Below are 115,343 nucleotides of genomic sequence, written 5' to 3'. Positions count from 1 at the left end.
CCGTGGAAAAATTGAAAGAACTTTGTAAATCCGGATTTGGGGGAGCGGGCCATGGAGGGGAATTTGAAACGTCGCTTATGCTGCGAATTGCACCCCATCTGGTAAGTAAAGACCATATAACGGAAAGAATGAATAGTAAAACCTTTGACTGGGCTGAGGGAGACTTGTTTCAGGGCCCGGAAGCTGCTTATTACAGGCCTATGAAGGAAATGACGACGAATGGAATATACGGGGATCCCCGGTATGCAAGTGTCGAAAAAGGAAGGCAGATAGAAGAGATTGTTTTGGAACGATTTGAAAGCATCATTCAGGATATTTATCAATGTTGAAAATTCCTGCGGAGTCGCTTATAAGGGAGTAGGCTCTTAAGAAGAAACCAGTTTGATTAATAATGCCATAACTCCTTAAAGATTGAAAAATGAATCGTTTTTCGAAACGAATTTCGATATAAAATGGTTACTTTAGAAAATTAAAATATAAATGCTTATGGATATCAGGGCGGACATCAAATGGATACAATCAGAGTTAAACAGTGTACAAGATCCCGCTTTAATTGAAATTTTTGTACGTCTTTTAAAGTATAGAGATTCAATAAATGAGTCTCAATTGGATGTGTACAACAGGGAGTTGGATGAAGCTAATGCCCGAATTGAAGCCGGCAAGTACATTAGTCAGGAAGATTTGGAGAAAGAAGCTACTCAGTGGTGAAGAAGAAGGTGATTTGGGATGAATTGCCCCGGAATGCTTTGAAAGAAGCATCTCATTATATTCAGCGAAATTCCATTCATGAAGCGGAAAAAGTAAAGAATGGAATAATTGCTGCTACCAAAGAACTTTCTGAATACCCAGAGCGATATCCTCCTGATAAATATCGAAAAGATAATGATATTCGATTTCGGGCATTTGAAAAATTTAATTATCGAATATCCTATTTTATTGCTGAAGATGCTATACGAATATTGAGATTCAGGCATGTGAGATAGAAACCAGAAATGTATTAGCTGTACGAATTTGTGAAGTCTATATTGAATAGTTAAAGGTTTATAAAAACACCGGCGCCACCATCAATACCAAATATGCCTCATCTGTACTCATCAACTCTTTAATCAATACCTTTCCTTTCGCCAGGTGATTTTGGACTGTATTTACTGAAATATGTAATTCAGAAGCTATTTGTTTCAGAGAATTCCCCTCTATAAATTTCATTTTGACCACTTTGCGACACTTTTCCGGTAATTGGTCAATGGCTTGTTCGAGGGCGGATAATTGAATTTCGCGCAATATTTGTTCATTATTTTCAGGCGACTGGTCAAAATAATAATAAAAGAAATCTTCCTTTTTTTTCTGGTCTTTTGCCAGTGATTTCAGATAGTTGACAGACAGGTCCTTACTAATTTTGAATAACAACCCTTCGACATTCTCGTAATTGAGAAGCGATTCTTTTTTCTTCCAGATTGTGAAAAATACTTCGGCAGTTATGTCTTCTGCCACTATGCTATTGTGTACGATGGACTTTACGTACTGATAAACATGATCTAAATTCCGTTCGTAAATGTTTTGAAATTTTTGATTGAAATCCTCCTTTGTATTAGTCATATCCCATTTTGCCATTTTATTAGGCTTTAAATCTATCACAAATTAATAATTGTATTTGTAAATGTAAAGGTATGCCAAAAATATTTGGCATACAAGTAGTACATCGGGACAATATTATTGGTATATGGGTGTAAGGTGTCAAAAATGTGTTTTGAGAGTTGAGGCGAATTTCCCTCAGGGATCGTTTTGGTGCATTCGCCGGTACAATCTTCACAATTGAAATGAAAAGTTATATGTCAAAATACTATCAGAATTTATTTGAAAAATTTAAAAACCGGGATATTTCTAAGGAGGAATTAGATAAACTTCTTATTTGGATTAATCAAAACGATGATTTCAGGGATAGTGAAGTTTTGGAGAAAGTTTGGTTGGAACTGGAAGGATCGGGAGCCATAGAAGAAGATAAAGCCCGTAGAATTCAAGCTAAATTGAAAAGTCGAATTCGCGAGGAAAAACTAAAAGACTCCTTAATAGTAAGAAGGTTAAATCCATGGATATACCGTGTAGCCGCAGGGTTTGTACTTGTTGCCGCGTGTGCTTTGGGATTATGGAATTATCTGAATTCACCGATTGTAGTGGAGTCCGGTTTTGGAGAAATAGTAGAAGTGACTTTGCCGGATAATTCCAAAGTACGCCTCAATGCGAACTCTCAAATCAGTTATCCCCGGAGCTGGAGTTCGCAGGAGGTGCGGACGGTATCCCTGGATGGAGAGGCCTTTTTTGAAGTAACTAAAGACACGGAAGATCACAAGAAGTTTGTGGTCAATACCAAAGACCTGAGCGTTGAAGTATTGGGTACGGAGTTTAATGTCAATACAAGGGATATATCAACCCGGGTTTTTCTGGAAGCCGGGTCCGTGAAGCTCAACGCTTTGCATGGAAAGGATTCCCTTCTGATGGCCCCGGGAGAGGAAGCGGGCTTTGACGATCGCGGATCCCTGTCCAAATCACAGCCGGTTCATGCAATACCACCTGCAGACTGGAAGGATGGCTCCATGATACTGAAGGATATTAAACTCTCTGAGATCCTTAAAGAATACGAAAATGTTTTTGGGGAAAAGTACAGCGTAGCTGATAAGGAATTGTTGAATCAGTCCTTTACGGTAATGTTCCCGATTACAGACAAGGACAAAGCGCTGAATATTTTGAAGAATTTGATCGGAAATCCAATCGAAATGGAATAATAACAGGATTGCCAATGGGTGTAATCTGAAAATACACAATAATTTAAAAAGATGAAGATGAAACGAGCATGAACTTTTTTAATCAAAAATTTCACACCAGGAAATGATTAAAATAAGTTCATGGGAGTTCCTGAATGTATTAAAATTTTTTAAACATTTAGAAATTAATAAAATTTTACACAGATGAAATTAATTAAATTTAATTCAAAGGGTATCTTTTTGCTGATACTCTTGACAATTACCATGTCACAAGTATATGGCAACGACCGGCAAGAGCCCGATTGTGATCCCTGCAAACTGGAAGTGGCTCTGAATAGCCTCAGCGAGCATTATTCAGTGCTCTTTTCCTACAAAACCAATTTGGTGAAAGATGTAGAAGTATCTTTCGAGATTAGGGAAAATGAGAGTTTTGACCTTGCATTAAACAGGTTACTTACAGGACTTGAGCTTAAGTATAAATCCATAGACTCCAAATATTACCTGCTTTACACGGAGAGTAGCGAAGATGCGAGAAATATCCGGAGGATGGAGCGCAAGATCAAATCCCTGAGGAGTTTGGAACGGGAAACGGGGATCCGATTGTTCAGGCGGAACGATAACAACAAGTCGGTCCTAAAAAAAATATACAAAAACGCGCAAATCCACTTTAATGACATCACAGTGGAAGGTAACGTGGTCAATACGGAGAATGAACCTTTGATCGGGGTCAATGTTCTGGTGAAAGGGAAAAATGTCGGAACGACAACGGATTTTGACGGAAAATTTACGTTGGAGGGAATCGAAGACGGTGATATCTTGGTGGTTTCTTATATCGGATATGTGGCACAAGAAATTGTCGTGGAAGAAGGGAAGGTTCTGAATATCGTATTGGAAGAGTCTGCGGAGACGTTGGATGAAGTGGTGGTTGTGGGGTATGGGACGCAGAAGAAGACCAATTTGACAGGATCGGTGGATCAGGTAACTTCAGACGTGTTGGAAAACCGGCCATTGGTTGATGTTTCCTCAGGTGTACAGGGAGTTATCCCCAATCTAAATATAACTACTAGAAACGGGGAACCAGGAGCGGAAGCCAGTTTCAATATCCGTGGCTTTACTTCGATCAATGGGGGTTCGCCCTTAATTTTGGTAGATGGTATCCAAATGAACCCTAATATGATCAACGTATCTGATATAAAAAGTATTACTGTCCTGAAAGACGCAGGTGCTGCAGCTATATATGGAGCTAGGGCAGCATTTGGAGTGGTGCTGATCGAGACTAAAAGCGGGCAAGTTGGCAAGACCACCATTACTTTCAGGGAAAACTTCAGTTTTTCCAAGCCGACGATCACACCGGATGTAATTGACAACTCTTATGATCAGGCAGTAGCTATCAATGAAGCTATGTTCAATAACAATGGAACCCTGGTCTATAGTGGTGATCGACTGGAAGGCATCAAAGCATATGCGGAAGATCCTGTAAATAATCCGGAGTGGGATGTCCTCAACAATAATTTTGTCTGGTACGGGTATAACGACTGGAATGAACAATTATTAAAAGATTTTGCACCCACTCAGAATCATTCCCTGAGTATGTCTGGTGGATCTGAAAGAACCCAATTTTACACCTCTGTAGGTTATTCGAAACAGGAAGGTCTGCACAAACAACGTCCTGATTGGTATGATAAATTTAATGTCAATTTATCAGTAAAAAACCAAACCTTCTCATGGTTGACAACTAGAGCAAAAGTTGGTTTTAATAACAACAGAACCAATCGGATGCATACCTACAAGGCCGATGAAACCTCGATAAATAGTCTGGTGTTCTCAAGTCCTTTAGGGCTTCCAGTCAAATATCCTGGTGATGACCCGGCTTACCAGGGAAGATATTTTATCAATCCGGTATCCTATCAATTATTGGGAGGTAGGAATGAGAGCAGAGTGAATCATGTATTGATCAATACAGGTTTGACAGCCAGAGTAGATGATTATTTGTCTTTTGTCGGTGATTTTAGTTATAACATTTATAGGAACAATACTAGTAGTAATCGTAAAAAAATACACTTTCTCGGTAGTGATTTTATAACTAATTTTGGCCAAACCGGTAGTGATTATCTTGAACTTAGCAATTCTAATACCAACTATTATGCGTTCAATATGTATGGTCAATACGAACGCACCTTCAATGATAGACTTTACTCAAGAGGAATGATCGGATTCAATCAGGAGCTGAACAACAATGAGTGGTTTAGCTCTCGCCGGCTTTCTCTGATAAATGCCGATCAACCTGCAATCAATCTTGCAACAGGTGATCAGATAGTGGATGGAAATCAATCCCAATGGGCATTACGCGGTGCTTTTGCAAGACTTAACCTGGTATATGATGATAAATATCTTTTTGAATTCAATGGACGGTATGATGGAAGTTCACGTTTTCCTAAAGCCAGTAGGTATGGTTTTTTCCCATCCTTTTCTGTGGGATGGCGGATTTCGAGAGAAGAATTTTTATCAGATGTTGGTTTACTCAGCGATTTTAAATTAAGGGCTTCTTATGGATCTCTGGGAAATCAGACCATATCATTTAATGGAGGTCAATTGTATTATCCCTATATACCCAGTATGCCATCTGGTCAAACTAAACGTTTCTTGTTTCAGGGTGTAACAGATCTTCTTGTTAATCCACCAGGGTTGATTTCTCCAGGCTTGACCTGGGAAACATCAACAACTATGAATTTTGGCGTCGATGTCGGATTGTTGAATGACCGATTAGGGGCTAATTTTGATTGGTACAAGAGAACTACTTCGGATATGCTAATTAGGGTTGCCTTCCCGCATGTGCTGGGAGCCGATGCACCTGCACAAAACGGGGCCGAACTGCAGACTAAAGGGTGGGAGTTGTCTTTAAATTGGCGCGAAAATCTGACAAATGAATTCAAATTGAGCATTCGGGCTGTTCTTTCAGATAATATAGCCAATATAACTAAGTACGAAAATACAACCGGAACCCTGGGTGATTATTATGTTGGTCAAACACTGGGAGAAATATGGGGATTTGAGACTGCCGGTATTTTTCAATCGGACGAAGAAGTAGGACAGGCAGCTGATCAATCCCAATTAGGCTCGGATTGGAAAGCTGGAGATATAAGATATAAGGACCTCAATGGTGATGGAGAAGTAACCACTGGCGATTTTACAGTCAGCAATCCAGGAGATTACAAAGTAATTGGTAGTAATACGCCCCGTTATTCCTTCGGGCTGGGTTCAGATATGAGTTATCACAATTTCTTTGTAAACATTTTTTTCCAGGGTGTGGGTAAGAGAGATTATTGGCCTTCTTTGGGGGCATTCTGGCCATTCGCATCGGAATGGTTTCAGGTCCAAAAACACTTTGTAGATAATACTTGGAGCGAGGAGAACCGGGATGCTTACTTTTCCCGCCCACTTGCCAGACAAGATAAAAACAAGGAGACTCAGTCCAGATACTTGCAAAATGCTGCTTATATCCGTCTGAAAAACTTAACGCTTGGATACAATATACCACAAGGATTAATTCGAAACATAGGAGTTCAAAAAATTCAATTATACCTGAGTGGTCAGAATATTTGGGAATACTCTAAAATTGGTAAACCACTGGATCCTGAAATTAACCTTGGAAGCAGTGGTGGTTATTTAGGGTATCCTTATCAACGCATTTATTCCTTTGGACTGAATGCAACATTTTAACTAACCAGAACAACTTGTTATATCATGAAAATCAATCCTTCAATTTTTTGCTTAATTATTTTAGTCACTCTTGTTACATCAGCTTGTAATGATGAATTCTTGGATAGAATTCCACTTGGGGAACTGAATAATGAAACTTATTGGAATTCGGAATCCTCATTGGAAATTTATAACAATGGCATTTACAACGAAGCAGGGGATAATACTCAGTATTATTTTCTATTAGGTTATTCCGGTGCAGCTTGGTCATCTGCGTATTATGGGATGCCATGGGAAGACTGTATGTCGGATAACGGAGCACCAAAAGATCCGGATCTGGATCGGTATCAGATAATCGCAACAGGTAAGTATATTGTGCCGAGCAATCCTAATAATAGAGGTTGGAAGTGGGGGTTGCTCAGACGAATCAATTTTTTTTTGGATAACTATGACAAGACACCAATTAGTGAAGAGGTGAAGAGTCAATATGCCGGAGAAGCCCGGTTGTTTAGAGCATGGTTCTATTTTGATAAAGTTAAACATTTTGGGGATGTACCATGGATTGCCAAGCCATTGGAAACTAATTCCGAGGAACTGAATGCATCAAGAGATCCTAGGTCAATGGTGATGAGCCATGTCTTGGAAGATATAAATTATGCTATAGAACATCTTCCCCCTCAATGGAGTATTAGTGAGGAGGTGAGATTCGACAGATGGGTAGCATTGGCACTAAAAGCTCGTCTGGCACTTTACGAGGGCACCTACCAGAAATACCATAATTTAGGTGGCGATGCCAATAAATGGTTTCAGGAAGCAGCGAATGCTGCAGAAGAACTTATGACGGATGGACCATTTAGTCTGTATTCGACAGGGGACCCATTGAATGATTACAATCATCTTTTCCGTCAATTGGACCTGGGATCTATCTCGGAAACCATAGCTTACAGAAAATATTTGACGGGGGTATTAGGTCATCGCTACGTTGGTTATCAGAGAGCTAAAGCCCATGGACTGACTAAGGATTTAGTTGAAGATTATCTATGTACTGATGGAAAACCTATTCAACTTTCAACGATGTATAAGGGAGATGAAGATTTAAGGGATGTTTTTAGCAATCGAGATCCACGCCTAAGGCAAACTGCTCTGCATCCAGAAGATAGTGACAAATACCTGCTTCTCAAAGACTATAATACAGGTGCTTATCCCCGATTTCCTGGAATGACAGGTGCCTTTAAAACAACAACTGGTTACACAATGATCAAGTATTTTGATGTCTCGGATTTATTGAAGGGGTTTGGAAATGAAGAGAATGATGCATTTTTATTCCGTTTAGGTGAAGTTTTTCTCAATTTTGCTGAAGCCAAAGCCGAATTGGGTACGCTTACTCAGGACGATTTAGATAAATCGATCAACCAGTTAAGGGACAGAGTGGGTATGCCTCATCTGACAATGGATGTCGAAATGGACCCCAAGTATACAGATAGTGACCTACCGGCAGTATTAGTCGAAATTCGAAGAGAGCGTCGAATTGAACTGGCTTATGAAGGATTCCGATACGATGACCTGATGCGTTGGAGGATGGGTGAAAAATTAGAAAATCGCGTTCTTGGTATGAGGATTGAAGGAGATATTGAAACCCTTTATCCAGGTGCCGATATTAAAACCACGGAGGTGGATGGAAAAAAGTACATCGACGTTTACCAGGGTTCGCAATTCGAGACTCGTACATTTGACCCTCAAAAACACTATCTATTTCCGATAGCCAATAGTGTGATTGCCCAAAATCCGAATATAAAGCAGAATCCGGGATGGTGATTATAGATTTTTAAAGTGTGAGGTTGTATTCAAAATGCCTCTGAATTTAATCTAATTGACGATCTACCTTACATCACGTGGTCAGAAAGCAGAATTAATGTTTTAATATTAATGACGGTAAGCATATCATAAGCTGGAATCAGAATAATGTCCCTGCCCATGTAAAGGTAAAGTTGAACTTAGTATTGAGCCGGTCGGTGATATTGATTCCTTATGGTATAAGCATAAATCTGCCGGAAGAATATCACTTTCGACCAACAAAGAAATTGTTTTTGATAGTATAATCGGTAATGATATTGAAATAATAATTGAGATTTACCCTAAAGATGTCTAGGATATTGAATTGAACGTTTTATGTTCTCCCGATAGGCAGGAATGTACCTTAATCAATTTCTATAATAACACAAGCTTCTGGGGCTGCAATAATGTAATTTCTATTAACATGGATCATCCATCTATTCTTTCGGACGTTTGGAAAATATCGGTTGAAAATACTCCTCTGACTTTGGAAGATGTTGAGATCATAAGATTGAGAATATTAATAGATAACAGTGTTGTGGTGGTATATGTAAATGAAAAACAATATGCTACGGTCCGAGTTTATCTAGGTTTGGAAGACGGTAAAGGAGTTTTCATTTGTTCGGGACGTGGTGAAAGTGAATTAATATCACTGGATTTCTGGCAAGTGAAAAATATTTGGGATCTCACTTGATGAATGGTATGAAAAAAATGTTTGGAGATAAGTTATACTATTGATGTGGTTCAAAAATTATTATATATAATTGGTGGCCGCGACCTGCCGGGAGAAGAGCGAAGCTGAGGAAGGTGGCTGCCACCTAAATTGCTAAAATTCAAAGTGTCAACCACTCTCCCAGCCCAGTGTCTTTCACAGCAAGTGGTTGACACTTTAAACGTAAAAAATTCTACAACAGATCACTAGTGGAATATGACACTATTCACACATAATATTAATTTATTGACTTATCGAATTAGTTTGTATAATTAACTTTATGTAATTAAATTATTATGATAAATAAAACTTTTTTTTGCAATTGTTTTGCTTGCTAATTAATGGTGGTGTTTTTGCAAATGATACAATCAATGTTTCGAGTGAGTTGAAACGCATGAGGTCGGCTGAGCACCTTTATTACCCACAAAATCATTTACTTAAACAGTATTCCGGCTTTAGTCGTAAAGGGGAAAATCCTGATAGGTTGGATTGTTTGTATGTCGAGGATGAGTGGCGGGTAATTGCTGATCATGAGGGACCTGGTGTGGTAACTCGTATTTGGACTGCACAAGAGAACGAGTTTGCGGATATCCGAGTAGAGGTGGATGGAAGAATCATTTATAATGGAAAGGCGTATGAATTTTTTGACCAAGGCCACTATCCATTTGCACCGCCTTTATCAAGATGGCGGATACATAGCTCTGAAAAGTTGACCATTGAAGAGGAAGTTGGTGAGATTAATAGACAATATGCCGTATCCTATGTTCCAATCCCCTTTAAGAAACGATTCCGTTATATGATTTCCTTGCCAAGGTATACGAATATAAATATCAAAAGCTATTCTTCCGGGCAACCCTTAGAATCGTTCCTGGACGCCAATTGGGAAGCCTTAGAGCCGGAAATCTCTAAGACTGTAGAAGTGTGGGAAGGTATGAATATGTCCAGTGATGGTCTACGACACTGTAGGAAAACAACTAAAATCATTTCGGTTCCTGCTGCAAAAAAAGGCTCGGATACCAGTGTAATGGTATCGAAAATCAGTGGGCCCGGAATCATTCGCGGTATACGTTTGAAAGTAAAAGAAGATTCTGCTGTCGATGGTCTTACGCTCAAAATCTATTGGGATGATAGCCAGAAACCGGCTATCGTCTCTCCATTGGACTACGGATTTGGTTCTCGTGCAAATCGTACACTGGCCATAGGTCAGTCGGAAGATGGTTGGCGCTTTTGTCTTATCCCTATGCCATTCAGGGAAAAAGCCTCGATCCAATTGGTTTCTGGATTTATTGAGGAAGTCATTTGTGATGTTGAAGTGCTATTCGAAGAGAATGTTTCGCTACCGGAAGACGTGTTGTATCTGAATAGTTACAGGAATGAGGGATTTTTTCCTAAAGGGGGGCGGGTGGATGAGCCCGAGTTCCGGTTAGAGGATTTTTTCTATCATAAAGGTTATACCGCATTGGATATCAAAGGTACAGGACATGTAGTGGCCTATATGGATCGCTTTAAATGTCAGCCAGAACTTGATGAACATGTCTTCATTGATGACGAGCGCACTTTTCTCGACAACAGTTGGAATGGTACAGGTCATGAGGATCTTTTCGATATGGCATGGGGGCATAAACCCCTGTCCGCTCCGATGACCAGTGGCGGTAGCGAGAATTTCAAAGAAGTTAATGTCAAACTGTTTTGGAACGAACCGATGACCTTCCAAAAGTCGATTCGGTTTAACTGGGAATGGATTTATACCTTTAGTCAAAATAGTTCGCCGAAAGATGCTCATTTTGCTTCTTGCGTTTACTGGTATGCCAGGCCTTAGAAGTCGCACTTAGCTTTCAATGGTATAGGAATGATAAGAAATATTATTTGTTTTAGAATGGATTAGATATGCAACATATAGTACATGTATTTTTATTTACGGCTTTCAGCTTTCAGGTGTTTTCCCAGGAAAGGGATTTGGAATTGTATTATACCGCTCCGGCTGAGGCCTGGACCGAAGCACTTCCCATAGGAAATGCATATATGGGGGCCATGATATTTGGAGATCCTGAAAAAGAACGCATTCAGTTGAACGAATCTACCCTGTATTCCGGAGACCCCCATACCAATACTACCGGAATCAACGTACGAAGGAAGTATAAAGAGATGATGCAGCTTTTGGAGGAGAGGAAGTATTCGGAAGCGGAGAATATGATTCGGGACAACTGGCTCGGAAGGGCCCAGGAATGTTACCAGCCTATGAGTGATCTTTGGTTGGATCTGCAACACGACGGACAGATAGGGGATTATAGGCGGTTTTTGGATCTTTCCAATGCCATTGCCGGTGTAACGTATTCTGTGGGGAATACCCGATATCGTCGTGAAATTTTTGCCAGTTATCCCGACCATATCATTGCGATCAGGATAACCGCAGAAGGCCCGGGGACCATTGACGGGAATATATCCCTTTCGACGCCCCATAGTCCCACGATGCGTATTTCGTCTCAGGAAGAAGACCTAATTCTGGATGGACAGGCACCGGGATTGGCCCTGCGAAGAACCCTGGAAACCGTGGAGAATCTGGGTGACCAGCACAAATACCCGGAAATATACAATGCCGACGGCTCCCGAAAACCTTTCGCCAAACCAATTTTGTACGGAGATGAGGTAGACGGATTGGGTATGTATTTCCAGACCCGGGTGCGATATGAAAATGAGGGGGGAAGTGTGAAAATTAACAGAGGAAAAATAGTAATGGAAGGTGTGAAAACACTTACCCTTTACGTGGCTGCAGCTACAAGCTATAATGGTTTTGACACAAGCCCTTCTGATTACCCGCAATTACCCGGAAAACGAATACTGAAATATTTGGAAAATAGAGAGTTGTATTCCTATAATGAGCTAAAGAACCACCATATCTCCGACTATCGGGCTTTATTTGACCGGGTACAGCTTTCATTAAATCAGCCTACTGTACAATCAACCCTTCCCACGGATGAGCGGATCATAAAATACGCGGAAGGGGGTGATGAAGATTTGGTGACCTTGTTTTTTCAATACGGGCGTTACCTGATGATATCCGGATCGCGTCCGGGTGGACAACCCTTGAATTTGCAGGGTATCTGGAATGAAAAGATCATTCCGCCCTGGGCGAGTGCCTATACCATGAATATCAACTTAGAAATGAACTATTGGCCGGCCGAATTGACCAATTTGTCCGAATGTCATCAACCTTTGTTTGATGCGATAAAGGAATTGGCCGTTAACGGGAAGTCTACGGCCCGGCATATGTTTGGTTTACAGGGATGGACGGCCAATCACAATATGAGTATATGGCGACAGGCAGACCCGGTAGATAGGTGTCCCTGTTCCTTTTGGCCGATGGCAGCGGGGTGGTTGACCAGCCATTTTTGGGAACACTACCTGTATACCGGTGATAAATATTTTCTGAAAGAGGAAGTGTTTCCACTATTGAAAGGGGCGGTTTTGTTTTATAAGGATTGGTTGGTTGCTAACGATGAAGGATATTTAGTGACACCTGTAGGGCACTCCCCGGAACAGTGGTTTGTATACGGTGAAGAGCAATCTTCTTCCCAGAGCCCGGGGCCTACGATGGATATGGCTTTGATCCGGGAGAGTTTTACCCGGTTTTTAAAGGCATTGAAAATACTGGAAATGGAAGATCCGATAGCTGAAGAAATTGCAGAGAAGTTAGAGCAATTATTGCCGTATCAGATCGGGAAACACGGTCAGTTGCAGGAATGGCAATTTGATTTTGAAGACCGGGATATTCACCACCGTCATATTTCCCACTTATATCCGTTTCACCCCGGTAATCAAATCACCCCGGCTAAGGACAAGGAATTAACGAAAGCCGTGAAGCGGGTGTTGGAACGGCGCGGTGACCAGGCGACCGGTTGGTCCATGGGGTGGAAGGTGAATATGTGGGCGCGGATGTATGACGGTGACAAATCCCTGGAAATACTTTCCAGGTTAATCAAATTGGTAAAAGAGGACGACGACCGGTTTAGCGGTTCGGGCAGTTATCCGAATATGTTTGATGCCCATCCGCCGTTTCAGATAGACGGTAATTTTGGGGCTACGGCAGGGGTAGCGGAGATGTTGTTGCAGTCCCATGACGGATATGTCCATCTATTGCCCGCACTACCCCGTAAATGGGAGCACGGAAAGGTAAGTGGATTACGTGCGCGCGGAGGATTTGAAGTGGATGTGACATGGGATGACCATGAAATGACTACAGCAGTGATCCGTAGCGACCGGGGTGGTATACTGCCCGTTAAAAGCCCGGTGCCTTTGAAAATAGAAGGTGGAAACATCATAAAGGAAGCAAAGGAGAATGCATTTTTACAACCAATGGGTTCGGGAGGTCATTTAAATCATTCGGAAGCAAAGTTGCCGGAATTTCAAACGGGAAAGGAGTATACCTATTATTTGAATACTCAAGTGGGAGAAGAGATATGGTTGGACAGAGAGTAACCCTGGTTGATTATGTTGAAAGTGGATGGTACACTAGTCATCCGTATTTTGTAAAAAATTGATGATTTGAATTCAAAACCGAAAAAATTACTATGAAAAAGGCAGTACTATTTATTTTTTCTATGCTGGGGTTTTTTATGATTGGAGCCGGGGCGATAGTCGAATCACCCAACGGTCGGATTATTGTGTCTTTTGGGTTGGAAAGCGGACTTGAATTAGATAATGTTCCTGTCTACAATGTTACTTTTCAAGGTAAGCGTATTATCGACGATTCATACATTGGCTTTGAGCTGGAAGAAGGCGATTTAAAAGACAATTTTCGAATCTTGTCTACCCGGAGCTCAAGTTATTCCGGTTCCTGGGAACCGATTTACGGAGAGCGATCTATTGTCAAAAATGAATATAATCAGCTTGAAATCAACTTATATCATAAGCATTTAGGATATAAATTGAATTTAATCTTTCGCTGCTATGACGCAGGTGTGGCCTTGCGATATACCATCCACCAGGGAGATGCCAGGTCGGAAAAAGTAAATATAAAACGTGAAAATACGGAATTCCGGTTTCTCGGCGATCATTTTGCCTGGTGTACGCTTAAAGCACAGGGGCCTTATAGTCGAGAAAAGATCAGCACTATGGGTGCTGGGATAGAACGTCCGCTGACGCTTAAAATCGATAGCTCTACCTATGTTGTCCTGGGAGAGGCAGCTCTGGTAGACTATGCCCGTATGAAGCTAACAAGTTTGGAAGAAAAATCTCATTTAATAGTCAGTGATTTAGATAGCCCTGTTCGTTCCGATCTGCCACTCACTACACCCTGGAGAGTGGTTATGTTAGGTGAAAGTCCCGGAAAGCTTCTGGAAAACAATGATATCATTCTAAACCTGAACGAACCTTGTGCATTGGAGGACGTTTCATGGATAAAGCCCGGGAAGGTTATACGTGAAATGACACTGACAACAGTGGGTGGAAAAGCCTGTATCGATTTCGCTGTTAAGCACAATCTGCAATACGTTCATTTTGATGCGGGTTGGTATGGACATGAATACAGCGAAGAATCGGACGCAACCACAGTCATGGTTGATCCTAAACGATACCTGGGCCCTCTCGATTTGCATGAAGTTATCGAATATGCGGATAAGCGCGATATCGGTATTATTCTCTATGTAAACCGGCGTGCACTGGAAAATCAGCTTGACGAAATATTACCACTTTACAGTAAGTGGGGTGTCAAAGGCGTTAAATTTGGCTTTGTACGTGTGGGAGCACAGGAATGGACCACCTGGTTGCATGAGGCTGTGCGCAAGGCAGCAAAATATGGGCTCATGGTTGATATCCATGATGATTATCGTCCCACGGGATTTTCGAGGACCTACCCGAATCTTATGACACAAGAAGGAATTAGGGGTGATGAGGAAAGCCCTCCGAATAGTCTTACCTTAACCACTCTTTTTACCCGAATGCTCTCCGGAGCAGGAGATAACACCATTTGTTATTTCGATAGCCGGGTAGATGAAAATGCCACACACGCCTATCAACTTGCAAAAACTATCTGTCTATATAGCCCATGGCAATATCTTTATTGGTATGACAGACCCGAGAATTCTCCCCGCAAAAAAGGAGGGGCGGGAGGTCAGGAAAATATTATTCGAGACGTACCGGAACTGGAATTCTTCGATGCCGTACCAACGGTGTGGGATGATACAAAAGTCATACATGGTAGTATCGGCAAATACGCCGTAATTGCGCGTCGTTCGGGTAAGGAATGGTTTATTGGGAGCATGAACAGTGGAAAAGAAAGGATTTTTAAAGTGCCCCTGGATTTTTTAGAGAAAGACATGAAATATATCGCATACATCTATTATGATGACCACACAATTGATACCCGCACCCAGGTCGGGATTAAACGGATTGTAGTGAATACAGATACTACACTTAAGATTAATCTGACGGCACAGGGCGGACAGGCTGTTAGAATTTTACCGATAACAGAGAGGGAAAACTAATCAAAAATAATTGGGATGAAAAATTTTCTATTTATAGTTCTTCTGACATTATTGTCAATCCAGCTCTTCAGCCAGGAATCCATTAGAGAATTCCGGTTGGAAAAGCAGTATTTGAATATTCCCGTGGATATGCAGCAGGATCGGCAGAAAGTTTATTTTATTCTGGGGCAGGATACACTGACATATTCTGATATCCGAATAGCGGATGGGGAACCCGATTACTGGGTATTTAAAGATGTATCGGCCTGGAAAGGGAAGAAGCTTACCCTGACCTTCTCCGAAAAAGTGAACGGTATAGAAAAAATTTACCAGTCAGACAAATTTGCAGGAGAAGATAGCCTGTACCGGGAAAGTAAGCGACCCCAATTGCATTTTACCACCCGAAGAGGCTGGAATAACGATCCCAACGGGATGGTATATCACGACGGAGAATACCATCTTTTCTACCAGCATAATCCTTATGAAATTCGTTGGGGAAACATGCATTGGGGACATGCGGTGAGTACGGATCTGCTCCATTGGAACGAATTGGATGATGCCCTTTATCCGGATGACTTGGGGACCATGTTTTCCGGTTCTGCAGTTATTGATAAGGATAATTCGGCCGGTTGGGGCAAAAACACATTAGTAGCATTCTATACCGCCGCCGGGGAAAAAATGACCCAGAATGTGGCCTACAGCACGGACAAAGGGCGAACTTTTACCAAGTATGAAGGCAATCCGATTCTGGGTCCCGACCGTGACCCGAAAGTATTCTGGTATGAACCTACCCAAACCTGGGTGATGGTGTTGTATGAGGACAATTTTTTTGCTATCTATAATTCCAGGGACCTGAAAAACTGGGAATACAGGAGTAAAGTAAAAGGGTTTTACGAATGCCCGGAACTGTTTGAACTGGCGGTCGACGGCGATGAAAATAACAAGAAATGGGTGATGTACGGGGCCTCAGGGACTTATATGGTCGGGACATTTGACGGGGAAACATTCACTCCCGAAAGAGGGAAATATTTTTATTCATGGGGTAGTCAGTACGCTGCTCAAACTTTTAACAATACCCCCGATGGTCGAAGGATACAGATCGGCTGGGGCCGTATTGAACAGAGAGGGACGTCGTTTAACCAGATGATGCTTTTCCCCTGTGAACTCTCCTTGCGTACTACTTCGGAAGGCATTCGTCTGTTTAGTGAACCCGTCGGCGAAATTGAAAATTTGCACGATAAAAAGCACCGATGGGAGCATCTTACAGAGCAGGAGGTCAATGAAAAGCTAAGTACAATAGAAACCGACCTGCTGCATGTCAAAATGGATGTGGAGATTCGGCACGGGCTGCGATTGGCGATCAATTTTAGAGGGAATACAGTGATTAAATATGACGGTAGTTTCAATCAATTTAATGGGGTTCCTTTCACTTGTGAAGAACCCGGCAGCTTTAGATTTAACATTGAAATCCTCCTTGACCGGACTTCGGTAGAAACCTGGATTGACAGGGGCAAGCTTTATATTTCGGAAGGCCTCAAAAAAGACAAATCACAGGACGGACTCCGGATTAAAGGTGGTGTTAGGGTTCATTTCATAGAAGTGAGTGAAATGAAATCTATCTGGATAAAGAAGCAGGATTAGGCAAGTGTTATTAATTAAAAGATAAAGACAGTATATTCATATTTGAAAAGGTTTGAAATTGATGGCTTATAAAAGACGTAAGTTCTATTCTTTTCATCAAAATGAAACAATACTATGATATATTCAGCAATTTAAGTATATAAACCTGTCAGATTTACCAATGCCTAACACTATGAAGTTGGTATACTTAATTACACCTCTTTTAATCGGTTTTTCTCTAACCGACTTTTCTCAAGCACAGAATCAAATTGATAATAGAACAACAGAATTCCTGGGCTGGGATTGCCAACTCGTCGAAAAACCCACTGTGATCAAAGGTCAATTTATCGGTATGGATCCGGATTCAATAGAAATGGAATTCGGGCGATTGATCTATAAGCACTTGATAGAGGGTGAATCGCAAATCCATTTTTTTGAGGTAAGTGAAGGTGGTAGTTTCCACATTATTTTTCCATTGATGAGACCGCAGGAGATAATGATTACGCTTCCTCATCACTTTGGGTATGTGTATGCTGTGCCGGGAAAGACTACGTCTTTTACCTTTGATGTGGCTATTAGCAAGAAAAATGCGGACGTTAATAGAGATATTAAATATAAAATGCCAGCTCCCATGACCTTTAATGGGGACCTTGCTGAATTCAATAATCATTTTAATCAACTCATACCTCTTATACGAGAAGCTTTTTTTTGGCCTGATAATAAGAAGATCCAGGATTCTCTTGACCAAATGGACTATAAAAAAGCACGAATAAAGGGAATGGAAAAACAACTCAAAGAGGTATCGCAGTACCTGGATGCGAATACATGTTCGGAAAGTGTAGGGACTTTTATTAAAAATAAGATCAGGTATAATGCGTATAATGATCTGATGCGGTATAGATGGTTGAAAAATATGGACAACGACCGCTCCAGAATTGATTTGACCGAAGAGTACAGGGGATTTTTGAACGAGGAGACTTTGAATAATCCCAATGCGCTATTGACAGAAGATTTTAGCAGTCTAATGCACGAATTGAACATGGATTCCTATTCACAGTTGAAAATTAATTACAGCGAAGTATACAATTTATTGGAAAAAGCGGAAGTACTTGAGGAGGAAGATGGTGATGTTTTATTGATGTTGGATAAAATGGAAAGTGAAGGCGATCCAATACAGATGGATTCCGTTCAAAAACTGACCCTCAAGTTGTATAGGAAATATGATGAATTTGCCGATTACCAGAGTAGGTTAGTATATGAAAACAAGTTAAAAAATATTGTGGAAATGTTACCTGTAGGTCAGGCGAGGGATATCGTGGCATCCAGGCACTTTTTGACCATTATACAGAGAAATACAACTTTGACAAAGAAAGAACTTCAAGACGCTGAAAGCCTGATCCAAAATCCTGATCTCAAAGATTATATACACAAGGCCAACGAAAATTTGGAAGCATTGGATGGCGAGGAATTACCCGGGGAAGTAACCGTCATTGAGGACCTGTTGCCAATTGGAGATAAGGTGTTGGAAAAGCTGGTAAAACCTTACCGGGGAAAGATCGTATATATCGATTTCTGGGCACCATGGTGCGGTCCCTGTATATCTGAAATGAGGAGGTCTGGAGAAGCCAGAAAAGAGTTGAAAGAAATGGGAGTAGTATTCCTTTACCTTGGTGTAAATTGTGAAAAAGATTCCTGGGAACGCGCAATAAAAAAATATGATATTACCGGAGAGCATTACCTGACGGACGGACGGGAATACAATATTTTATCGGGTAAATTCAATATTGGAGGAATCCCCAGGTATATGTTGATCGATCGATCCGGAAAGGTAGTCAATGACAATGCACCCCGGCCTTCGCAAACAAGAGAATTAATGGAAGCTTTATCGAAATTGTAAAAGAAGAGTTGCCCGTTACACAATATGGGGCATTTTCATTTTCTTTTTGACTGCTGCGTCTATAGAGCATTAGCGATGATTCTTCCTATAAAAGCACTTCTTGGGATTTGAGAATAAAGAGGGAGGTGTAAATATTGTTATCTTAAAAGAGCCTTTTTCTATTTACCTTAATAGGTAATATGTATTCTAAGAATGGTTCTTGTATTTATCAATATAAGTGTAGCTATACTATTGGATGAAATTAACAATTAGAATTCTAAAAAAAATAATCAATTTAAGGTAAAAATTTACAATGTATTGGTCTTTTAAATCCATATTATTAGAGTTAGAATTGACAATAATTTGGACATATTTTGTGAATAAAGAAATTTAATATTAATATTTCATTAATTTTTTCAATAATATTATTTAATTTCAGTGCTGATTTACATTTAGTACCTAGGTTTAACAAGTAGTTTGATGGATTTTTACTTGAAACCTACTACATATTCTTTACAATCTCTACTGAGTAAATGATTTGGGATGAGAATACCTAAAGATCGAGCAATTGAAAAGGAACTAATTATTGCCCTTAGGCGTGGTGATAAATCAGCATTCAAAAGAATTTATCATTATTTTGAAAGTTCGTTATATAAATTTGTGTATTCATATACTAAATCCAAATATGTTTCAGAAGAAATCATTCAGGAAGTGTTTATTAAGTTGTGGGAAAAGCGGCAAACCCTTGATCCGTCAAAATCATTTGACTCATTTATTTATACAATGACCCGAAATCTTACCTTTAATTATTTGCGTGATGCATCAAGACGAAAGTCCAGAAGTAGAGAATTATGGAATAATATGGTATCTCAGAGAAATGTTATAGAAGATGAGCTTATTTTGAAGGAATATGGTGATATAATTGAGGATATTATTCGGGAGTTGCCCCAACAAAAGCGATCTATTTATCAATTGTCCCGAAAAGAAGGTAAAAGTAATTCTGAAATAGCTGATATATTAGGTATTTCATCTAAAACAGTAAAAAACCATTTGTGGAAGACGATGGGAATCATTAGATCACAATTAAAACCATATATAGAAGATACTACTCCTTTACTAATCATTCTTTTCACTTTTTTATAGCTTTTCAATTGCTGCCAATCTTATTTGTAATTAAAACCTGGATTTTTATTGCATTTTCTGCACCACAGCCAGTTTATAGTTTCCCTTTAGGTAAAAGATATTAGAATATTTCCCTAAAGTTTAAAATTATAAATTGAAAGCGGTTGGTGTAATAGTTTGTAAATCAATAAGTAAGAAATAAAACAGGGCTACATTATATCCATAATGTACATCTCTAGGATCACTTTTATTATATAAAAGTTGATTTCTCTTGGGACTTTTTTGGCGGAGTGGTGTATTATCTATAAATCATGGCTAAAATTCGTTGAATGAGCGACAAACAACATATTGAGTTTCTTTTTGCAAAATTTAAAGAGAATTCCCTTTCTGAAGAAGAGTTTAAAATATTATTGGACTATTTTGATAGATCAGAGAGTGAATCCAAAATTAAATCTCTGATGGATAAGCAATGGCGGTATATTAAGAAAATTCCATCAAATGGACCGGACATAGAAGCCACTGCCAGGTATAAAAAGATTCTTTATGCCATCGAAGAAAATCAGCTTGATTGGTCTAAGAGAAACAGGAAGATTGCGAGACGCAGTAGTTCTGTTTCTTTAAAAATTATTGGAATAGCGGCGACGTTTTTATTAATAACTTCTTCTCTTATTCTTTGGAAAATTAATCAAAATCCGAACGTTAATTCAACTGTTCAAACAGAGCAACAAGTCATCCAAAAATATAGCGGAAAGCAATTTGTTCGATTACCTGATGGGAGCTCAGTAATTCTCAATGAAGGTAGTGAATTGGAATTTGACGGATCATTTGGCAAAGAGTCTCGTAAGGTGGTTTTTAAAGGAGAGGGATTTTTTGATATTTCTCATAATGAGGGTAAACCTTTTATTGTACGTACTGGGGATGTTAGTACAACGGTATTAGGTACGGCATTTAATGTGTCTGCTTATAAGAATTCAGATGTGGTAGTTACGGTAGAGCGCGGAAAGGTGGCTGTAGGTGATAATGATAATGAATATGATAAAATTACTCCAAATCAACAATTAATAGTAGACACGAGAACAAAGAAGTATCGAAAGGAGGAAGTGAACTTGGAACGTGAATTGGCTTGGAAAAATGACTTTTTAATTTTGGATGGGATGACAATAGAAGAGGCTGTAACTGTAATCGGTCAGCGCTATGGAGTCAATGTTACTGTGATGAATGAGCATATCAAAAATTGTGAAATTAATGCGGCTTTTATGAAAGGAGAATCTTTGAAGCAAGTTTTGAGTGTGATTTCTGGAGTGCTTCAGGCAGAATATGAGATCAAAGATAATTCTGCTGTAATTAAAGGAGGTAGAAGTTGTGAATAAATTGATAAATAATAAAAGAATATTTTGATCAAAAAAATACAAATTATGAGTTAGGGAAAGTAAAACGAAATGAAAGAAACCACCCGGACAATTTTTCAGTGATGATACCAACATCCTGATTGTAAAATGACCGGATGGTTCGATCTACTCCGCAGTGATGATGCGGAAAGAAACATTTTTAATAATTAGCATAACCATTAAAAACAAATTAAATGTACAAAATCTTTACTGAAAGTAGAAAAAAGAGGTTTCTGATGCGAATCAGTTTTATCTATATTTTCTTGATGGTTTGTAGTATCCAGCTCTTTACCGCTTCGAGTAGCAGAGGACAGGGGTTGGAGGACATTGAGGTTACGATTGAAGTAAATGAAGGAAATTTAATTTCCGTCATTAAGAAAATAGAATTACAGACCGAATTAACATTCGCCTATTTGCCCACTGAGGTGGAATCGTATAATGATATTGCGGTGAAGTCTGGAAGGCAAAGCGTAAAGTCAGTTTTGGAACAGGCTTTGATAAACACACATTTGGATTATAGGTACGTGGAAAACAGTGTAATTATTCTGCCAAAAGAAAGTAAAAGCTACTCCGAAAATGTAGTGCAAAGAGATTTGTTTTCTGTCAAGAATCGGAAATCAATGCATGTTAATCGAAGGAATACTGTGAAAAAAGTAGAATTCTTACATAGGAGAAGTGTCTTTGAACTATTAGATAAGCGATTGGTGATGAATGTTTCTGGAAAGGTTCTAAGTTCAGAAGGAGAACCATTAATCGGTGTAAATATATTGGTGAAAGGAACCGATAAAGGAACAGCCACGGATTTTAATGGATCTTTTGATTTGGCAGATGTGGATGAAAATGCTGTATTGGTCATTTCTTATATAGGATATCAAACCCAGGAGGTAACACTAAATGGCGAGAGCGAATTAACAATTACCTTACTAGAGGATTCTCAGACATTGGATGAGGTAGTGGTTGTGGGGTATGGGACACAGAAAAAAGTTAATATAACGGGTGCAGTGGATGTGATTTCAGAAGATCAAATGGAGAATAGGCCTGTCAGTACAGTTTCACAGGTTTTGGAGGGGCAAGCGCCGGGCTTACAAATTGAAGCAGGAAGAAATGGCTATGAACCAGGAGCTTCATTAGGTATAAATATTAGAGGAGTCGGATCGTTAAACGGAGGGAGCCCCTATGTGTTGATTGATGGATTTCCTGGAAATATGGATTTGTTGAATCCCAATGATATTGAATCGATATCCATTTTAAAAGATGCAGCGGCTTCAGCTATTTATGGAGCAAGGGCCCCTTTCGGTGTTATTTTAATTACCACCAAAGGAGGAGGTGGAAGTGATAAATTGGAAATTACATATTCCAATAACATGTCTATTGGTTATCCAAACAACCTACCGGATCTGTTGGATTCCTATACCTTTGCCAGGGTTCTAAATGAAGCAGGCGATAATTGGGGCGGAAGATCGTATTCGAATGACTATGTTGATCGGATAATAGCCTATCAGAATCAAGATTGGGACTATCTGAAGCAATTTTCTTTACCGGACGCAACTCATTTTGAAACTACTGCCAATATTGACAATGGAACATGGGACAGCGGAAGTGGTCATGCTGATTATGATTGGATGGATGTGTATTTTGGTAACAGCAATAGTCAGCGGCACAATCTTTCAGTCAGAGGGGGATTGACCAATAAATCTACCTTTTACTTCTCTGGTAGTTTCTTAGACCAAAATGGAATGATCAATTATGGAGCAGATTCCTATAAAAGATTTAACATTTTGGGAAAAATAAGTGCAGAAATAACAGACTGGATGGACTTCAGGTATGAAACCCGTTTTGTCAGAAGTCCAAGGGAGAAATACAATGGAGGTTTACCTCAGGGGGATGCTACTTATGCATCTACTTTTAGGCAACTTTCCCGTACTATTCCTACCCAGGCATTGTATGATGGATATGGATATTACACAGGATCTTTTGTTCCGGATTTATTATACAGGGGTACAAATCGATTTGAAACTACTGAAAACTGGCATACTTTAGCTACAGAGATAAGACCTTTTAAAAACGGAAAGATTTATGGTGATTTTGCATATCAGTCGACCGGGATTGATGGTACAGAAAAGAATCTGACCATGTATAATCATGATCTAAATCAAAACCCTGTTCCGGTATCATATACTGTCCCTAATATGATCCGTCAATCTCAGACCAACAGTTATTACTGGGTATCCAATGTCTATGCTCAATATGATATAAGTCTAAAAGATAGTCATAATTTTTCTGCTATGGCAGGTATACAATATGAGTATAGTAAAAATCATTTTATGCAGGTCCAGAAAACAAATCTTGTTGTTCAGAATGTTCAATCGTTGGAAACTGCGACTGGGGATGCTATTTCCAGTGAGGCATTGTCTCATTGGTCCACACAGGGCTATTTTTCAAGGATCAAATATAATTATAAGGAAAAGTATCTTTTGGAAGCTAACGCACGTTATGACGGGACCTCCAGGTTTCAAGAGGGCAACCGTTGGGGGTTTTTCCCCTCTTTTTCTGCAGGATGGAATATGGATAAAGAACGTTTTTGGGGTAATCTAGGAAAAAGCGTTAACACTTTAAAATTAAGGGCATCCTGGGGGCAGCTCGGAAATCAACAAGTGGCCGCATATAGTGACCTGGCCCTTATCCCTTTAGAAACCGGTCAATTGGATTGGATTTTTACACCTGGTGCCGGTAGATCAATAGGTTATACATCTATTCCGAGTCTAGTAAGTCCATATTTGACCTGGGAAACAGCCACGAACGCCAATGCTGGAATGGATGTATCATTTTTAAATCATAGGTTGAATGCAAGTTTTGATTTTTATAAAAGAGTGACCGAAAACATGATCGGTCCTTCGGAACCCGTACCGGGTATTATTGGGACAAATGTGCCCCAGTCCAATAATGCGACAATGGAGTCAATAGGCTGGGAGTTGTCAGCTAGATGGGTTCAAAAAATCAAAAATAGTAGTTTTGATTGGTTTATAGGATTGAATATCAGTGATGTAAAATCAAAAGTTACTCAATATTTAAATCCTTCCGGCTTAATTACCAGCTGGTATGCAGGTAAAGAAGTAGGAGAAATATGGGGTTATACTGCACATGAATTATTTCAGACCCAGGAAGAAGTAGATATGTACACGGAGCAAATCAATCTCTCTTTTCTTTTTAATAGCTGGAATACCGGTGATTTAAAATATGAAGACATAAACGGAGACGGTTCTGTAAATCCAGGAGCAAACTCAACGGATAACCATGGCGACCTTTCAATAATAGGGAATAATAGTCCCAGGTATCAATATGGCATCAGTGGGGGAATTAATTTTAAGGATATTGATTTTTCATTTTTGATAAAGGGTACTGCTAAAAGGGATTTTATGTTTGGATCTGCTAATAGTAATACTCGGTTTTGGGGAATCGATCGACTTCCTTTTACAACCCTTACACCAGAACATTTAGATTATTTCAGGGACCAACCCGGAGATAAATATGTTGGATTGTATGAAGGAGATGCGAATATAAATCTTGATGCTTTTTGGCCAAAAATCTATAACGACCCTGGCCAGAATTCCAAAAACAGATTTCCTTCTACAAGATATTTAGTCGATGCTTCATACGTGAGGCTCCAGAATGTCCAGATAGGATATTCACTAAATGCTGGACTATTGGAAAAATTAAGGATAAGCAACTTTAGAATTTATTTGTCAGGAGAAAATTTGATTACGTTTTCTGAATTAATGAAAGGCATTGATCCGGCTGCATTAGGCACCTACGGAGCAGGTCTGACTTACGGCTCAGAACAAGTTTATTCTCTTGGTTTAACCATCTCTTTGTGAATACAATAAAAACTTTATTTGCTATGAAAAACTCATTAATATATATCAGTTGGTTTATATTCATTTTTTACTTTTCCTGTGATGATTCCTTTTTAGATAGGCCGCCATTAGATGCTATAGGCGCTGAGTCCTACTGGAACACAAGTAGTGACCTTGAAAATTATATCATTCAATTTTATCAAACTTTACCCACCCATCGTCAATGGGATAATGGGATTGGTTATGAAATTAATAATTCTGATAACATGATACTTGCCACTCCCAATGCAGAAATGAATGGTGATAGGGGAATTATTGGAGGAAGATGGGTTAATGACTGGGCCAATGTACGGGGTGTTAATATCTTTTTTGATAACTATCGTAAGTGTCAGGATGAATTTGAATCCTATAAACATTTTCTTGGAGAAGCACATTTTTTCAGAGCATGGTACTATTTTGAATTAGTAAAAAAATACGGGGATGTACCATGGGTGAATACTCAACTGTTCAGTGATTCTGAGGAACAATTATATGGACAAAGGGAAAATCGAACCATTATTGTAGATTCTATACTTAACGATTTATATAAAGCAAAGGATTATCTTAAATATCGATCAGAAGTCGGTAATTTAAGGATAAATAAAGAAGTTGCCCTGGCATTCATATCAAGAATATCACTATACGAAGGCACTTGGCAAAAATATCATGCAGGAACAGAATTTGGTACTCCAGGGGCCGATCCTAATAAATATTTTCAGGTTTGTATTGAAGCAACAGAGGAGTTATTGGGTGAGGGATATACTGTGGGGCTTCATCCTGATTATTATGAAATGTTCGGAGCTGATGATATGTCAGGTAATCCAGAGGTGTTTATGTATAGAGCTTACAGTATTAGCGACGGGTTTAGTAATGATATGCAATATTCGACGATTACCCGGCCGGGGGAGAGAGGAGTGACATGGTCGTTGGTCTCTCAGTATCTTGGAGTGGACAATAATCCCATCGATTATAGTGAACTGGCTGAAGTAAATAAAGGAAATGACTTTTTATCTCAGTTAGAACATTCTGTCGACCCAAGGTTTAAGGCCACTATCTGGACACCGGGTGCATTGATGGTAGCTTCAACTAATACGGTTTTTGGGAAACCTAGAATAGATGGTAATGGGCTAACTTTAAATACAACCGGCTTTCAAATTAAAAAAGGTTCAAATCCGTATTCTCCGGGGGCAGGTCAGGACGGAGGAGGTAACAGTGAAACTGGTTATATCTACTTTCGATATGGGGAGGTATTGTTGAATTATGCTGAAGCACTTTTTGAATCCACAGGTGAGGTAGCCTATGAAGCACTAAATAAACTAAGAAGCAGAGTAGGTATGCCTGACTTTTCAGTTAATAATCAACTTGATGATCCAAATTGGTTGGACTACGGATACCCAATCAGCAATGAATTGTATGAAATTCGAAGGGAGCGAAGAGTAGAACTGGCCCTGGAAGGACATCGGGCAAACGATTACAAAAGATGGGCAGCTCATATGTTATTTAAAGGACAAAGACCCAAAGGATATCCCTTTAAAGAATCTGAGTTTCCAAATTTGAATCCTTCCCTAGATGAAAACGGATTGATTGATTTTTTCCAACAGGCACTTGATAACGGGTATCAATTTAGAGAAAACCAGGATTATTTGAGCCCGATACCTTCTGAGGAAATTACTTTAAATCCTAATTTGACTCAGAATCCCGGATGGTGAAATTAGGTTTCAAATTTTTATTCTTTATAGGTGTATTTGTATGTACTGCCTGCAAATCGTCTAAGGAAGAGAATCTTCAACCCAACATTATCCTCATTATGACAGATGATATGGGCTATTCCGATATTGGATGCTATGGAGGACCTATAAAGACACCAGTTCTTGATGGTTTAGCTGCAAATGGTTTGCGATTTACCCAGTTTTATAATACGGGGCGTTGTTGTCCTACCAGGGCCTCTTTATTGACTGGATTATACTCCCATCAGGCAGGAATAGGTCATATGACAGGCAATCTCGGAAGAGAAGGTTATAGTGGTGATTTGAGCAGAAATGCTGTGACCATTGCAGAAGTATTAAAAGGAGTAGGATATTCAACATATATGTCCGGAAAATGGCATATAACTCCTGCAGATCTTCCAAATACGAATCCTCCAAAGCATAACTGGCCATTGCAAAGGGGGTTTGATAAGTTCTTTGGCACCATTACCGGTGCTGGAAGCTTTTATGATCCGGTAACTTTAGCGTACAATAATGAATATATCTACCCCAAAGAAGATTTTTATTATACAGACGCTATATCCGACAAAGCCGTAGAATTTATAGAAGATCATAAAAGTAATCGTCCATTTTTCATTTACATGGCATATACGGGTGCTCATTGGCCAATGCACGCTAAACCAGAGGATATTGCAAAATATAAAGGACAGTTTGATGCCGGCTGGGATAAACTTCGACAGGAAAAATATCAGCGAATGCTCGAAATGGGTTTGGTTAAACCCGAATGGGTTTTGTCAGAAGAGGATGGCATTCCTGACTGGGAAGAAGTCGAACTAAAGGATTGGTATAGTTCACTAATGGAGGTCTATGCTGCCATGATTGATTGTATTGATCAGGGCATCGGCAGAATTATGAATTCGCTTGAAAAGAAAGGAATAATAGAGAATACCCTGGTTTTATTTTTACAGGATAATGGGGGATGTGCAGAAGAATTTGGGTTTTCTGACATAATCCAACCTTTCCATAAAGATGTTGACATGGCTGAATTAAAGCCCATGGAGAATGATGAGATTCAGAAGGATTATGTTCCGAAGTATACACGTGACGGAAGACCAGTGCTTATAGGGAAAGGCCTGCAGCCCGGAAGTGAAAATACGTATCTTGGATATGGAAAGTCCTGGGCGAATACAAGCAATACTCCGTTTAGGATGTATAAGCACTGGGTACATGAAGGTGGAATTTCTACACCTCTGATAGTGCATTGGCCAGATGGAATTAAGGCTAAAAGTGAATTCAGAAATCAACCCGCACACGTAATAGATATTATGGCTACCTGTATTGATGTTGCTGAAGCTGACTATCCAAGAATATTTAAAGAAAATTCCATAATAGAGATGGAAGGTGTAAGCTTAAGACCTGCATTTGATAATTTTAATTTGCCTGAAAGGATTATATGCTGGGAACACGAAGGTAACAAAGCTATAAGAAAGGGTAAATATAAATTAGTATCCAAATGGGAACAAGATGCAGAATTTGACTGGGAACTTTATGATTTAGAATCTGACAGGAGCGAAACCATTAATCTGGCGACACAAATGCCCGAAAAGGTCAATAAGTTGGAAGCATTATGGATAACTTGGGCTAAGAAATCAGGTGTTGTGACATGGAGCGAAAAGCTACTCATAGAGTAGAAATTGTAATATATGGTAAGTAAATCAACTAATGATAATCACTATTTCACTGATTATGGTAATTTCAAAAAAGAATATGTGAGTCCGGAAAAGAAAATTGACTTAACGTTGAGTGCCACGAGAAATGAAGTTTTCACTTTTGACCCAAAACGTATGTTCTTCCAGTTATAATTATGTTTTGTTCTTGCAGAATGTTCGATGAACAGGTTTTTGGGGCTAAATAAATTTTTCATTGCACTCACTTTTTTTGTGCCAAAATTTGTGATGGTATTTCTAAATTAAGTAAAATTTTATAAAGCAAACATGGTATTTAAAATGGTAGATTTGAAGTTTAATTCATTTAAATGGAATACGCTGATATATAGTATGTTTATAATCTTTTTTATTGCGCAAGGTTCCAAAGCACAGAACAATAGTTTTAATGCAGGTGCTTCCATAGTCGATATTACACCATTTCTCGGCCATCGTGTGGTAGGGGGATACAATTCACCTATAGCAACCTATATACATGATCCCTTGCAGGTGAGAACACTAGTTTTGGATGATGGGATCCAAAAACTATTTTTCGTTATAGTAGACAATGTAAGTGTTGGTAAAGAAGTTTTTGATGCAGCTAAGATTATTCTTGCAAAAGAATATAATATTCACAGGTCTCATGTGTTGATGGCAGCTACTCATACACACTCCGCAGTTAGTCTCCGAGGTGTGGGGAATAAGCTAAAAGAATGGAGGTCTGGGGTAGATTTAGATGAATATCAGACATTTGTTGTTAAACGAATAGTCGATGGTGTTCATTTAGCGCTGAAAAACTGCCAACTTGCCAGGATAGGAATTGGTAGCATTGATGTGCCGGAACATGTATTTAATCGAAGATGGATAATGAAAGATTCTGTGATGAGCCCTTTGGGACAGAAAGAAATTGTACGAATGAATCCTGGTCACAGCGCAGATTTATTACATCCGGCAGGTCCTGTTGACCCGGAAGTTTCATTTTTAGCAATCGAATCTATCGAAGGGAAGCCCATTGGATTGTTAGCCAACTATTCCCTGCATTATGTAGGAGGTGTTCCTCAAGGGCATATATCAGCGGATTATTTTGCCGCCTTCGCCGATCGGATGATGACTTTATTGGAAGCAGAAAAGCAAATACCATCCTTTGTAGGTATTATGACAAATGGAACATCAGGAGATATCAATAATAATGATTATTCCAAGCTTCCTACAAGATTACCTAATTATGAAAAAATCAAATATGTTGCGGATGATGTAGCCGATAAAGTTTTTGAGGAATATCAAAAGCTGACCTTTGAGGATGAAGTAGTCCTGGGTTCTAAAATCAAAGAGATGTCCTTGAAAGTGAGAAGGGCGGATCCGCAGGTATTAGTAAATATGGCCGCGGTAAGATCATATAATGGAGATATTCCTATGTTTCATCGACTCGAAAAAGTGTATATGCATCGTATTTTCGATATGGAAGCTGAATATCCCGATTCAGTACATATTGAGCTGCAAGCATTTTCGATCAATGATATCGGCATAGCGGCTATCCCTTTTGAGGTATTTGCTGAAATTGGGCTGGAGATTAAATCGAGTAGTCCTTACAAGGATACTTTTGTTATAGGTTTGGCTAATGGGGCATTTGGATATTTGCCAACCCCTGAACAACATCGATTGGGTGGGTATGAGACATGGCAATATGTTAATAAGGTTGAAAAGACAGCCTCAGATAAGATAGAAAAGGAAATTCTTAATCTTTTTGAAACAATGCATTGATGATTTTTCAACTAATTGATCGGTTATGATATTATCAGAATTAATTTGTCGTGTTCGCCTTTGTTACCTGGCCTTCTTTTTTGTCTTGTTATCAACATTTGATTTGCCTGGTCAAAACAAGACGGATGTAATTATCAAAGATCAGTATCATTACAGTCATGTATTCGGAGCGAATCGATCTTACAGAATATTTTTACCTCCTGAATACGACATTGATACAGATAAGAAATATCCGGTAATTTATTTTTTTCATGGTTGGGCACAAAGGTACTTTGGATCAATGGGTAGTGGATATTCTGATTACGATGTAGGTGAGGAAAATAATGGTGATAACATTGAAAAATTTGTATCGAACAATGATGTTATAGTCGTCAAGGTTGATGGATTGAATCAATTTACACATGAGCCGTTGAATTTAACACCTTATAATATAAGTAAAGTAACTTCATTTCGTCAATTTCCAGAGTACTTTTTGGAATTGGTAAGGTATATAGATGGTCATTACAAGACGTTGAAAGACAGGAGGTGTCGGGCTGTTTCAGGATTGTCGATGGGAGGGTTTATGACTTTTTGGATGGCTGCAAAATTTCCCGATTTGGTAAGTGCCGCCGGAAATTTTTGCGGATCAACTGAATTTCAGGCAGGTCCTTTAGAGTTTCCGGTTGTTTATATGCATTCTGAAATGTATGATAATTTCAAGTCAGTAAGTGTGCGAATGCACAATGGAACCCGCGACCGTCTTCGATTCTATCACAATGATTTTAACCGGTATTGGCAAAGTGCAGTACCTCATTATCAGTACAAAATGTATGAAGCCTCTCACATTACGTGTGGACTAGGGGAAATGTTTGAGTTTATTATGAATGCATTCGAAAATCCTTTGCCCGTCCGGGAACAATGGGATTATATTGATATTTACCCAAGTTTCAATGTATGGGGATATAGTGTAGAATCCTCCCGAAATCAATCCGGGTTTACCATCTTGGAGCGTGTTTCAAAAACTGGTTTTAGATCTTCTGTTCGAAATTTTTTACCTGATGGAGAATTGATGACGCATGTGTCTGTAAAAGTTAAAACAGCTCCTTTTTATGAGGCAGAAACAGAGTATCAAATACGCGATGTGGATGTAAGAACAATGGAGTCTCGTGTTTATCTGGTCGAAAGTGATTCTGAAGGGGTTCTTGAGATAGAAACTACCGGAAGTATTCATGAAATATATATTGGTAAACCATTATCTGATCCAGAAATAGTTGTTTCTTCATGGTCAATTTTAGAAGGCAATTGGGCTATCGCAGGAGATACTGTAAATGTATCAATCAAAGCATTGAATAAGGGGTTTTCTCAAACTGATTCTGTTTCCGTGGAGTTGTATCCGATAAGTGATGATATAGTGGTTATTCATTCCAGTAGAATGGTAGGCGAGTTAAGATTAGGTGTAGAGAAAGCAGTAGATGGAGTTTTTCAAATAAAAAGCAATAACCTGCATTCAGAAATAGGTAAACTGGGTGTTTTATTTAAAGACTCGAAAGGAAATACCTGGAATGATGAATTGGACATCAGGTTCAAAGAGCCTGTGGATGAAATATTGGATTTTGAAATAGGTGATGGAAAAGAGTTGACGGTCGTAAAAGCAGCTGTAGATTCTACCTATCAATTAGTTGGAATTGGAAATGGAGATGGTATTCCTAACCCGGGCGAAACCATTGAGATTTTGGTAGAAGAAGAGGGCAAGCTTATAAGGACATTTGCTTATTCAATTAGCCCATATTTGAATCAAAATAATACCAATATCAGGATAGCCGACAGTTGGCAAGAGTATGATCATATTGGTGGAGCTTTTAAATATTCTAAAACTGTTTTATCAAATAGTATACCGGAAGGTCAAAATATCCCGATTTACATTGAGTACTGGCTTCCTGGTAAATTAAGCGGACAACATATAGTCAAGAGAGGATATGTTAATATAGAAATTACCGGAAAGGATATTACTCCTCCACAAGTTCAATGGCTTCAAGTTTTGAATGAAGAAAGCATTGAAATCAAAGCATACGATGGAGGTAGTGTCGAAAGAATGCGAATAAATCTTGAGCCTAATCCCGGGAAAGCAAATATTAAACATGTTAATTGGGAGTCAGAACCTGAATCGATATCTTTTGAGGTTTACGATAATGGAGAAAATAAGGATCTTATAAAGGATGACGGTATTTTTACGAAATTACTAAAAGGTCTTCCTTCATATTTCTACGATGTTTCAATAGAACTCTGGGACAATAATGGGAATTTTGATAAAATGCCACAAGTACAAACTATTTATTTGAAGGATACAAGAAAATTATATAATGACCATTGAGCGGAGATAATAATCTCACAAATTATAAATGGAATAATCAAATTGCATTGATTGTGGAAGCCATAGAATTTTATGAATTTAGAAGATGATCCAATTGCCGGGGTTAAATTTTGGTGTCTATAGTCAATGCTTTTGATTGTTGTCCATAGTATTCACATCTTTACATAAATAAATATAATTAAGTTATATCCTTATTATTCATAATTTTAAGTAAGGCTTTTAATATCCCTTCTTCAGAGGGTTCTTCAGCCACAATTATATCTGTTGAAGGAATGGAAAGTGACAAGAGTGTATCATAAGTCGGATGGCCAATGGCTATAATTTTTTGTTTTGGAGTGGGGTTTGCTTTTAGAAATGCACGGGCATTCCTGCTACTGGTTAACACCACAATGTCTACAGGGGGAAATACAGTAGGTACCATATCATTGTCGTATGCAATTACCGATTGCACCTTACGGAAAGGTTTGATCGTTTTCATTAGGCGATTAGCAGAATTTTCGGCCCTGAAAAAGAGAATGCTATCATCATTTTTACTTACTTCCAGAAAATCAGATTCGGTCTGATCTGTTCCACCATCCCCTGCAAATGAACAAACGAGATCATTTTGAATCATAAAAGTTGCCGTACCGGGACCGATGGCCGCCAGCTTAATATTTTTGTCATTGGTTTTGTTTGACATTGTATTCCGATATTTAAGGTAGCTTTTTACACCATTTTTGCTGTAAAAGAAATACCAATCGGCATGAGGTAATTCCTGTAACGTTCTGATCTTGATATCAATAAGTGACTGATCTATGAGTTCCCATTTATGGTCTGTGGCGAGTTTACGAATGGGGCTATCCTGGGAAAGTTGGCGACTGATAAACAACCTCATATTGAAACCTTAAAACAAATCTTCTAATTCCCCTTCAGTCCACATATAATTAAAGCACTTGGTGGCTGCCAATACATCGTTTCTGGCGTTATTAGGCCCAGCATATCCGGCTCCGAAACACCTGGTATGTAATTCGGTAAGAGTTGGCCATTTATAACCGCCGTCTTTGCCTACGATTTTGCAAAAATAAGTTGATTCTCTCATGAGGCAATATCGTTCAGACTGGTGCAGTCTGTGATTAATATTATTTCTTGCATATTCTGCACCTACTATACTTTCATTGTAATTCAGGTTAAAAGAAAAGACATAATCAGATTGGTCCACGATGGCTTTGAATTTTTCCAATGCCTCTTCCAGTTCGACTCCATTTTCTTCAATGTCTTCCAATTTTAGTTTATGATATCTCAACATATCCTCAGGAATCTCCAGGGCTCCATTTCGAATAAGTAAATTCTCATCAGAAGCAAGATTGCCCTCCCGATCATAACAGAGCCAGGAGATATGAATCATCCTTGGCCAACTAAAAGTATCGGTATAAGGTGCCTTCCATTTTTTGGGTTTTCCCGCTGCACTTGTGTCAAATATTAAAATCATTTCAATTTATTTGCTATAGTTTCTGCAAGTTCAAATTTAGTATTTGATGAATATTGTACAAAATTTAGATCATCTTTCCAATTATTTCCATAGCAAGACCAAACATGAAAATTCCCCAGATCATCTTTTTCACAATATACTCCTATGGGCATATGACATCCTCCTTCCAGTAATTTCAATACTTTTCGCTCCACATTAACCGTGTCTACCAGATTTTTATCGGATAACCGGCCTAACATTTTTCGGATATCTATCTCTCCTTCCCTGGTTTGAAAAGCAATTACTCCCTGGCCCGGTGCTGAAATAAATTCTTTTGGGTTCAAAACACGCGAATGGAGACCTTCGATGCGTGCATTTATTCGATCTACACCAGCTTTGGCTATGACAATAGCATCAAAATTGCCATCCTTTAATTTTTGGATTCTTGTGGGCACATTACCTCTTATATCTTTCAATGAAATATCAGGTCTGAAATAGCGCACTAACGATTTTCGACGCTGTGAGGATGTCCCTACTATGGAGCCTTTTTTGAGTTTAAATGGTTGTTGCTCGTCATATGAATCCTCCCTGATTAGAAGTAGATCGGCGGGGTTAGCGCGACTGGATAATCCGGCAATGACCAATCCTTCAGGACTTTCTGTCGGTAAGTCTTTTAGGGAATGGACGGCTACATCAATTTCTTCTGCCAACAGTGCATCTTCAATTTCCTTGGTGAAAAATCCTTTTCCTTCTATTTTGTCGAAACTGAGATTTTGAATTCGATCACCTTTTGTTTTTAATACAATTATGCTGCTTTCGATATTAATCTCATTCAGAAGTTGTTGGAAATGTTCCGCCTGCCACATCGCCAATTTGCTGCCACGGGTTCCAATTTTTATCATTACAATTTGTTAAGTTTGAGAAAAAAATTATGGAAGCAAAGATAAATCAAATTGCTGAGCTTATTAATGCTGAAGTGCAAGGAAATGGTGAGGGGGTAATTACACATCCCGGTAAAATTGAAGATGCCGGGCCCGGTGCAATTACTTTTTTTTCAAATGCAAAATATGAAGAATATCTATACCAGACTCAGGCAACAGCTATCATTGTGGGTAAAGATTTTAATCCCAGGAAGCCAGTCCCAACCACATTATTAAAAGTAGAAAATGTCTATTTGGCACTTTCAATACTTTTTGAATTTTTTGATGAAAATAAGGTAAAAATAAAAGGAATTTCTCCATTGGCCAGTATTCATGAGGGCGTTGAAGTTCCTGACAGTGTATATATCGGACCTTTTGTTCATATAGAAAAGGGAGTAATGATTGGTGAAAATTGTGAAATTCAAAGTCATGTTTATATTGGGACTAATGTTCAGATAGGTAATGGTGTCAGGATTTTTCCAGGGGTCAAGGTCCATGCAGATTGTAGGATTGGTAATGCTGTTACACTTCATGCCAATGCAGTGATTGGAAGTGATGGGTTTGGTTTTGCACGTGATAGTGACGGTAATTATCGTAAAATTCCACAAATTGGAAATGTGGTACTAAAAGACAATGTGGATATTGGTGCAAATACTGTGGTAGACCGGGCATCCATGGGATCTACAATAATTGAAGAGGGTGTAAAGCTTGACAACCTGGTCCAGATAGCTCATAATGTGGTCATAGGAAAGAATACGGTGATAGCGGCCCAGGCCGGAATTGCAGGAAGTAGTCAATTGGGTTCAAATAACCAGTTGGGGGGGCAGGCCGGGATAGCAGGGCATATAAAAATCGGATCTGAAAACTTAATCTCCGGTCAATCGGGAGTAATGTCGGATTTGGGTGATAATAATCGGGTATTTGGTTCGCCGGCTTATAGTCATTTACAATTTTTTAAAGCATTTACGGTAACCAAAAAGCTTCCTGAAATAGAAAAAAGACTGGCACAACTGGAAAAAAAAGTAAAAAACGATACTAAATAATCGATTAAATAAAAAGTTAATTCGATTAACAATATGTAAATAGGCACGTAATTATGGAGAAAGGCTTATCTTTGTGCGAGTTTTTATAATAATACCTAATGCGTAAAACGCTATCAAACAAATTTACAATTGAAGGTGTGGGCATCCACACTGGAGGGGTAGCTCGTATTGAGATACGACCTTCTTTTATTGAAAAAGGTATTTATTTCTCATATCAAAACCCGGATGGTCAGTTGGGTTATATCCCATGCCACCTGGCAAATGTCATTTCTACAAATCGATGTACTACCTTAGGCAATGGTGAACGATCAGTATCCACTGTAGAACATCTTATGTCTGCTTTTTATGCAGAAAATATTACTGATGCGGAATTATTTATTGAAGTAGGTGAAGAAATTCCTATTTTAGACGGAGGATCGCATAGTTTCGTGGAAAAGATTCGCATAGCCGGTATTCAGGAATTTGAAGGAGAGGAGTTGACCAAACTTGTAATAGATGACATAATCAACTTTATTTGTCCTGATACGGGAGCTGAGTATTTGCTGTCTCCCAATGATACTCTGGAATATGAAGTAGTAGTAAGATATGATAATAAGGTCCTGGAGAATCAGGAATTTAATTGGAAAATGGGGGGGGATTATTTCAATGAAGTTTCCAAAGCGAGGACATTCAGTATGTATTCTGAAATTCGAGGATTAATAGAACAGGGGTTAATTCAGGGAGGCGATTTATTTAATGCGGTGGTATTAGTAGATACAGGTGCAACAGAATATGACGTTAAGACATTTTTAAATCAGCACATTAATAATGTTTCGGACGTTAGTGTAAAAGATAATGTGATAAATGGACCAATGTTTTATGAGAATGAACCGGCACGACATAAATTACTAGATATGATTGGAGATTTGTCGTTGTTGAATTCGAACATTAAAGGTAAAATTCAAGCGGTCAGGCCGGGACATACCGGTAACATTAATCTGGCTCGACATTTAATAGAGTTATTTTATGGATAGAAAAAATAAAAAAGAGATTCCGGTATATGATCCCAACCTTCCACCCATAAAGGATACGTCGGAAATAATGGAGATGCTTCCACACAGGTATCCCTTTTTAATGGTAGATAAAATCATTGAATTGTCAAAAGAGCGGGTAGTGGGTGTGAAGAACCTAACGTATAATGAACAGTGTTTTCAGGGGCATTTTCCTGGGAATCCTATATTTCCGGGAGTTCTTCAAGTAGAAGCATTCGCCCAAACGGGGGGAATATTAGCACTTTCACAAATGAATCAAGAAGTGAAGTGGGACACATACTTTTTGAAAATAGATAATACGAGGTTTAGAAGGATGGTAGGTCCCGGTGATACACTTATTTTGCAAATGGAATTATTGAATCCAATTCGTCGTGGTATTTGTCACATGCATGGTACGGCATTCGTAGGATCTGAATTAGTTTCAGAAGGTGATTTTACCGCAAAAATTGAAAAGAGAAAAAACTCATGATTGTAAATGATAATGCGTTTATTCATCCCGCAGCAAAATTGGCTGATAATGTAGAAGTGGAGCCTTTCACTACCATAGCTGGGGATGTAGAAATAGGAGAGGGAACATGGATTGGACCTCACGTCACAATCATGGATGGAGTACGAATCGGCAAAAATTGCAAAATATTTCCCGGAGCGGTGTTGGGAGCTATACCACAGGATCTAAAATATAAAGGTGAAGATACTTTGTTGGTTATTGGGAATAATGTGATTATTAGGGAATATTGTACATTAAACAAAGGAACTACCGCAAATTTGGCAACTACCATTGGGGATAATTGTCTTTTAATGGCATATGTTCATGTGGCTCACGATTGTATTCTTTCCAGGAATTGTATTCTCGCAAATAACGTAAATCTGGCTGGGCATATTCAGCTTGATGAGTATGTTCAATTAGGTGGTTTGACTGCTGTTCACCAGTTTGTGAAAGTGGGAGCTCACTCTTTTATCGGGGGAGGGGCTTTGGTTAGAAAAGATGTTCCTCCATACATAAAGGCGGCCAGAGAGCCATTGGCTTTCGCGGGAGTAAATACTATCGGTCTTCGAAGAAGAGGGTTTAGTTCTGAAGATGTACACCTTATTGAAGATCTATATCGTACCTTATACGTAAAAGGAAATAATGTCAGACAGGGAGTAGATATAATAATTAAGGATGCCCCCGACTCGCCATTTAAAGATAATATTTTGAAATTTATTGCTGAAAGTAAAAGAGGACTAATCAGGGGATACAAGAGCAGGTAACCATTTCCATATGGATATAGAAGTCGAGGGATTGTCTAAGGAGTATAATTATTCAACTGTCTTTTCCGGATTTTCAGCACACTTTAAATCAGGGGAAAGAATTGCCGTATTGGGGAGTAATGGTAGTGGGAAGTCAACGCTACTAAAGGTCATATCGGGGATGGTTGAACATACCTCAGGCTCTATTAAATGGTCAGGAGGTGAAAAGGAAGTGAAAAGATATAACTGGTTTAGATATTTTTCCTTTTGCTCACCTCAATTGTTTTTTGATGAACAATTTTCAGTATCTGAAGTAATTGAGTTTTTTACTTCTTTTAGATCTCATTTTACCCTTGAGACAGTAGATGATTTCATCGGGAAACTTGACTTTCAATCTCACAAGGAGAAAAAGGTGAGTAGCCTAAGTAGTGGTATGTATCAGAGATTGCGACTACTCCTTACGATTTCTATGGATGTGCCGGTTTTATTTCTGGATGAACCATGCAGTAATTTGGATAAAGCAGGAGTTGAATGGTATCGTCAATTAGTCGATGAATTCGGAAGAGAAAAGTTGATACTGGTAGCTTCTAATGATGAAAGGGAATATGCGTTTTGCAGAGAACAAATATATATCCCTGATTACAAATGATTTCTCATTTTTTTCATTTCCTTTTGAATGGTATTGAGTTTTACCTTTATTTCCTCTAATTTATTATCCCTTTCTTCTCTCTTTTTGTAAGCAGATTTGGCACCTTCTATGGTAAAGCCTTCTTCTTTAAGCAGAATATATATAGTTTTTATTTTTTGAATATCCTTCTTGGTATATCTTCGATCACCTTTATTCGTTTTTCCCGGATTGATCTGGGGAAATTCTGACTCCCAATAGCGTAAGAGCGACGTAGAAACATCAAAAAGTTTTGCAACTTCGCCGATTGTATAATACAGTTTTGTTAGTTTTTGGATATCAACCATCACTTTTATTTAATATTTCACCAAGAACTTTCTTGGCTTCTTTGGGATTGCTTTTTCCTTTTGAGGCTTTCATTACCTCACCCATGAAAAACCCGAAAAGATTTTTTCTCCCATTCTTGTATTTTTTCAACAATTCAGGATTTTTTTCTAATATATCTAAAATTATTGATTTCAAAGCGTTGGAATCAAAATCCTGAATAAGGTCCAAATCTTTTATTAGTTTTTTTGGATCCTTTTCTGGATTTTTCAACAGTGCTGGTAACAAATTTTGATAGGCTGAAGAGATAGTTATCTTCTCAGATTCTATTAATTCTAAAAATCCAATAATTTGATCACTATTAAGAGGGTAGGATTCCAGCTCATCAGTACCCGTTTTAACCTCTGGCAAATATTTATTAATGATAAAATTTGTAATAGTTCTGATTTTTAATTCACTCGATTTAATAAGCTTAATCGTGTAATCAGATAATTCTTTTGATTCAACAAGGATGTTTGCTTCGTATTCGCTGATCTTATATTCTTCAGTCAACATTTTGAAGTAGTCATCCGGGAGCCGTCCCATGTTTTGTTTTACCTTCTCGATATATTCTTCGTTAAGATCAATGGGAGAGAGGTCTGGTTCCGGAAAATACCTGTAATCGTGTGCATCTTCTTTTTCTCGTGTGACGGTTAGTTTTTGGGTTTTTAGGTTGAAATCCAGGGTTTGTTGCGCAATTGTACCACCCTTTTTAAGGATCGAAAGTTGTCTTTTAATTTCTTGTTCAACTGCTTTTTTAGCATTAGAAGCTGAATTGATATTTTTTATTTCACAGCGTGTATTTAATTCAGTACTTCCTCTTTCGCGGAGGGAAAGATTGACATCACATCGAAGGGAACCTTCTTGCATAATTCCATCTGATACATCAATATATCGGACCAATCGCCTCAGCGTATTGACAAACTCTTCCACCTCCTCACCGTTTTTAAGATCAGGTTGGGTAACGAGTTCAAGGAGGGGGACTCCAGCTCTGTTATAGTCTAGAAGTGTATTTAAAGGATCTATATCATGGATTGATTTACCTGCGTCTTCTTCCATATGGATATGGTGAATATTGATTTTCCTATTACCAGATAAAGTCAGTGATCCTCCCAGGCAAATAGGATCCCCGTCTTGTGTGATTTGATAACCTTTTGGTAAATCGGCGTAAAAATAATTTTTTCGGTCGAAATAATTCCTTGGATTTATTTTACATCCAAGTGCCAATCCCAGTCGTACGGCTTTTTCAATATGTTTTTTATTCATTACTGGCAGGGTGCCGGGGAGCGCAAGACTGACAGGACTGATATGTTCATTAGGAGTTGAAGTAAAGCTGGCTGCTTCAGGGGCGAAAGCTTTTGAAGCAGTGTTAACCTGGATATGAACTTCCAATCCTATTACACTTTCCAAGTTATTCAAATTCATAATTTGCTAAATTTTGATGCGAAGATAATTCTAATCCGGGGAATTTACTAAATTTTCCAGACAGGTGTTACTGCCTGAAACTTTGACCCTGAGGTTGAACCTAGTGCTTGTAATGCCGCTAGCAAAATTCATTTGGTTTGTATGATTGTTGAATTGGAGGATATATATATGCAATTTCCGTCCCGGCATCCAGTATTTGGAGTAGTGTTTAAAATGCCATTCAGATCTGGTAAATAATTAGGTGCAAGTGATAGTGGGTATTTTAGAAAATAGAATATTGATTTTATAAAATGTATATATGTAGTAGCGTCAAGGGACAATTTATGACCATCGAGAAATTCGGACAACGTTTTGGTAATCGCTTTCGGTTTCTTGACATATACCCCTGTATTAACCCCTGTCATCTCGATAATTACTATCGCAATTCCAAGGATCCATCCCAATATAGCCTATGGAAGAATAAATAATAATTGTATTTTCCGCTAAAGCTTAAGCATTGAAAAGAAATGATTTACTGCTTCTATGCTTGATTGAACTGGTTGATAAAATTACCTGGTATACAGTACATAATTATTACTTTTCAATCCAGTGACTTATTGGATTCGGAAGCCATTTTTATCAACTTTGAATATTCTTCAGGAGTAAGACCGTCCATAACATATTGTATAGGGTTGACCGGATCACCTTTGTATCTTACTTCGTAGTGAAGATGTGGAGCCGTAGAAGTTCCGGTATCTCCGATAAGTCCTATTAGTTCCCCTTTTTCAACTTTTTGTCCTTCTTTTACGAAAATTTCTTTCATATGCGCGTACAAAGTTTCATAATCATGGCCATGGTCGATTACAACGTTTAATCCGTAACCTGTTGATTTATTTTCTACCCTGGAGATAACACCGTTTCCGGTCGCTTGAATTTTGGTACCTTCAGGAGCCGTAAAGTCTATTCCTTCGTGGAATTTTGCAATTTTGTGGATAGGATGCATTCTCATGCCAAAACCGGAAAGGTATTGAACATTTCTTTTCAATTTATCCTCTCTGACAGGTTTTATAGAAGGTGTTGAATGAAGAATTTCTTCTCTTTCGAGAGTCATATCTTCCAGCTTATCGAGTTCTTTTGACTGTAGTGTTAATTTTCTTGAAAGTCGGTCAGCTTTATTAAGTGTTCCAACAATAAGGTCTTTTGAATTAAAATTAATTAATTCATTGTATTGTTGATGACCACCGACCCCTCCATTCCAGACATTGTTGTCCATGGGGTCAGTCCCAAATACGATTTTGTGTATGTTGGAATTTCTGGAGTGGATATTTTCCAATACAGAACTCATCATATTCAATTGGTCCTGAACCAAATTGAATTTAATTTCCATTTGTTTTAGTTCTTTTTTCAATTCTTTCTCCTTAAAATTGACGCCCGGAATTTTGGAGCTCAAATAATAGAAGGAGAAAAAACCGAATACGAGAGCCAAACTTAAAAAACCAATTACTTTGAAAGTTTTTAAAAATAGTGAAGTTTTAGCCTTTTCGTATCGAAGAGTTTGGGGGTTAAATACAAATTTCTCTTTACTCATTTATGTACGGAATTTCGAATATAATAGTACATTTGATCAAACGTAGCAATGTATATAAAATTACATGTAAGCACTCAAAAACATACAAATTTATTTAATATATATATAATATAAAAAAAATTAACATTTTATGCAGTCGGGAGAAATAAGGCAAAGGTTTTTTGACTTTTTTAAGGAAAAGGGACATAAATATGTTCCTTCAGCTCCGATCGTTAATAATAGTGATCCATCCCTGATGTTCACCAATGCGGGAATGAATCAATTTAAAGATTATTTCCTGGGTACTAAGGAAATAGTTGATAGCAGGGTGGTGGATACCCAAAAATGTCTGCGCGTTTCAGGAAAACATAATGACCTTGAAGAAGTGGGAATTGATAGTTATCATCATACCATGTTTGAAATGTTGGGAAATTGGTCATTTGGAGATTATTTCAAAAAGGAAGTTATTGATTGGTCCTGGGAATTGTTAACAAAAGTATATGGGTTGGCATCAGACCGGTTATATGCGACTATTTTTGAAGGAGATACAAAGGATGGTTTGGAAAGAGATGAGGAAGCTTATGATCTTTGGAGGAACTACTTACCTGAAGATCGTATTCTCGATGGCTCAAAGGAGGATAATTTCTGGGAAATGGGTGAAACAGGTCCTTGTGGTCCTTGCTCTGAGATACATATCGACCTTAGGACTGATGAAGAGAGACGTAAAACGGACGGTGCTTCGTTGGTTAACAAAGATCATCCGATGGTGATCGAAATATGGAACCTGGTATTTATCCAATTTAATAGGATGGCTTCCGGTGACCTACAAACTCTTCCCGAGAAACACATAGATACAGGGATGGGATTTGAAAGACTTTGTATGGCAATACAGGGTAAGAAATCAAATTACGAATCTGATATTTTTACGCCATTTATTGAAGAAATCCAATCAATTACCGGAGTTAAATATCATAATAAGTACGGTCCGAATGAAAAAGTAGATACTGCATTTAGGGTAGTTGCAGATCATTTGAGGGCGGTGGCTTTTACAATTGCAGATGGACAGATCCCCGGAAATAGTGGGGCAGGTTATGTGATACGTAGGATTTTGAGAAGAGCAGTACGGTATTATTATACTTTTTTGGATTGGAAGCAACCTTTGTTAACTAAGTTAATTGGTCTTTTAGCTGATAGATTTGAAGTTGTATTTCCAGAGCTAAAGGCCCAGGAGGATTTTGTAGCTCGTGTGGTAAAAGAAGAAGAAAAGAGCTTTCTCAGAACATTGGAAGATGGAATTCAGCGTTTTAATATGCTTGAGGTAAAAGGTGAAATTGTGTCGGGCCAGGATGCGTTCTTATTATATGATACGTATGGGTTCCCTATTGATTTGACAGCATTAATGGCTAAAGAACAAGGTCTGGATGTAGATTTTGCAGGTTTTGAAAAGTCATTGAAAGAGCAAAAAGACCGATCGAGAAAAGACGCAGTACAGAAAGTAGGAGATTGGAATATTTACAAAGAGGATAAGTCTACTGAATTTATTGGTTATGACCATACAGAGGCTTACCCTGTATACATTACCCGAACTAGGGAAGTTACTAAAAAGAATAAAAAAGTAAACCAGATTGTCCTTAACCGAACTCCTTTTTATGCTGAAGGAGGTGGACAAATTGGTGATACAGGCATATTGGTCAGCCAATCCGGACAAAGAATCAAAGTGTTGGATACTGTCCGTGAAAATGAATTGATTGTACACATCGTAGACCAATTACCGGAGGATCCGGTGGAGCCTTTTCATGCCGAAATTAATGTAGCGAGAAGAAGAGCTACTGAGAATAACCATAGTGCTACGCACTTACTTCATGCTGCCCTCAGGAATGTTCTTGGGGATCATGTCCAACAAAAAGGATCGTTGGTTTCGGATAAATATTTGAGGTTTGATTTTAGTCACTATGAAAAAGTGACCAGAGAACAATTGGATACAATCGAAAAAATAGTCAATGCAAAGATAGGGGAGGATATAATCCTGGATGAAAGGAGAGAAGTTCCTATTGAACAGGCAAAAGAGGAAGGTGCTACTATGCTTTTTGGTGAAAAATATGGGGAGAAAGTACGAATGATCATATTTGATGAAAAATATTCAAAGGAACTATGCGGTGGATGTCATGTGAGTACAACTTCCAAAATAAGATTGTTTCGAATTACTTCCGAGAGTTCAGTTGCTTCGGGTATACGGAGAATAGAAGCCGTGACTGGATATTCTGCACTCGACTATCTTGACAGGGAGGTGGAAGAACTATCATCGATACGGTCGTTGTTCAAAAATCCTGTAAACGTTGCAGGCCAGGTAGAAAATTTATTACAAGAAAATAAAGAATTAATTAAGGAGTTAGAAATTGTAAAACTGGCTAAAAGCCAAGATTTGAAAAAGACCTTGCTCCAAAAGGTAGTGGATAAAAAGGGGTATTCGGTTTTGTCAGCATATACAGATGGTCTGGATTCAAAGAATCTGAAGAATATTGTTTTTGAAATAGCGGATCAATATTCACCGGCAATTGTGGTTATTGGGGATCAAAGCGGCGAAAGTGCCAATATTATGATTCATATTGATAAAAGTTTGGTCGAAAGATATGACCTTAATGCGGGTAAATTAATCCGTGAAGTATCCTCATTAATTAAAGGCGGGGGTGGAGGTCAACCGTTTTTTGCTTCTGCTGGCGGAAAAAATCCAGATGGTATTCCTGGAGCAATAGCTAAATTATCGGATCTAATTGAAGCTCAAATAGAAGCGTAGGTTTATGGCATTTTCGTATTTTTATACCATAGTATTTCTGGTAGGTTGCATGTTGATTTTAAATATCGTAAATAGGATATTGTTTATGAGATTTGTCCGGTTGCTTCCTCCTACGGACAAGCAGTTGAGTATTAAAGATCTCGTAAATGAAGAAGTTTTTTCCAGATTAATTAGAAATCTGGATGAAGGAAAAAAGACAAGGGCAATTAAAATCCGTAACCGGCTAAAAAAAATAATTGTTACTTCATTTGTTATAATAATTTTGCTAATAGTCGTTACTATTCTATCCTTTATTAAATAGATCACTACTTAATGAAATCAAATTGGCAGGAGTTGAATGTTTTAATTGTTTAAAAAGTTCTATTGTGAAAATCGTATGGAAATGAAAATTGGGATTATTGGTGCGGGGCACCTTGGTAAAATACATATAAAATGCATTCAACAAATTACTGAATTTGCCATTACCGGAATTTATGATAATGACCCGAATGTTTTGGATAAAGTTTCTGGGGAATTCAAGGTGCATGCTTTTAATAGTATAGATGATTTGATAGCCGAAAGTGAAGTCGTTAGTATTGTTACCCCTACATCCTCTCATTTTGAGATTGCTTCAAAAGCCATTAAAGAGGGTAAGCACGTATTTATTGAGAAACCTGTAACAAAAGGGGCTAAAGAAGCAAAAGAGTTAGTTCATTTGGCTAAGAATTATAATGTGAAAGTTCAGATTGGGCATGTGGAAAGATTCAATCCAGCGTTGATGGCGCTGCAAGATGAGATTATTGAGCCTGCTTTTATGGAAGTACATCGTCTTTCTAATTTTAATCCCCGCAGTACGGATGTGTCGGTAATCCATGACCTTATGATTCACGATATTGATATTATTTTGCATTTTGTAAAATCTCCGGTTCGTGAGATAAGAGCCAATGGTCTTAAATTGATTAGTGATCACGATGATATTTGTAATGCAAGGATTGAGTTCGAGAATGGTGCAGTTGCTAATTTGACGGCGTCAAGAGTGTCAGTCACTAATATGAGGAAGATGAGATTGTTCCAAAAGGATGCCTATATCTCTATGGATTTTTTAGAAAAAAAATCTCAAGTAATACGAATACGGGATGAAAAGGAAGAAAATGCGATGCTCCTGGATCTAAATGACCATAAAAAATGGATAACAATTCGAAACGTTGAAGGTCCGGAATTGAACGCGATCAAAACAGAATTTGAATATTTTTTTCAATCGATAAAGAATGATTCCCCGGTATTTGTACCTTTGGTAGATGGTGCTAGAGCCGTGGAAGTTGCTGACAAAGTGGTAGAAGCGGTAAAAAATCAGGGAGACTTGCAACATTTTATTTCCAATTCCGACAAAGCATTCTGATGCGCATACTTACCCGGCAAAAATCTTTATACATATATGCTTTGGGAGATTTGGTTGTTTCCATAGCAATATGGCTATACACCAATACTTCTTTTACGGGAGTAAGTCTGGAACAGTTTTTAGGAGAATCTTCTAGGGCTTACATGTACTGGTTTAAATTATTGACCATCCCAATTTTCTGGATTTTGTTTTATCTGTTTATGGATGAGTACCAGGATCCTTATCGAAAATCTCGATTTCGAACATTGTCACGGACTTTTTTACACACCGGGATGGGAATCTTTATTCTCTTTGTACTCGATATGTTCTCAGCGGATTTAGTAGAGTCCAGAGGAGTGTTTTATTATTTTTTGTTTCATTTCATCGGAATTGGCTTTGTCCGGATTCTTCACCTTACCATCGTTCATGATCAGGTTCAGAAGGGAATAGTCTCTTTTAATACTTTAATAATAGGAAGTAATGAGAAAGCTTTAAATCTCTATCGCGATGTGGTTAACCGAAAAGAAAGCCTGGGGTATAATATTATTGGATTTATTAATATAAATGGACCGGTAGAATCCGGGTTGTCAGATGTTTTACCGGAATTAGGAAATAGTGATGATATCGAAAAGGTTATTAAGGAGAACAATGTCGAAGAAGCTTTGGTAGCCATAGAAAAAGACGAATATTCAAAAATCAGGAAAATAATGGACGGCTTGTTTGACATACCAAGAGGCCTTACCATCAAAATTATTCCGGATTTGTATGATATCCTCTTGGGAAAAGTTCGAATGAATTATGTTTATGGTGCGATATTAATAGAGATAGAACGGGAAATAATGCCAAGATGGCAGAGGATTATTAAACGCGTTTTTGATATTTTAGTCTCTATCATTTTCATTGTCCTTTTCTGGTGGGTATATGTGTATATAGCTATTCGTGTTAAGTTATCTTCCAGGGGCCCTGTTTTTTATAAACAAACCCGTATTGGACTGGAAGGCAAACCATTTACAATATTTAAATTCAGGTCTATGTATGTCGGGTCAGAGAAGAAAGGACCTCAGCTTTCTTTTGAAGGTGATGAGAGATGCACGCCCTGGGGAGCAATAATGCGAAAATGGAGGATCGATGAATTGCCTCAATTTTGGAATGTCTTAAAAGGAGAAATGTCACTTGTAGGCCCGAGACCTGAGCGCTCCTTTTTTATAGAAAAAATCATGGAGAGAGCACCCCATTATAAACACTTACTTAGAATCAAACCGGGAATAACATCCTGGGGACAGGTGAAATATGGATATGCATCTACCGTGGATGAAATGCTCCAACGCCTTAAATACGATATATTATATGTAGAGAACAGGTCTTTTGCATTAGATCTGAAGATTTTATTTTACACCGTCCTGGTTTTAGTAAAAGGTTCCGGACGATAATGATATTAAATATTTTTTTAATATTTTGCAAAAATTATTATTAGTTCGTTACATAAATCGGTTCAAAACTGTTAGATGAAAACTCTTTCACACTTACTTTTATGGGGAATACTCATAAGCTTGCCATCGTTGGGACTTTCACAGAATCTAAAATATTCTCGGATCTATATTCAGGAAGAATTTATAGAAGCTTCCAGGGATTTTTTAACACTAGATCATTTTCACGGAGACAGGACTGGAATTTTCGTTGAGGTTTCGGAAAGTGAACTTAGAAGTCTTACGTCCGGTAATATTCCCTACAGTGTCATAGTGCCGGATTTAACTCAATATTATATTGAACAGAATAATCGTATAACCTCTAGATCAGATTTTGAATTTTGCGGGTTTCAGCCAGGTACAGTTCCAAATAATTTTAATCTCGGTTCTATGGGCGGTTACCTGACATTTGACGAAATGAAAGAAGAATTGGATGAAATGGCTACAAAATATCCTAATTTGATCTCTAAAGTTCTTCCTATCTCAGATTTTGAAACTTACGAAGGGAGACCTATATATTCTGTTGAAATATCCAATCAAAATAGTTCATTTTCAAATAAGAAGAAGGTGTTGTATACTGCTCTTCACCATGCAAGAGAGCCTTTGAGTATGCAGCAATTGATATATTATATGTGGTATTTGTTGGAAAATTATGGTAAAGACCCAATGGTCACTTCTATTTTGAATCAAACTTCCCTTTACTTTATTCCTTGTGTAAATCCCGATGGGTATGTTTACAATGAACAAGTAGCTCCCGGAGGGGGGGGGATGTGGAGGAAAAACCGAAGACCCTTGGGGAATGGCAATTACGGGATCGACTTGAATAGAAACTATGGTTATAAATGGGGGTTTGATGATGACGGTTCTTCAGGTAATCCTGAGTCGGAGTTATATCGGGGTAACCAGGCATTTTCAGAGCCCGAAACACAGGCGGTAAAATGGATCTGCGAACAGAATGAAATTGTTGCCGCGCTAAATTATCATTCTTATGGTGATTATTTAATTTATCCCTGGGGATACGAGGGTGTTGATAATTCTGAGTCAAAGACGTATCAAACTCTCGCTAAGGGACTCTCACTGGAGAAAAGAATATTGTATGGAACCTCTGGAGAGACTGTTTTGTATAATACAAATGGCGATGCAGATGATTGGATGTTTGGTGAGACAAATTCGAAAACCAGGATTTTCTCTTTGACCCCCGAAGTAGGTCCTGATGTTTTTGGATTTTGGCCACCGAAATCAATAATTACGGAATTATGTCAACGGGAACTTGAACAAAACCTTAATATAGCCATCGCTTCTCTTGATTTTGTAAAAGTGGTTCACTCTTATGATCCTATTCTTCGAAATAAGGAATTTAATCACCCATTTTATCTTTATTTATTAGGGGTAGATGAAACGGGAGTGCAAAGTAAAATTCGACCTCTGACAAATAATATTAAAAATTATCAGGAATCTATTTATCTGGTGGGGAAGAATCCGCAAGAAGAGTATTTTATTAATTTTGAATTGGATGACAATGTCAAAGATGGAGAAAAAGTAATATTTGAAATTACATTTGATAATGGTACTATGAATCAAACTGATACCATTACGTATCAATATATTTCTGATCGTGAACCTGTTAAAGTATTGAGTGATCCAGGAGATTTGCAACATTGGATTCGTTCGGAGAATGATTTTAATGCTTGGGGATTGACAGAAAACACTTATTACACAGCTCCAAGTAGTATTACTGATTCTCCGAATGGGGATTACAAACCCTCCTCAAGTAATGAATTAGTAAGTAGAGAAAGCTTTTTAATACCAAATGAAGAAGAGGTTTTTCTAACTTATAAGGTGAAATGGGATATTAAAAATAGAAAGGATTATGCTCGTTTGCTTATAAGTACTGATAATGTAAACTTTATTCCACTGTGTGGAAATTATAGTACTGCCTTTTTTGATTACGGGAATGTTTCGTTTCCAGTTTATACTGGTGAACAGCCCCAATGGTTGTCAGAGCGTGTCTATTTAGGTGCATATAGAGGACAGCGAGTTTACTTTAAATGGGAAATGGTCGCCAATTCTGGCGAAACATCTGACGGGATTTTTATTGATGATATGAAAATCGAACATTCTAATACCCTTACTGCTGGAGAATCTAGCATACTTGATTCTGAGCTTTTAAATATTTTTCCTAATCCGGTACACAATGGGGAGACACTTTTTGTAACAGAAGATGGTTTTGAAGGAGACCTTCAACCTCATTATTGGGAAATAAGGGATATTCTTGGAAAATTAATTTCCAGTGGTGACTTTCGCTCTGTGGGTGATTGGAGTCGATTGGAGATACCAATCCAGGGATTCACTTCGGGAATGTACTTTTTTACTTTGAAATGTAAAGACGGAAGCGTTTACAAACCTGAGAAATTCATGATCGGCAATTAATATCAATATGAAATATGTAGCGATACATTCAGGGACTAAAGCATTATATTTTTCAGAAAAGCCCCCATCTGATCCGGGAAGAAATGAGGTCCTGGTCAAGGTTATGGCTTTTGGGGTTAATCGTGCAGATCTGCTTCAGCGAGAAGGTAAATATCCTCCACCGCAAGGAGCTTCTGAGATTTTAGGCCTGGAATGTAGTGGAGTCATTGAGAAATGCGGTGTTGGAGTAAAACAATGGAAAGTTGGTGATGAAGTTACCGGATTGGTAGACGGTGGGGCTTATGCAGAGTTTTGTGTTATGGATGCAGGGTTGATTTGGGCAAAGCCAGAAGAATTTAGCCATGCCCAGGCTGCAGCGATACCGGAAGTATTCCTCACTGCTTATCAGAGTCTACATTGGTTGGGTAATATTAAAGAAGCAGAAAGTATTCTAATTCATGCAGCAGCTTCTGGTGTAGGTCTTGCAGCATTTCAAATCGCAAAACTGGAAGAAGATATTAAAATCTTTGGAACAGCAAGTTCCGGGAAGGTTGATTTTTGCAAAAAAACTGGATACGATTATGTAATAGACTATACTTCTGAAGATTTTTCTAAAATAATTGAAACTCAGACATCAGGTCAGGGGGTCGATTTTATCCTGGACTTTATTGGGGCTAATTATTTCAATGATAATATTAAATCCCTTTCCGAAGATGGTATATTAGTTATATTGGCTGTACTGGGAGGAACTAAGGTAGAAGGAATTAATTTGCTTTCCATTTTAGCTAAGCGTTTGAGAATCCAGGGAAGTACGTTGCGTTCGAGAAGCTTGTCATATAAGAGGAAATTGGTTTCTTCATTCCATCACGACCTGGGGAAGTATTTTCTTAAGGGAACTCTCAAACCAATCGTTTACAAAGAACTTCCCTGGCAAGAAATCGAGCTTGCCCATTCTATAATGTCAGAAAACAGGAATATTGGAAAAATTATTTTAACTGTGGCATAAAAGATAAGTTGGGTTTTAAAATGGATTTTTCTCCGCAGGATCAGGTAAAGGGATCTTGTTGATAAGAAATTTTTTTAAAGATTTAATAAAATTGAGCAACTTCCTGGAACGGTTTCTTATGAATTTTCGGTACATAAATACTGTTTTCCGGAAATCCTACGGGAAGTAACAGGTAAGGACGTTCATTGTCAGGACGGTCAAGAATTTCGGATAAAAAATTCATTGGGCTTGGAGTATGTGTCAAGGTAACCAATCCGGCATGGTGAATGGCTGAGATTAATAAACCGCAGGCAATACCTACTGATTCATTGACATAATAGTGATTTCGCTTTTCTCCGGACGAAGAATAAGTAAAGATCTGCTTAAATACAATTATTAACCAGGGTGCTTTTTCTAAATATGGTTTTTGCCAGGTTGTAGCCAATGGCTCCAGGTCCTGTTTCCACTCCTCGCTCATTCTTTGGTCATAGTTTATTTTTTCTTCCTTTTCTGCGGCCGCTTTTATTTTTGATTTTATTTCAGGACTTGAGACTGCACAAAATATCCAGGGTTGCTTATTTGCACCGGATGGAGATGTAGCTGCTGTTTTGATAATATTTTCAATTACTTCCCGTGGAACTTCCTTATTAGAAAATTCCCGGATTGACCTGCGGCTTTTGGTTCGGCATAAGTATTCCGCTGACAGATCCACGGAGTTGTTTTCCTGCTGGGGGTGCTGGTATATTATATGGGGATATCCATTTATTTCTTTTTCAATAATTTGTCCCATTTCTTATCTATTTTAGGAAAGTCCTAATCCGCCTAAAACGGTCAGTTCTTGTCCCCTCTTTGGCATTTCGTCCAATAATTCCATAGCTTTTCCTATTAACTCCCTGACGCCGGGTATTTCAAGGGAATGGTCGTGGAATTCCTTATTTTCCCAGACTTCTGTGATCCATACCGTTTGGGGATCATCTGCTTTACTTATAATGTATAAGTGACATCCTTCAGCAGATGATACTAATTCAGATGCCTTCAGTAATAAATTTGATAGCTGTTCTTCACTTCCTTTTTTTGCTTTCAAATATCCGTGTAGCCCGTATTTGTTTTTCATAGTGGAGTCGATTTTATAAATGAAAATAAAAAAATTATGTGAAATATAGTTTTTTGAAATAGTTGTGACAAAGGGTTGTCATGGTGGAGGATTTATTTTGAGCCATAATTAATAAAAAAAATTAAACGATGCAAGAATCAACAAAATCTATGAACCACTCTAAAACAGATGAAATAACCCTGAAACAAGATGAACTACTTGAACATTGGCAGGGGCATAGAAGATTAACCCGCAAAGCGATTGATGCTTTTCCGGAAGATAAATTATTCTCCTATTCAATTGGTGGTATGCGTCCTTTTTCCGAACTCGCGATGGAAATGATTCATATGGCTGCACCCGGGGCCAGAGGTGTTGCTACCGGAGAGTGGACACAATTTGGAGAAAAGGAAGTTGAAGGTAGCCCCGGCACTCCTAAGACAAAAGATGAACTGTTAAAATTATGGGATTGGAGTACGGATCAAATTAATAAAAATTGGGAACAGATCCAACCTGGCCGGTTACAAATGGTCGATTTGGCATTTGGGCAGTACGAAGGGAAAGTTTGGTGGCATGTACTTTATTTTATCGATAATGAGATTCATCACAGGGGACAGGGCTATGTATATCTTCGATCCTTAGGTATTGAACCACCCTATTTTTGGGAACGATAAAAGGGAATTGTGCTTTTTCCCAGGAATTGGAAGACTTTTATCAGGTTTATTTTGTGTTTATAACTATATAAAATTACAGCGGGTAGAATTATTGACCCGCTGTTTTTATTTGAGAGAATTGTAAAAGGTTAATCATTTCAACGGTGGTATACATAATAGAGACTCATTTTTTAACATTCATCACTCCTTTGACACAGAGTTGTCAGGACTCTCATATTTCTTTCTCGAAAACATAAAAAGTTTTTTTATGATTATAGTATTGGGGGCAACCGGGCAGATTGGTTCAGGCGTTTTACAAGAATTGAGTAAATATGAAGAGCTTTTGGTGGGGGTTACGAGAAGAACAGTGGAGTGTTCGGATAGGAAGGGTTATTCTATGAGACGTGCAGACCTATTTGATTGTTCGGCTCTGAAAAGTGTGTTGAAAGATGGGAGGACCGTACTTTTGATGACACCGGAAAACCCATCGTCAACAGATCCAATAAGTGACGCTGAAAAAATTATAGAAAATTACAGGGAAGCAATAAAGGGGTCGGATATTGAAAGAATTGTGGGACTGTCTTCCATTGGTGCTCAGTTCAACACTGGAACGGGAAATCTTGTTATTTCAAACATGTTGGAAAATGCTTTCGCGGATTTATCGATCGAGCAGATATTTGTCCGACCTGCCTATTTTTTTAGCAACTGGTTAGGCTTTGTGAATACAGCAAGGAAAACAGGGGTCCTGTATACTTTCTTTCCTGTCGATCTAAAAATTCATATGGTGGCACCTAGAGATGTGGCCCGGTTTATTGGAAGGTTAATCATCCTGGGTGATTTTAATAAAAGGATTTATGAATTAACATCTTCTCATTCTTACAGTGCTTTGGATGTGGCAGAAATTTTGAGTATACAATGGAGCAGGGATATTAGGACAGAGCAAATACTACCTGAATATTGGTTGGATACTTTGCTCCGGGCCGGTTTTACGGAGAAAGCAGCCAATGGCTTAGCTGACATGACAAAAGCCGTAATAGAGGGGAAGGTGTACCCTGAAAGTCAAGAACACGAAAGGGAAATCCTGTCTACTACTCTGGTAGAGTATTTTAGTAAGAAATCCTGAATTTTCGAAAAAGTTGTGAGTGTCCGGTGAATGGAATAGAATACATACGAAATACCTTTTTTAAGCTTAAATCTTATATTTGGGAAATAATCTATCCGGTTATGAGTGCTGAAACGTTAAAAAAATTTGATCGCATTGTAGCTATATTAATACAGCTACAGTCGAAGAAATTTATTAAAGCCCAGGATCTGGCGGACAGGTTTGAAGTGAATATAAGAACGATCTATCGCGATCTCCGGACGTTAGAGAATTCTGGAGTCCCCATTGTGAATGAACAGGGTAAAGGGTATTCTTTAGTAGAGGGGTATCGACTACCACCCGTAATGTTTACTAGAAAGGAAGCAGTAAGCTTCGTGGCAGCTGAAAAACTGATGCAGAATTTTACAGACAAATCTCTTGGAGCGTATTTTGAGTCTGCCATGTTCAAAATCAAATCTGTACTGAAGGGTAGTGAGAAAGACTTTATAGATGTTCTGGAAACTCAGGTATTTGTGAGTTCTGAACAGATACATATCAATCAAGAAATACCAGATGTGCTGGAGATATTGTTTGAAAGTATAGGGGAACAAAAGCAGGTATTACTTCAATACCGGTCATTATCATCAGATCAACCCAGTAAGCGGTATATCGAACCTGTAGGCGTATTTCAACAAAATAGGTATTGGTATATTTATGGATACTGCCATTTGAGAAAGGATTATCGACAGTTTCGTACCGACCGTATTCTCAATATCAGCCGTAGTATTCATGATTTTTTCTTAAAACATAAAACCCTGGATGAATACCTCGAAAGGACAGAAGAGCTTACCAGGCCTACTGTCAAAGTGCGAATCCTGGTCAAAAAAGAAATAATGAAGTACATCAGAGGAGGGTTGAAGTACCACGGATTTATATCAAAAATAGATAAAGGTGAAGAAGTGGAATTGACTTTTCTTGTACACGAATTGAATGACGGGTTCCCACGATGGTATATGATGTTTGGTGATTATGCCAGAATCATTGAACCCAATGAATTAAAAGATCGAATACGGGTAATAGCGAGTGAGATTCAAGCTACGCTGAATACCTGAAATAGATATAACAATGAAAAATAATAGGACGTATTTCGAAGAAGAGGAGGGGTTGAAGCTTATGAAAGAACTCCAAAGAATAGCTTATCTTTATTCCCGTAAAAAGGAAGAAGTGAAAGATTTGGTTCAGGATCTTTTTCTTGAAGCTGTTCGCATAGGTAAGAATCTTTCCGAGCCGGGATTTTTACCGTGGGCTCACGGAGTTCTTCGTAATCGTGCTGCCTTTATTGCCCGGACAGAAGGACGTCGCAAAAAACGTGAAGTTCTTTTCGACGGAAACCTGAGCGAGGACCATTGTACTTTTAATGTGTTTCCGGAGGCATTTTTTGAAGCTCTTAGGCCCTCACTTCGAATTATTGGCCGCTTGATTAATTGTGGACTAAATAGAAAAGAAATATTATACCTTATCAACATACCTGATTCCGCTTTTCGACAAAGATTGACAGCCCTGCGTCGGGAATGGAGTTCTTATACTGATGTAACTGGTAAAGGTCCGGAAATAAGTAGTGAATCTGAAACCACATTGCAAAGGGGGTTGATAAGAAGGTCTCTACACAGATCGATTAGGGACCCTAAAGGAAAAGACGATATGGATTCCGGGGGAAGAATTATAGGAAGCTATGATCCGGATGGACATTTATTTACAATTCGTTCCGTTTCTGCTCACAAAAAGGAGCCTGGCGGCAACAATATGAGTGAGAAATGATATAGACATTTTTTATGTCTATATATAAATTTGAATTGGTAATCTAAAAAGCGAAAAGTATGAAACCGAAATTTAACAATTTTTCAGTTGTTTTTAATGTAAGCAGTATTGAACGTACGGAGCGATTTTACCGCGATATTTTGGGTGTTGACACAGAACGGCAACCCGGAGGTGAAGAACCAGATTGGTTAATAGCAAAAACAGCCAATGGGGTAGAATTATTATTTTTTGAGGGGAAGGAGGAAATTGGCCGTTCGCCGATAATTGTTTTTGAACTTGAGGAAGGGTATATGGAGACGGTACTGGAAGAAATGTCCAAAGCTGGGGTCGAAATAGTGACGCCAGTGTCTGAAGCTCCTGGTGGATGGAGTTCAGATTTTTTAGATCCCGATGGACATCCAATGGCGTTTTATCAGTCCGGTGAATTGCCATTAAAACGAGGAGAATAATGTAGACTGAATTTGATGAAACATTAGGATTCAGAGTACTTGAGAATAGGGTGAAGATCGGTGTTTTCAGATGGTAACTCCATAATACCAATTCTTAATTTGCCACAGAATAACGGGGTAATCCTTGTATATTTCCTATCCCTCTGAATTTTTAACTATTCGTCAAGCACAGTTTAATTTAAGTGGAACCGCCAAAGAATTTGACCGGTTTCCTCAATATCGTTTTGAGGTTTTCGGGAGAAGTCCTTCTAAAATCTGATAAATAAATTTCATGGTGGAGGCCGTTTTTGACTAAATTATTTTGTCGTTGTATAAATTCATGCATGATTGTCAGGGTTTGTGCTTCAGTGTCGAAGGGTCCAATATGGAGCATTTGAACACAGAGTCCCTCTGACATTCGGAATATTGAAATCTCTTTAGCGAGGTCCATATTTTTTTTTGAATGCACAATGTTTATTGATTTTTGCACTTCTGAGTCTGTTATATATTCAGGTATACGAATTAATATGCGATATGCCCATTCGGATCTTGGGATAAGCAGAGGCGCATCTTCCATAGTGATGGAGTTAAATTTATTCTCGTCATACCACCATTGAGCTTCGAGTTTGGATACTACAAAGTCCCTCCCCATTAATTTGTATGCAAATTTTAAAGTATAGGCAGTGGAATATATTATCTGGATCCTTCTGTTAAAGTCTTGGCCAGAAGGATCTCCTTTCCCCTCAATTGATAGAAATTGTGCCTCTTCGATATTTACGAATTCGGGATGAAATTTTGCATTAAAATATGATTTATACTTTTGGGTGAGGTTCAATTTTTTCATTTGCTCAATGGTGTTTTGACAAAGAAAAAACACGGTAGTGACAACGGTTTGTCATGAGCAAATCCGGATGTGAATAAAATTGTCAGTCATCTACAGCAGCTCCTACCAACTGCCTGAACTTCCATCCTGTAGGGTCTCCAGGGCCACCTCGGGTCTGTTTCATAATGATTCCAATAATATTTTCCTTTGGATCTGCAAAATATTGGGTATTAAAATAGCCACCCCAATCAAATGTCCCTTTGCTTCCCAGGCCACCTGCTGCTACACCCTCCTCAGTAAACACTCCAAATGCAAGACCATAATATTCCTTGTTGGTGCCTCTAAGACTTCCAATTTGATTTGACATAATTGTTTTGATTGTAGTCCTGCTCAATATCCTTTTATTTCGATATACCCCATTGTTTAGGTACATTTGTAAAAATTTAGCGTAATCTTCGGCTGTACTTGATAATCCGGCCCCTCCCGAAAAAAAAGTTTTTGCCCCTTTGACAGGGTAGTTGGGATCAAAAAGGTCTCCGTCATATTCTTTCCAGGTACCTCCATCATAGCTTTGAACTGCAACTAATCTGCCTGCCTTATTCTCCGGTAGATAAAACCAGGTGTCGTTCATATCCAGCGGTTTAAACAACCTTTCACGCAGAAATTCATCAAATGGCATTCCGGATATGATTTCTACAAAATAACCTAAAACATCCAATCCTTCGCTATATGTATATTTTTCTCCAGGATTGTGGTGTAATGGTAGAGCTGCCAATTTTTTTATGTTTTCCTCAATGGTGATATCCTTCGTGGTAAAAGCATCAATGATCCCAGCTTTTTGATAAATCATTTTCATTCTTTCATCATTATCTATCATGCCGTAGCCTAATCCGGATGTGTGGGTGAGCAAATGCCTTATTGTGATTTCTTTATTGGCGGGAACAGTGGAATAAGTAGTATCTGAATACCTAAATCCTTTAAGAACCTGTGGATTCTTAAATTCGGGGATGAATTTTGATATGGGATCATCCAATCGAAAATGTCCTTCTTCCCAAAGGATCATTACTGCGGTAGAGGTAATTGCTTTTGTCTGTGAAGCAATGCGGAAGATTGCGTCCTTTCCCATCAATCTTTTACGTTGTGTATTGGCCATACCAAAAGCTTTGTGGTAAATAATTTTCCCATTACGGGCTATCAGGGCCACGGCTCCGGGTATTTCACCATTAGTAACAGACTCATCTATCATTTTATCAATTAGGGCCAATCGCTGAGGAGACATTCCTTCTTCTATTGGGGTGCCCTGGCTAAGAGGCGGACAGATATTGGGTGTAACTGTTTGCGCCTGGATGTTCATAAATGAGATAAAAACGAAAATTAATTGAATAAAGCCAAATTTCATAAGGAAGTTTAGTGTTAAAGTTAATATTAATTTAGTATGTGGTCAATATAATGAATGTTATAAAGATGAAGAAACTAATTTTTAAATATTAATTTATAACAAGAAGAATTCATATTTTGATATTTTTTGTATATTGTATTGATTTTTATTTAAGAATTGTAACCCTATAATTATGAAGAATATAAATTACATTAATTTCACTCTGTTTTTATTTATTTCTTTTACCGCCTATTCTCAGGATGTAGCATCTGCTGATCACAATATTACTATTTCTGTAGACGAGGTATTTATTATGGATATAGAATCCTCTGGAAGTATTGATATTGACATGGGACTTACATCGCCTGATGAAGCGGGCGCAACAATGGAAAGTACGCCTAATAGTAGCTTATGGATCAATTATACTTCTGTGCTTGAAGATGTAGGATCGGAATCCAGGAATATTACTGCTCAAACAAGTGCCGCTACACCTGGTTACATATTGAAGGTTATAGCAGCTGCAGATGCAGGAAATGGTGAAGGAACTACAGGAACACCTACAGGTGAGGTGACTTTAAGTAATACTATGGCACAAAATATCATAGAAAGCATAGGTAGTGCTTATACAGGGGATGGAGCTTCCAACGGTCACAATCTCACCTATACGCTTGAATCACAGGGAACAGGTGATTTTAGTAATCTGCAAGCAAGCACAGGTCAAACCATTACCGTAACTTACACTATTACGAACTAATTATAAAAGTTTACTAAAGGAAGAATTTTCTTTTAATAAAATTTTTTACGTAATGATTTTTGTCTTTCAATGGATTAGATTTACATTACTTATTATATTAATACCTATAATTTCTCAAGGTAAGATTGTAGTTGTTAATGGTTTGACTCATACATTTAATTTAGCCGGAGAAGATCAAAGTAAAGGCGTAATTCAATTAAAAAATATTGGTAATGAATCAAAATCTGTCTTGATTTACCAGACAGATTATTCATTTAATTACAAAGGAGAGACGAGATATGGTGAACCGGGGAGTCTGGATCGTTCCAATGCAGGTTGGTTGAACATAACACCTGTATCGGTGACACTGGAACCGAAAGAGGAAAAACAAGTTAATTTCTCAATTGAAGTCCCAGGGGATGTTGAATTAATTGGAACCTACTGGAGTGCTATAATGGTAGAACCTTCCGATCTTTTAGATGAGGGCCAAAATCGGAATGGGGTCAGAATTAGGACCGTTTTTCGATATGCCATTCAGGTTATTACGAATATTAATGGAACCGGAAAACCTGATTTGGATTTTATTGATGTGAATTTGCGAAATAGTGGAGAAGAATCCCACCTGGATATTGATGTTATAAATAAAGGAAATGGTTTTATCAATGCTATTATGAATGTGGAGATATTTGACCAGCAAGGAAGTTCAATAGGGGTCTTTTCATCTAAAAGATTACGTACCCTTCCGTCTACTTCCAAGCGGTACAGGGTGGATATCCCGAAGTTGGAACGAGGAACATGAGGCTATGTTGATCGCTGAATCACAGAGTGATGAGGCATTTGGTGTCCAACTTAGTCTGGAAATAGAGGATGATTGATTATTTATATATACGACCTGTTTTAACAATAGTATTATTTTTCCCCTTTTCCTGGATCCAGGCACAGGATTTAGATATTGAATGGATGCAAGAACCCGTTCATGAAATATCACCGGGATCCTCTCAAAGCTTTGTAGCCCAGATCGTGAATCGTAGTGAAGATATTTCATATTATTTAAGTGCTGAATGGGACCTTCCAAATGGTTGGTTTGGGATGAGCAATTTACAACAAGCCAAATCGGTTAATCCAATTGACACTTTAATAGCTATTTTCAGAGTGAGAGTCCCAGAATCTTTCAAAATGCCATCGATAAGGATTCCCATTCGATTGTATCATAAGGATACCATATTGGTATATAGTGATATGTTGCATTTGAACTTCAGTAAAATTTTCGATATCAGTATCGATAAAATCAGTGGTAAAAATTATATAATTGCTGGTGAAGAATATAGAGCTCAATATCAATTGATAAACAAGGGGAATATTCCTCTGACATTGAAAGGGAATTCAAAGGAGTTCATTTTCTTCAATCGGGATAGTCTCTTCATAGAACCCGGTGGTGTGGAAAAAATTGAATTAAAAGGTAATACCCCTGGACATGGAGAACTGATTAAGAGCAAACGAATTAGTATCCATACAAAATGGACTTCCGAAGAAATAGATACATCTATAAATTTTTACGATCGTATTACTGTTTTCCCTGATTCAAGATATAAGGTCCCCGACTACCAGAAAATTCCTATTAGTATAACAGGGAATCTATTAATGAGGCATATTGGAGGGAGTTGGCGATCCGTTATACAGGCAGATATATTTGGAAAAAAGGTATTGAATGAGAAAAGGAATAATAGGTTGGAATTTCACCTGCGAGCGCCGGATCGAATAGCCTATTCCACTTTTGGGAATTATGAAGAATATTACGTTTATTATCAGGCCCGGAATTGGGGGGGAAGGTTGGTGATCAATTTTTTCAATTATCCCGTTTGACAGAATTTGGCAGGTATTCCCGCGGGGCTTCGTTATTTGTAAACAAGGGGAATACTTCTATAGAGGGATTTTGGGGACAACCCAGGTTTTTTCCGGGATTACGCAGTGAGTGGGGATTGAAAACTGAAATTCAACGTAATAATACTACAAAATGGGGTGGAGTGCTTTTGAGAAAAGACTTTGCCGGTGAGGACTCTTCGGTATATATTCCGTCTGTCTTCGTCAATATTGACAAAGAGAATCTGAGTTTTGAAAGCGAAATGGCTTCTCAATGGGATAAAGGAGAGTTGTCTTTTTCATATTTTGGTAATATACATACCCGGGTTAAAGATATACGATTTACGGCCGGACTATTATTCGCCAGTGCGGAATTTTTGGGGTACTACAGGAATTCAACCGTTATAAATTCTAATTTTTTGTATCCCATGGATAAAGTAAATATCTCTTTAAATGCGAATTATACTGATAGTAATCCATCTTTGGATACTTTGTATATTTCTGCACCTCTATCTCAAAATATATCCGGAATTCTCTCCTATCGTTTAGAAAACCAATCCAATATCCGTTTTAACTCAGGATATAGACGACGAAAAGATCGGCTTCGATTGGATTTATTTGATTATTCAGAGGTATATTTTAGACTAAATTTCAATGAAAATCTATCTACATTTCGATATAGATTATTTTCTGAAATAGGGCAGACCCGAAATTATAAATCTTCGGATGATAAAATATCTATGCTTTATAATATGGGAGGATCTATTGAGTATGAATTTTTTAAAAGTTTGTCACTGTCTGGGCACTTTAGTTATTTAAATAGTCAAAGATATGGTGCGGATCAATTGGAAACATTGTTTTACGGTGGCAGTTTGAATTGGACAGTCAGCGACTGGATGCAATTATACCTTTCATATCAGAATTCTTTTACTCCGGAAGAATTTTACTTAAATCAGGATTTTTTTGCATTGAATTGGACGTCAACTATCAACCCTTCTCATTCTGTTTCTATTTCTACCAGGTATAGTAAGCCCCGTAATCAAGCGCGGAACCTGTTTTTTGGTTCAGTTGGTTATACCCTTAATTTAGGCATACCCTATAAGAAAAATGACAACCTGGGAAGTATTAGAGGGGTCTTAAAAAAGTCTGATGGTACGCCCTTGATAGGTGTTATCATTAATTTGAATGGCATGCAAACTATATCAGATTCGGAGGGTGTATATTCATTTAATAACCTCAGAGAAGGGAGTTATTATATCATTCCTGATGAATTTTCTATCCCATTGGGTTTTGTAGCTAAAAGGCCAACACCGGTAAAATTGGAGTTGGGACAGAACGAAAACAAAATAGAAGATTTTATTTTTGTAGAGGGTGGATCGATACAGGGAAGAATATCTCTTTTATCTGGTCAAAATAAGGTGTTACAATATGAAGCTGACCTGGATCGTCCTGTTTATATCAAAATAAGTAATGGGGATAATAAAATGGTACAGGCTTGTAAAATTAATGAGGAATTTAATTTTTCAGATATACCACCTGGTAAATGGGGTGTCGAGGTACTGAAATTTTCAATTGATAAAAACCTGCAGTTTAGCCAACTAGAAAAAAGTATTCTGGTAAGGGAAGGAGAAAGGGTCAAGATTGAATTTGTGGCGAAAAATAAAATGAAAAATATTAAGATGACTGGAGAAACAATTAAAATTTCATCCAATAAAGAGTGAATAAAAACCTAAATATAATAGTGTTCGTGTGTTTGATGATGGTAGCTGTGAAAGAGAATTTATCTGCACAATTATTGGTCAGCCAAAGTAAAAATATTGGAGTTTCTATTGGAGATATAGCTATTATGGATATTGAACCTTCCGGGGAAATACAATTGGCAACTAGTTCCATTTCTGAAGCGGGGTTGGGATTCTCACAACCTTTGGCTGAGGATCAAAGCAAATGGATTAATTATTCATGTTCGGACCGCAGTGGTAATACCAAAAGGATTGATGTCAACGTAACTGCTGGAAGTATTCCGGATGGATTGATATTAAAATTAACAGCAGCTAACTATCTGAGGAGTGGGGATGGAGTACTCGGAATTTCCACGGGGGAAAAGGTTTTGACATCTGCACCTCAGGTTATTTTAGATAACATTGTTCGGGGATATACTGGTAGCGGTGCAGGGAACGGGCATCGTCTAACGTATACATTGGAAGTCGATGAATTCGGGGATTTATCGGAGTCATCTGCAGCCGTAGTAACGGTTCATTTTACTATTACAGATAATTAGTATGATGGTAAGGGAATTTGTGTCTTTGGCATTGGTCTTTTCTTTTTCATGTGTTTCGGCACAAACAATAAGTACTATGACATTAAGTGGTACTGATTGGATGAGTGTGCAGGATGTTTCTCAAGTCTCTGATGCGGGTAATGATTTAAGCAATGTTATTGAAAGTGCAACCAATCAAAATATTATGGATATAAGATACACCACTTCTATATTGATTCTGGGAATTGGTGCAAATCCATTTCGGATTGAAGTGCGAAAATCTGATATTAACTGGAATGGTTCTATAATTCCGGCTGTCCGGCGTACCGGAGGGACACCTGATAATAGTTTGTTGGATATTCTTAGTAACCCAAGCTCTATAACGGGAGGAGTTAATTACCAGAATATTACGAATATTTCTACTACGTTATTTACAGGATATGGTAAAGTAGATAACATAACACTGCAATACAGGTTTTCCGGGATATCACTTGCTTTACCAGCCGATGATTATGAGACAGAAATCATTTATACAATGTGGGATAATGAATAGGGGTTAGATCTTTATTACGTAGGAAGTGATTTTTCGAATCCGGGCCTTTTTGAACCCACTAAAGGAATAGATATCACAAAAGGCATATACCTCTTTATTAGGGGATTTCATTGTTCCATTTACCGAAGCTTCTTTTCCGTGAGTAATAATGTTATCTATTTCTAGTTGAAATTCTTCGTCGCTAACCATATTTTGTAATTTTTTAGTAAAGGCTTCTTTTCCCTTTATCATGAAATCTCCATGCACTGTCCACTCAATATCATCGGAAATATTTTCAATTATAAATGCAGAATTGTTTTTGGCAAACGCTTCGTTGATCTTTTTGAGGAGTATTTTTCTTTGTGTCATGGTAATAGAGATTGTTTAGTTGGTAGAGAATCAATTAAATTTTGGAGTTGATAGTTATGTCTTTGTGTATGGACTGAAATAAAATGTAGCCATTCCAACCGGGTTAATGTTCCTGCATTTGGCAATTCAAAGTCCAGGCAAAGAAGGGAGAGATCTTTCGTCCGGACAAATTCCAGGATCTCATCTGTTCTTTCTTTTAGGTTTGTTAGCAGGTAATCCTTGGCAACGAGTTCTTGGGTGGGTACTATAAACTCCGGTGATTTCATCTTTGAGTTGAAGTCCAGAAAAGTTTCACGAATCCCTATTGCTTTTGCATCAATCGGCCTGTTTGCCGGAGAGGTTTTACCATTTAGTGTTTCAAGGACTGAATAAGATTTATATAGATGGTCCCCAATCTGGCCTGATGTCAAAGCATCTTCATTTTCGGTGCCACTGGTAGATTTAGGTTTGGTATTAAGCTGATCCTGATCTAAATAGGTTAGCATTAAGATTAAAGTTTCAAAGGCATTACTAAATTCGGTAAAAAACTTCCTTTTCATTGTTTTTGAATTGATGATAATACAAATATACTATCATTCTAAAGTGAAATTCCTGTGCGAAAACGACAATATGGAGGGGGAATTACGACAAGTTTGGGAAAATGAAATCCCAAAGTTGTGTGCTTCAAGTTACAATCCATGAGTGAACACCTATAAACTCTTGGCTCGTTACTTGAAACTCTTGTCTAAAAAGCTACGAATATATTTGTGCTAATAACTTCCTCCCAAAATTCTAAAACGAAAGGTACTAATCCTTAGATCCTGTCGATCGACAAATTCTTTCTGTCAACAAAAATCAGACTTTGGACTTCTGACCTTTCGAGGATCTGATGGCAATTGGCCATGGCTTACTCAAAGCGATCTATGCAGTTTCCCCTTCATCCAATAAGTTCATGACGGTCTGAAATGAAACATACTGATTTTTGAATTCTGTGTCCATTTTGGCCTGGAGCGCATACAGGTGATTGTCCAGGTAGTTTTGAAGATTTTTACGTTGTACAGCTACAAATTGGGTTGTAAATGTATGGCCTTCTTCTTCTGGCAAACTGGTTAATTGAAAGAAGCGATATGACTCAAAACATCCGGTTCCCATCATTGCCGGGATATGTTCATCCATCATCCACCGATACCATTTTCTAGCCACTTCATCTTCAATCTTGGTCGTTATGTTATAGACAATTTTCAAATTACTTTTTTTCTTTATAGTGTATTAAAAAAACCAAATTTTACGATTAATGGTTTGCTATTATTTAGTTTTCTCTGATTTCACCCTTTTCTAATGATTCCTCACCGGGATTACCCGGTATATTCGTTTTGGGAGTGATCTCATCATTTTCAAACAATGCTTTTATCTCCCGAAATCTTTTTCTGGCATTCACGGCAAAAGTACTATTTGAATATTCCAGGAAAATCTTTTCATAAATATCCTTTGCTTTTAGAGGGGAATTCAATTTTTGATCATATAGATGGGCCATCGCATATAATGCATTGTCGGCCCAAATGCCGTCGGGATAACTTTTGCAGAGTAGGGCATATTGGGAAAGGGCTTTATCGTATGCTCTATTATCTTCATAGATACGGGCTTCGAGGAATGAAATATCATCCCTGAGGTTGTGAAGTGAGTCTAATCTGTTTTTTAAGCTATCCAGCGCTGCGAGCGATTCCTGATCTCTGTTTTGAAAGTGTAAAAAATCGGCCCGTGCATAGTTTTTTAAATTTTGGTCAGTCGTATCCAACCCCATATTGTCTATAATAAAAACACTCATATCGATCGCATCATTGGCAATTAATCTGGATGTAGCTGACTTGAGTATGTCAAATTGTTTTTGAGCCCAGTCAAATTCGCCCATATAGTACGATAATTTTGCATTTTTAAATCTAGCCATTTGTCCAATCCGGTCTTCCTTATGTGCTTTGTCTACCTGGGAGTATAGAAGCGTCGCTTCCCATCTTTCTCCAATGGATAGGTAAATATCGCCTAATAGAAGTTTGGACTGGCTTAATAGGTTGTTGGAAATTCCATTGATGCTTATGACTTTCTCCAGGGTTTCGACTGCAGCCGTATAGTCATGTAAATTAAATGCCTGTATCTCGGCAATATCCTTAGCAAGTGATGCAGAAAAGCGGGTATATCCCAAACTGTCAACTAGAACCAAATAATTGGATGTCAGTTCATGTTGTAATGTCCTTTGGGTAGAATCATTTCCGCTTTGTATTTGTGCTAGTTTTGCTTTTAATAATGATTTATGGGAATCAAAATAATAAGGTGATTGGGGGCCTTTATCAGCAATGATATAATTAAAAATTCGCTCAGCATCTTTGTATTCATCAGCAGCAAGAGCATCATTTCCCAACTTAAATAATCGAAATCCATTTTCATTTTTCCGTTTGTCTATGGATCGCAATTGGCGATAGGCCATTGAAAAATCATCCCGCTGAATATAGGTCCAGGCTAATACTTCATTAAATGCATCTATACTCGATTTTTGAAGTCTTTCTAATACCTTTGTTTCCAGTGTGTCCAGGTGGTCGTCTGGTAGATATCTTTGAAAATAGTTGAGTACAAAATTAGCACTTTCGGGACGCATTTCTAAAGCATCGAGATAACGATCTATCATTGGACCGTATTGACCTAATCGATAGTGCAATGAAGCCATAGGAAATAGGAAAGAAGAGTTGGTCTTTTCAGTATCCAGAATTTCTTGGTAGGTAGCCAATGCCAGTTCGAATTTTCCCCTTTCCTGAAAATCTTGTGCCAGTTTTGAAACCATTGCTACATCTCCGGAAGCTTTTTCGATAGCTGCCAGGAAGCTTTTTTCTGCTTCCTCTTTGTTGTTTTGTAGTTCGTATATGTTTCCTTTAAGGAAATAATTCATTGGATTCGCAGGCATGGCTTGAATACGGTCGTCAATGCGTTTTATGGCAGTGTCGTATTCCCGTAATTGCGTCAAACAATCCATTAGTTTTTCAAAATAAAAAGGATGTCTGGGCTCTTTTTTTACCAATTCTTCGAAAATGCTACCTGCCTTTTCGTATTCTCCCCTGTTGTAGTAATGAATGGCTAATTGCGGATTTTGGGAAATTAATACAGTTCCGAAACAAGCGAAGAATACAACGAAGAATATGATATAAGGTAGTTTCATCTGAAAAAGGTTATCAGTTTATAATTCCAATCGGTATCATAACAAAAATATTTGTGTTCAGTTCAGCAATTAAATTTTTAATCACATACTCTACTATCAACGATTCCCATAAATGATTATTGGACTAACAGTATTCAATATAAGATAATCGAACTACATTGCTTTTACAATTATAGAGGAAGCACCACCTCCTCCGTTACAGATGGAAGCGCATCCCATTTCCCCGCTACCGGACTGTTGCAAAGCGTTAATTAAAGTGGTTACTATACGGGCCCCTGAAGCACCCAATGGGTGGCCAAGAGACACAGCTCCTCCGAAAATGTTCATTTTTTCATGTGGAATTTTATATTGCTTTTCAAAAAACAAAGGCACGACGGAAAAAGCCTCATTAACTTCGAAAAGATTGATATCATCCAGAGAAAGTTTGGCTTTGTTAATGGCTTTTTTTGCGGCAGGAACCGGGGCTGTTGTAAACCACTTGGGTTCTACGGCAGCATCGGCAAAAGCAATAACTTCAGCAATCGGTTTAAGCCCGTTTGCTTTGACATATTCTTCCCCGGCAAGAACTAAGGCAGAAGCACCGTCATTAATAGTTGAAGCATTGGCAGCGGTTACAGTCCCGTCTTTTGTGAAAGCAGGTCGAAGATGTGGTATTTTTTCAAACTTTACTTTCTTAAATTCTTCATCCGTATCAACTAAAAGAGGGACTCCTTTTCTTTGGGGTACACTGACAGGGGTGATTTCTTTTTTGAACCATCCCTTTTCAGTCGCTTCTGCAGCTCTTTTATAGCTGGATATAGCATAATTGTCCTGTTCTTCTCTCGAAATATCGTATTTTTTGGCTGTATTGTCAGCCGAAATTCCCATTGGAGAATGGTCATAAGCATCTGCCAGACCGTCTTTTTGAAGTCCGTCTATTAATTCAGAAGACCCATATTTATATCCAAACCTCGCTTTGGGAATATAGTATGGAATCATTGACATATTTTCCATGCCACCTGCTACGGTGATTTCATTTTGTCCGAGCATAATGCTTTGTGCAGCGAGCATGATGGCTTTCGTTCCTGATGCACATACTTTGTTAATTAATGTACACGGTACATTATCCGGTATTTCGGCATATCTTGATGCCTGTTTCGCAGGAGCCTGGCCTAAATTTGCAGAAACCACATTTCCCATAAATACTTCATTTATTTCAGTGTGGGGGACTTCGGCCCGTGAAATCGCACCCTGAATGGCTGTAGCTCCCAGTTTTGTGGCGGGTATCCCGGAGAAAATACCACCAAAGCTCCCAATAGGTGTGCGGGTTGACGATATTATATAGACTCTTTGCATATTTAATTTTTTATATTTAGTAGGCTTAGATATTGAATCCTTTCAATCCTTTATCCATTTCTAGAAGTTATGATTTTATAATCTTTGAACAAAATATATTTAAAAGTACAATAAAATTAAAATTTAGTTAGTTACTTTGTAGTTCAAAGTACTTTTAATGGAAGATAAACAAAAATATATTCAAGATCTTAAGGAGATACGGAATCTTATGAACCGGTCTTCAAAATTTATTTCCTTGAGTGGGTTATCCGGTATTTCTGCCGGTGTTATAGGAATAATTGGGACTTTTATTGCTTTTTGGAAACTCGGAATGCACGGGCTAGGTAAAGATTATCAGGAAATAGTTTTGTCCGGAAAGGAAGTCCGGTTTCTTATTCTTTTGGCCGTAGGAACATTTTTGGGTGCATTGGCGGGAGCTTTGTTTTTTACAGCCAGGAAGGCAAGGAAAAACAGACAGAAATTGAATGATCCAAGAACCCGTAAACTGTTAACCAGTCTGGCAATTCCCCTTTTGGCAGGAGGAATGATTTGCTCTATTTTATTGATTCGTGGTGAGATCCAATATATTTTGCCCTTATCTTTGATCTTTTACGGTCTTGGGTTAATTAGTGCAGGTGACTTTACCTTAACTGAAATTCGCAGCCTGGGATTTGTGGAAATTTCATTGGGATTATTAGGATTTTACATTGGCTATGGATTGTTGTTTTGGGCAATAGGATTTGGATTGATGCACATAGTGTACGGAATTTTTATGCACAGGAAGTACGGATCGTGAAACGGATATTAAACAATTTAAATAAAGCTTTTGAGAATAAAACCCGTCTGGGGATTATGGCCGTTTTGGTTGCGAACGAATATATTGACTTCAATGGGTTGAAGGACTTGTTGGGCGTGACGGACGGGAATCTGGCAAGTCATATAAAACATCTGGAAAAGAAGAAATATGTACGTTTTTCTAAAGAGTTTGTCGATAGAAAGCCAAAGACCAGATATTTTGCCACAGAGGAAGGACGAACTGCCTTTGAGCAACATATTAAGGCAATAGAGCAACTTCTTAAATAAAATTTTTTGTTTAATAACTTTGAAATACAAAGTACTTTTAAATAATATGAATATGAAATCAACAGAACATTTTACTTCAGAATTTGGAAAATGGTTCCAGAATTCAGCTACTATTAAATTGGTTATAATTGCTTTTTTATCGCTTTTACTGATGATCCCATCGGCTATGATTCAAGAACTTATTAACGAGCGAATGGAATATAGCCAGCAAATTGTAGGGGAAATCGATAAAAACTGGGCAGGAGGACAATTGATAAATGGACCAATACTGACTATCCCGATTGAGATTAAATCAGGCGCAACTGAGGATGAGATTATTGTAACCAGGAATTTTTTCGTACTTCCTGAAAATTTAATTGTTAATGGCCGGGTTATACCCAAAATATTGTCGAAGGGGATTTATGATGCTGTAGTTTATCAGTCTGAATTAAATATAAATGGTACAATCAATATTGCCCAGAATTGGGAAATAGAAGGAGTGAGCAGGGTTCGTTATGACAAGGCATTTTTAACAATGGGAGTTTCAGATGTAAAAGGTATTAAAGAAGGAATGAATGTGGTGTGGAATGGAAGGGGGCGTGAAATTATACCGGGTACCCGAATTCCTGATATTATTCATTCTGGAGTTACCATTGAATTAGATGATTTACAACAAAATTATACGGGTTACCTGGATTTTGAAGTCAGTTTAAATCTTAATGGGAGTGGTAATATCAGCTTTATTCCGATTGGAAAAAATACCGAAGTTGAAATAGAATCCTCTTGGACCGCTCCTTCATTTATGGGTGATTTTTTACCGGATACCAGAGCGGTATCTGAAGAGGGGTTTAATGCCAGTTGGAAAATACTTGAATTTAATAGGAATTTCCCCCAATCATGGATGGATTTGGATCGTGAAGAAAGTTTAAATGGATCTGCGTTTGGTGTTGATTTTATTATTCCTGTTGACAACTACAAAAAATCTCTCCGGTCTGTCAAATATGCTTTAATGGTTATAGCCCTTACTTTTTTGATGTTTTTCCTGTTCGAGATAACGCTAGAAAGGAGGGTTCATCCATTTCAATATGGATTGGTAGGGTTGGGCCTGACTCTTTTTTATATATTGCTCATTGCATTGTCAGAGTATGTAAATTTTGACCTCGCTTATGTGATCTCCGCTTTAGTGATCATATCGATGATAAGTCTCTATTCGCTCGCAGTATTTCGTGAGAAAAGGAAATCCGGGTTACTATTTTGTTCGCTTGTGGGAATGTATGGATTCTTATTTACGATTTTACGGTTGGAAGAATACGCATTGCTGATTGGAAGTATTGGATTAGTTGTGATTTTAGCTCTTGTGATGTATTTCACCCGCAATATTTCCTGGTATGATTCAGGCCAAAAAGAATAGCAGGATTAATATCAATAGTCCATTTTAGAGAAGTAAAACAAAAGATTCATTTTTGATTTTGAAAAATCCCGTATTTATTTATTAAAATTAATTTTAAGATATTTTCGACTATATAAAATTATTATCTAAATATATTCATATCCATATCACAAAAGTTGGCTGTAAATGATCATACTAGATGAAGTTTTACTCTTGAAATAACAATTTTATAAATAACAAAATAATATTTTTAATATATAAAAACATTATTTTTATAATTTCGTTTTAATATTATCAATAGTTGAATATTTATACTTTATTCTTATGAGCGAAGTTGGTAAAAAAAGGATCGTAATTTTAGGAGCCGGATTTGCAGGCTTAAAATTAGCCAGAGAACTTAAACAGTCTGATAATAAAATCTTTTTGATTGACAGGCATAATTATCATCAGTTTCAGCCATTGATGTATCAGGTTGCGACTTCCAGGCTTGAGCCCTCCAGTATTTCATTTCCGCTTAGAAAAGTATTCCAACATGAAAAGAATGTACATGTTAGGCTTGCGACGGTAGAGGGAATTGATACTTATAGTAAAATGGTGTATACCAACAATTTTGATATAAAGTATGATAAGTTGATAATAGCAATTGGTTGTACGACCAATTACTTTGGTAACGAGCGTTTGAAGGAATATGCAATGCCGATGAAAAGTGTTACGGAATCGATGGCATTGAGAAACCGGATTTTACTTACATTTGAAAAAGCGCTTTATACTCCGGAAAAGGATCTCAAGGCAATGATGAATTTTGTTATTGTTGGAGGAGGACCCACCGGAGTTGAATTGGCAGGGGCTATAGCTGAAATGAAAAAATTTATTCTTCCGAAGGATTATCCGGATATGGACTTTTCAAATCTGAATATTTTCCTTATCGAAGGGACAGATGCTACACTTATTTCGATGAGTGAAAATGCCCAGAAGTTTTCCCGGAAGTACCTTGAAGAATTGGGCGTTATTGTAAAGACGAATACTCTCGTGAGTGATTATGATGGTGATGTAGTCACTTTTCAGGATGGGGGTAAGATTGAAACCAAAAACGTAGTATGGGCTGCCGGAGTCAAAGGGAATTTGTTGGATGGACTAAAGGGAGATTATTTAGTTCGTGGGAATCGTTTGAAAGTAGACCGGTTCAATGAGATAGAAGGTTTGGAGGATGTTTATGCTATTGGGGATATTGCGTATATGGAAACGGAGAAGTATCCCAGGGGACATCCGCAATTAGCAAATGTAGCCATAAACCAGGCAAAAAATCTGGCCCAAAATATCATCAAAGGAAATGACAATAAGGATAAGTGGACTCCTTTTGAATATATAGACAAAGGGTCTATGGCCACTGTGGGAAAGAAGAGAGCTGTAGTGGACCTTCCGAATTACAAATTCCAGGGGTGGTTCGCCTGGATTACCTGGATGGCGGTACATTTTTGGCTCATTTTGAGTGTGAAAAATAAACTCGTAATATTCATAAATTGGATGATGAGTTATTTCAATAATGATTCAACATTGAGAATCATACTGCGGGCCAAAAAGTCCAAGACTTCAGATAAATCCATGACAATGAAAACCTAAGAGTCAGGGTTTTACAAAAATCTTCTTTACCATGAGTTCGACTGAGAATATAAGAGCTCTGAAAGAGCGAAATATAATTAACCCTGGGTGGAAACCCAGGGAGGAAAACAAGTGAAATCGTTGATTTTGGCATTGATTTTCACAAATTGATGCCTTGGGCATTGCTTTTTTCGCAAAAATAATGACAGAAACAATTATTCGTTGAACTCACGTTATTTATGTAAGGTACTCCGCCAAAAAACCCAGTATTACCTTGTATACTTCAAACCTGTTTTCTTCATTGTGAAACCCATGCCCTTCGTTGTATTTTACCATGTAAGGAACGTCAACTCCTTTTTTCCGTAATTTGTCGACTATTTGGTCTGATTCATCAATATTCACCCTGGGGTCGTTTGCACCCTGGATGACTAAAAGGGGAGTTTTGATATTATCAACATGGAAAATGGGAGAGGAGGATTCCATAAGCTCCCGGTCTTTTTCCGGATCTCCTACCATTTCATACATCATATTGAGAAACGGTTTCCAGTAGGGTGGGATGGTCGTCATGAATGTGAATAGGTTGGATACCCCCACGTAGTCAATCGCACAACTATATAGGTCAGGGGTGAAAGTAACACCCGCCAAGGTTGCATACCCACCATAACTGCCGCCATAAATAGCCACTTTACCCGGAACGGTAATCTTTTCTTGAATTAGCCAGTGGACTCCATCTGTTATATCATCCTGCATTTTCTTACCCCATTGTTTGAACGAGGATTTCCAGAATTCTTTACCATAGCCCGTAGACCCGCGATAATTCATTTGAAATACACCGTATCCCCGTGATGCTAATAATTGCACTTCGGGGTTGTATCCCCAACTATCACGAACCCAGGGTCCGCCGTGGGGATTTACTACAACCGGTAGCGGGTAGTTTGATTTGCCCTTCGGTAAAGTAAGGTATCCGTGTATTGTCAGTCCATCACGAGTTTGATAAGAAATGGGGCTCATTTCACACATATCTTCTTCATCCAACCAGGGTCCCACGTCGGTAATTTTCTCCAATTGGCCTGTACTTTTAGTAAACATATAATAAGCACCCAGCGTTCGATCGGTGTACGTTCTTATTAAGAATACAGTTTCCTCCCGGTTGGCATCCTGTATACTTATTTCTTTTCCCGGAAGTTCCTTTTCCAGCATCTGGTACATGGATTTTGTTTCCTCATCAAAGAAATGTCTCTTTTTCTTATCGGTTACGTACGAAGTGGCCGTGAGAACCTTCCGTTTCCTGGAATAATGAACGCCGGATAAATCAACATCTGAATTTTCAAATAAGGGCTTATCGACTTCTTTACCATTGCGAAGATCAAATTTGACCAATACTTTTTTATCGCGATTCAAGTTGGAAAGGGCATAAACTATATGGTCTTCATTGAAATCAAAAAATGCCGGTTCGAGTTCTTCCGTAAAGTCTGTTTTTATTACATCTTTAAATCCTTCATCTTCGGAATCTCTGTACATTACAACACTCTCTGTTCCATTTTCTGTCCGCATAGCTAACCGCAATCTACCATCGTGGTCTGTCATCCAAGCTGCTACAGGGGCTGAAAGAGAATTTTCTGCCAATTGTGTCAGCTTGCCTGTATAAATATTTAAGCGATAAGGATCGAACAGTTGCGGATTGTTTTTATTGAGACCAATGATAACGGAGTCATCAGAATCTTCAAGGTCATCAATGAGTTGGACGGTTACTTTTTCAAAAGGAGTTAAATCTTTAGGATCAGTGCCGTCATAGTTAACACCAAACAATTTGAAGTTCTCATCTCCTCCTTCGTCTTTTACGTAAAGTATTCGATTGGAATTCGCCCAAAAGTAACCTCCGATGTCCCTGGTTTCTTCCGAAGTTATGCGAAATTCCTTTCCGGTGTCGATATCGATAATAAATATATTCTTTCGTCTATTGAAAGGTCCGAGGTAAGCCAGGTGTGTGCCATCAGGTGATATCGAAAATGACGATTTTTCAGGGGTCCTGAAAAAGTCTTCAACGGAATATTTGAAATCACCTTCTGCCAGGGCCGCTATTTTATTGAGTTTTTCCTGCGAAGTGACCAGTGATGGGTTGCCGGGAAGTTCTTTTTTATTTGACATTGATAGGTTTTATTTGATTTGAAACAAGCATAAAACTGAATTTAAGAGAAAGAAATAGAGTAAATTTCTCATACTGACCGGGTCCGTTAAAATTGAAATTCTTTTGCCAAGAAAGATACATTCATTTATCGGATACAGCATCGAAAACAAATAAATGAAAAAACCATGTTTAGAACAAATATTGTTCGAGAAATTGTTCGGAATTACAAACCGGTATCTGAGAGAAATAAAAATCTTCAATATTTTCGGTAATGATAAAGTCACACGCTGATTGTAAGGCAGAATAGTATTCCAACCCATCTTCAAAATCTTCTACCGCTTTATCACCGACAGCTTTAAGGACAGTGGTGTTATCTATGGTGGTGGTATTAATTTTGGAGATGAGAAGTCGGATCTTTTTCTTTGCGATTTGCCTCCCACTTTTTTTCTCTGAAAAATAAAATGAAATCGCCAGACACACGGGAGAAGTATACAATTGATAATTTCCTTTTTGTTCTGTAAGACTGAGAATTCTTGATGAATATGTAAACAAAGGGTATTCTTTGTTCAAAACAGAAACCAGGACATTGGCATCAAGGAAAACATTCATTTTTGGTTTTTCAGAAATTCATCTTTTAGGTCCTTTCTATGGGGCGGGTTGGCTTTGTATTCTGCCTTACCTTCCGCAACCTGTTGAACCCATTCTGAAATGGGAAATTCTTCAAGGTTACGATATTGTCCCCTGACAATATTTCTATATAAGTATTCTGTCAATCTCGAAAGACTTATATTTTGTTCTTTGGCGTATCGTTTGGCCTCTGCAATGACTTCTTTGTTGAATGATAATGTTATTTTAGCATCCATGATAATTGTGATTTAATTCCTATACGACAAAGGTAAAAAAATTATACGTAAAATTAAATCAGCTTTTATAGAGTGGTTATAATTCTAATCAATTGGTTTAACAAGACGTGGGAACTTAGATCTAGTACATAGTTATAACGCGAAATTTTAATTCTTCGTTTGATCAAGAATCCAGTCAGCTAACAAATCGGACCATCCCGATAGATGTGGGTTTTTCAACCCCAAGCCAAATCCGTGTCCCCCTGTAGGATAAATGTGCATTTCAGCACTGATTTTGTGATCGACCAAAGCCTGGTAAAAACGAAGGCTGTTTTCTACGGGAACGCCTTTGTCATCACTTGCATGCATCAAAAATGTCGGGGGGGTGTCCGCATTTACATGTTTTTCATTAGAATAGTATTCCGTTTTTTCACTAGATGGAGAATCTCCTAACAAAGCCGTTCGGGATCCTACATGTGAAAAGGATTCATCAAAAGAGATAACGGGATAAATCAAACCTAAAAAATCGGGTCGAACAGAAACGTCAGATTCATTTATCCCGGCCAAAAAAGATTGATCTCCAAAATGAACTCCCGCAGATGAAGCGACGTGTCCGCCGGCTGAAAATCCCATAAGACCTATTTTGTCTTCTGACAATCCCCATTCTTCAGCATTGGTACGTACTATTTGAATAGCTCTTAATGCATCACGCATTGGCATGGTATCATCAATTTTCCCATCTACGGCGTATGGTAGCCGATATTTGAGTACTATAGCTGTAATCCCTTCGCTATTTAATTTCTTCGCAAAATCCGAACCTTCCCAGTTCCAGGCTAATATTCGATATCCCCCGCCCGGACAGATAACAATAGCACAATCTTTACGGTTTTTTATTGAAGGGAAGTATACATCCATTGAGGGATTGGAAACCCTGCTGATTCGAATAATATCAGTAGTGTCGTGTTTCTCTTCTGGAAATCCTTCGGGAATATTGAGTTGGTCTTTTTCCCAGAGGAAAATGGTTTTATTTTGTCCTGAAACACTTAAAAAACTCATTAAGACGATTAATAATATAAAAGATGTCAGTAATTGATTTTGCATTAGATGATATTTATACAAATTTATAGAATAACTGATCTAAATGTATGAAATATCAAGTTGAAAAATAAAACTGTCCCCTATAAAAGTTAAAGAATCCTGGAAACATTGGTTTCTTTCAAGACAATAGCCTTGGCTTCTTCTACTGTTATCCTTCTTTGTCCCAGACTGTCGCGATCTCGAAGCGTGACTTTATCATCTTCTTCAAGTGTTTCAAAATCAACCGTTATACAATATGGAGTACCAATAGCGTCTTGCCTTCTATATCTGCGACCAATAGCATCTTTTTCATCGTACTGGCACTGGAATTCTAATTTCAAATCATCAAATATTTTACGGGCCCGGTTTGTGAGAGGCTCTTTGTTTTTAACCAAAGGTAATATTGCAGCCTTCACCGGGGCTAATGATGGGTGGAGTTTCATAACCGTTCGCTCCGTTTCATTGCCTTTGGAGTCAGGCACTTTTTCTTCCTGCAGTGATTCAGACATCATTGCGAGAAACATCCTATCACATCCTATAGATGTTTCCAATACATAAGGGACATAACTTTCGTTGATTTCGGGATCAAAATACTGCAGTTTTTTACCCGATAACTTTTGATGACTTCCCAGGTCGAAATCCGTCCTCGAATGAATACCTTCCAATTCCTTAAATCCGAAAGGGAATTTATATTCGATATCAGCCGCAGCATTGGCATAATGTGCCAGATTTTCGTGCTTATGGAACCTCAAATGTTCAGAGGATGTTCCGAGAGATTTATGCCATTTTAACCGGGTTTCTTTCCAGTATTCGTACCAATCCATTTCAGTTCCTGGTTTTATGAAATACTGCATTTCCATTTGCTCAAATTCACGCATGCGGAAAATGAACTGCCTGGCAACTATCTCATTCCGAAAGGCTTTGCCGATTTGGGCAATTCCAAATGGGATTTTCTGTCGGGTCGTTTTTTGTACATTGAGAAAATTGACAAAAATTCCCTGGGCAGTTTCAGGCCTGAGGTATAAAGAAGATTCTTCTCCTGCGATATTTCCTAACTGAGTTGAAAACATAAGATTGAACTGTCTTACATCGGTCCAATTCCTGCTACCGGATACAGGACATGTGATATCAAGGTCAATAATCAATTGCTTGAGACCTTCCATGTTATTGGACTTCATGGCTTCATTGAGTTGGTTTTGATGGGCGTCGATCTTCTCCTGGTATCGCAAAACCCTAGGATTAGTTGCCCTAAACTGGTTTTCATCAAAATCGTCCCCAAATCTTTTTTGCGCTTTTCTTACTTCCTTGTCTATCTTTCCTTCCGTCTTGGCTAATTCTTCTTCTACCAACACATCTGCCCGATAGCGTTTATTAGAGTCTTTATTGTCAATCATTGGGTCATTGAATGCATCTACATGTCCCGAAGCTTTCCACGTTTTGGGGTGCATAAATATTGCCGCATCTATGCCCACAATATTATCGTGCATTTGTACCATAGATTTCCACCAATAATTCTTGATATTATTTTTCAATTCAACTCCCATTGGCCCGTAATCATATACAGCGCTTAACCCCTCATAAATTTCACTGGATGGATAAACAAATCCATATTCCTTGGCGTGAGATAATATCTTCTTGAATTGGTCTTCCATTTTCTTATTTTATTTAGCCAGTAAGTTTTCAATAATTATTCTCCACGAAGGGGAGATAAGTTTAAATAATAAAAAGTGCAAAAATATACAAATGTAAATGGATTCAATAATAAAAAGTATGTCGATAAAAAAAATGGACCTATATTGAAAATTATCCCTTGACGATACTATAATATCTGATTCATGCAAATTTTTAGATGTACGAATTGTAGCCGGCAGGTGTATTTTGAAAATACCATGTGCAGCAATTGTGGCCAGAATCTGGGCTTTAATCCTTTGAGTTTAAAAATGATTACTCTTCATAGGGATAATGAAGGAAGATGGATGGATGAAAAATCCGGGCAGTTTTTCCATTATTGCACCAATAGCCAATTTGAAGTTTGCAATTGGATTATCAATAATAATGATCCAGCACAATTTTGTATAGCTTGCAGCCTCAATCAAACCATTCCCGACCTATCCCGGAATGAGTTTCTAATTCGTTGGAGAACCATAGAAAATGCAAAACACAGACTGATTTATTCATTATTAAAGTGGGATTTACCCGTTATCAGCAAAACTCTGGATTCGGAACGGGGCTTGAGTTTTAATTTTAAATCGGATGATGATATGCCTGGGAGCAAACGTGTTTTGACGGGCCATTCAAAAGGAAATATTACAATGAATATTGCAGAGGCAGATGATGTAGAAAGGGAAATGGCACGCAATAAAATGGATGAAGTTTACCGCACGGTGTTGGGACATTTTCGACACGAAATCGGACATTATTATTGGGAGATTTTTGTAAAGGAAAATGTCCTCCTTCAAGATTTCAGAAGGGTGTTCGGTGATGAAACGATTGACTACCAGCAGTCCTTAGAAAAATATTATCAGGAAGGTGCCCCTGATGATTGGAATCAAAATTATATTAGTGCCTATGCAACCATGCACCCATGGGAAGATTGGGCAGAAACCTGGTCTCATTATATGCATATAGTGGATACCCTCGAAACAGCCCAGGCATTTGAATTGATTCCAACTTCAAAATTTAAAGCGAATTCTTCTTTTGCTTACGCTAACAGTAATTTTGAAGAAATTCTGGAATCCTGGGTCCCGTTGACACTAGCTATGAACAGTCTTAATAGAAGTATGGGAGCTAAGGATTTATACCCGTTTGTGATTAACGCCTCTTCCAGGATGAAATTAAAATTTGTACATGACCTCATCCACGGCATTGATTCTCCTATTCATTCATGATTTTGAAGAATCTTACGAATTATGACCGCCTTTAGTAGAGGAAAATATTCCCATACATGTAGTTTTTAAATTTTAATCATTAGGATGGTTTGGACCGTTTCAATGGATAATCAAGTTCTAAAGTATATAATTTAGCGAAATGATATTTAGATTTGCACTATTTTATAACAAGTAATAGATATACAACATGGTCAATTTTTCAATTTTATCTATAATTCCAACAATCCTTTTATCTTATTTATTTGGGTGCCAGGATCTTCAACCGGCGAGTTCTAAATCTAATGCTGTAACAACAGGAGCGGAAAGATTAAATGAATACCTTCCTGGACTAAAAGGAAAGACGGTAGGATTATTGGGAAATCAAACTTCTGTAGTGGGAAAGGATCATCTTGTTGATGTCTTAATAGAAAATGGAATTGATGTAAAGTTTGCTTTTGCACCCGAACACGGATTTAGAGGGAAAATTGAAAGGGGTGAAAAGGTAAGTCATGATATTGATGAGAAATCGGGTATCGAATTACATTCTCTTTACGGTAAAAATGCCAAAGCGGATTCTATAGTAGCATCCGTGGATGTAATGATTTATGACTTACAGGATGTGGGGGCCCGATTCTATACATATATTACATCCCTTCACCGATTAATGCAGCTTTGTGCAGATGCCGATAAAAAACTTCTCATACTAGACCGGCCTAATCCGAATGGGGATCAGGTAAATGGTCCCGTACGAAAAAGTGATAAATTTAAGTCAGGGGTAAGTTACCACAAAATAGCTATGGTACATGGATTAACAGTTGGAGAATTAGCAAAAATGATCAATGGAGAGAAATGGCTTGACAATGGTGTACAATGTGATATTAAAGTAATAAAGGTGGAAAATTATACACATTCAACATTATATGAGCCCCCGGTTATCCCTTCTCCCAGCTTGCCAAATTACCTTTCCATCAGGTTGTACCCTTCTCTTTGCCTTTTTGAAGGTACTGATGTCAGTATAGGAAGAGGAACAGACTTTCCCTTTCAGGTCATTGGATATTCAGATCCCCGGTTTGGTAATTTTACTTTTACTCCTGGAAATCGCGAGGGTATGTCAGCCCATGTAGAGCAACAGGGGGAGTTGTGTTATGGTGTAGATCTGAGAGAAATAGATCCCCGGCAAGTTAAATTTACAATGAAATACTTCATTGATTTTTACAATAGGTCTGATTTTAAAAAAGAGTTTATTACCAGACCGGATTTTTTCAACAAACTAGCTGGAAATTCCGATCTTCAGGAGAAAATTGAAAGTGGATGGAGTGCTGAAGAGATTGAAAAAAGCTGGGAATCGGATTTAGTAGCCTATAAAAAGATGCGAAAGAAATACTTGTTATATGAAGATTTTGAATAGAAATAAAAGCCTATATTTTTACAAGTTTTATAAAAATCTCACCCCCAAAGAATTCACACCCTTCAATTGAGAAAAAATCAGTTTGCTGTCATATCTCGAAAAAGAGGTTCTTCAATGAAAGGCGGTTACAAATATAAAAGAGTCAAATTAAGAGCCCTGATAAAGAGGTGGGAATTGTTGCGGAGATAATTTACTTTCTACACAGCATCCATTTTAGAAAAAAAGAAAGATTGGTACGATAATCTTCATACTTGCCCGGTGTTTTTTATTCATTTATCTCAAATCCCAGCAATTTCAAATCTTTCCAAAATTCAGGATACGATTTTCCAACCACTTTGGGTTCTTCAACCCGAATGGGATGAAGAATAGCTAACGGGGCAAAAGCCATGGCCATTCTATGATCTTCGTAAGTTGGAAATGTTATAGTCTCAGGAAATTTAGCCTGACCATTAATCATATAGTATTCTTTTCCGCTTTTTGAGCTGAATTTCGGGGGCATTTTTACGAATGAAACATCCATTTTCCCCAGTTCATTCTGCAGTGCTGTTATACGATCGGTTTCCTTTATACTCAATGTTTGTAAACCGGTGAATAATCCCTCCGTGCCTGTTCCTGCACACGTAACAGCTATTGTCTGGGCAATATCAGGACACAAAATAAAATCGTGTTCAAAAACAGGCGCAATCTCCCCGGATTTTTGTATAGTGATTCCGTCATCATTGAATATAGTTCTGATTCCAAAGTTCTTATACAAATCAACAGCAGCCGAATCACCTTGAAAACTATTATCAAACAGACCTTTTAATTCTATTTCAGAATCATCGGCTAATGCTGCTATTGAGTAGTAATAAGAAGCTGCGGACCAATCTGATTCTACTGTATACTCTTTCGCAATATACTCCTGATGAGGTATCGAAATTAAAGATCCTTCCCATTTATATTGGATCCCGAAATCTTTCATAATATGCAAAGTCAATTCAATGTATGACCGGGATACCATATCTCCTTCGAGATCAATTTCCAATCCATTAGGAAGGGTAGGTGCAATTAATAATAGTGCCGTGATAAATTGGGAACTGATATTACTTTTTACGCTTAATTTGTTTGTGGCGTCGAGAATGCCAGGTTCAAACTGTAAAGGAGGATACCCATCTTTTTCCAAATATTGAATGTTTGCCCCTAATTCTCTTAGGGGATCTACAAGACCTCCTATAGGTCTTTGTTTCATTCTTTCGGATCCAGTTAGGGTACATTTTTTATCCTGAGTGGACAGATAAGCCGTAAGAAAACGGAATGTAGTACCCGCAGCGCCGGTGTTATAAATATCTTTATCAGTGCTGAGAATTCGATTGAGTGCCACAGTATCATCACTTGTAGATAAGTTATGTATTTTGAATGGCGAACTTGTTAAAGCCCTGATAATAAGGACCCTATTGCTTATGCTTTTCGAACCGTCTAATTTTATTGTTCCTCTTGCACTTTTATTTTTTTTATGAACCGTAATTATTTTTTTCTCCATAGCCGGATTTGGTAGTATTTGGTTTTAGATCGATTTAAAACAGTAAGAATTGGAATAATCCTGTAATTATTGAATACCTATTCTATAAAAGGTATTTGATTTATGGAATACAATATGATTATTATGGCAAAGGTAATTATTTTTGCTACTCTTCTTCGAAATTAGCAACGGTGTTTTTAGCCTTATTTTTGCTTTTGGGGATAAATTGTTCCTCCTCTTTTTTGAAAGCTTTGATTATTTGTTTTACCAACCGGTGCCGGACAACATCCTGCTCATCAAGTTTTATAAAGTCAATACCCCCTATTGATTCCAGGATATCCACTGCTTTTACCAATCCTGATTTTTGGCTCCTGGGGAGGTCTACTTGAGACATATCTCCTGTTATCATACATTTGGCAGATGGTCCCAACCGGGTAAGAAACATTTTGATTTGGGGCATTGTACAATTTTGTGCTTCATCAAGTATAATAAAAGCATTGTCAAGGGTCCTTCCTCTCATATAGGCAAGTGGAGCAATTTCTATGGTTCGATTTTCCATCAGTTGATTTAGCTTTTCGGCCGGAATCATATCATCCAAAGCATCGTAAAGAGGTCTCAGGTAAGGATCTACTTTATCCTTGAGATCTCCTGGGAGAAACCCCAGGCTTTCACCCGCTTCCACAGCAGGTCTTGTAAGGATGATTTTCCGCACCAATTTATGCTTGAGTGCCCTGACCGCCAGGGCAACAGCAGTATAGGTTTTTCCTGTCCCTGCGGGACCTATTGCAAATACTATGTCATTTTTTTCTATAGACTGGACCATTTTTTTCTGATTGCGGGTCCTTGCTTTGATAGGCTTACCATCTCTGCCATGCACAATAACAGTTCTTGGATTGCCATTTTTGTCATTGTCTACAAAAATGTTTTCGCCATTGACCACATCTTTCACAGTATGATCATCCAGATGCTTATTCATTTTAAGCAGTCTTACCAGGGTCTCTAAGTTGGATTTGGCGTTTTGTGAAGATTTTTTGTTACCATTAATTTTCAGGAAATTACCTCGCGATACAATTTGGAGGTCTGGGTAAGCATTTTTGATGATGTTTAGATTTTTATTCCTTTCTCCATACAAATCTCGCAAATCTACACCTTCAATGGTTAAAACGATTTCACTCAAATGTTCAAACTTTTAATTAAAAATAAGTATTTATTATCAACAATATACAATGAAAAAGTGAAACAAAAGTTTCTAATAATGAAAATATGTTTTAGATCTCAATTCAAGGAATGAAGCGTTTTTGAGTTGTGGCGATCATAGTATTGACCGCACTTTTTTTGTGGTAAGAACGAAGAAAGTGGTTTTATATTGATATTTTTAATATTATTGATTATCCTTATATTAATTATTACTTTGTGGTAATTTTGTAATATGGAATTAATTCGAATAGTCAACCTGTATTTTCACGGAGAGTATTCTTCGACTTTTGTCGATAAATTCGAAGAATATAAGCCTAAATTGTTGGAACATGAAGGTTGTTTGGGTGTTAAGCTATACAATGAATGCAATGCAGTTGGTGATTTCGTAACGATAAGTACCTGGAGCAATCAGAAATATCTTGACATATATAGAGAAAGCCAATTGTTTAGAACTATGTGGTCATCAATAAAGCCCTATTTTAGAAAAGAAGCAAAAGCAATAAGTACAATAGAAATCAATAAATAATATAAACTAGAAATTCGATGAAACAAATAGCATTACAAGATTACAGCGTTTGTATAGGAAATATGTGGGCTGAACTTCAAAATGTAGTTGATTTTAATTCTGTTAGTAAGTGTTTTGTATTGGTGGATTCTACAACGAAAGAGTTTTGTCTGCCAAAATTTTTGGAACTGAGCAGGTTGAAGCCGGATGCTATTATCGAAATTCCGGCAGGAGAAACTTTTAAGACAATTGACACTTGTCAACATGTATGGAATGAATTATTCCTTAATCAGGCTGACCGCCAGGCACTCGTAATTAACCTGGGAGGAGGGGTCGTAGGGGACCTTGGTGGATTTGCAGCGAGTACATACAAGAGAGGAATTAAATTTATTCAGGTTCCCACCACTTTGCTGAGCCAGTTGGATGCCAGTATAGGTGGAAAGGTAGGCGTTGACTTTCTGGGATTAAAGAATGCATTGGGCGTTTTTAAAAATCCTTCTGCGGTGTTTATATTCCCGGGTTTTTATGAAACCCTATCGGATAGGCAGCTGAAAAGTGGGTATGCGGAGGCGCTTAAACATGCATTGATCGCGGACAAAAATATGTGGGAAGAAATCAAAGGAATTTCTGATCTTCGATCTATAGAATGGGTAGAGTTTCTGGAAAAATCTTTATTGATCAAGAAAAGAATTGTGGAAAATGACCCATTTGAAAAGGGCCCTAGAAAAGCGTTGAATTTTGGACATACCATTGGTCATGCCATTGAAAGTATTGCCTTGGATACGGATTCTGCTTTATTACATGGGGAGGCCGTACTGTTGGGAATGATTGCAGAAAGCTTTATAGCTTCAGAGAAAGGAATTTTGTCAAAAGAAGAACTTCAGGATATAACGGATAGTCTAAGTAGATATGTTGATTTTGAATTTGATATTCAGAACAGGGATATGATTCATAATTTGATAAAAGGAGATAAAAAGAATGAAGGCGATCGAATTATGTGTACTCTTTTGAATTCTATAGGCCAATACGCAATTAACCAGGAAATTTCACTTGAGGAGATTAATAGAGGGTTAAATTATTTGGAAAAACAATTTAATTTAAAAAATGCCTGAGAAGGAAAATAAGAATTCTGGAAGTTCTAAAGAGAGTCCCAAATGGGAAAAAGCGTTAGTAAAAGGACTTTGGATTGCAATCATTGGCGGTGTCTTGTCGGCTTTTCTAATCATTTTTGTTATTAGTTTACAAAAATTGCCAACATTCGAAGATTTGGAAAATCCTACCGATGATATTGCTACAGAGGTATACTTTAGTGATAATTCTGAAATGGGAAGGTTTTTCATTGAAAACAGAGTCCCTGTCACCTATAATGACCTTTCGAAGAATGTACTTACGGCGTTGATATCGACAGAGGACGAACGATATTTCAATCATTCCGGGATAGATTTTCAGGCACTATTACGTGTTCTTGTCAAGAGTGTGATCCTCGGCCAGGAAAGTTCGGGGGGAGGTAGTACAATTTCACAGCAACTGGCCAAGTTATTGTATACAAATCAACCTGCAGGGAACTTACTTCAGCGGTCGCCTCAAAAATTAAAAGAGTGGATTACTGCTGTAAAACTGGAGCGTAGTTATACCAAAGAAGAGATCATTAGCATGTATCTTAATGAGTTTGACTTTTTATATGATTCTCATGGAATACGTGCCGCCTCTGAAACCTATTTTAATTCTGCACCTTCTGAATTGACGTTAACCGAATCCGCTATGCTTGTAGGGATGTTAAAGAATCCCAGTTTTTATAACCCCAGGCTTTTTCCGGAAAGAGCATTAGATCGAAGGAATGTTGTTTTATATCAAATGTATAAACATGATCACCTTACGAAAACTGATTTTGATTCCCTGAAGATGGAGCCTATAGATATGTCCCGGTTTAGTAGAACTTCTCACGATAAAGGACCTGCTCCTTATTTCAGGATGGAGTTGAAAAAGTATGTAAATGAAATGATCCTTTCCAAGGATGAATATAAAAAACCGGATGGTACACATTGGAATCTTGAAAAGGATGGATTGAAAATTTATACGACCCTTGACCCGAATATGCAAAAATATGCAGAACAGGCTGTAGAGGCTCACTTATCAGGTTTGCAAAAGACCTTTGAAACACATTGGAGCTATGGGGCCACACCCTGGTCATATGGTAGTGATGATGATTATATTGCTCTCAAGAAAAGGCATCTTGAAAATATGGTGATGGAATCACCACGGTACAAATCTATGAAGGCAAGTGATTTTGATCCAAATCTTCAAGAGATTGAATCCTCTTTTTCCAATATTGAATTTACACCGTATACATTGGAAGTACTTAATAGTGCGGCTACGGATCAAGTATATTTTAATTCATTAATTGAGAGTAAGTTAATTACTCAGGATAGGGCAAAGTATTTATTGGAAGTTGCTCAAAGTGATGAATTTAAAGTTTTGCGTAAAAAATGGCTGAATTTTAAGGAGAAAGCAGAAAAAATCTTTGCTACTCCTGTAGAAATGAAAATTTTCACCTATGAAAATGAGGATCATGAGAAAGACACAGTGATGTCTCCCATGGATTCTATTAAATACCACAGAATGATCCTGCAATCCGGTGTGTTGTCAATTGAACCTGGAACCGGATACGTAAAAGCCTGGGTAGGTGGTGCCAATTTCAAATATTTTCAACAAGATCATGTATTTACCCGAAGACAGGTAGGGTCAACATTCAAACCCTTTGTCTATGCGACTTCCATTGCGATCCAGGGAATATCACCATGCACAAAGGTTATGGATCGCAAGTATTTTATTAATCCCGGGGAAGGCAATTTTCACCTACAGGAAATTTGGGATCCCAAAAATTCTAATGATGAATATTTACAGGAACCAATAACCCTTTATGAAGGTTTGCGGCAATCAAAAAACTCAGTTAGTGTTTATTTGATGAAGCAACTTCGGGATGTTGAGCCGGTTATTAAACTGGCTTCCAATATGGGGATAGACCGGAATTATTTGCCTCATCAACCCTCTATATGCCTGGGTGTGCCAGATCTCACCTTGATGCAAATGACCGGTGCATACGCTACTTTTGCGAATAACGGAACCTACGTAACGCCTTCATTTATTCGGAGAATAACGGATGAAAACGGTAAAGTTATTTACAGGTCTATTTCTGAAAGTCAACAGGCACTTCAGCCCGATGCAAATTATGTTATGGTAGATATGCTGAAAAATGTTGCAGTGGGAAGGCCGGGTATCAATGAGTTAAAGACGGAAAACGGCGGTAAAACCGGAACAACCCAGAATCAGACTGATGGATGGTATATGGGAATTACTCCGAACCTGGTTACCGGGGTATGGGTCGGTGGTGAGGACCGTTGGATTCGTTTTCGGAATCTAAGTATGGGGCAGGGGTCTGTAATGGCGCGCCCTATTTTTGCCCATTTTATGAAATCTGTCGAGAACGATGAAGAAATAAATTTTGACACAGGTGCCAGGTTTTTCAAACCACCTGGGGAGTTGGATATAAATATTGATTGTGATTTATACGAAAAAAAGGATGATGAAATGTTAAATCATCCAGAAGAGGTGTCAGAAGAGGAGGAATTCTTTGAAGGATAATATCTTTGTGCGAAATTTATTTTTTTAATGGCTAGATCGTTTTTATTTGTTGTCCTCAAAGGACTCTTGCTTTTTATTGTTATTTCATGTAGTGATTCTGAATTTGTTTCAAATTCGGAGAAAGTGATTACCGAAGTCAATATCAATTTAGACTCAGCAGCCTTTCAAAAAGTATATGATCACCGGGACCGTTGGGAAATTGATTCTCTATTGCCATTTTTCCATCATAAAGATCCTTCATTCAGAGCCTTTTCAGCGAGGATAATCTCGGATATTGGTGATGGATCAATTGCCAAACAATTAGGATCTTTGCTGTCGGATACTATTCCGGAAGTCAGAAGAGCTGCCTTATATAGTTTGGGGCAACTTAGAAGTCCTGAATCTGTTCCTTATTTAATGGAAGTTTTTAGTCAGCAAGATACCATGGGGGTTGATCCTCTAGCTTTTAAATATGCCTTAGAGGGTATTGGTAAATGTGGAGACAGTAGTTATTTGAGCGCTTTAGCAACTATTTCTACATATACTTACAAGGATACATTATTATTACAGGGGCAGGCGTTGGGGATTTTGAATATGGCTTACCGCGGATTTTCACATCCTAAAGCAACTTCTTTAATGGTTCAATTTGTAAGTGATTCAGTATATAGTTATAATGTAAAACTTTTTGCTGCTCAATATCTAGCCACTGCGAAAGATGTCAGTTTAAGTGAATTTTCACAAGAACTATTAGATGCTATAGAAAATGAAAGAAACCCCAATATCAGGATGTTTTTAGCGGAATCTTTGGGAAAAACTGCAGGCGATGGATATGCATGGATGAGTAGGAATTTTTCAAGGGAGGAGGATTTCAGAGTCCGGATTCAAATGCTGAGAGGGGCTTTGAATTTTTCCAAAAACAGAACGCATGCGTTGTTGGCCAAAGGGGTGCGGGATTCTAATCTGGAAGTGGCCCGGGAAGCAGCTGATTTGATTATTGAACACGGTAGTTCTGCCTATTCACAGACATATTTGGACTGGGCATTTGCTAATTTTCGTAAGGAAATAAAATATAAGATCTTTGCTATTGCCAATAGGTATATAACCAATAACAGGTTTAGAAATATGAATCAACAGTTGGTGTATCAACAATATAACCGAACAACAGACCCTTATCTTAAATCCGACCTGATTCGGGCATGCGGATATAACCCTTCTACTCTTTCGAGACTATTGCAGTGGTATGATGAAGATGAAAATCTGGCTGTTCGCACATCAATAATTGAGTCCGTAATTCAAATTACAAAGGAGTCCTCCGGAAATTTAACAACAGCTGCAAAGGATTTCCTTGTAGACCGTTGGTTGGAAGCAGATGCAGCTGCGGTTTCACTTATTAGTGCTTTTATTGGAGAGAATGCCGAGTTTTTTCCCGAATTGAAAAAGAGAGATGAAAAATGGAATTTGGTCCAACAAAAAATTAGTATGCCGGGAGGTGTAGAAGCGATGATTTCATTGAAAAAGGCTAAAGCTGCTGTTTTGGGTGAAAATTTTGATAGTGATTTTTATAAAGTGAAAGAGAATTATACCCATCCAATTGATTGGACGCTGTATAAAAGTCTAAGTACCAGCAGTAGGGCTGAGGTAAATACAGAAAAAGGTAGCTTTGAAATTCAGTTGTATACGGAGCATGCACCCGCTACAGTTGTTAATTTTGTGGAATTAGCGGAAGCGGGGTATTTTAATAAGAAACCATTTCATAGGGTGGTGCCTAACTTTGTTGTCCAGGGCGGAGGGAACCGGGGGGATGGATACGGTAGTCTGGATTATACGATACGTTCGGAGCTGGGACCGGAATATTTTGATGATGAAGGATATGTGGGGATGGCCTCTGCAGGAAAACATACGGAAAGTCAACAATGGTTTGTTACCCACAGACCTACTTTGCATTTGAATGGGAAATATACAATATTTGGTAAAGTGATAAATAATATGGAAGTTGTAAGGCAATTGGAGCGAGGGGATGTAATTCAGGAAATTAACATAAAATATTAATGGATGAGTAAGAAAACGGCTTTGTACGATTATCATGTAGCGGCAGGGGCTAAAATGACTGATTTTGCAGGATATCAAATGCCTATACAGTATACGGGTATTCAGGAAGAGCATATGGCAGTAAGGAATTCCGTAGGAATGTTTGATGTATCCCATATGGGGGAGTTTATCGTGGAAGGAAATGAAGCTTTGGCGGTTCTACAGAAGATTACTACCAATGATTTATCCAGAACAAAGGTCGGACAGGCACAGTATACTACTATGACCAACGAAAAAGGAGGGATTATTGACGATTTGATCATCTACCGGATGAATGAACATAAGTATATGATGGTAGTTAATGCATCCAATATACGAAAGGATTGGGACTGGTTGATTGAGAATAAACCCAGGGATTGTTATACGGAGAATATTTCGGAATCAATAGGACTCATAGCTTTGCAGGGACCGGATGCAACCAATATACTAGATAAGATTACAAAAGAAAATATAAGGAATATCCCCTTTTATCATTTTAGCGTTGGGAAGGTTGCAAATACGGAGAATGTAATAATTTCTAATACGGGATATACCGGAAGTGGTGGATTTGAATTATATGTGGAAAACGAAAACCTTGGAGAGGTATGGGAAGCAATTGTCAAAGCAGCAGAAGAATATGAATTGGCTCTTGCCGGCTTGGGAGCAAGAGATACGCTGCGAATGGAAATGGGATATTGCCTTTATGGAAATGATATTGATGAAAATACGACCCCTTTGGAAGCCGGATTAGGCTGGATTACTAAATTAAAATCGAAGAATTCATTTATCGGAAAAGAAGCATTGGTTAAACAAAAGTCTAAAGGTGTTGTTAATACATTGATCGGATTTGAATTAGGTGGAAGGAGAGTGGCAAGATCTGGTTTTGTGATCTGTAATAGGGATCAAAAAGAAATCGGCGTCGTTAGTTCTGGTACCTACTCACCGTGTTTACAAAAACCTATTGGTTTGGGATATGTTCCTGTAAATTATGTGAAAAATAATAAGGAAATTCTAGTGTCCAATGGGAAGAAATATTTCGAAGGAAGAATTGTAAAACCGCCGTTTATCAATGTGAAGAATTATGGAAGTGGAAACTAAATCATGTACAAGGGAAAAATTTGTTGAAGAATGGGCTGATGTAGCAGTTGCCTGGGGAATGAGTAAAAAAATGGCTACAATCCATTCTTATTTGCTAACGGCTGATACGCCGGTTCCCGCTGAAGAATTACAGGATTCTTTATCTATTTCAAGAGGATGTATTTCCACCAATCTCACCCAACTTATAGATGCAGGCTTTGTCAAAAAAGAATATCAAAAAGATCGTAGAAAGGAATATTATGTGGCAAACAAGAATACATTCGAGATGTTGCAGTGTGCGATTGCCTATCGAAGGAAAAAAGAGTTGACCCCTTTTCTTGAAATGCTCGAAAAATTTTGCCCTACAAAAATGAATGGGGAAATATCTGCCGAAACAATCAATATGATTTGTGAAATCAAACATTATGCTGTGAAATCAGATCGATTCCTTTCTAACCTTGAAAACAAAAGTGAATCCGTGTTCGTGCGATCATTTCTCAAAATGATTAAGTAATACTTTACCGGATTGTTCTTCCATCTATTATTGTCAGTTATCTTTATGTTTTAATTTTAAAATATGAAGATAATTCCCCTCGATCTAAACCAGTGCATCTGGGAAAATTTGAACCGTCCGTTTTTTGTGCCCGGATACCCTCATCAGTTTTTATTACTTAAGATCATGGATCCGGAGATCCAAAATCCAATTGGTTTTTTGGGTAGAATAGCACCCGGGAGTTTGTCTTCTTTATATCCACATGAAAATATTTTACCGGAAAAAGTCCAGAGTAAATCGATAAACCTGAGAAATAGGGAAATAGCTGAAAAACCAATTTTTGCCATATTTAAAGAAACAGATGAGATCATTGATCATTTACGGGCGGGGTTTGATATGGGGAAGTCTCTTACTACCTATAACCGAAGGGGCATAATGTATGAATTGAAGCATACAGATGACCCCCAATGGGGAGATCAATTAAAATCGCTTTTTGATACAGTAGATAACATGGTTATTGGAGATGGGCATCATCGAACAGCGGCTTATAACGAATATTTACAAAAAGGCAATAAAAGCAAAGGTTTATATACCGGTTTTTTTAGTCATCAGCAAATAGCTATCTATTCTTTCGAACGAAGAATTATTATACCAAATGAGATAAAATTGGAATGGTGGGATCGGCTCAATACCCATTGTGAAAAAAAGCAAATCGAGACTATTCCCGATGTGATTCAACCGGGTAGATTTGTATGTATAGAAAGTAATGTTTTGTGGGAACTGTCCTGGAAGGATAAAGGTATTTCGTTTGAAAGTTCTGTTGACACACTTGATGTGTTTTTATTTCACAAACACATTTTATCTGTACGTCCTGATACAAGAAAAGAAGAATGGAGGAAAATTAAAATTGAGTATGTACCCCATTTGAATCCTACAATTAACCATAAAAGTATTAATAGCAACTTAAATGAATTTATCTTCATATTTGCTCCTGTTCCCAGTGAACTATTGTTGGAAGAATCAATCAGGGGTGTGACCATGCCTCCCAAGACAACCTGGATAGAGCCCAAAATGACTTCAAAAATTGTTAATGTACCCATATGAATCAGAAAAGATATATTACAGCGGACAAAATCTTACCCGTCAAAGGAAACCCCATGGAAGGGAAAGTATTGGTTTTTGAGGGGGAGGTTCTATCAGATATAGTAGAAGCAAATATGATTGAACCCGGAAAGGTGGAAGCCTATAATGGTATTTTAGTGCCGGGGTTTGTTAATGCTCATTGTCACCTGGAGCTTTCGCATATGAAAGGGAAGATCAATACGGGAACAGGGTTACTTCACTTTTTACAATCGGTAATTTCTATGCGAGAGTTTCCGGAGGAAGTTATTTTGGATGCTATAGTCAAAGCAGATGAAGAAATGCATGAAGGAGGAATAATGGCAGTAGGTGATATTTGTAATGCTATTCATACAGCTACTGTAAAGGCAAATAGCAATATCTCCTATTATTCATTTGTTGAAATGTTTGATTTTTTGGATCCTGTAAAAACAGAACAATTCTATAACAATTTTTACCCGGCCTATGAATCGGTTCCAGGACTTGGAAAGCATCGAAAATCAATCGTACCTCATGCCCCGTATACTGTAAGTGAGCATTTACATCGAAGAATATATGAAAGTAATACGTCAGAAGCTATTTGGAGCATACACATGCAGGAAAATATTGAAGAAGACCGTTTGTTCTTAGGACAGGAATCCGGGTACAGGAAGTTTTTTAGCGAATTGGGTGCACCAATTACTCATTTTCAACCCACGGGAACATCTTCGTTGGCTTCTTACTTATCTTTTAGCCCATTGCCACAAAAGATGTTGTTTGTACATAATACCCAGTCTCGGGAATCTGACTTCAAAGCGATAAAGGCATCAGCGATCAATGGATATCTTGTAACCTGTCCCAATGCCAATTTATTTATTGAGAACCAGCTACCTCGTTATGAGCTTTGGAAGGAGTCCGGTTTGCCTATTTGTATTGGTACGGATAGTTATAGTTCCAACTGGCGGTTATCAATTTGGTCCGAGATCCTGACTATTTTAAAATATAACAGTTTTCTTTCTTTTGATGAAGTATTGGAATGGGCAACGATTAACGGAGCGGAGGCCCTTGGCCTGGATAGTGAATTGGGGTCTTTTGAAATAGGGAAACGGCCCGGATGTGTATTATTAAAAAGTATTGGTGGTGATGTCGATACACGAGCTAATGATGTGGTGAAAATTGTATGAAATTAGTGTGAAATTTATTTTTGTTTCAATTTTTTAATTTGTAGTTTATTGTATATTTTGTATTATGTATAAAATTCAAAATATAAATTGAAGTGTTATCGATATTCGCTATTTAAGTAATAATTTTATTGTCTGGTTGGTTTTGGTGATATTTTTAGGCATTACCTGTCAGGACCAGGAAAATACTGGAAAGAAAGGGGAAGAAATTATTTCCGGAGAAGGGGATAGTTCGATCATAACCATCAATGTCGATATACCTAAAATAGATACCTTTTACGAATTGAAAAGCGATCAGATCTTATCTAGCGATACGGTTTGGGTGGGGGAAGATGTCCCGATTAAGAGAGTTGATCAGGTATTGAAAGCAAAAGATCAATACATTGTTTACGGTTATGCCAATAATGGTATATACACTGTTAATTCAAAGTCTGGGGAGGCCAAAAGAATAGTTGAAAAAGGAAAAGGCCCACAAGAGATAATGTCTGTTGCCGATATGGTTTATGATTTAAATGGAAATCATTTATTGGTTGCTGATCAATATCTTAAAAAAATCAATCGATATGGTATCGATGGTGAATTCCTGGATATTTTTCACATGGATCCTCCTGTGAGATACCTTATAGGTTTAGAAAATGGAATATATCTCTGCTCAACCAACAGTAGACAAGCAAATGAAGAGTTTATTGGTAGTTGGAAGCCTGGAAATCCTTTGAAAGGAATTGATTTTAAGGAGGAATGTACGGAGGCAGTAAAGTTTTCTAGCTATAATAAATTTTCAAAGTACGATGGGAATGTATTCGTTACAAAATCGATGGATAAACAGTGCAATTTTGTTTATAAATGGAATCAAAGGGATAGCCTATGGTCACCTGGTTACAAACTTATGTTGCGAAAATTCCTCGACGAGGATGACGAAAATATTAACATGAGATTATTAAGATTTATAAAAATCTCTGACGAAGATGTTTATCTGGAACTCTTAATAAATAGATTTCTTGTGAAATTACTATACCATATCCCCAGTAAAACAGGAAAAGCGTTCCGGTATTTTTCGATACAAAATTATGCGCTTGAGCATGTGGGGGAGACAATAGATAATAATTTACTTCTTACTAGTTATAAGTTAAAGTCCACTTTGTCACGGGATGAAAATATGTTTTATATGCAGGCACCACCTCCTCCAGGTGGCGGTGGAGTAGTATACGAAACGGATCATCCAATAATTCTGGAAGTGAGTTGGAATTAATCCCACAGAGTATGAAAGAGGACCGGTACGTATTTCTTATTTTCTTCCTTTTTCTCCTTTCCTGTGGTACGTCTGAATCAGGTGACGATACAAAATTAGATCCCACCCAAGTAGGGAAAAAATCAATGACCTATCGCATAAAGCCAAAAGTTTCAGGGATTGACACATTCTTTCAAATAGAAGACCAAAACATCCTTTCAATAGATACCTTACCTGTTAGCGTTGATATGCCCATCAAAAGTGTAAACAGGATAGTCAGGGCAAAGGGGCGGTATTGGATTTACAGTTACAGCAGTAGCGGGGTTTTTGTTTTTGATAATTTCTCGAAAAAGGGAAGACAAATTGCACAAAGGGGCGATGGACCAGAGGGGATTCTATTGGTAAGCGATTTGTCTTTTTCTCCGGCAAAGGAGAAAATTTTTGTCGTTGACCCGCATTTACGGAAGGTAAACAAGTACAATTTGGCAGGTGAATTGGAAAGAACTATTGCAGTAGGTAATGAAGTCCGGGAAATGGAAAATTGGAAAGGAGGAAAGGCCTTTATTCGGGAAGTGAACAGGGGGGAAGAAAGTAAAAACCAAATCAAAGTAGGAAGTTTTGATAATGGATTTGAAACCATAATTTTACCTGGGCATATTCCTCCTCATTCGGAGGGCTTTTCTTCAAATGCATTGTCTTCATATGGTGGAGAAGTTTTTTATACCGCGATGACGACTTCTTATACATGTTCAACATGGGGATGGGATAGTGAAAATGAGAAGTTTGAGTTAATCATTGAACTGGATTTGACTGATTTTTTATCTGAAGAGGGTAATGCAGAAACGACGTTTCAGTTATCCGGTTTTTGGAGAGTTGCCGATTCAATTTGGTTATGGCAATTTTCTGATAGTGAAAATTCCGTTTACTATTATCATCATTTGAAAAGAGAATATGGAAAAGCTTTCAGGACTTTTTCTTCAGGCGGTTTTACAGCGGATATTGTAGGAATGACAGCGGACGGAAACCTACTTTATACGCTCAATAAGAGAAAGTCTTCGTTTATCGATTTTTTGAACTGGGATAAAGGTTTTGTACCGCCTTCACCAATGCAGACACTGTATGATACAGATGATCCGGTAATACTGGAAGTGAAATTAGAATGAGGACAATATGATTGAAATGTAGAGAATTAAATATTTTTATACATAGTATAAAAGCTGTATAATTTAATGTTATGGAAAAAAATATAGATATAGACGAAGTCACATTGACAAAGTTAAAAGCCATCTCAGCATTTGAAAATCTGAGTGTTAAGACTCTTATGGAAAAGGCCATCCACATTTTTGTAGAGGATATGGAAATGAAATACATAAATGCAGTGTAGGAAGAGGAACATGAAGACTTAGGACTTTTATTTTTAATTGAACAGGTGGACTTGTAAGAACCCGGTAGTAAAGAAGATTTTTTTAAGGCACTTCGCGGGAAATTGAATTGATGCTATCTGATGTAATCCTTAAATATATACCTATGAGAAAAGTAAAACTAACATTCTTTCTAGTTGTTGTTACTTTTTTTACTGTCGAAAATCATCTGCATAGTCAGCTACTTACATTCTATCCCTTTAATTCCACTATAGATACAATGGATATGTCCCCGGGCATAAAAGGACCTTATTATTCTTATGTAGGAGAGTATAGAAAAGCGCTCAGTCTCCTGGAACTAGATCCAACGGTTCGAAGAGAGCACCCATTAAATACTATTGATAGCAGTTACCTTAAAGGATTTCAAGCCCAATTGGCCAAAAAGTATATCCTGAAAAAGGCAGATAATAAACAAATCATGATCTTCAATGAAAATCACGGTAATTCCAGGCATAGACTATTTGTAAAAAGTATACTCGAAGAATTATATGATTTGGGGTATCGTTCCCTGGGCCTTGAAGGTTTGTCCCGATTCCCTCCTGGAAATGAAGAAAATCTCAACTCGCGGGGATATGAAATTGTAAATCCCAAGCTTCCTTTTATTGGTTATACCGCAGAACCCCAATTTGGGGAGCTCATCCGTGAAGCGTTGAGTATAGGATACTATGTTTATTCTTATGAGAGAGTACAAGGCGACTTTGAAGGTGAAGTAAATCCCTATTCTGAGAGAATGTTGCTCACGAAAGACATACAAGCCCGAAATATCGTGCGAAAAATCTTCGATAAGGATCCGGATGCTAAAACGATTTTGTATTGCGGCTGGGGGCATTGCATCGAATCCGAGCAACAATGGTCCCACAATTACGGGAAATCCAAATGGATGGCTTCATTTCTGAAAGATCTGACGGGTATCAATCCGTATACGGTTAATCAAGCACTACTTTCCGAACGTTTTAAATTTTCTCCCAATCCCTTTTATTCATTGTTAGAAGAAGAGAGAGAAAATTTGCCTGGAGAAGGAAGGGGTGAGCCATTAGTTTTTGTCAATGAAAAAGGACAGGGCTTTAACCCTAATTCTTATTTTTCTGTAGACTTGTATGTATATCATCCCTCGACAAAGTATATAAATGGCCGTCCGGATTGGTTAACTTATCAGGAAAATCACGAGATCTATCCGCTATCAGGCCTGGAAATTGGTGGTACTTCATTCCCTCTTAAAGTAATAGCCCAGGTTGCTGGGGAAGAAAAAATGGCTATTCCTGTAGATGTAATGGAAGTAAGAAATGAACAAGAACTGATTTCGAAAGCTTTGGTATTGAAAGAAGGAAGAAAATACAGAGTTTCCATTTTTTCTATGGAGGGGAAATTAAAAGATTTCGAAGTTGATATAAATTAATTTTTATTGATCCGGAAAGTAAATCGTCCTAACAAGGTTATCACTTCTTACTCCTAATATGAAATTTTTTGTCAGGATTAGTGTCGAGTCAATGGGTTGTTAATTTTTATTTTTTGTCAAAGTGCAGATTATTATTTTATTTTTGTCATTTTATGTGAAATCGGTAATCCTTTGAATATTCCGGTAAAGTAGGATTATCCGATGATTATATAATTGACAATTAAGATGAGTATATGAAAAGGAACAATTACGTTCTGTTTTTAGCGACAACAGCCGCCCTGGGTGGTTTTTTGTTTGGGTTTGACACTGCCGTAATTTCAGGTGCTGAGCGGGCCATTCAAGAAGTTTGGGGGTTAGATGACCTGAGTCACGGTCTGGCAGTAGCTATGGCTTTATACGGAACGGTAATCGGAGCTTTGTTCGGCGGTATTCCTGCGGATAAATACGGACGTAAGAATGCACTCCTGTGGATTGGTATTTTGTACCTGGTATCTGCAGTAGGATCCGCATTGTCTCCGGAAGTTTATTCCTTTATGGCATTTCGATTTATTGGTGGTTTGGGCGTGGGTGCATCTTCGGTAGTCGCCCCGATGTACATAAGTGAAATAGCACCTGCCGGCAGGCGGGGCCAATTGGTTGCGCTGTATCAATTTAATATAGTATTTGGAATATTAATTGCTTATTTTTCTAATTATCTAATAGGGACAGCTGAAATTCCTTCTGATTGGCGTTGGATGTTGGGAGTCGAGGCAATACCGGCTATAGTTTATAGCGTATTGATCTTTAAAATTCCAAAAAGTCCACGATGGTTAATTGCTAAAAAGAAAGCCTTTGATGAAGCAAGGACTATATTGACTCGAACCGACCCGGAGGGTGTAAATGCATCTATGGAATTGGCGATTAAAGAGAGTAAATCGATGAAATTGAAAGTAGGGTTTGGTGCTTTGTTTACCCGTAAATATACAGCTACGACAATCCTGGCTATTCTAATGGCCTTTTTTAACCAATTGTCTGGTATAAACGCCATAATTTATTTTGCTCCCCGGATTTTTGAAATGGCCGGAATTGCTACTGAAACAGCATTAATATCTACTGTAGGGATCGGTTTTATCAACATACTGGCTACTTTTCTGGGGTTATATCTTATTGATCGAATTGGTCGGAGGAAATTAATGTTTATAGGGTCTATTGGTTATATTGTTTCGCTTTCACTAATGGCATACAGTTATTTTGGAGGCGCTATTGATAGTTCTTTACTACCGTATTTTGTCTTTATTTTTATCGCATCTCATGCCGTAGGTCAGGGGTCAGTGATCTGGGTATTTATTTCTGAGATTTTCCCTAATGAATTACGAGCCTTTGGCCAATCGATTGGCTGCTTTACCCATTGGATTTTGGCGGCTATCATTGCCAATGTGTTTCCACTATTTGCAAATACTTTTGGAGCGGGAAAGATATTTGCCTTCTTTGCCTTTATGATGGTTCTACAATTGCTTTGGGTGCTTTTCAAAATGCCGGAAACAAAGGGGCGTTCATTGGAAGAAATACAAAGTGATTTGGGAAAATAGAGTTGTAGCCCAAGGAACATTTTAATTTCCATGGATTCGCCACAAAGTGAATTTTGTGCGTACGAGTAATTTACCCTACGAATATTGGGTTGCCTATTCTCCTACCGGATTCTAAGGGGATGGCTGTTTTTATATCATTGAACCTTATGATTATCCAAAGAATTCCCAGAGGAGTACCTTCCCAGGCATGCCTTTGATGGGCTTGAAAGGGATGCCTATTGGACTTTATATATTGTTATTCAATTCCAGGTTAAGTATTTTTTACCAAATCCACGAATCGGTCAATTTCTTCTTTATTGTTGTAGATATGTGTGGATATCCGGATTGAATTTAATCCACTTTCCGGCACTACTCGGATTCTAAAGTCATTTTGAGAAGCATATTTATTAAATTCCAGGTAATCCATGTTTTTTAGTCGGAAACCGGTCATGGAGATTCTGGACTCATTCTCTGTTGGCGTTAACATCTCCACTTTACTATCCAACTCCAACAAGCTGTTTTGCAAATAGGAGGCGAGTTCTTTGACCCTGGCTTCTATATTCTTTTGACCTATGTTCATCATAAAATCGATAGCTGAATCGACTCCGGCATAAACAGCTGCATTTTGTGATCCATAATCATATCGGTGGGCCGTAGGCACGTATCCATTAATCGTTGGAGGGGTAGCGTAAAGATCCCAGCCGGTGTCAGTATACCCCCCGACCCAGTATGCCTGTACCCGATCGAGATGTTCTTCTTTGATATAAAGAAATCCGGTACCATTGGGCCCTAGCATCCATTTATGACAACTCGTTGCATAGGTGTCACACCCCAGTTCCTTGAGGTCAAGGTCAAAAGTTCCTGAACCGTGGGCCCCATCAATAGCAGTAAAAATATTTTTGTTGCGCGCCAATGAACATATTTGTTTGATAGGAAGTACTAGGCCGGTTGTACACGTGATATGGGGGATCGCTATAACCCTGGTTTTGGCAGTGATCATACTTTCAATTATTGCAAGATTCTCTTCTGCGGTTTTGCCGGGTTCAAAGGGCTTTAATACTATACCATGTAATTTGGCACGGTTGAGCCAGGGAAGTGCATTGCCGACGTGTTCTTGTTTGGAAATAATTACTTCGTCTCCTTTTTTCAGGTCCAATCCCCAGGTGACAATATTAATCCCTTCTGTCGTATTATGTGTTAAAGATATTTCTTCGGGCTTAACTTTGACATATTCTGCTATTTTTTTTCTTGTTTTTTTGGTAGAACCGTATTCTCCCCGGGTATTGAAATCTTTTAGTTGTTCGTTTATGGTTTCTAATACGGGATAAGGTGAAGGGCCAAAGGTTCCATTGTTGAAATAGACTCTGGACTTTTGAAGAGGAAAAGAAGCTCTGACTGCCTTCCAGAATTGTTCAGGGGATCTTGACAGAGAATAATTCTCTATTGTATTAAAGGATTTATATGGAAGGATAGGGACTGTAAGTCCGGCAGTAAACTTTTTAACAAAATTTCTTCTCGATTTCATTTTATTTTCAAATTTTCTTTCATTTAGTAATAGAGTGGATTTTTATAGAAATTTGAAATTTCCTTTTACCCGAAACGTTTGACATAAAAAACGTGAAAAGATTTGACTGGCTTTTGGGGAGAAAAATGGCCACAAAATTTATATTGAAGCCTTGCTCCGGACAGAGTTGTACCTTTTACGCCCCTTGAAAAAGGAATTTACGGTTCCTTATTGATACTATTTTAATACGGTCTGGGCGGACTATTTCTCCGTACTACTTTCGTTTTTGTTCGATACAAAGACTCTGTGTTCATAAAATCAACCGGTCAATCGTAAGCGCCACGAGTATAAAGACGCTAAAATTACATTTTATAACTAATAAAAAAAAAGTTTAAAGAAAGTAGTTAGTGTAATAACAATATTCAACTTTCGATATGAATAGAGACTGCTTAATTAAAAGCCTTCTACCTTTTAGCCAACCAATCTTTCTATATGTGATAAAAGTAACCGTTTGTACCCGGGAAAACCCTTTAATTTGAGTAAACAAAAATTAAAAATTATGGGATTATTAAGTTCATTATTCGGATTGGGCCAGGATGTAGAAACTATAAAGGAATTGAAACAAAATGGTGCTATAATAATAGATGTCAGATCAGCACAAGAATATAGTCAGGGCCATATTTCTGGTTCAAAGAATATTCCGTTAAACCAATTAAAAAGTGAAATTGGAAAGTTAAAAAAGGAGAACAAACCGGTCTTATGTTGTTGTGCCAGTGGAAATAGAAGTGGCATGGCAGTTGAGATTTTAAAAGCAAATGGATTGCGCGCAGAAAATGGTGGAGGCTGGAAAAAATTGAAGGAGATTATTTCATAGAATTATCCATGGTAAAATTGTAAAGCTTTTGACAACACCAATGCTCCTTGCTTGTAGAAAACCACTTTTTCTACAGTGGGCGCAAATACAATTGATAGTTATCAGAATTAGATGAATATTCAGGATTCTGGTAGCTTGACAATAATGGGATTCAACTTGATAGTGTGTGAATACCTTGGAGGGCTTTACAGTCCCCTGTAGGAAGACGGTTTACTTTTCAGCGGTACAGATTACTGAAATACTAAATAACATATAAGCTTGAAGGAGAGATTTGTATTTACTGAGTTCCCACCCCTTGGTTTAACCAGTGAAAACCTGAGGTAAACGCCATCTACATCCGTCTCCCTGTCTATCTGACAAGGATAGTAGTAGGAAGTAGGTTACTAATAAACATAGGGTTCAATACAGGGTTTGCAAAGCCCTATGTTTATTATATTTCTTTCATCATTCGGGAACAAAAGTAAACTGTTGAACAGGAATTCATTATAAATCCTGCATGGTATTTATTTTCAAAAGGAAAGCAAAATTCAGAGCGATTTCTTTTAAATAGTCAAAGCGTCCGGATGCTCCACCGTGACCATAATCCATATCGGTTTTAAGTAACAAGAGGTTATTATCTGTTTTGAATTCTCTTAACTTAGCTATCCATTTAGCAGGTTCAAAGTACTGAACTTGACTGTCATGTAGGCCAGTAGTTACCAGTATATGTGGATATGCCTGCCTTTTTATATTTTCATATGGTGAGTAGCTCTTAATATAATCATATTGTTCCTTAATATTGGGATTTCCCCATTCATCGTATTCATTTGTTGTGAGGGGGATGGTTTCATCAAGCATGGTGTTGACCACATCAACAAAGGGTACTTGAGCTATTATCCCTTTCCACAGTTCAGGGGCCTCATTCGCTATTACTCCCATCAACAATCCACCGGCACTTCCACCCTGAGCATATAATTGGGAGGGGTGGCAATATTTTTGATTGACTAAATATTTGCCGCAATCTATAAAATCATTGAAGGTGTTTTTCTTAAACTCCATCTTGCCATTATCGTACCAACCCCTTCCAAGGTCTTCTCCTCCGCGGATATGCGCAATAGCAAAGACAAACCCTCTATCCAGCAGTGAAATTCGCGTGGAACTAAATCCTGGATCAATGGTTGCACCATACGACCCATAGCCATAAAGTAAAAGGGGGAACTTTCCTGTTTTTGTAAAATTGCGAGAATATACAATCGATACAGGTATCTTTTTCCCGTCTCTGGAGGGGACTTGGATTCTTTCCGTTTTATAATTTTTAGGATCAAAATCACCCAGAACTTCCTGTTGTTTTAGTAGTTGAACTTCCCGATTCTGCAAGTTGAATTGAAATACGGAAGAAGGAGTGGTCATTGAGGTATAGTGGTAACGCAAATAGGAAGTATCAAATTCTAAGTTTTTTGAAGGTCCGGCGGTATAGGCGGGTTCATCAAAATCGAGGTAATAACTTGAGCTGGTTTGGCGATTTTGAATTCGGATTTTAGTCAAACCATTCTTCCTTTCGGTGAGAACGATGAAGTTTTTAAAAACATTAACATCACTCAATAGTGTATCTTTGCGATGAGGAATAAGTTCTTTCCAGTTTTCCACAGATGTTTTGTTCAAAGGACATTCCATTAATTTGAAATTCTGGGCGCCTTTGTTTGTTAATATCAAAAATCGATTTTCAAGTGCAAATACATGATATAATACCTCTTTCATTCGAGGTGTAAAGATTTGAGGAAGGAGTTCAGGATCGTCGGCCGGAATATATCTAATCTCTGAAGACAATGTGCCTCCGGAGTATAATAGAATGAATTTACCAGTTTTTGATTTTCCAATTCCGATATAATTTGTAGGGTCATTTTCCCTGTAGACGGTTACATCTTTCTCCGGATTATCTCCTACGTTATGACGCTTGATTTTTTCAGATAGCAATGTATCCTGGTTATTTTCTACATAAAAAAGGATTTTCCCATCACTACTCCATACGGTTTGACTATTTGTATTTTTAATACCTGTATTAATTAATTCACCGGTTTTCAGGTTTTTAATGAGGATTTGGTATTGTCTTCTCGAAAGGGTATCCAGACCAAAAGCCAGTAAAGTATTGTCCGGGCTGATATTAAATCCTTTCACTGCGTAATAAGCATGACCATTCGCCATTTCATCCACATCCAAAAGAATTTCTTCTTCGGAATTCAGGTTCTTTTTCTTCCTACAAAATTTATAATATTGTCGGTTATCTTCAGTCCGGGTATAGTAATAATATCCGTTTTTAAACCAGGGGGCGGTTTGGTCCGATTCTTTAATTCGGGACTTCATCTCGTTAAAAAGTTCACGCTGAATATTTTCAGTATCCTTCATTATAAATCGGGTATATTCATTTTCTTCTTTGAGATATTCAATTACTTGATCAGCATGGGGACCTTTCTTGAAATAATCGTTGAGCCAGAAGTAGAGGTCTTGCACTTTGTCGCCATGGATATCCCGTAGGTGGGATATTTGTTTGGCCCGGGGGGGCGTCATATTTTGTTTTTGATTATTGTCGTCCATACTTGAGTATTTAATTGGCGAATATAACAAGAAGTTGGAAATCTATGTGACGGGAATTCGATGCTTGATGCTCATTGGCCTCTATACTAACTGATGTGATTGTTATTTCATTTTTGCTGGTTTGAAACTTTAGTATTTAAATTATTTAAAATGTTATGCCGAAATGTAATAGATTTTAAAAATATGATTATCAGCTTAATATAAAATGTCAGGTTTTTGTCCCATTAATTTTTAGTAAATTTTAGCCTTTGTTTAATATTTTACGGATTCAAATAATTAGTAATTTTATTAGCCAGCTTACTACAACCAGATTAACCTCATACTTAAACTCAATTTTTAAAGGCGGGATAAATCAAGTCGTTTGGATTTTTTGAGTTCTTCGTCCTTATATTTATGTAAGCTGAAAACATTAAAATTTCATGAATCGGTTTGGTCATTTCTAATATACCAAACCGGTTTTTTTGTTGAATGTCTTTATTAATATAAAAATGAGGCGTTGATGAATACAGTATTAAGAGATCTATTGCTGAAAAATAAAAATTATTGAGATGAAATTGTTTTTTAACAAAGTTGATTTATAGTTATTTACTAAAAATTTCTATTATGCAGAAGATTTATAAATGGTCTCAAATCTTACTACATAATGGTGTTTGATATCTTATAATTTAAGTTTATTAACCATCCTCTTTAGAGTGGAAGTATTATAAAATGCTTCCTACAATCCAGAAATTCCAAGAACTGAAAACTAGGTGAATGAAGAATATTTACGTCTGTGATAAAAGAGTTGTACATGTTTTATTGGACGAACTTTGTACTTTTTTGACAAGATTGACTCTTGTACTTTTTCTTTTTGTAATTGCCCATTCGTCGATGGCAGATGAAATATCCGGAAATTCTTTCTTAACCCCATTACTTTACAGGTCGAATAATCCTTCCTTACCCATTATGGAAACGGTTTTCTGGACCGATGACTTTGAAAATGCCACATCACCTTCCTCAGGTACACGGATCCCTTCAAACACTGGAGGGGGAATGGAGTCATATTTTAAAAGGGCGATGAATAGCGACCTTGATCTTTCGACTTTATCGGATGGTAATTATTCCAATATCGAAGGCTCATATTTTTGGGCAGGCGAGGATCATGACGAAGCATTTGGTGTAGGAGAAGAAGTACAGGAAATTCTATGGACGGTTGATATTTCAGGAAGAACCAACTTATTATTTCAGGGGAATTTTGCAGCTCAATCCGAAAACCAGGCCTGGGATCCCGATGATTATATCATTGTAGAGTATCAGATAGATGGTGGGGGGTATAACGCACTTATTGCTTTTTATTCTAATTCTTCCCTCGATAAGCAACTAGCTGAAGATTTTAATGGGGATCAAATTGGAGAAGGAGAGATATTGACAAAGAATTTTACGGAATTTCAAAAGACGATAAGCGGAACCGGTTCTGCATTGCAATTGAGGATCCGTGTACATTCAAATAGCTCCTCCAATGAAGAATGGGCCATTGATAATTTTCGATTACTGGAAAATGCGGCAAATAATTATCCACCGGAGGCTTTATTCGTATCGATGGCCGGTAATCCCACTACAGGACAAGTCTTGACAGGAAACTATATCTATGTGGATGATGATGCGGATTCGGAAAGTGGAAGTACTTATCAATGGTATCGGTCGGATGATAATATGGGAACCAATAAGATACCAATTGGAGGAGCAATGAATATAACCTTTGCATTGACATCCTTCGATGAAAATAAATACATTAGTTTTGAAGTGATCCCGAATGATGGGGCCGACGCGGGATTACCAAATGAAAGTATGCTATTGGGACCGGTACAGCCCATAGCGGGAAGCGGGGAAATACTTTACTGGCAAGATAATTTTGAAGATCCTTCCAGCCCCAGTAGTGGAACACGAACCCCAAGTGAAAACGGAGGAAGTTCAGATTCTTATTTTAAAAGAACTACTAATTCGGATATCAATACCTCTACCGCTTCTGATGGTGAGTATACAAATATTGAAGGTTCCTATTTTTGGGCAGGGGAAGACCACGATGGTGCTTTTGGCTCCGGGGAAGAAGAGCAGAATATAGTATGGTCTGTAGATATAACCGGACAGCAGGATTTAATATTCCGTGGTTTTTTTGGAGCTCAGGGCACCTTTGCTAATTGGGAGAATGTAGAATTGGGATTTTCCAGTTCTGATTATATTGTATTGGAATACAGGATTGACGCAAGTGCTTATCAAAGGCTTATCGCTTTTTATGCGAATAATGCCACGGATCGATTACTTGCGGAAGACACGAATATTGACGATATCGGTGACGGAATTGTTTTGAGTAAGGCTTTTCAGGAATTCGAGAAAAATATTCCGGGTTCCGGTAATACCCTGGATCTGAGATTAAGAGCTTCTTCCAATGGTTCAAATAGTGAAGAATTGGCAGTGGAAAATTTCAGACTTTTTGCCATGGCGCCCCCAACTGTCATTACCCCGGATGCGAATAATATTCTCTATGTTGATAAAAATGTCGATAAAAGCGATCCCAACTATATAGACGGAGCGGGCAACAGTTGGAAAAACGCCGTAACCGAACTCGCCATTGCCCTCCAATGGGCTCGCGAACAATACGATGCGGATAACAACTGGCTGGACAATGACAGCCTGCAAATATACGTGGCCCAGGGCAATTACAACCCCCTGTACAACGCCGAAGACGGCAATTACGATCAAAACGGCAACCGTGACAACGCCTTTGTAATGGTAAAAAATGTACAGCTTTACGGCGGTTTTGACCCTGGAAACGGTATTACCGACCTGACCGACAACCGTATCCTACCCACATTAAATGGAACACAAGGAACCATCTTAAACGGCGACCTTAACGGTGATGACGGTCCCGATTTTATGAATTATAATGACAACGCATACCACGTAATGCTCGCCCCGACCTCAGCCGACGGTTTTGTGGTGAATGGAGTAACCATAAGAGGGGGCAATGGCGATGGAGGAAGCGCAGATATGAATGTATCAGGCAGCACCTTTATCCGCCAGCGCGGCGGTGGACTGTACAATCAGGCCACCGGTACGGTAGTCCATACTAAAATTAGCCACAACCAGGTTAAAAACACAGGTGGTGATGATGTTTACGGAGGCGGAATACTTAGTACTGGAAACACAGTCTACTCCCACTTGATACTTAATGAAAACCATAGTGATGATTTCGGGGGTGGAATGTTTACCAATGGAGGAAATATTTTACTGACCAATAGTTTGATTGTGGGTAATACCGCCACCGAGGGCGGTGGTACGCTTAACATCAATTCTTTTCCCACTCTCCGCAATGTCGTCATATTCGAAAATACTGCCAGTGGCAACGGTGGTGGAATATATAACAGCTATTTTTCTTCCTCTACCCTTACCAATGTAACCTTCTCCGGAAATACGGCCCACAGAGGCGGTGGGATATATAATGATATTGCTGAGACCGAAATATACAATAGTATTTTTTGGGGAAATGTGGCAATCGATACTGCTAACGAAATTTACGACATTGAAGCCTCTACATTTGTTGTATCCCACAGCATTGTACAAGGAGGCTATACCGGAACCAATAATATCGACGCCGATCCGCTTTTTGCCAATCCTGCCAATGGTGATTATAGCTTTCTGGCCGGAAGCCCAGCCGTCAATACGGGGGATAATACGCTTTATACCAATGCCGGCGGCGATTTACAAAATGATTTGGACCTGGCGGGCAACGGCCGGGTATATGATGTGGCCAATGGCGGTGTCATCGATATGGGGGCCTATGAATTCCAGACTCCATTGAATGTGTGCCCAGTTGGTATTGCATATGTAGATAGCATAGCAACCGGGGCGAATAATGGTACCTCCTGGGCCAATGCCTTTACCGACCTGCAGGATGCGTTGCAGGCGGTGCGTGAATGTTCGGATATGGATAGCATTTTTGTAGCAAAAGGAACCTATTATCCCACTCCGGATGGTATGAATCGGGACAGTTCTTTTGTGATCCCGGATAGCGCCGTAGTGTTGGGAGGGTTTCCCTCGGGAGGAGGAATGTTAGCCGATCGGGATTGGGAATTAAATTTAACGGTTTTAAACGGCGATATTGATCTGAATGGAGCATTAAGCGGTAATAGTTACCACATTGTAGAGACGATCAACGTGGATTCTGTTACTATTGTTGATGGTTTTACGATTACCGGAGGAAATGCCGATGGAGCCTTTCCTTTGCCTTCTACGGGCGGAGGCTGGTTTAATAACGGAATGGGGAATGGTAATTCTTCCAATCCCACGATACGGAATTGTAAAATCACCGGCAATAATTCGTCTACACATGGTGCGGGACTATATAACGACGGAAGGAGCGAGGGGGATGCCTCTCCCATTATCGAAAATTGTACTTTTTCCAATAATACCGGAGGTCTGTTTGGGGGCGCTATATTTAATAATGCGGTAGGTGGAGCAAGTTCTCCCCGATTCCGGGATACCCGGATCATAGACAATAGTTCTGCAAATAATGGAGGTGGGGTTTGTAATTTTGCCAATAATGGGACGAGTTCTCCTGTTTTTATTAATTGTCAAATTTCCGGAAATCAAACGAACGCATCAGCCGGTGGGATATATAATTATGTGGATGGAGGCGGTGTAAGTTCCCCTGTCTTGATCAATACTGTTGTCTCGGGAAATTCGGCAGGCACCGATGGAGGGGGAATGTATAATTATGCCCTGAATGGTGAAAGTGCTCCCAAGGTAATAAATTCTGTATTCTCGGGAAATAAAGCTGGAATTAACGGAGGAGCCATGTATAATTATGGTGCAGGAGGGATTCCGGAAATTATTAATAGTATTTTTTATAATAATGACGGTTCAGAAGGTGAGACATTTGCAAATTTCAATAGCGGATTTGCTGTTGTGGAATATTCTTTATTCCAGGGGGATTATACGAGTCTCAATGGCAATTGTACGAACTGCATAGATACTTCAGGTGGAGGGAATTTATTTTTAGAGGATCCTTTGTTTGTCAATGCGCCTTTAGCTTCAGCAGCACCTACAGCAGAAGGAAATTTTCGGGTTCAGGTTTGTTCTCCGGCAATTAATGCAGGAGATAGTGCTGCGAATATGGAACCGGAAGATGCGGATGGGTATGGACGAATTTTTGGTGCTGAGATTGACATGGGGGCCTATGAATTCCAGGCTCCGGGTGGCCCGGCGCCTCAGCCTGTGTGTCCGCCTGACTTTTTTGTATGTTTTGGAGCTTCCGCTGTTTCATTGGTCACGGACCACCCCGGACAACCAGGTGGAGGGACTTTTTCGGGGCCGGGAGTCGCGCTGGATAGTTTTTATGCTGTAAATGCCGGTACTGGTATGCACGAAATTACCTACACCTATACGGACGGAAATGGTTGTGTAGACTCCTGCAATTTTGTGATCACAGTAGGTGAAGAGACTGTAGTGACTTGCCCGGCGGACTTTAGTATAGCGGGCAATGCGGCTCCAGTGGCCTTAACGGGAGGCGTACCGGCCGGAGGAACTTTTTCCGGGCCTGGAGTATCGGCAGGGATGTTTGATCCTGCACAGGCCTCAATGGGATTGAATGAGATTGAATACACGGTAATGGACGATAGTTCTTGTGTGTTTTCCTGTACATTCATGGTGACAGTGACGGCGGCTGTGAATGCCGATTATGAGGTGACGACGAATGATAATGAACTTATAATAACCGATATTTCCGGGAACGGGGATACGTTGACTATGTCTGAAAACGGAGCCAATGTTCGTTTTTTTGCTACCGGTCGGACGTATTCCTTAGACAGCGGACCGGTGCAAAATCTGCCTGTGGATGTAGCTTTGGCGGGTACGGATACGATCCGGATCCGGGCAGCGGCAGGAGATGATATGATTCAGATCGATTCTTTTACGTCACTATTGCCCAGTCTGGAAGTCAGCGGAGGCGGAGGCGATGATCAGGTTCGATTTATCGGTGACCTTTCTTTTATGCCGGATGCTCATTTGACGGCGGATCTGCAGGCAGATGGGGCTACACCGGGTGAAGACCGGATTGCGGTAACCAATGGTACGGAAATACGGTTGAGTGGTAGCGGACGTCTTACTTATAAAGTGTCGCGAAATATTGAAGTGAATGGTGCCACTTCATTAGTTTCTGCCGAAAACGGTGATATTGTAATGGAAGCCAATCAGCAATCCATTCCCACATCCGGGAATTTTCACGGTATCTACATTAATGGTTCAACTATAGAGTATACCGGAACCGGGAATATATTCCTGAAAGGTCGTGGCGGAAATAGTGGTTATCCTACTGGAATATGGTTGAATAATGGTAAAATTATCGGGGGAGCAACTGGATTAGTGGATATCGAAGGAATTGGGAGAATTGGTGGTGACGAAAGTTATATAGTTATACCTGCTGTCTATCTTGCAGGAGGCGAAGTGAAGACTACCGGGGCGGACATCCGGATAGAGGGTACGGGAACGGAGACTTCGGGCGGACATGGTAATAGAGGAATTTATAATGGAAGTTGCCTGGTCAGCGCCCGGAATTTGGGAAATGTCACCCTCATCGGAAGCGGGGGAATGGCTTCCGGAAATAGCAATGAAGGGATTACGATACTTGGTAGCGGTGCCATTGTGGAGAGTGAGGATGGAAACATAGATATCACCGGAACAGGGGGTGGGGCCGGGAACGGTGCCGGGAATTATGGAGTGCATATAAATGGGATTGGCCTGGTCCGGTCTACAGGTACTGGCCATATCAATATATATGGAGAAGGTGGAAAGGGTACAGGAGATAATAATACCGGTGTGCGATTATATGGAAATTTGGCGGATCGCGTCATTGCCAGCGCAGGAAGTATAACGATACATGGAGTCGGTGGTGGCAGCGGTACTTCCGATGAAAATCACGGGATCTCCAATTTAACGGCGAGCAAAGTGGAAACTGCTTCCGGAAGTAAAATAGAATTTATCGGAGAAAAGGGAGTGGGCGAAAACTCGGCTTCCATCCTTCTGGACAATACATCACAGATAAATGCCCTGGCCAATACAAGTCACATTCTATTCCGGGGAGATAATATGCGATTTTCCGGAGGGATCGTTAATACACCGGATTCGGTAACTATAAAACCTTTTACCGAAGACGGTAGTGTGAATATAGATTTGGGAAGTACGGCTGATCCGCTCAACGGTCCCTTATCTTTAGCAGATGCGGAGCTGGATCGTGTCAGTGCAGGACGGTTGATTATAGGCAGTGAAAATGCGGATAGCATTGTAATTTCGACGGATATAAGTAGAAATACGGCCACAACTATAGAGCTGATCAGCGGGAGTGATATTATTTTTTCCGGCGGTGGAGTCCAGACCGGTGGCGGGACATTGTTGCTTCATCCGGGGGATTCGCCGGCAGCAGTGTATCCCCGGTACGATGGAAATGATGTGAATGCTTCTACTCTTTCTTTTGCTAGTGATATTGCTATTGAGGTCAACGGTACGGTGCCCGGAAACGGAATGGGAGGGACATATACCCAGTTGGAGGTTATAGGTAGTGTGGATCTTACCGGGGATGACCTGGTTCTTACAGGCAGTTATGTTCCCACCGGCGGAGAGTCATTTGTCATCTTATCTAATGACGGTAGCGATGCTGTTGTCGGGACCTTCAACAGCCTTCCGGAGGGAAGTATTATTCCCAATTTCCTGGGAAGTGGTCTTGATGCCTTGATTTCCTATACAGGAGGGGATGGTAATGATGTAGTTGTAACGGTGTTGAATGGCTGTCCCGTATCTGGAGTGGTCTATGTAGATAGTACAGCTTTGGGGTTGAGTGACGGTACTTCCTGGTTGAATGCTTTTACCAATCTTCAGGAAGCATTGGAGGCTGTAAGGAATTGTCCGAATGTAGATAGTGTTTTAGTAGCGGAAGGTACGTATTATCCTACGCCAGATGATATGGACCGGGGCAGTTCGTTTGTTATACCGGATAGTACGGTGGTGATGGGCGGTTTTCCTTCCGGGGGAGGATCTATCGAGGACCGGGACATGCAATGTGAATTATTCCCTACTGTATTAAGTGGTGATATTGATAGAGACGGAACACTAGATGGTAATAGTTATCATGTAGTTCGCACGACGAACGTAGATACTACGACAATAGTGGATGGATTTGTAATTACAGGAGGAAATGCCGACGGAGTGAATCCTGATATTGTTGGTGGAGGTTGGCTAAATATCGGAAGTGGTAGCGACAACCGTTCCAATCCAAAAATTTTAAATTGTAAATTTATAGATAACAATGCCAACTCACATGGTGGGGCATTATATAATGATGGTCGTTCCTCGGGAAATGCTTCACCAATAATACGAAATACTAGCTTTCTACAGAATACAGCAGGAGTCTTTGGAGGAGCTATATTTAATGGCGGACTCAATGGCATCAGCTCGCCGGTTATTGAGAATTGTATCGTTACGGATAACTATGCGGGAAACTTAGGTGGTGGGGTTTTTAATTTTGCAAATGGAGGTGTTAGTTCTCCTTTAATATTGCATTGTAAGATATCGGGAAATAGTGCCCAAGCATCAGGAGGTGGAATGTATAACTATGTAGATGGCGGCGGAGAAAGTTCTCCTGAGATTATCAATTCCATTATTTCCGGAAATAGTGCGGGAACATCAGGAGGTGGGTTATATAATTATGGGCAAAACGGAATCAGTTCCCCAGTAATTATAAATACAGTTTTTGCCAGTAACAATGGAGGCAGTCAGGGGGGTGCCGTGGTAAACACTGAAATTGGTGGAGAAAGTTCACCTGTGATTATAAACAGTATTTTCTATAGAAATGAAGCCAATCAGGGGGACGTTTTTTATAATTTCGGACAAAATATTAATGTATCAGCTCAGTATTCATTGTTCCAAACTAATTACATCGGGCTAAATGAAAACTGCAATAGCTGCGTTGATGCACCCGCTGCCACTAATAAATTCGAATCGGATCCTTTATTTGCTTATTCTCCTTTAGCATCTGCAGCACCTACGGCATCGGGAGATTTTCGATTGATGCGCAATTCACCCGCTATTGATATGGGGTTGAATAATCCGGTTACTGTAATGGAGGATCTGGACGATTTGTCAAGGGTATTCAATGGTACCGTAGATATAGGTGCATATGAATGGAGGGAATATTGCAAACAAGATACGGTGTACCTGGATGAGAACGGGGAAGCCTTGACAAGTATTGAAGAACTGGATTTAATTGGCGACCTTCCATCCTTGACGAATTGTGTATTGGATACGGTTGTGGAATTAGTTCAAACGGAATTTACCTGTGAAGATACGGCTGGATTATATAATATTTATTTGATAAAACCTCTAAGTTTTGGAATGTCCGATACGTTGTTTAGATGTGAGGATACGATCTGGGTTTTGGATACGATCTCTCCGAGGATTGGATTAATCGATACAACCTTGTATGTGGGAGCGGATTGTATTGCAGAGATGCCGGATTTGAGCGAGTATGGAATGGACAATTGTGATGTGGATACGGTAATTCAGAGTCCGGAAGCGGGTGTGTTGATCAATGCCGGCATGATGGAAGTAGAATTGTCAGTGATCGATTCGTCAGGGAATCAGCGGGATACGACGTTTGTGTTAGAAGTCTTGGATACGATCTCTCCGACGATTGGATTAATTGATACTACCTTGTATGCAGACGCGGATTGTAGTTCGGCAATGCCGGATTTAAGTGGATATGGGATGGATAATTGTGCGGTGGATACGGTAATCCAGAGTCCGGAAGTGGGAATGGTGATACCCGCGGGAATGACCACAGTAGAATTGTCTGTCATTGATTCCTCTGGTAATAGCACTGATACAATGTTTATCTTAGAGGTCTTGGATACGATCTCTCCAAGGATTGGATTAATCGATACAACCTTGTATGTGGGAGCGGATTGTAGTGTAGGGATGCCGGATTTGAGTGGGTATGGGATGGATAATTGCCTGTTAGATACAGTCATTCAAGTTCCGGCAGTGGGTGAAGTTTTGTCAGCAGGATTGACAGAAGTGATGTTAACGGTGTCGGACTCCTCGGGTAATACCACGGATACAGTATTTATGATGGAAGTATTGGATACGATATCCCCGACCTTTGATCCCGTTCCTGCGGGTATGGATACGGTATATGTCGATGTGTCCTGTACAGGTGTGATTGAAGACTATTCTTCCTTGGCCATGGATAACTGTGGGATCGATTCCGTAATGCAAATTCCCGATGCAGGTACTGAAGTAATGCCGGGGCTGCTAGATATTGTGTTGGAAGTATGGGATCAGAGTGGTAATAGCACTGATACAAGCTTTACGATAGAAATACTGGATACAATCTCACCGGTGATTGCTATGGAAGAAGTGGAATTGATGCTGGATAATGAGTGTATGGCGACGATGCCGGATCTGAGCAGTTATGCCTCGGATAATTGTGGAGTGGAGCGTTTTATACAGGAGCCGGCTGTTGATGAGAACCTGGGCCTACCGGGAACAATAGTAATGGTTACGCTGACGGCAATAGATTCGAGTGGAAATGAAACGATAGAAACCTTTGATATAGAGGTACAGG

General features: G+C 38.5%; 87 protein-coding genes (1 of these 87 running past the window's edge). 62 read left to right on the top strand and 25 right to left on the bottom strand.

The genetic code is table 11. The features are described 5' to 3' along the window. From LVD47_RS16165 to LVD47_RS16155, 3 genes are all read left to right on the top strand, one after another. Window positions 1-329, top strand: partial view of a creatininase family protein gene (locus LVD47_RS16165; protein ID WP_236978792.1) — the final stretch only. Its footprint begins 427 nt before the window's first position; the window shows 329 of its 756 coding nt (coding positions 428-756); the start codon falls outside the window, past its left edge; it ends in the stop codon at window positions 327-329. Window positions 330-486: 157 nt separating this feature from the next. Further along, complete coding sequence (locus LVD47_RS16160; protein ID WP_236978790.1) at window positions 487-708, top strand: hypothetical protein; 222 nt, start codon at window positions 487-489, stop codon at window positions 706-708. Then, on the top strand, window positions 702-983 hold the full coding sequence (locus LVD47_RS16155) for a type II toxin-antitoxin system RelE/ParE family toxin (protein ID WP_236978788.1): 282 nt from the start codon (window positions 702-704) through the stop codon (window positions 981-983). The genes LVD47_RS16160 and LVD47_RS16155 overlap by 7 nt, the downstream gene beginning before the upstream one ends. A 58-nt stretch (window positions 984-1,041) precedes the next feature. On the opposite strand, the gene LVD47_RS16150 is transcribed toward LVD47_RS16155, so the two are convergent. After that, entirely contained in the window at window positions 1,042-1,635 is a 594-nt protein-coding gene (locus tag LVD47_RS16150) for an RNA polymerase sigma factor (RefSeq protein ID WP_236978786.1), read from the bottom strand. 194 nt (window positions 1,636-1,829) lie between these two features. Here LVD47_RS16150 and LVD47_RS16145 point away from each other — a divergent pair, with 194 nt between their 5' ends. The 17 genes from LVD47_RS16145 (at window position 1,830) to LVD47_RS16065 (ending at window position 32,883) form a co-directional block, all read left to right on the top strand. Beyond that, complete coding sequence (locus LVD47_RS16145) at window positions 1,830-2,780, top strand: FecR family protein (protein ID WP_236978784.1); 951 nt, start codon at window positions 1,830-1,832, stop codon at window positions 2,778-2,780. A 183-nt stretch (window positions 2,781-2,963) separates the two neighbouring features. Further along, window positions 2,964-6,479 (top strand): SusC/RagA family TonB-linked outer membrane protein, encoded by a 3,516-nt coding sequence (locus LVD47_RS16140; protein ID WP_236978780.1) that lies wholly within the window; start codon window positions 2,964-2,966, stop codon window positions 6,477-6,479. Window positions 6,480-6,503: 24 nt separating this feature from the next. Beyond that, complete coding sequence (locus LVD47_RS16135; RefSeq protein WP_236978776.1) at window positions 6,504-8,273, top strand: RagB/SusD family nutrient uptake outer membrane protein; 1,770 nt, start codon at window positions 6,504-6,506, stop codon at window positions 8,271-8,273. 343 nt (window positions 8,274-8,616) lie between these two features. Further along, on the top strand, window positions 8,617-8,985 hold the full coding sequence (locus tag LVD47_RS16130; protein ID WP_236978774.1) for a GH32 C-terminal domain-containing protein: 369 nt from the start codon (window positions 8,617-8,619) through the stop codon (window positions 8,983-8,985). 334 nt (window positions 8,986-9,319) lie between these two features. Then, entirely contained in the window at window positions 9,320-10,822 is a 1,503-nt protein-coding gene (locus LVD47_RS16125; protein ID WP_236978765.1) for a DUF2961 domain-containing protein, read from the top strand. A gap of 68 nt (window positions 10,823-10,890) precedes the next feature. Further along, complete coding sequence (locus tag LVD47_RS16120) at window positions 10,891-13,479, top strand: glycoside hydrolase family 95 protein (RefSeq protein WP_236978763.1); 2,589 nt, start codon at window positions 10,891-10,893, stop codon at window positions 13,477-13,479. A 92-nt stretch (window positions 13,480-13,571) separates the two neighbouring features. Further along, window positions 13,572-15,485, top strand: a complete 1,914-nt coding sequence (locus LVD47_RS16115; protein ID WP_236978762.1) for a glycoside hydrolase family 97 protein — start codon at window positions 13,572-13,574, stop codon at window positions 15,483-15,485. 15 nt (window positions 15,486-15,500) lie between these two features. Then, window positions 15,501-17,105, top strand: a complete 1,605-nt coding sequence (locus tag LVD47_RS16110; protein WP_236978761.1) for a glycoside hydrolase family 32 protein — start codon at window positions 15,501-15,503, stop codon at window positions 17,103-17,105. A 172-nt stretch (window positions 17,106-17,277) separates the two neighbouring features. Further along, window positions 17,278-18,981 (top strand): TlpA family protein disulfide reductase, encoded by a 1,704-nt coding sequence (locus LVD47_RS16105; protein ID WP_236978760.1) that lies wholly within the window; start codon window positions 17,278-17,280, stop codon window positions 18,979-18,981. Window positions 18,982-19,503: 522 nt separating this feature from the next. Further along, window positions 19,504-20,103: an RNA polymerase sigma factor gene (locus LVD47_RS16100; RefSeq protein WP_236978759.1), complete on the top strand. Its 600-nt coding sequence runs from the start codon at window positions 19,504-19,506 to the stop codon at window positions 20,101-20,103. 308 nt (window positions 20,104-20,411) lie between these two features. Beyond that, window positions 20,412-21,452, top strand: a complete 1,041-nt coding sequence (locus tag LVD47_RS16095) for a FecR family protein (protein ID WP_236978758.1) — start codon at window positions 20,412-20,414, stop codon at window positions 21,450-21,452. 212 nt (window positions 21,453-21,664) lie between these two features. Continuing rightward, entirely contained in the window at window positions 21,665-25,345 is a 3,681-nt protein-coding gene (locus LVD47_RS16090) for a TonB-dependent receptor (protein WP_236978755.1), read from the top strand. Window positions 25,346-25,368: 23 nt separating this feature from the next. Beyond that, window positions 25,369-27,072 (top strand): RagB/SusD family nutrient uptake outer membrane protein, encoded by a 1,704-nt coding sequence (locus LVD47_RS16085; RefSeq protein ID WP_236978753.1) that lies wholly within the window; start codon window positions 25,369-25,371, stop codon window positions 27,070-27,072. Beyond that, on the top strand, window positions 27,066-28,760 hold the full coding sequence (locus tag LVD47_RS16080) for an arylsulfatase (RefSeq protein WP_255785229.1): 1,695 nt from the start codon (window positions 27,066-27,068) through the stop codon (window positions 28,758-28,760). Before LVD47_RS16085 ends, LVD47_RS16080 begins: the two co-directional genes overlap by 7 nt. Window positions 28,761-28,772: 12 nt before the next feature. After that, a complete protein-coding gene (locus tag LVD47_RS16075) occupies window positions 28,773-28,931 on the top strand; it encodes a hypothetical protein (protein WP_236978751.1) in 159 nt (52 codons plus the stop codon). A 132-nt stretch (window positions 28,932-29,063) separates the two neighbouring features. After that, window positions 29,064-30,533: a neutral/alkaline non-lysosomal ceramidase N-terminal domain-containing protein gene (locus LVD47_RS16070; RefSeq protein WP_236978750.1), complete on the top strand. Its 1,470-nt coding sequence runs from the start codon at window positions 29,064-29,066 to the stop codon at window positions 30,531-30,533. Window positions 30,534-30,558: 25 nt separating this feature from the next. Continuing rightward, entirely contained in the window at window positions 30,559-32,883 is a 2,325-nt protein-coding gene (locus LVD47_RS16065; RefSeq protein WP_236978748.1) for an alpha/beta hydrolase, read from the top strand. 178 nt (window positions 32,884-33,061) lie between these two features. Here LVD47_RS16065 and LVD47_RS16060 read toward each other — a convergent pair whose 3' ends face one another. From LVD47_RS16060 to hemC, 3 genes are read right to left on the bottom strand one after another with little or no spacing between them, the layout of a single operon-like run. Continuing rightward, window positions 33,062-33,757 carry a uroporphyrinogen-III synthase gene (locus LVD47_RS16060; RefSeq protein WP_236978747.1) on the bottom strand — a complete coding sequence of 232 codons (696 nt, stop codon included), beginning with the start codon at window positions 33,755-33,757 and terminating at the stop codon, window positions 33,062-33,064. A 9-nt stretch (window positions 33,758-33,766) separates the two neighbouring features. After that, window positions 33,767-34,351, bottom strand: a complete 585-nt coding sequence (locus LVD47_RS16055; protein ID WP_236978742.1) for a hypothetical protein — start codon at window positions 34,349-34,351, stop codon at window positions 33,767-33,769. Beyond that, window positions 34,348-35,232, bottom strand: coding sequence for a hydroxymethylbilane synthase (gene hemC / locus LVD47_RS16050; protein ID WP_236978737.1), 885 nt, complete (start codon window positions 35,230-35,232; stop codon window positions 34,348-34,350). Before hemC ends, LVD47_RS16055 begins: the two co-directional genes overlap by 4 nt. Before the next feature lie 29 nt (window positions 35,233-35,261). Here hemC and lpxD point away from each other — a divergent pair, with 29 nt between their 5' ends. From lpxD to LVD47_RS16025, 5 genes are all read left to right on the top strand, one after another. After that, window positions 35,262-36,293, top strand: coding sequence for a UDP-3-O-(3-hydroxymyristoyl)glucosamine N-acyltransferase (gene lpxD, locus LVD47_RS16045; protein ID WP_236978733.1), 1,032 nt, complete (start codon window positions 35,262-35,264; stop codon window positions 36,291-36,293). Between the two features lie 98 nt (window positions 36,294-36,391). Next, complete coding sequence (locus LVD47_RS16040; RefSeq protein WP_236978732.1) at window positions 36,392-37,306, top strand: UDP-3-O-acyl-N-acetylglucosamine deacetylase; 915 nt, start codon at window positions 36,392-36,394, stop codon at window positions 37,304-37,306. Then, the gene (fabZ, locus tag LVD47_RS16035) at window positions 37,299-37,793 is read left to right on the top strand and encodes a 3-hydroxyacyl-ACP dehydratase FabZ (RefSeq protein WP_236978730.1); all 495 of its coding nucleotides are present in this window, start codon (window positions 37,299-37,301) and stop codon (window positions 37,791-37,793) included. The genes LVD47_RS16040 and fabZ overlap by 8 nt, the downstream gene beginning before the upstream one ends. Continuing rightward, a complete protein-coding gene (gene lpxA / locus LVD47_RS16030; RefSeq protein ID WP_236978728.1) occupies window positions 37,790-38,575 on the top strand; it encodes an acyl-ACP--UDP-N-acetylglucosamine O-acyltransferase in 786 nt (261 codons plus the stop codon). Before fabZ ends, lpxA begins: the two co-directional genes overlap by 4 nt. A gap of 10 nt (window positions 38,576-38,585) precedes the next feature. Further along, window positions 38,586-39,203, top strand: a complete 618-nt coding sequence (locus LVD47_RS16025) for an ABC transporter ATP-binding protein (RefSeq protein ID WP_236978720.1) — start codon at window positions 38,586-38,588, stop codon at window positions 39,201-39,203. Here the strand turns inward: LVD47_RS16025 and LVD47_RS16020 are convergent. The 3 genes from LVD47_RS16020 to LVD47_RS16010 form a co-directional block, all read right to left on the bottom strand. After that, window positions 39,194-39,526, bottom strand: coding sequence for a MerR family transcriptional regulator (locus LVD47_RS16020; RefSeq protein WP_236978711.1), 333 nt, complete (start codon window positions 39,524-39,526; stop codon window positions 39,194-39,196). The genes LVD47_RS16025 and LVD47_RS16020 overlap by 10 nt on opposite strands. Continuing rightward, entirely contained in the window at window positions 39,519-40,967 is a 1,449-nt protein-coding gene (gene gatB, locus LVD47_RS16015; protein ID WP_236978710.1) for an Asp-tRNA(Asn)/Glu-tRNA(Gln) amidotransferase subunit GatB, read from the bottom strand. Before gatB ends, LVD47_RS16020 begins: the two co-directional genes overlap by 8 nt. A gap of 580 nt (window positions 40,968-41,547) precedes the next feature. Beyond that, window positions 41,548-42,534, bottom strand: a complete 987-nt coding sequence (locus LVD47_RS16010; protein WP_236978709.1) for a M23 family metallopeptidase — start codon at window positions 42,532-42,534, stop codon at window positions 41,548-41,550. 130 nt (window positions 42,535-42,664) lie between these two features. Here LVD47_RS16010 and alaS point away from each other — a divergent pair, with 130 nt between their 5' ends. The 5 genes from alaS to LVD47_RS15985 all read left to right on the top strand — a co-directional run bounded on the left by alaS (window position 42,665) and on the right by LVD47_RS15985 (window position 51,545). Beyond that, window positions 42,665-45,307, top strand: coding sequence for an alanine--tRNA ligase (alaS, locus tag LVD47_RS16005; RefSeq protein ID WP_236978708.1), 2,643 nt, complete (start codon window positions 42,665-42,667; stop codon window positions 45,305-45,307). Between the two features lie 382 nt (window positions 45,308-45,689). After that, window positions 45,690-46,685, top strand: coding sequence for a Gfo/Idh/MocA family protein (locus LVD47_RS16000; RefSeq protein ID WP_236978707.1), 996 nt, complete (start codon window positions 45,690-45,692; stop codon window positions 46,683-46,685). Further along, window positions 46,685-48,094, top strand: a complete 1,410-nt coding sequence (locus tag LVD47_RS15995) for a sugar transferase (RefSeq protein WP_236978706.1) — start codon at window positions 46,685-46,687, stop codon at window positions 48,092-48,094. The genes LVD47_RS16000 and LVD47_RS15995 overlap by 1 nt, the downstream gene beginning before the upstream one ends. A 75-nt stretch (window positions 48,095-48,169) precedes the next feature. Continuing rightward, window positions 48,170-50,560 carry a M14 family metallopeptidase gene (locus LVD47_RS15990; RefSeq protein ID WP_236978705.1) on the top strand — a complete coding sequence of 797 codons (2,391 nt, stop codon included), beginning with the start codon at window positions 48,170-48,172 and terminating at the stop codon, window positions 50,558-50,560. A 7-nt stretch (window positions 50,561-50,567) separates the two neighbouring features. Beyond that, the gene (locus LVD47_RS15985; protein WP_236978700.1) at window positions 50,568-51,545 is read left to right on the top strand and encodes an NAD(P)H-quinone oxidoreductase; all 978 of its coding nucleotides are present in this window, start codon (window positions 50,568-50,570) and stop codon (window positions 51,543-51,545) included. 82 nt (window positions 51,546-51,627) lie between these two features. Here the strand turns inward: LVD47_RS15985 and LVD47_RS15980 are convergent, their stop codons facing one another. Together LVD47_RS15980 and LVD47_RS15975 are read right to left on the bottom strand one after the other, a co-directional pair. Continuing rightward, the gene (locus LVD47_RS15980; RefSeq protein WP_236978699.1) at window positions 51,628-52,314 is read right to left on the bottom strand and encodes a nitroreductase family protein; all 687 of its coding nucleotides are present in this window, start codon (window positions 52,312-52,314) and stop codon (window positions 51,628-51,630) included. A 12-nt stretch (window positions 52,315-52,326) separates the two neighbouring features. Next, window positions 52,327-52,638 carry a putative quinol monooxygenase gene (locus tag LVD47_RS15975; protein WP_236978698.1) on the bottom strand — a complete coding sequence of 104 codons (312 nt, stop codon included), beginning with the start codon at window positions 52,636-52,638 and terminating at the stop codon, window positions 52,327-52,329. Window positions 52,639-52,766: 128 nt separating this feature from the next. Between LVD47_RS15975 and LVD47_RS15970 the strand changes: the two genes are divergently transcribed. The 5 genes from LVD47_RS15970 to LVD47_RS15950 all read left to right on the top strand — a co-directional run bounded on the left by LVD47_RS15970 (window position 52,767) and on the right by LVD47_RS15950 (window position 56,615). Continuing rightward, on the top strand, window positions 52,767-53,288 hold the full coding sequence (locus tag LVD47_RS15970; protein WP_236978697.1) for a DinB family protein: 522 nt from the start codon (window positions 52,767-52,769) through the stop codon (window positions 53,286-53,288). A gap of 247 nt (window positions 53,289-53,535) precedes the next feature. Further along, on the top strand, window positions 53,536-54,390 hold the full coding sequence (locus tag LVD47_RS15965) for an NmrA family NAD(P)-binding protein (protein ID WP_236978696.1): 855 nt from the start codon (window positions 53,536-53,538) through the stop codon (window positions 54,388-54,390). A 101-nt stretch (window positions 54,391-54,491) separates the two neighbouring features. Beyond that, entirely contained in the window at window positions 54,492-55,460 is a 969-nt protein-coding gene (locus LVD47_RS15960) for a helix-turn-helix transcriptional regulator (RefSeq protein WP_236978694.1), read from the top strand. Window positions 55,461-55,473: 13 nt separating this feature from the next. After that, window positions 55,474-56,166 (top strand): RNA polymerase sigma factor, encoded by a 693-nt coding sequence (locus tag LVD47_RS15955; protein ID WP_236978692.1) that lies wholly within the window; start codon window positions 55,474-55,476, stop codon window positions 56,164-56,166. 59 nt (window positions 56,167-56,225) lie between these two features. After that, the gene (locus tag LVD47_RS15950; protein ID WP_236978690.1) at window positions 56,226-56,615 is read left to right on the top strand and encodes a VOC family protein; all 390 of its coding nucleotides are present in this window, start codon (window positions 56,226-56,228) and stop codon (window positions 56,613-56,615) included. 178 nt (window positions 56,616-56,793) lie between these two features. Here the strand turns inward: LVD47_RS15950 and LVD47_RS15945 are convergent, their stop codons facing one another. Both LVD47_RS15945 and LVD47_RS15940 read right to left on the bottom strand, forming a co-directional pair. Continuing rightward, window positions 56,794-57,438, bottom strand: a complete 645-nt coding sequence (locus LVD47_RS15945) for a GyrI-like domain-containing protein (RefSeq protein WP_236978688.1) — start codon at window positions 57,436-57,438, stop codon at window positions 56,794-56,796. An 82-nt stretch (window positions 57,439-57,520) separates the two neighbouring features. Beyond that, window positions 57,521-58,816 (bottom strand): serine hydrolase domain-containing protein, encoded by a 1,296-nt coding sequence (locus LVD47_RS15940; protein WP_236978685.1) that lies wholly within the window; start codon window positions 58,814-58,816, stop codon window positions 57,521-57,523. Between the two features lie 172 nt (window positions 58,817-58,988). Between LVD47_RS15940 and LVD47_RS15935 the strand changes: the two genes are divergently transcribed. The 6 genes from LVD47_RS15935 (at window position 58,989) to LVD47_RS15910 (ending at window position 64,198) form a co-directional block, all read left to right on the top strand. Then, on the top strand, window positions 58,989-59,549 hold the full coding sequence (locus LVD47_RS15935; RefSeq protein ID WP_236978683.1) for a hypothetical protein: 561 nt from the start codon (window positions 58,989-58,991) through the stop codon (window positions 59,547-59,549). 52 nt (window positions 59,550-59,601) lie between these two features. Further along, window positions 59,602-60,327 carry a hypothetical protein gene (locus tag LVD47_RS15930; protein WP_236978682.1) on the top strand — a complete coding sequence of 242 codons (726 nt, stop codon included), beginning with the start codon at window positions 59,602-59,604 and terminating at the stop codon, window positions 60,325-60,327. A gap of 68 nt (window positions 60,328-60,395) precedes the next feature. Continuing rightward, complete coding sequence (locus LVD47_RS15925; protein WP_236978681.1) at window positions 60,396-61,391, top strand: COG1470 family protein; 996 nt, start codon at window positions 60,396-60,398, stop codon at window positions 61,389-61,391. Then, window positions 61,388-63,109, top strand: a complete 1,722-nt coding sequence (locus LVD47_RS15920; protein WP_236978680.1) for a carboxypeptidase-like regulatory domain-containing protein — start codon at window positions 61,388-61,390, stop codon at window positions 63,107-63,109. The genes LVD47_RS15925 and LVD47_RS15920 overlap by 4 nt, the downstream gene beginning before the upstream one ends. Continuing rightward, on the top strand, window positions 63,106-63,666 hold the full coding sequence (locus LVD47_RS15915) for a hypothetical protein (protein WP_236978679.1): 561 nt from the start codon (window positions 63,106-63,108) through the stop codon (window positions 63,664-63,666). The genes LVD47_RS15920 and LVD47_RS15915 overlap by 4 nt, the downstream gene beginning before the upstream one ends. A 1-nt stretch (window position 63,667) precedes the next feature. Next, entirely contained in the window at window positions 63,668-64,198 is a 531-nt protein-coding gene (locus LVD47_RS15910) for a hypothetical protein (protein ID WP_236978678.1), read from the top strand. A gap of 3 nt (window positions 64,199-64,201) precedes the next feature. Here the strand turns inward: LVD47_RS15910 and LVD47_RS15905 are convergent, their stop codons facing one another. The 5 genes from LVD47_RS15905 to LVD47_RS15885 form a co-directional block, all read right to left on the bottom strand. Continuing rightward, window positions 64,202-64,546 (bottom strand): nuclear transport factor 2 family protein, encoded by a 345-nt coding sequence (locus LVD47_RS15905; RefSeq protein WP_236978677.1) that lies wholly within the window; start codon window positions 64,544-64,546, stop codon window positions 64,202-64,204. Further along, on the bottom strand, window positions 64,543-65,085 hold the full coding sequence (locus LVD47_RS15900; protein WP_236978675.1) for a DinB family protein: 543 nt from the start codon (window positions 65,083-65,085) through the stop codon (window positions 64,543-64,545). The genes LVD47_RS15905 and LVD47_RS15900 overlap by 4 nt, the downstream gene beginning before the upstream one ends. 361 nt (window positions 65,086-65,446) lie before the next feature. After that, a complete protein-coding gene (locus LVD47_RS15895) occupies window positions 65,447-65,770 on the bottom strand; it encodes a DUF4286 family protein (RefSeq protein WP_236978673.1) in 324 nt (107 codons plus the stop codon). Between the two features lie 64 nt (window positions 65,771-65,834). Further along, entirely contained in the window at window positions 65,835-67,727 is a 1,893-nt protein-coding gene (locus LVD47_RS15890) for a tetratricopeptide repeat protein (RefSeq protein WP_236978671.1), read from the bottom strand. Between the two features lie 153 nt (window positions 67,728-67,880). After that, window positions 67,881-69,062 carry a thiolase family protein gene (locus LVD47_RS15885; RefSeq protein ID WP_236978669.1) on the bottom strand — a complete coding sequence of 394 codons (1,182 nt, stop codon included), beginning with the start codon at window positions 69,060-69,062 and terminating at the stop codon, window positions 67,881-67,883. Between the two features lie 157 nt (window positions 69,063-69,219). On the opposite strand from LVD47_RS15885, the gene LVD47_RS15880 reads away from it, so the two are divergent. The 4 genes from LVD47_RS15880 to LVD47_RS15865 all read left to right on the top strand — a co-directional run bounded on the left by LVD47_RS15880 (window position 69,220) and on the right by LVD47_RS15865 (window position 73,113). Continuing rightward, the gene (locus tag LVD47_RS15880) at window positions 69,220-69,837 is read left to right on the top strand and encodes a hypothetical protein (RefSeq protein WP_236978666.1); all 618 of its coding nucleotides are present in this window, start codon (window positions 69,220-69,222) and stop codon (window positions 69,835-69,837) included. Then, the gene (locus LVD47_RS15875; RefSeq protein ID WP_236978664.1) at window positions 69,834-70,124 is read left to right on the top strand and encodes a winged helix-turn-helix domain-containing protein; all 291 of its coding nucleotides are present in this window, start codon (window positions 69,834-69,836) and stop codon (window positions 70,122-70,124) included. The genes LVD47_RS15880 and LVD47_RS15875 overlap by 4 nt, the downstream gene beginning before the upstream one ends. A gap of 52 nt (window positions 70,125-70,176) precedes the next feature. Next, window positions 70,177-71,514: a cell envelope integrity protein CreD gene (gene creD / locus LVD47_RS15870; RefSeq protein ID WP_236978663.1), complete on the top strand. Its 1,338-nt coding sequence runs from the start codon at window positions 70,177-70,179 to the stop codon at window positions 71,512-71,514. A gap of 303 nt (window positions 71,515-71,817) precedes the next feature. Beyond that, the gene (locus LVD47_RS15865; RefSeq protein WP_236978661.1) at window positions 71,818-73,113 is read left to right on the top strand and encodes an NAD(P)/FAD-dependent oxidoreductase; all 1,296 of its coding nucleotides are present in this window, start codon (window positions 71,818-71,820) and stop codon (window positions 73,111-73,113) included. 216 nt (window positions 73,114-73,329) lie between these two features. On the opposite strand, the gene LVD47_RS15860 is transcribed toward LVD47_RS15865, so the two are convergent. The 5 genes from LVD47_RS15860 to LVD47_RS15840 form a co-directional block, all read right to left on the bottom strand. After that, a complete protein-coding gene (locus LVD47_RS15860; RefSeq protein WP_236978659.1) occupies window positions 73,330-75,240 on the bottom strand; it encodes a S9 family peptidase in 1,911 nt (636 codons plus the stop codon). Window positions 75,241-75,409: 169 nt separating this feature from the next. After that, a complete protein-coding gene (locus tag LVD47_RS15855; RefSeq protein WP_236978657.1) occupies window positions 75,410-75,829 on the bottom strand; it encodes a PIN domain-containing protein in 420 nt (139 codons plus the stop codon). After that, window positions 75,826-76,083 carry a DUF6364 family protein gene (locus tag LVD47_RS15850; protein ID WP_236978655.1) on the bottom strand — a complete coding sequence of 86 codons (258 nt, stop codon included), beginning with the start codon at window positions 76,081-76,083 and terminating at the stop codon, window positions 75,826-75,828. The genes LVD47_RS15855 and LVD47_RS15850 overlap by 4 nt, the downstream gene beginning before the upstream one ends. 147 nt (window positions 76,084-76,230) lie before the next feature. Continuing rightward, window positions 76,231-77,163, bottom strand: a complete 933-nt coding sequence (locus tag LVD47_RS15845; RefSeq protein WP_236978653.1) for an alpha/beta hydrolase — start codon at window positions 77,161-77,163, stop codon at window positions 76,231-76,233. Window positions 77,164-77,249: 86 nt separating this feature from the next. After that, complete coding sequence (locus tag LVD47_RS15840) at window positions 77,250-78,791, bottom strand: glycine--tRNA ligase (RefSeq protein ID WP_236978652.1); 1,542 nt, start codon at window positions 78,789-78,791, stop codon at window positions 77,250-77,252. A 183-nt stretch (window positions 78,792-78,974) separates the two neighbouring features. Between LVD47_RS15840 and LVD47_RS15835 the strand changes: the two genes are divergently transcribed. Beyond that, window positions 78,975-80,027: a zinc-binding metallopeptidase family protein gene (locus LVD47_RS15835; RefSeq protein WP_236978651.1), complete on the top strand. Its 1,053-nt coding sequence runs from the start codon at window positions 78,975-78,977 to the stop codon at window positions 80,025-80,027. A 187-nt stretch (window positions 80,028-80,214) separates the two neighbouring features. Further along, the gene (locus tag LVD47_RS15830; RefSeq protein ID WP_236978650.1) at window positions 80,215-81,414 is read left to right on the top strand and encodes an exo-beta-N-acetylmuramidase NamZ family protein; all 1,200 of its coding nucleotides are present in this window, start codon (window positions 80,215-80,217) and stop codon (window positions 81,412-81,414) included. A gap of 265 nt (window positions 81,415-81,679) precedes the next feature. Here LVD47_RS15830 and LVD47_RS15825 read toward each other — a convergent pair whose 3' ends face one another. Both LVD47_RS15825 and LVD47_RS15820 read right to left on the bottom strand, forming a co-directional pair. After that, window positions 81,680-82,933: a 3-phosphoshikimate 1-carboxyvinyltransferase gene (locus LVD47_RS15825; protein ID WP_236978649.1), complete on the bottom strand. Its 1,254-nt coding sequence runs from the start codon at window positions 82,931-82,933 to the stop codon at window positions 81,680-81,682. Window positions 82,934-83,078: 145 nt separating this feature from the next. Further along, window positions 83,079-84,089 carry a PhoH family protein gene (locus LVD47_RS15820; protein ID WP_236978648.1) on the bottom strand — a complete coding sequence of 337 codons (1,011 nt, stop codon included), beginning with the start codon at window positions 84,087-84,089 and terminating at the stop codon, window positions 83,079-83,081. 252 nt (window positions 84,090-84,341) lie between these two features. Between LVD47_RS15820 and LVD47_RS15815 the strand changes: the two genes are divergently transcribed. From LVD47_RS15815 to LVD47_RS15755, 13 genes are all read left to right on the top strand, one after another. Next, window positions 84,342-84,635, top strand: coding sequence for an antibiotic biosynthesis monooxygenase (locus LVD47_RS15815; RefSeq protein ID WP_236978647.1), 294 nt, complete (start codon window positions 84,342-84,344; stop codon window positions 84,633-84,635). A gap of 17 nt (window positions 84,636-84,652) precedes the next feature. Then, a complete protein-coding gene (gene aroB, locus LVD47_RS15810) occupies window positions 84,653-85,726 on the top strand; it encodes a 3-dehydroquinate synthase (protein ID WP_236978646.1) in 1,074 nt (357 codons plus the stop codon). Continuing rightward, window positions 85,719-88,256, top strand: a complete 2,538-nt coding sequence (locus tag LVD47_RS15805) for a transglycosylase domain-containing protein (RefSeq protein ID WP_236978645.1) — start codon at window positions 85,719-85,721, stop codon at window positions 88,254-88,256. Before aroB ends, LVD47_RS15805 begins: the two co-directional genes overlap by 8 nt. A gap of 27 nt (window positions 88,257-88,283) precedes the next feature. Next, complete coding sequence (locus LVD47_RS15800; protein WP_236978635.1) at window positions 88,284-90,284, top strand: peptidylprolyl isomerase; 2,001 nt, start codon at window positions 88,284-88,286, stop codon at window positions 90,282-90,284. Between the two features lie 3 nt (window positions 90,285-90,287). Further along, window positions 90,288-91,400: a glycine cleavage system aminomethyltransferase GcvT gene (gene gcvT / locus LVD47_RS15795; RefSeq protein ID WP_236978627.1), complete on the top strand. Its 1,113-nt coding sequence runs from the start codon at window positions 90,288-90,290 to the stop codon at window positions 91,398-91,400. Beyond that, window positions 91,384-91,893 carry a GbsR/MarR family transcriptional regulator gene (locus tag LVD47_RS15790; protein ID WP_236978626.1) on the top strand — a complete coding sequence of 170 codons (510 nt, stop codon included), beginning with the start codon at window positions 91,384-91,386 and terminating at the stop codon, window positions 91,891-91,893. The genes gcvT and LVD47_RS15790 overlap by 17 nt, the downstream gene beginning before the upstream one ends. 63 nt (window positions 91,894-91,956) lie before the next feature. After that, window positions 91,957-92,976: a DUF1015 family protein gene (locus LVD47_RS15785; protein ID WP_236978625.1), complete on the top strand. Its 1,020-nt coding sequence runs from the start codon at window positions 91,957-91,959 to the stop codon at window positions 92,974-92,976. Beyond that, entirely contained in the window at window positions 92,973-94,154 is a 1,182-nt protein-coding gene (locus tag LVD47_RS15780; protein WP_236978624.1) for an amidohydrolase family protein, read from the top strand. The genes LVD47_RS15785 and LVD47_RS15780 overlap by 4 nt, the downstream gene beginning before the upstream one ends. Before the next feature lie 145 nt (window positions 94,155-94,299). Further along, window positions 94,300-95,400, top strand: a complete 1,101-nt coding sequence (locus tag LVD47_RS15775; RefSeq protein WP_236978825.1) for a 6-bladed beta-propeller — start codon at window positions 94,300-94,302, stop codon at window positions 95,398-95,400. 11 nt (window positions 95,401-95,411) lie between these two features. Then, window positions 95,412-96,542 carry a 6-bladed beta-propeller gene (locus LVD47_RS15770; RefSeq protein WP_236978622.1) on the top strand — a complete coding sequence of 377 codons (1,131 nt, stop codon included), beginning with the start codon at window positions 95,412-95,414 and terminating at the stop codon, window positions 96,540-96,542. A 71-nt stretch (window positions 96,543-96,613) separates the two neighbouring features. Next, window positions 96,614-96,763 carry a hypothetical protein gene (locus LVD47_RS15765; RefSeq protein ID WP_236978621.1) on the top strand — a complete coding sequence of 50 codons (150 nt, stop codon included), beginning with the start codon at window positions 96,614-96,616 and terminating at the stop codon, window positions 96,761-96,763. Window positions 96,764-96,906: 143 nt separating this feature from the next. Continuing rightward, complete coding sequence (locus LVD47_RS15760) at window positions 96,907-98,196, top strand: hypothetical protein (RefSeq protein WP_236978615.1); 1,290 nt, start codon at window positions 96,907-96,909, stop codon at window positions 98,194-98,196. A gap of 233 nt (window positions 98,197-98,429) precedes the next feature. After that, window positions 98,430-99,764: a sugar porter family MFS transporter gene (locus LVD47_RS15755; RefSeq protein ID WP_236978612.1), complete on the top strand. Its 1,335-nt coding sequence runs from the start codon at window positions 98,430-98,432 to the stop codon at window positions 99,762-99,764. 250 nt (window positions 99,765-100,014) lie between these two features. Here LVD47_RS15755 and LVD47_RS15750 read toward each other — a convergent pair whose 3' ends face one another. Then, a complete protein-coding gene (locus LVD47_RS15750) occupies window positions 100,015-101,268 on the bottom strand; it encodes an aminotransferase class V-fold PLP-dependent enzyme (RefSeq protein ID WP_236978610.1) in 1,254 nt (417 codons plus the stop codon). Between the two features lie 538 nt (window positions 101,269-101,806). Here LVD47_RS15750 and LVD47_RS15745 point away from each other — a divergent pair. After that, window positions 101,807-102,121: a rhodanese-like domain-containing protein gene (locus LVD47_RS15745; protein ID WP_236978609.1), complete on the top strand. Its 315-nt coding sequence runs from the start codon at window positions 101,807-101,809 to the stop codon at window positions 102,119-102,121. Between the two features lie 483 nt (window positions 102,122-102,604). On the opposite strand, the gene LVD47_RS15740 is transcribed toward LVD47_RS15745, so the two are convergent. Further along, the gene (locus LVD47_RS15740; RefSeq protein ID WP_236978600.1) at window positions 102,605-104,692 is read right to left on the bottom strand and encodes a S9 family peptidase; all 2,088 of its coding nucleotides are present in this window, start codon (window positions 104,690-104,692) and stop codon (window positions 102,605-102,607) included. A 753-nt stretch (window positions 104,693-105,445) separates the two neighbouring features. On the opposite strand from LVD47_RS15740, the gene LVD47_RS15735 reads away from it, so the two are divergent. Then, on the top strand, window positions 105,446-115,343 hold a 9,898-nt coding region (locus LVD47_RS15735; RefSeq protein ID WP_236978598.1), incomplete at its 3' end, for a choice-of-anchor Q domain-containing protein.

This window comes from Membranihabitans maritimus, assembly GCF_021729145.1.
Lineage (GTDB): Bacteria > Bacteroidota > Bacteroidia > Chitinophagales > Saprospiraceae > Membranihabitans > Membranihabitans maritimus.
This window is presented reverse-complemented; position numbering and strand designations above follow the sequence as displayed.

Excerpts from the sequence above, each read along its gene's own strand:
- alaS (WP_236978708.1), top strand. The coding sequence starts at position 42,665 with ATGCAGTCGGGAGAAATAAGGCAAAGGTTTTTTGACTTTTTTAAGGAA.
- LVD47_RS15965 (WP_236978696.1), top strand. The coding sequence starts at position 53,536 with ATGATTATAGTATTGGGGGCAACCGGGCAGATTGGTTCAGGCGTTTTA.
- aroB (WP_236978646.1), top strand. The coding sequence starts at position 84,653 with ATGAAACAAATAGCATTACAAGATTACAGCGTTTGTATAGGAAATATG.
- LVD47_RS16105 (WP_236978760.1), top strand. The coding sequence starts at position 17,278 with ATGAAGTTGGTATACTTAATTACACCTCTTTTAATCGGTTTTTCTCTA.
- LVD47_RS15765 (WP_236978621.1), top strand. The coding sequence starts at position 96,614 with ATGGAAAAAAATATAGATATAGACGAAGTCACATTGACAAAGTTAAAA.
- LVD47_RS15755 (WP_236978612.1), top strand. The coding sequence starts at position 98,430 with ATGAAAAGGAACAATTACGTTCTGTTTTTAGCGACAACAGCCGCCCTG.
- LVD47_RS15815 (WP_236978647.1), top strand. The coding sequence starts at position 84,342 with ATGGAATTAATTCGAATAGTCAACCTGTATTTTCACGGAGAGTATTCT.
- LVD47_RS15945 (WP_236978688.1), bottom strand. The coding sequence starts at position 57,438 with ATGAAAAAATTGAACCTCACCCAAAAGTATAAATCATATTTTAATGCA.
- LVD47_RS15930 (WP_236978682.1), top strand. The coding sequence starts at position 59,602 with ATGATTTTTGTCTTTCAATGGATTAGATTTACATTACTTATTATATTA.
- LVD47_RS16000 (WP_236978707.1), top strand. The coding sequence starts at position 45,690 with ATGAAAATTGGGATTATTGGTGCGGGGCACCTTGGTAAAATACATATA.
- LVD47_RS16160 (WP_236978790.1), top strand. The coding sequence starts at position 487 with ATGGATATCAGGGCGGACATCAAATGGATACAATCAGAGTTAAACAGT.
- LVD47_RS16140 (WP_236978780.1), top strand. The coding sequence starts at position 2,964 with ATGAAATTAATTAAATTTAATTCAAAGGGTATCTTTTTGCTGATACTC.
- LVD47_RS15860 (WP_236978659.1), bottom strand. The coding sequence starts at position 75,240 with ATGTCAAATAAAAAAGAACTTCCCGGCAACCCATCACTGGTCACTTCG.
- LVD47_RS16010 (WP_236978709.1), bottom strand. The coding sequence starts at position 42,534 with ATGAGTAAAGAGAAATTTGTATTTAACCCCCAAACTCTTCGATACGAA.
- LVD47_RS15980 (WP_236978699.1), bottom strand. The coding sequence starts at position 52,314 with ATGGGACAAATTATTGAAAAAGAAATAAATGGATATCCCCATATAATA.
- LVD47_RS16115 (WP_236978762.1), top strand. The coding sequence starts at position 13,572 with ATGAAAAAGGCAGTACTATTTATTTTTTCTATGCTGGGGTTTTTTATG.
- LVD47_RS15740 (WP_236978600.1), bottom strand. The coding sequence starts at position 104,692 with ATGGACGACAATAATCAAAAACAAAATATGACGCCCCCCCGGGCCAAA.
- LVD47_RS16100 (WP_236978759.1), top strand. The coding sequence starts at position 19,504 with ATGAGAATACCTAAAGATCGAGCAATTGAAAAGGAACTAATTATTGCC.
- LVD47_RS15990 (WP_236978705.1), top strand. The coding sequence starts at position 48,170 with ATGAAAACTCTTTCACACTTACTTTTATGGGGAATACTCATAAGCTTG.
- LVD47_RS16085 (WP_236978753.1), top strand. The coding sequence starts at position 25,369 with ATGAAAAACTCATTAATATATATCAGTTGGTTTATATTCATTTTTTAC.
- LVD47_RS15855 (WP_236978657.1), bottom strand. The coding sequence starts at position 75,829 with ATGAATGTTTTCCTTGATGCCAATGTCCTGGTTTCTGTTTTGAACAAA.
- LVD47_RS16055 (WP_236978742.1), bottom strand. The coding sequence starts at position 34,351 with ATGATTTTAATATTTGACACAAGTGCAGCGGGAAAACCCAAAAAATGG.
- gcvT (WP_236978627.1), top strand. The coding sequence starts at position 90,288 with ATGAGTAAGAAAACGGCTTTGTACGATTATCATGTAGCGGCAGGGGCT.
- LVD47_RS15890 (WP_236978671.1), bottom strand. The coding sequence starts at position 67,727 with ATGAAACTACCTTATATCATATTCTTCGTTGTATTCTTCGCTTGTTTC.
- hemC (WP_236978737.1), bottom strand. The coding sequence starts at position 35,232 with ATGATAAAAATTGGAACCCGTGGCAGCAAATTGGCGATGTGGCAGGCG.
- LVD47_RS16025 (WP_236978720.1), top strand. The coding sequence starts at position 38,586 with ATGGATATAGAAGTCGAGGGATTGTCTAAGGAGTATAATTATTCAACT.
- LVD47_RS15880 (WP_236978666.1), top strand. The coding sequence starts at position 69,220 with ATGGAAGATAAACAAAAATATATTCAAGATCTTAAGGAGATACGGAAT.
- LVD47_RS15835 (WP_236978651.1), top strand. The coding sequence starts at position 78,975 with ATGCAAATTTTTAGATGTACGAATTGTAGCCGGCAGGTGTATTTTGAA.
- LVD47_RS15760 (WP_236978615.1), top strand. The coding sequence starts at position 96,907 with ATGAGAAAAGTAAAACTAACATTCTTTCTAGTTGTTGTTACTTTTTTT.
- LVD47_RS15955 (WP_236978692.1), top strand. The coding sequence starts at position 55,474 with ATGAAAAATAATAGGACGTATTTCGAAGAAGAGGAGGGGTTGAAGCTT.
- LVD47_RS16070 (WP_236978750.1), top strand. The coding sequence starts at position 29,064 with ATGGTATTTAAAATGGTAGATTTGAAGTTTAATTCATTTAAATGGAAT.
- LVD47_RS15885 (WP_236978669.1), bottom strand. The coding sequence starts at position 69,062 with ATGCAAAGAGTCTATATAATATCGTCAACCCGCACACCTATTGGGAGC.
- LVD47_RS15790 (WP_236978626.1), top strand. The coding sequence starts at position 91,384 with ATGGAAGTGGAAACTAAATCATGTACAAGGGAAAAATTTGTTGAAGAA.
- LVD47_RS15970 (WP_236978697.1), top strand. The coding sequence starts at position 52,767 with ATGCAAGAATCAACAAAATCTATGAACCACTCTAAAACAGATGAAATA.
- LVD47_RS15910 (WP_236978678.1), top strand. The coding sequence starts at position 63,668 with ATGATGGTAAGGGAATTTGTGTCTTTGGCATTGGTCTTTTCTTTTTCA.
- LVD47_RS16075 (WP_236978751.1), top strand. The coding sequence starts at position 28,773 with ATGGTAAGTAAATCAACTAATGATAATCACTATTTCACTGATTATGGT.
- LVD47_RS15940 (WP_236978685.1), bottom strand. The coding sequence starts at position 58,816 with ATGAAATTTGGCTTTATTCAATTAATTTTCGTTTTTATCTCATTTATG.
- LVD47_RS15950 (WP_236978690.1), top strand. The coding sequence starts at position 56,226 with ATGAAACCGAAATTTAACAATTTTTCAGTTGTTTTTAATGTAAGCAGT.
- LVD47_RS16090 (WP_236978755.1), top strand. The coding sequence starts at position 21,665 with ATGTACAAAATCTTTACTGAAAGTAGAAAAAAGAGGTTTCTGATGCGA.
- LVD47_RS15840 (WP_236978652.1), bottom strand. The coding sequence starts at position 78,791 with ATGGAAGACCAATTCAAGAAGATATTATCTCACGCCAAGGAATATGGA.
- LVD47_RS15850 (WP_236978655.1), bottom strand. The coding sequence starts at position 76,083 with ATGGATGCTAAAATAACATTATCATTCAACAAAGAAGTCATTGCAGAG.
- lpxA (WP_236978728.1), top strand. The coding sequence starts at position 37,790 with ATGATTGTAAATGATAATGCGTTTATTCATCCCGCAGCAAAATTGGCT.
- LVD47_RS16020 (WP_236978711.1), bottom strand. The coding sequence starts at position 39,526 with ATGGTTGATATCCAAAAACTAACAAAACTGTATTATACAATCGGCGAA.
- fabZ (WP_236978730.1), top strand. The coding sequence starts at position 37,299 with ATGGATAGAAAAAATAAAAAAGAGATTCCGGTATATGATCCCAACCTT.
- LVD47_RS15995 (WP_236978706.1), top strand. The coding sequence starts at position 46,685 with ATGCGCATACTTACCCGGCAAAAATCTTTATACATATATGCTTTGGGA.
- LVD47_RS15800 (WP_236978635.1), top strand. The coding sequence starts at position 88,284 with ATGGCTAGATCGTTTTTATTTGTTGTCCTCAAAGGACTCTTGCTTTTT.
- LVD47_RS15905 (WP_236978677.1), bottom strand. The coding sequence starts at position 64,546 with ATGACACAAAGAAAAATACTCCTCAAAAAGATCAACGAAGCGTTTGCC.
- LVD47_RS15825 (WP_236978649.1), bottom strand. The coding sequence starts at position 82,933 with ATGGAGAAAAAAATAATTACGGTTCATAAAAAAAATAAAAGTGCAAGA.
- gatB (WP_236978710.1), bottom strand. The coding sequence starts at position 40,967 with ATGAATTTGAATAACTTGGAAAGTGTAATAGGATTGGAAGTTCATATC.
- LVD47_RS15805 (WP_236978645.1), top strand. The coding sequence starts at position 85,719 with ATGCCTGAGAAGGAAAATAAGAATTCTGGAAGTTCTAAAGAGAGTCCC.
- LVD47_RS15745 (WP_236978609.1), top strand. The coding sequence starts at position 101,807 with ATGGGATTATTAAGTTCATTATTCGGATTGGGCCAGGATGTAGAAACT.
- LVD47_RS16040 (WP_236978732.1), top strand. The coding sequence starts at position 36,392 with ATGCGTAAAACGCTATCAAACAAATTTACAATTGAAGGTGTGGGCATC.
- LVD47_RS15935 (WP_236978683.1), top strand. The coding sequence starts at position 58,989 with ATGAAGAATATAAATTACATTAATTTCACTCTGTTTTTATTTATTTCT.
- LVD47_RS16110 (WP_236978761.1), top strand. The coding sequence starts at position 15,501 with ATGAAAAATTTTCTATTTATAGTTCTTCTGACATTATTGTCAATCCAG.
- LVD47_RS16095 (WP_236978758.1), top strand. The coding sequence starts at position 20,412 with ATGAGCGACAAACAACATATTGAGTTTCTTTTTGCAAAATTTAAAGAG.
- LVD47_RS15845 (WP_236978653.1), bottom strand. The coding sequence starts at position 77,163 with ATGCAAAATCAATTACTGACATCTTTTATATTATTAATCGTCTTAATG.
- LVD47_RS15770 (WP_236978622.1), top strand. The coding sequence starts at position 95,412 with ATGAAAGAGGACCGGTACGTATTTCTTATTTTCTTCCTTTTTCTCCTT.
- LVD47_RS15865 (WP_236978661.1), top strand. The coding sequence starts at position 71,818 with ATGAGCGAAGTTGGTAAAAAAAGGATCGTAATTTTAGGAGCCGGATTT.
- lpxD (WP_236978733.1), top strand. The coding sequence starts at position 35,262 with ATGGAAGCAAAGATAAATCAAATTGCTGAGCTTATTAATGCTGAAGTG.
- LVD47_RS15900 (WP_236978675.1), bottom strand. The coding sequence starts at position 65,085 with ATGAAAAGGAAGTTTTTTACCGAATTTAGTAATGCCTTTGAAACTTTA.
- creD (WP_236978663.1), top strand. The coding sequence starts at position 70,177 with ATGAAATCAACAGAACATTTTACTTCAGAATTTGGAAAATGGTTCCAG.
- LVD47_RS15960 (WP_236978694.1), top strand. The coding sequence starts at position 54,492 with ATGAGTGCTGAAACGTTAAAAAAATTTGATCGCATTGTAGCTATATTA.
- LVD47_RS15780 (WP_236978624.1), top strand. The coding sequence starts at position 92,973 with ATGAATCAGAAAAGATATATTACAGCGGACAAAATCTTACCCGTCAAA.
- LVD47_RS16135 (WP_236978776.1), top strand. The coding sequence starts at position 6,504 with ATGAAAATCAATCCTTCAATTTTTTGCTTAATTATTTTAGTCACTCTT.
- LVD47_RS15830 (WP_236978650.1), top strand. The coding sequence starts at position 80,215 with ATGGTCAATTTTTCAATTTTATCTATAATTCCAACAATCCTTTTATCT.
- LVD47_RS15785 (WP_236978625.1), top strand. The coding sequence starts at position 91,957 with ATGAAGATAATTCCCCTCGATCTAAACCAGTGCATCTGGGAAAATTTG.
- LVD47_RS15985 (WP_236978700.1), top strand. The coding sequence starts at position 50,568 with ATGAAATATGTAGCGATACATTCAGGGACTAAAGCATTATATTTTTCA.
- LVD47_RS16145 (WP_236978784.1), top strand. The coding sequence starts at position 1,830 with ATGTCAAAATACTATCAGAATTTATTTGAAAAATTTAAAAACCGGGAT.
- LVD47_RS15975 (WP_236978698.1), bottom strand. The coding sequence starts at position 52,638 with ATGAAAAACAAATACGGGCTACACGGATATTTGAAAGCAAAAAAAGGA.
- LVD47_RS16120 (WP_236978763.1), top strand. The coding sequence starts at position 10,891 with ATGCAACATATAGTACATGTATTTTTATTTACGGCTTTCAGCTTTCAG.
- LVD47_RS15750 (WP_236978610.1), bottom strand. The coding sequence starts at position 101,268 with ATGAAATCGAGAAGAAATTTTGTTAAAAAGTTTACTGCCGGACTTACA.
- LVD47_RS16065 (WP_236978748.1), top strand. The coding sequence starts at position 30,559 with ATGATATTATCAGAATTAATTTGTCGTGTTCGCCTTTGTTACCTGGCC.
- LVD47_RS15925 (WP_236978681.1), top strand. The coding sequence starts at position 60,396 with ATGATTGATTATTTATATATACGACCTGTTTTAACAATAGTATTATTT.
- LVD47_RS16080 (WP_255785229.1), top strand. The coding sequence starts at position 27,066 with ATGGTGAAATTAGGTTTCAAATTTTTATTCTTTATAGGTGTATTTGTA.
- LVD47_RS16060 (WP_236978747.1), bottom strand. The coding sequence starts at position 33,757 with ATGAGGTTGTTTATCAGTCGCCAACTTTCCCAGGATAGCCCCATTCGT.